The sequence below is a fragment of the Chryseobacterium kimseyorum genome, from assembly GCF_025971945.1.
Taxonomy (GTDB): domain Bacteria; phylum Bacteroidota; class Bacteroidia; order Flavobacteriales; family Weeksellaceae; genus Chryseobacterium; species Chryseobacterium kimseyorum.
In genome coordinates, this window is record NZ_JAPDHW010000006.1 from 115,344 (window position 1) to 228,914 (window position 113,571).

The following is a 113,571-nucleotide window of genomic DNA, read 5'->3' on the forward strand; positions in this document are numbered from 1 at the left end:
AAGCATACTTGCACCTTTTGGATACATATCTCCGCTCCCTTCATTCCTCACGCCGTATTTTCCGATAATTGGAACGTCGTTGGAAATACTGTTCTGAATTCCCTGAGCATAAATATCCGCAGACTTTTTATCCATATAATTTTCAGTAAAAAGCACTTCAGAATACATGGTAAAACCTTCATGAACCCACATGTCAGCCTGATCTTTGGCTGTGATATTATTGGCAAACCACTCATGACCGCTTTCGTGTACAATGATGTAATCCCAGTTTAATCCGACACCCGTTCCTGAAAAATCGCGACCCAAATAACCATTCATATATTGGTTTCCATAGGCAACATTGCTCTGATGTTCCATTCCTAAGTAAGGAGAATCTACCAGTTTGTAAGAGTCTTCGTAAAACGGATAAGGCCCGAACCAATATTCAAAGGCTTTCAACATTGGCTTAACCTGCTGAAACTGTTTTTTTGCTTTATCTAAATTATAATCAATAACCCAATAGTCGAGATCAAGTTTTCCTTTTTCACCTGCGTAAGAATCTTTAAAATTGACGTACTTGCCAATATTCGGAATAATAGAGTAAGCATTGATAGGATTCTTAACTTCCCAAGTGAAAATGTTTTTTCCGTTTTCTGTTTTTTTATCGGTAAGTCTTCCATTTCCGATTCCTACTAAATCTGATGGTGTTATAATTTTCATTACAATTCCGTTTTCAGGTTCGTCACTCCAGATATCTTTTACAGGCAGCCATATAGATGCACCAATCCCTTCATCTGCAACGCTCATCCAGGGATTTCCCTTTTCGTCATTGGTGAAAACCCAGCCTCCATCCCAAGGTGCATTTTTAGCGATCACAGGATTTCCTGAATAGGTGACGTCGATCGTATATTTTTCGCCTTTTTTGAAATTTTTCTTAGAAGAGATGAAGATAAAGTCTCCATCTTGCTTAAAGCCATTGACTGTAGGGAAACTGCATTCAATTTTGTCTGCTTTCATCGGATTCTGAAGGTCAATCTGGAATACAGGATTGCTCACATCTTTTGAAATTTCAAAACTGATTTTGTTATTTCCTTTGATACTTTTTTGCTCGAAGTTGGGCTCTACAGATAATTCATATTTTTTGACATCCCAAAAATTACGGAATTCAGTATTTGAACCTTTAAGAGTGTCCTGTTTGGTAAACTTTTTATTCTGTTCAAAAAACTGCCCGAAAACCATTCCGGAAGCCAATAAAATCGAATACGAGAGTTTATACATGAGTTGCAAAATTTGATGTCTTCAAAAATATAAAATTTAAAATCAATTGAATAAAAAAGTGTGGAGAAATGCAGAAAGTGAAGAATTTAAATGAATACTTTTAATTTTAAGCTAAAAAAACAATTGTTTAAGTTTACATTCTCTAATTTTTATTTAAAAGAGACAGCGGTATTTTACTTTTACCCTCTTTCTTCAATAATGTTCCATTTTGGTTTTTCCCATTAACGGTATAATTTCCATCTGCAAATCTGCAATCGTGGTTTCCCACATAACCGAACATGCTGTAATGCAGGTAAGCATAGTGATGAAACCCCGATATGGTAAAATAAATTTTATTTTTAGTTTCTACAATAATGCTATCGGACTTTTTAAAATTCTCAAATGGAATATTGGTATTTAAATATTTGTCGGGTTCTGTAATTGTGTAATGTACAGTTGTGTCTGTTATCACTTCATTATTTCGAATTAAATAAAACTTTAATTGATCAATTTCATCTTTTCTAAATTGGCCCAGCATGATGGCTGGTTTTTCTGTAATCGTTGTGATACTATCAAATTCTTTCGAATATTTGATGCCATCTTCTCCCGCACTTTTGTGGCTGGTTTCCATTGACCACCAAAACCATCCTGCAATCAGACCGATAATCAATATCAATACTGCAGAAGCAATTAAACATCCTTTTAAATATTTATTCATTTAAAATATGATGTGCTTTAAATTTAAATAATCTAAAATAGATAATCATAAACAATGAGTAAAATATCCTGAAAACAAAGCGGCGGAAAAATCAAAGATTTTTCCGCCGCCCTTATATTCTTAATGTAAAACTATTTTCGAACTACAAGTGATTGAGCTTCTCTTTTCTGTACTTTTCTGTACGTATAAGCACACATTAAAATACTGAATTCATAAAGGAATAACAGAGGTAATGCTGCCATCATCATACTTAAAACATCGGCTGGAGTTATGATTGCTGCAACCACCATAATTAAAACAATGGCATGTCTGCGGTATTTTTTCATAAACGCAGGATTTAGAATTCCAATTGTCGTTAAAAAGTAAATCAACACCGGGAAAAGGAAAACAACTCCCATTCCTAAAACGACCTGTAAAAACAGAGTAGTGTAGTCACTCAAATCGTAGAGCGGAATGATAATGTCGGAAATTTTAAAGATAACTCCAAAATTGACAGCAAATGGTAAAATTAAAAAGTATCCGCAAAGAACGCCCATCATGAAGAGAATCCAGACAGAATTGATAATGAAAATCGAGTTTTTTCTTTCGTTTGGATGAAGTGCCGGACTGATAAATCTCCATAATTCCCAAACAATGTACGGGAAACCGATGACCAAACCTCCAAAAATGGAAACCGCCATCATTACATTAAACTGCTGATACAGCCTCTGTACACGCACCGGAAATTCTGACGGTAAAGTGATACTGTCTTCACCCAGCACCATTCTAGAAAAATGATTCACCGCCTTGAATGTCGGGAAATCATTTCGCGTAGGCCCGAAGAAAATATGATCCATAATCCAATTGATATTAAAACCGACTATAAAAGCAGCGATAACAATAGCGATAATTGAACGGATAAGATGACCTCTCAGTTCACCAATATGCCCGAAAAAGGACATGTCTTTACCTTCACTCACAGAATATTTTTTAATGTTTTCAAATTTATGAAAAAAAGCGGGGAATTGGATGATTGAAATTTGAGATTCATTGTTTTAATCAATGTTTATCATTTTTTTATTTAAATAAAATCTTAACTCTATTCCTAATCTCAGTCCTGCATCTAATTAATTCCCTCGTCCAGTAATTTATGAATATCTATAATTCCAAAGTACTGTCCGTTGTCTGTAACAATAAGCTGTCCAATATTGTTATCCTTTAAAATCTTCATCGCTTCTTTAGCTAAAGAATCCTTTTCAAGACTTTTGGGATTTGCAGACATAATGTCTTTGGCCAGAATTTTAGAAATATCGTCACCATTCAATAACATTCTTCGCAAATCACCATCTGTGATGACGCCTATGATTTTCTCATTATCGATCACAACAGTAATCCCGTGACTCGATGCACTGATCGAGATAATAACATCTCTGATAGATGATTCTAAAGTTACGTGAGGCTTTTGTGAAGAAACAAACTGCTCAACTCTTGCGGTTAGATTTTTTCCGAGACTTCCACCAGGATGGAATTTCGCAAAATCATTTTCTTTAAAATCATTAAGTTCCATTAATGAAATCGCCAAAGCATCTCCCAAAGCCATCTGTAAAGTTGTAGAGCTTGTAGGCGCCAATTTGTTAGGACAGGCTTCCGTATCAACGTGGGTGTCTAAAATTACGTCAGAATATTCTGCCAGCTTGCTTTTTCTGTTTCCTGTCATTCCGATTAAAGCAGAAGAATAGTCTTTAAGATAGGTAACCAAATTGATGATTTCAGGAGAATTCCCTGAATTTGAAATACACAGCACAACATCCTGCTTCTGAATCACACCCAAATCACCGTGAATCGCTTCTGACGCGTGCAGAAACTGTGAAGGTGTTCCCGTAGAATTTAATGTAGCAACAATTTTATTTCCAACGTGAGCAGATTTTCCGATTCCTACAACGATTAATTTACCTTTAGCGGAGTGAATGATTTCTACTGCCTTCACAAAGTCCTGGTCGATTCTTGTTTTTAATTTTTCTAATTCTGCTATTTCTATGGCTAGCGTGTTCTTAGCGATTGAAATAATGTTTGATGTATCCATTTCCGGTATGATTTCTATCTAAACTAGTCCAAAGTAAAGCTGCAGTTTTAAGGAATTTTTAACGCAGGTTTTATTTTTTATAAATCCGTTTACTTTTATTTTCAGTAAAAAAGTTATAACTTTGGGTTAGATGCAAATTTAGCAATACAAAATTAGATGAGCGCAAAAAAAGCCAATTTATCAGGCGAGTTAAAGAAATACTTCGGATTTTCTACTTTCAAAGGTCAGCAGGAACTCATTATAGAGGAACTGTTGCAGGGCAAAGATATTTTTGTCCTTATGCCGACTGGAGGTGGTAAATCTTTGTGTTACCAACTTCCCGCCCTTATTTCAGAAGGAACTGCAATTGTGGTTTCGCCATTGATTGCTTTAATGAAAAATCAGGTGGATGCCGTAAACGGTCTTTCATCTGAAAATGGAGTAGCCCATGTTCTCAATTCTTCTTTAAACAAAACGCAGACCAAACAGGTCTTTGACGACATAAAAAGCGGAAAAACAAAACTTCTTTATGTAGCTCCTGAATCGCTCATCAAAGAAGATTATCTGGAATTTTTCAGAGATGTGAAAATTTCTTTTGTAGCGATTGACGAGGCGCACTGTATCTCAGAATGGGGACATGATTTCAGACCCGAATACAGAAATTTAAAATCAATCATCGACAAGATTGCCGATGTTCCGGTAATTGCTCTTACGGCAACGGCAACACCAAAAGTTCAGGATGATATTCAGAAGACATTGGGAATGACCGATGCTTTGGTTTTTAAAGAGAGCTTTAACAGAGCAAATCTATATTATGAAGTTCGCCCAAAAGTGAATGTAGATAAAGAAATTGTAAAATTTATCAACAAACACAAAGGTAAATCAGGAATTGTATACTGCTTGAGCCGAAGAAAAGTAGAGGAATTTGCCCAGCTTTTACAGGTCAACGGAGTGAATGCATTACCTTATCACGCAGGTCTAGATCAAAAAGTGAGAGTAACCAATCAGGATAAATTTCTGATGGAGGAAGCTGACGTGATCGTTGCCACAATCGCCTTTGGGATGGGTATTGATAAACCGGATGTCCGTTTTGTCATTCATTATGATTTCCCAAAATCTCTGGAAAGTTATTATCAGGAAACCGGTCGTGCTGGTCGTGATGGTGGTGAAGGTCACTGTCTTGCCTTTTATGATCCAAAAGATATTGAAAAATTAGAAAAATTTTTAGCTCAAAAACCTGTTTCCGAACGTGAAATAGGATTACAGTTATTAAATGAAGTAGTGGGTTATGCCGAAACTTCAATGAGCAGAAGACAGTATATTTTATATTATTTCGGTGAAACTTTTGACCCTGTAAAAGGTGAAGGTGCCAATATGTGTGATAATGCATCAAACCCGCCGAAGCTGAAAGATGCTACCAAAGACTTGAAAAAAGTTTTGGAATTAATAAAAGGGACTCAGGAGAAATTTAAATCAAAAGATCTTATTGCAGTAATTGTCGGAAAAGAAAATTCAGTCACCAAATCTTATAAAATGGAGCAGACTTCATTTTTTGGTTTCGGAAAGGATGAAAAAGATAATTACTGGAAAACAATTTTAAGACAGGCAACTGTTCAGAACTTTTTACAAAAAGATATTGAAACCTATGGTGTCCTGAAAATTTCAGCAAAAGGACATGAAGTTATTGACGGGAAATTCAAAGAGCCGTTTTTAATTGCTGAAGACCGGGAATTTGATCTGTCACAAACCAAAGCAGACAGCGATCAGGTGCAAATGCAGGCGGCAGGAGGACTCGATCAGAATTTATTTGGATTGCTGAAAGAACTGAGAAAAAAGGTTGCGAAAAAACATGGAATACCGCCATATACGGTTTTTATGGATCCGAGTTTGGAAGATATGACCGTTCAGTATCCGATAACCACCGAAGAGATTACAAAAATCTACGGTGTAGGTGAAGGAAAAGCAAAGAAGTACGGGAAAGAATTCGCAGATTTTATTTCTCAATATGTTGAAGACAACAATATAGAGCGTACTCAGGATATGGTATTGAAAAATGTGGCAAACAAATCAAGCCATAAAGTTTTTATTATCCAAAATACCGATAAAAAAATAGATCTTGAAGATATTGCAAGAGCAAAGAATCTTTCGATGAACGATCTGTTGAAGGAAATGGAAAGAATCGTTTATCAGGGAACAAAATTGAATATCGATTATTATATCGAAGAAAATTTTGATGAAGACATGGTAGAGGAATTCATGGAATTTATGACAGAATCTGAAAGCGACAGCATGAAAGTTTTGCTGGATGAGTTTGGAGATGAACTTTCTGACGAAGAAGTAAGAATGCTGAGAATTAAATTTATCAGTGACGTCGCCAATTAATTGTAGAAAATATTGAAATGGAAGATCCAATTACTGAAGCAAAGAAAGAGCTTATTCAATGGATTAAAGATATGGAAGAGCTTGAAGACATTGCCGAACTGATGAAAATAAAGAGCAGTATGACTTCAGACGGAAAAGTTGCCGAAACACAGCCAAAATATGCTGTCGAAGATGATTTTGATGAAAGATTTGCTAAGGGAATGTCTGGCGAAGAATTGATGAGGAGGGTTTATGAACACATCGAATCTCTGCCTTGGAAAAAATAGTAGTTTTTTCAAATAAAGTTGAAATCTATCTGAAAGATTTGGTAGACATTTTATACAAGGAAAACTATTTTGGACTTAAAGAGAATGCAAAATCTTATGTTCAGGAAATTGTTTTTTTTGTAATGAAAAGTGATTTTAAATTCAATGTTAGAAAAACTCCAAACAATCTCAAGAAATTTGGGAGCAAATTCATAAAATATAAAGCCAATAATCATACAACTTGGTACATTTTTTTCGATCAGAAAGGCAATCAGTTTTTAATTAATCATATTTTGAACAATCATTCTCATGAATTTCCTGAATTAATGTAAATTAAAAATTGCTGATTAATATAAATTCTACTATAGAAAAACACTTTTAAACTGGAAGGTTTTCTCAAACCAACTGTATAATGAATAAGAAAATTTCTGTCATATTTATTCTGCCGGATCTTGAAACCGGAGGCGCAGAAAGAATCGTTACCACTATCGCAAACCATCTTTCCAGAGATTTGTTTGAACCTAAGATTTTGCTTCTACGCAAACAGGGCGGTTATCTGAATTTTCTTAAAAGTGATGTGGAAATTATTGACATTGATACTGAAAGAATAAGACATTCGTTAAAGCCTATTTTAAAAGAAATATACAGAAGAAAACCGGATATTGTATTTTCAGGATTTGGAGAAGTGAACGCGTATTTATCTCTATTTGTTAAACTTTTCCCGAAAGTAAAATTTATTGCCAGAGAAACCAATGTTGTTTCTGAGCATGTGACTAAAAAAGAAATTAAATTTTTCTATAATTTCTATAACAACTACCAGCAGATTATTGCGCAAAGCGACGATATGATGCACGATCTGGTGAATAATTTTAAGGTCAACCGCTCAAAGATTATTAAAATAAATAATCCTGTAGACTTTGAATTTATTGATCAGAAACTTATGATTTCCCGTAAGCCTGAAAGTTTTAAATACAATTATAAAAACGTTGTTGCTATAGGAAATCTATCTGCAAGAAAAGGTTTTGACAATCTTTTGAAGGTATTTTCGAGATTAAAAAATGAAAAAATTCTGTTGCATATTTTAGGAGATGGAAAAGACCGTGAGATTCTGCACCAGATGAAAGATTTTTTAGGCTTAAAAAATGTGGTTTTTCACGGACGACAGGAGAATCCGTATGAGTTTTTGAAATATGCAGATTTGTTTATTCTTTCCTCAAGATATGAAGGTTTCCCCAATGTTTTATTGGAGGCAGGAGCCTGTGGAACGTATTCTCTAGCCAACAACTGTCCGGGTGGCATCACTGAAATCATCCAGCACGAAATTAATGGTGAAATTGGCAATATCAATAATCACGAAGATTTTTCGCAAAAAATTATGCACATTCTGCACCAGTCGTATGATCAGGATGCTATTAAAAATTGTATAAAATCGAGGTTTTCCAAGGAGATTATTCTAGATAATTATGAAAAAGTATTGTTGGATTTAATGAAGAAAAAATAGTTTTAAATTTTCTGTAAATTCGCAATTCAATTTATCAAAAATTCAATATTTAATTCATGAAAAAACTTCCGAAATTAGGTTGTGCCTGCGAGAAACACGACCTGATCGAGTCTGAATACAGAACATCAACAGTGGGAACAGATTCCACCGAAGGCAGAAATGCAGAAGTAAGTGTTATTCAATGCCGCCTGTGCCAAAGAATTTGGATTAAATACGATGTCGAATTTCCAAATTCCCCACAATCCGCAAGATGGTTCAAAGGAATTATTGCCAAAAAAGATGTTGCAGAAATGAAACCAGAAAACGCTGTTGAATATTTAGAAAATCTTCCCTGGTATATATGCGGAGGTGAGTTTTTTGGAAATACAGAAGTTTTTGGAGAAGGAAATTTAGACTTTTTGTCGATATCAAATGTGGGAGATAGCAAGGTTTAAAAATATTCTCAATAATGTAGGCATCCTACACCCAGCTTCCAACATCCCACATCCGACAAAAACTTGACAAAACTCACTTTGTTCCTTCTAAATTAATCATTAAATTTGTAAGAATTAATCGTCAGATAATAAATAAATCAAAATATAAAATGAGTCAATTCGATGTTACCGTAATAGGTTCTGGTCCTGGAGGTTATGTGGCTGCAATCCGCGCTGCGCAATTAGGTTTCAAAACAGCAATTATTGAAAAATATTCAACTTTAGGCGGAACCTGTCTTAACGTTGGATGTATTCCTTCAAAAGCACTCTTGGACAGCTCTGAGCATTTCGAAAACGCAAAACACAATTTCGAAAACCACGGAATTATCATTAATGAGCCACAGGCTGATATTGCAAGAATGATTGCGAGAAAAAATGAAGTGGTAGAGCAAACTACAAAAGGAATCAATTTCCTGATGAACAAAAACAAAATTACTGTTTTTGAAGGTCTTGGAAGTTTTGAATCTGCAACTCAGATTAAAGTAACGAAAAACGACGGTTCTACAGAAACGATCGATTCTAAATATACCATTATTGCTACAGGTTCTAAACCTTCATCTTTGCCTTTTATCACTTTAGATAAAGAAAGAGTGATCACTTCTACAGAAGCTTTAAATTTAAAAGAAATTCCTAAGCATTTGGTAGTAATCGGTGGTGGAGTAATTGGTCTTGAATTAGGTTCAGTTTACTTGAGACTTGGAGCTCAGGTAACTGTAGTTGAATTCATGGACAAAATCATTCCTACAATGGATGGAGCTTTAAGCAAGGAATTGACTAAAGTTCTGAAGAAGCAGGGAATGAAATTCATGCTTTCTACAGCGGTTTCTGCGGTTGAAAGAAACGGTGATACTGTAAAGATCACTGCAAAAGATAAAAAAGGAGAGGAAGTTACAGTTGAAGGAGATTACTGTCTGGTTTCTGTAGGAAGAAGACCTTACACAGACGGACTTGGCTTGGAGAAAGCAGGTGTTGAATTAGACGAAAGAGGAAGAGTAAAAACAAACGACCATTTACAGACAAACGTTGCAAATATCTACGCAATCGGTGATGTTATCAAAGGCGCGATGTTAGCTCATAAAGCTGAAGAAGAAGGTGTTTTTGTTGCTGAAACCTTGGCGGGACAAAAACCTCACATTAATTATAATTTAATTCCAGGAGTGGTTTACACATGGCCGGAAGTTGCCGGAGTTGGTAAAACTGAAGAGCAACTGAAAGAGGAAGGTGTTGCCTACAAAATCGGAACTTTCCCAATGAGAGCGTTAGGTAGAAGCCGTGCAAGTGGTGATATCGACGGTTTGGTGAAAATCATTGCTGACGAAAAAACAGATGAAGTTTTAGGTTTCCACATGATCGGGGCCAGAGCTGCCGACTTGGTTGCTGAAGGTGTTATCGCTATGGAATTCCGTGCAAGTGCTGAAGATATCGCAAGAAGTTCTCACGCGCACCCAACCTATGCTGAAGCGGTGAAAGAAGCTGCTTTGGATGCGACTGGGAAGAGAGCGTTGCATATGTAGAAGTCAAGGAAAAAGTAAAAAAGCCAGGTTTGGCGCAAATATAAAAAGGGAAGTTTCGGCTTCTCTTTTTTTTGTATTTTGTTGCAAATATTTGATGATGATGAAGCTAATACTTTATTCGATGGTTATTTTCTCAGGATTGCTTTTCGGGCAGAATATTGAGCCTGGGAAAAAGATAGTCCAGCAAATTAATCAAATCAAAGATTTTAAAATTAAAATAGTTCCTAATTCTTATTTTACGGATAAATCTGAAGTAACAGATAACGGAATTGAACTAAAAGGATTTTACAAAAATAGAAGACTCAGAAAAATAGAACATTTTTTGGGTTTGTCTGCCTGGAAAATCGTTACAGAATATTTCTTTTCAGATGACGGAAAACTTGTTTTTGTTCATTCACAAAAATATCAAATACTTGATGAAAATGGTTATCTTAAAAAGCCGAAACTTCTTTCAGAATTGAAAAACTATTACGAAAATAATACCTTAATCAAAACGGTTGGACAAATTATAAATGATGAAAATAAAGATTATTTAAACGAATCAAAAAATTTAATAAACGATTTGAAAAATTACGATCACTAAAATCAGAAACCCCAACCCCAAAACCTCTTACTCTAAACTCATAAAACACTCCACTTATTTTCCTTACCTTTGCCAACTAAATTATCATCAATGCAACTCGGAAAAACCCAGACTTTAAAAATTTCAGAAAAAAATACTTCAGGATGGATGCTTGAATCGGAAACCGGCGAAACGGCTTTTATGTCTAAAGTTTTCATTCGTGAAGAAAAAGAAATTGGTGATGAAATAGAAGTTTTCGTGTATCAGGATGATCATAAACTGAAAGCTACGACAGAAACTCCTTTGGCGGAAGTTGGCGAGTTTGCAGTAATGAGTTGTGTGCAAAGTCTTCCCAGCGGTGCCTTTATGGATTGGGGAATTATCAAAGATCTTTTCATTCCGTACAAGCAGCAGAAATCTAAAATTCTTGAAGGCAAAAGATACCTTGTAAATCTCTATGTAGATGAAGATCTGGAACTGATTACCGGGACAACAAAATTCAAGAGAAACCCACAATACGAAGATGTACCTTTCAGAAAAGGTGATAAAGTGGAACTAATCATGATGAACGAAAGCGAACTGGGATGGAATGTGGTGATTAATAAGAAATATATCGGATTGGTTTATGCGTCTGATGTATATAAAAAAGTATATCCACTTTCTGAAGAAGAGGGTTATATCAAAACCATTCGTGAAGACGGTAAAATAGATGTTTCACTTCAGCCTGAAGGTTTTGAAAATATCGATGAGTTCAGACAGAAAATTCTGAACAAATTAGAAGAAAACTTCGGTTTGCTTCATCTCTCAGATAAATCTTCTCCGGAAGACATTAAAGCAGAGCTGCAGATGAGTAAAAAGAACTTTAAAAAAGCATTGGGCGGTTTGTATAAAGATAAGATCGTAGATATTATGGATGATAAAATAAGGTTAATTTAAAAGTACTATCAAAATATAAATTGAAGTCTGGACATTTTGTTCAGACTTTTTTTATGATAATTATCACAGAAAATTCATTAATTATTTTGTTTAACAATTTTGTCAAAACAATTGTTTGATATATATTTGCACAAAATTGTTTAACAAAAATGTCAAAACAAGAAAAGAAAGACCAAACTCAGGAATTAATCAAGGATACTGCAAAGAATTTATTCTTCGTGCAGGGGAAATTTAACGCAACTACACAGGAGATTGCGGACGAGGCGGGTGTTAACAGAACATTAATTAACTACTATTTCAGATCAAGAGATAATTTGATTCAGATCATTTTTGATGAGGCGCATCGGGTAGAAAAGGAAAAATCTGAATTGATTATGAATTCTGATTTACCATTTAAAGAGAAAATTGCCAACTTTATTGACGGCAGTTTACAGACCAGCTTGAAATATCCTTATCTCGAAACCTATATTGTTTCCCAAATCAACAAAGGGAGCTGTCATAAGAGAGATGTGGAAGAGAAAGATTTAAAAAAGATGTACAGCGAGATTGAAGCTGAAATGGAACTGGGAAATATTGAAAAAATGGCACCGGTACAGTTTATACTCAATATGATTTCACTTCTCATATTTCCAAGTGCCGTGCGTCCGTTGTTTCTGGAAAATATGATGCTGGATGAAAGAGAATTTGATCTTTTGATTGCAGACAGAAAAGACATCATTCTTAACATGCTTTTTAAAAATTAATTAAAAACTGTTAAAGTAATTATAAAACTCGATCGTCCTTTAGGGATAAAGTACATCAGGAAAGCAACTACAAAAAAAATAAACGAAGTATAAATTATGAATAGAAAACTTGTAACTGCAAAAAAGCTAAAAATTGGGATAGCTGCAGCATTTATGATTTTCGGCTCTACATCTGCCTTTGCCCAGCAACAGGTGTCATTGCAGGAAGCCATTAAGCAGGCTTTGCAAAATAAAGCAGAAGCCAAAAAAGCAGCTTTGCAGATCAAAAAAGCTGAATACAAGATTGCCGAGGCGAGAGCTGGAGCTTTACCTCAGATCAACATCACGTCTGGTCTTACTTACAATCCGGTGATTCAGGAATCTTTACTTGAATTTGGTGGAGAAAGAATTATTGCAAAATTGGGACAGCCATGGCAAACCACTACAACCGCACAGGTTCAGCAGGCGATTTTTGATCAGAGAGTTTTTACAGGTTTGAAAGCTGCGAAGTCAACAAGAGAATTTTATGTTCTTAATGCGCAGTTAACCAATGAGCAGTTGATAGAAAATGTTGCAACAGCGTACTATCAGGTTTTTGTGCAGGAAGAAAATCTTGAAACAGTAAACCAAAGCTACGCAAATACTGAAAAGGTAAGAAATGTCATCAAAAGTTTGGTAGACAATGGTCTTGCTAAAAAGATTGATTTAGACAGAACAAACGTTCAGTTAACAAACATTGGTTCCAACAAACAGACTTTGATCAACAGTGTAGAGCTTTCAAAAAATTCATTGAAATTCTACATGGGAATTCCGATCGAAACAGATATCGTTCTTGAGGAAAAATCTATAGAACCAAAACCTGAACTTCTGGCTTCGAATGTTGATTTGAATAACCGTTCTGAAGTGAAAGTTCTTCAGAAAAACAGAGAACTTCTGGTCTACAACAAGAAGGCAACAGAAGCTTATCTTTATCCTACGGTTAACTTAGTTGCCAACTATGGATGGGGCGCGACCGGAGCGAAGTTTCCTTTAACCAACGGCTTGCAGAATGGTGTACTTTGGAGTGACTTCTCAGCGATTGGTTTAAATATCAACATTCCGATTTTTACGGGTGGTGCGACCAAGTCTAAAATTGCTCAGGCACAGATTGATATTGATGATTTAGATTTAGATATTGAAAATACTGAACTTCAGTTAAGTCTTGATCATAAAAATGCAATTACCAATATGGAAAATTCATTGATCAACATAGAAAGTATGAAGAATAACGTTGGTCTTGCCGAGAAAGTTCAGAAAGATACTCAGGCAAATTATCAGTATGGTTTGGCAACGCTTACAGAAGTATTGGATACTGAAAATGCTTTAACTCAGGCAAAACAGAATTATGCTAATGCATTATTAGACTACAAACAGGCTGAAATCAAATTAATCAAAGCTAAAGGCGAACTCAATACTTTACAAAACCCATAATAAACTTAAGTGAAGTCTTTTATTTAAAAAAAGAGATTCCATTTACATTAAAAAATAATCATTATTAAAATGAAAAAAACTTTAATATATATCATCGTAGCAGCAGTACTGGTTGGTTTGGCTGCATGGAAAATTGCCGACAACAAAAAGAAGCAGGAAACTGAAGTGAAAGAGGTGGCAAAGCAGGTTGATAAAATCAACGTAAACGTAATCACTGTGGCACGAGAAAATATCGACACAGATTATTCTGCCAACGGAACTTTTATTCCAAAACAAGAATCAAATCAGTCTTCAGAAATCGCAGGACGTATCGTCAGCGTTTTCGTGAAAGAAGGTTCAAGAGTAGGAGCAGGTCAGGTTTTGGCAACTATTAAAAGAGATGCTATTGAGGTAGACGTTACTCAGGCTCAGAATAACTTACAGAATGCTATTGCTGACAATCAGCGTTATGAGAATGCTTTCAAAACGGGAGGTGTTACAAAACAGCAGCTGGATAACTCAAGATTGCAGTTGAAAAACATGCAGGCTGCAGTTCGTGCTCAGGGAGTTAAAATCAACGATACAAGCATCAGAGCAGGAATCAGTGGAACGATCAACAAGAAAATGGTAGAGCCGGGAATGGTGGTTGCACCGGGAACAGCTTTATTTGAAATCGTAAATATCAATTCATTAAAACTTTCAGTTTTGGTGGATGAAAGCCAGATCGGAAGAATTCAGCTGGGTCAGAATGTTTCTATTAACGTAAACGTGTTACCTGAAGAATCTTTCAGCGGAAGAATCACATTTATCGCTCCAAAAAGTGATGCTTCTTTAAATTTCCCTGTAGAAATTGAAGTTCAAAACAGAGGAAACCTGAAAGCGGGTATGTACGCAACTGCATTATTTAAAACAAACAACGGTGCCGAAACTCAGAATATGCTTACGGTTCCTGCAGAAGCTTTTGCAAATGGTGTAAGTTCAGGACAGATTTTCGTTGTTGAGAATGGAACTGCTAAAATGATCACCGTGAAAACAGGAAAAGTATACGGCGACAAAGTGCAGATCATCAGCGGACTGAACGGTGGCGAGCAGGTGATTACCAGCGGACAGATCAACCTTGATAACGGTTCAAAAATCAATATCGTAAAGTAACAGAAGAATGAAGTTAGCAGAAATATCCATTAAAAGACCGTCCCTCGTTATCGTATTGTTTACGATTCTTACGCTGGGAGGTTTGTTAAGCTACTCCATGATGGGGTACGAATTGATTCCGAAGTTTGAAACCAACATGGTGACGATTTCTACCGTGTATCCGGGAGCTTCGCCTTCTGAGGTGGAAACTTCAGTGACGCGTAAGATTGAAGATGCCGTAGGTTCTTTGGAAAATGTAAAAAAGGTAGAATCATCTTCATACGAAAGTTTATCGGTGATTATGGTTCAGCTGAACACTGGTGCCGACGTAAACTATGCTCTGAATGATGCACAGAGAAAGGTAAATGCTATTTTGGCAGACCTTCCGGAGGATGCAGATCCGCCGTCATTACAGAAATTTTCACTGGATGATTTACCGATCATGACTTTGAGTATTACCAGTAATAAACTGAATAACAAAGAGCTTTACGATCTTTTAGATAAAAAAATTGAGCCTATCTTTTCCCGTGTAAACGGTGTGGCTCAGGTTGACCTTGTAGGTGGACAGGAAAGAGAAATTCAGGTAAGTTTAGATGAAAAGAAAATGCAGGGTTACGGTCTTTCGATCGCAGATATTCAGCAGGCAATTCTTTCTTCAAACTTAGATTTCCCTACGGGAGCTTTGAAGACAAGAACTTCAAGATCTACCATTAGACTTTCAGGGAAATACAGAGATATCGCTGAAATGAACAACTTGGTTGTTTCCAATAAAGACGGAGCACAGGTTCGTTTATCTGATATCGCAACCGTATTTGATACTCAGAAAGATATTGAGAAAGTAGCGAGATTCAACCAGAATCCTACGATTTTGATGCAGGTGAAGAAACAGTCTGATGCGAATGCAGTGGCGGTTTCAGAATTGGTACAGTCAACTATTGCTCAGGTTCAGACGAACTATAAAGCTCAGGATGTAAAGGTGAGTATTGTAGATGACTCTACAGACTTTACTTTGGAAGCTGCAGATCACGTAATTTTCGATTTGTTCCTGGCAATTATCTTGGTGGCAGTGGTAATGTTATTATTCCTTCACAATATCAGAAACGCATTCATTGTGATGGTTTCCATTCCGGTATCATTGATTGCAACGGTGATTGGAATGTATCTGATGGGATATACCTTAAACTTAATGAGTTTACTTGGACTTTCACTGGTAGTAGGTATTCTTGTGGATGATGCGATTGTAGTACTGGAGAACGTTTACCGTCACATGGAGATGGGGAAAAGCAGAATCCGTGCAGCTTACGATGGAGCTTCAGAAATCGGGTTTACAGTAACAGCGATTACGATGGTAATTGTGGTGGTATTCTTACCGATTGCGATGAGTTCAGGATTGGTTTCTGATATCCTTGCGCAGTTCTGTGTCACGGTAGTTATTGCGACCATGTTCTCATTATTGGCTTCATTTACCATTATTCCTTGGTTATCTTCAAGATTCGGGAAACTGGTACATCTTACAGGAAAAAATCCTTTCGAGAAATTTATTCTTTGGTTTGAAAAGCAACTTGACAAATTTACGCACTGGATTTCAGGAATCCTGGAGTGGGCGCTGAAAACGGGTTTAAGAAGAATAATGGTAGTTGTAGTGACCTTTATTATTTTGATTTCATCATTTATGTTGGTGGCATTCGGATTTATCGGAGGTGAATTCTTCCCTAAAATGGACAGAGGTCAGTTCCTTGTTCAGATGGAATTACCAAAAGATGCTTCTGTAGAAAAAACCAACCAGTTGACTTTAGAGGTTGAAAAATACCTTAGAAATGATAAAGATGTTGTAGACATGATTACGACAGTGGGTCAGCAGTCATCAGGTTTCGGTGGTGCACAGGCAACTCTGTATCAGTCTGAAATTCAGGTAATTTTGGTGGATAAAGCGGAACGTGACGAAAGCACAGATATTAAATCAGCAAAAATCAAAAGAGCTTTAGAAGAAAAATTCACAGGAGTTGAATTTAAAACAGCACCAATCGGATTAATGGGAGCAGACAATGCGCCAATCGAAATGGTGGTAACAGCTCAGGATAACGCAACCGCAAATAAGGAAGCGAACAGAATTTTAGCTTTACTTAAAAAAGTTCCGGGATCTGTAGATGCTGAATTATCAACCGACTCTGGTAACCCGGAAGTTCAGGTGAATATCGACAGAGATAAAATGGCTTCTTTAGGCTTGAATCTTTCAAGTGTAGGACAGACGATGCAGACTGCATTCAGTGGAAATACAGACGGAAAATTCAGAGCCGGAGAATATGAATATGACATCAACATCCGTTTTGGTGATGCCAACAGACAGTCGATTGATGACGTAAGAAACCTAATGTTCACCAATCCTGCGGGAGAGCAGATCAGATTAAGTCAGTTTGCAGATGTGAAAATGGGTTCAGGACCAAGTTTGCTGGAGCGTAGAGATAAAGCGCCTTCCGTAAAAGTAAAATCTAAAGTTGTAGGTCGTCCTGTAGGGGATGTTGCCAACGAATGGTCTGCTCAGTTTATGGATAACGAAAAAACAAAACCAGCCGGTGTAACGTACATCTGGAGTGGTGACATGGAGAACCAGACTGAAGGTTTCGGTACTTTAGGAATTGCTTTACTGGCGGCTATTGTATTGGTTTATCTGGTAATGGTTTCACTGTATGACTCGTTCGTTTATCCGTTTGTGGTATTGTTCTCAATTCCATTGGCATTGATCGGGGTTATGGTTATTTTGGCCATCACCGGAAATTCATTAAACATCTTTACAATGTTGGGGATGATCATGCTGATTGGTTTGGTAGCGAAAAACGCAATTATGATTGTCGATTTTGCCAATATGAGAAAGGCAGCCGGAGCGAACACGCACGACGCTTTGATTCAGGCTAACCACGCCCGTCTTCGTCCGATCTTAATGACAACGATTGCGATGATCTTCGGTATGATCCCGATTGCGATTGCAAAAGGAGCAGGAGCGGAGATGAACAACGGTTTGGCTTGGGTAATCATCGGTGGTTTGACCTCATCATTATTCCTTACACTGATTATTGTACCGGTGGTTTATTCACTGTTCGATTCATTATTGAGAAGAATGGGTAAAGGAGAACCGGTAGATTATGACGCTGAAATGAAAGCCGATTACGAAGAAAAAGAACTGAGTGAAGATGGCTACACGCCAAAACACGTAGATTGATAAAACAGCCTTAATTAACCTGAAAGCCGCATCATTTCTTTGATGCGGCTTTTTATTTTAGTAATCATGCTCCCAATGACAAAAATAATTAAAAAGACTGCTTAATATAACACAACCGGTGGCTGAGGCCCTCGAAACCACGGATATATAAAAACAAGAACTGACAATTTCACAACCACAAAATTCCCGTCCCTGATCTGAAACTACAGGTTTGAAACCTCAGCAGATATATAACTAACTTTAACTGACCGGTAAATAACCACAAAGCACAGGTTTCAATCATTTAAGATCCTATGTAAAAATTTTCGTAACCTTTTAGGCAAAATCATAGATTGCGAAGTCGAAAGTATGTAAAGAAATTAAAATTAAATATGGATAAACGAAGTCTTTACAACTTTGGATAAACAAAAAAAGTCAGATTCTTCTGAGAATATCAGCAAGAACCTAACTTTAAAAAGAAACTATATAAAAATTTTTTTAATCTAAACTTGATAATTTCCTATCTCAGATTGATTACTTTATTGAAAACTTTTCCTGCCTGTTCTACACTGATAATGTAGTTGTCGGCTGTATTTGGATTTAAATCGAAAGTGATATCCAGCTCACCATTGGTTGCAGATTTATTCGAATTGTAATAAACGGTATTTGAAAAATCTGATACTGTGATTTTCACTGAATTTTTTAAACCTGAGAAATGCAGTTTTGCTTTATTTCCGTCCAAAGAAAATTCAGGCTTCACGATTTCTGCTACAGGCGTTTTATCAATAATTACTTTTTTGGAAGTGTCAACATTTATTTTATACTTCTCAATTTTACTTTCAGATTCTACGATTAGGTAATAAATACCTGATTCAAGATCTTTAAAATTGTAAGATTTGGCAACACTCTTATCTGAATTTAAATCTTCAGAAAGCAATTCACCATCATTTTCACTGAAGATTGTTACAGAAACGTTCTTTGCATTTGATACTTCAAAGGTTACCGATTCTGATTCAGCTTTTCCAAATGAAAGAGAAAAGTCTTTGTCTTTACTCATCGCACTAACTGAAAGAGATAGGAAACCGATCATCAAAACTGATTGTAATACTTTTTTCATAATATAAATTTTTTCATTTGTTAATACTGCAAATTTAGATCAAAGCTTAACGCAGTTCTACTGTACAATTTTCTTATATATGTGCTATTTTAACCCTAAGATTAATTATTTAAATTGTATTTGTTAATTTTGCATACAAATAACGATATTGATATGAAACATTCGCATCCCGCTTTCGAAGCTGTGAAACCCAATCTGGGAAGCAGTTTCACGAGTCTGAAGTTTTTGAAAAACGAAAATATCAAGTCACATGTATGGCATTATCATCCTGAAATTGAGTTAATCTTCGTCTGTGGCGGTTCCGGTAAGCGGCAGATCGGAAGTAATATATCCTATTTTTCAGATGGAGATCTTGTTTTAATGGGAACCAACCTTCCTCATTGTGGAATGACCAATGAAAACACTAACAACGATTACGAAATGGTCATCCAATTTAAACCTGACTTTTTAGGTGAAGAAATCTGGAATTTGCCTGAGATGCAAAAGATTACCAATCTCCTGGAAAAAGCAAAATCAGGAATTGTGTTTTCGGAAAATATTAAAAAAGATGTAGGTTTAAAAATTACCGAAATGCACGAATCATCTTCGTTGGATAGGCTTATGAAATTCATTAAAATTTTGGAAGAACTCGCCTCAACACAGGAATACCGAATTTTAAATGCCGGAAAATACTACCTCCAGACCCAGGTGGAAGATAATGAGAGAATCAATCATATCTTTAACTATGTGAAAGATCATTTTAAAGATCAGATCACTCTGGAAGAAATTTCTGATTTGGCTAGCATGAAAGTGCCTTCGTTCTGCCGTTATTTCAAGAAAATTACCAATAAAACTTTTACCCAGTTTGTGAACGAGTATCGAATTACCCATTCCCTAAAACTTTTAGCTGAACAGCCTCTAAGCATTACCGATGTTTGTTTTGAATCTGGTTTTAATAATTTCAGTTACTTTAATAAAACGTTCAAAGAATACACGGGGAAAAGTCCATCGCAGTACAGAAAAGAATTTAATTTCTTATTAGATTGACGTAATTTTGCATCTCCAAACTCTTTCGGAAAAACCACGTCAGTTCGGGTAGATTTTTTGAAGAAAACCGTATCGAGAACTTGAAAACTGCCAAATAAAAAACCGCATCCAGAGAATACGGTTATATTTTAAAATGCTGTTACAGCAAATTTGTATTTTCAAAATGAAAATTAATCCGCCATCACTTCACCGGACTTTCTGTAGATAAAATTTCCATAGATATGTCTTCTTGCAAAACGGCTCGGAGAATCAGCATTTACCATTTTGATATAGGTATTTCTCGGAACTCCGATGTATTCAAACATTTTCCCGTTCAAATGCTGAACTTTCAAAATTGATTTTTCAAGATAAAAATCAGTGATGATAGAAGTGGTAATCGTTTCCGTGTATTCTTCTTTATATTTTTCCTGTGTTTCAGGGTTGATGCTTACCAAAAAGTGATAGGCTTCAATCACAGATTTACTTTTTTCTTCCGCTTCCAGTTTCCCTTCTTCATTATTCACAAATTTATCAGGATGCGTATCTTTCATCACATTTCTGTAAACTGTTTTTAAATCTTTCAAAGTAGCGGTATTGTCTACCTCAAGAAGTTTTCTGTAATCACCTATTTTTTTCATAACGTACAATCCTTATTTCGGGGTGCAAAATTAGTCTTTTTAATTTTAAAAACCGTAAGTTTTTGATTATTAATTTGTTTTAATCATAAATATATAAACTTGTCAATTCTATTTTGTTATCTACAGAGATAATTTCAACTTTACTCAGCAGTTTTTGATCGTTATATGAAAATCTTATTTTTATATTTCCTCTAATTCCTGAGTAATCAGGTTTTGAAATTTCTAATATTTTATCTTCGGCATCAAATATAAAGGTAACTTTACCTATACTCCTGCATACTTCTGAAATCTTAAAATCGTAATCTGGCCATATTCTAATATAGTCGTAATCGAACTCATTATGATACTGACGATATTCATCCCATACTAGCCTCTCATTGTCATACGAAGTAATTTTTATAGGATTTTTATCTAAGTAATAATAATGGTAAATATTTTGACTTTTTTTATATTTTTCAGGGACAAAAGTTTTTACTAACCTTTGCCTGTCATCATATTTGAAGTATTTCTTTAAATATGTGGTCCATTTAGCTTTGGTTTCCCATCTTTCTTCCCCTAATAACTCACCTTCACTCGTTTTTTCAACTTTGGTTTTTATCCCTTTTTCAAATTTTTTTAAAGTACTAGAAATAAGTTGTTTTAAACTGTTATACTTGAAAGTGCTGTGGGATTTATTAATAGAATTAGGAAATTTTGTTTCAATTTTGACAAGTAAATTTTCGTTATAAACAAAGTTTGCTATATGATCATGGACAGAAGTCAGTTTGGAAGTTTTATAATTAATAGTTGACTCATAAATTTTATAACCTCTTTCGTTAAATTTTACGATTTTGCTCACTTTTCCACTTAAGCTATCACCAGCTAAAAATTGATAGATTTTATAATCTTTCTTAGATACGTTATATTTATCAAAATCGTAATCAGAACTGTCAAAAATAAAGTCCTGTGTATATGCGTAAAGTGAAGAGAATGTTAAAAGTGTAATTAAGAATTTTGACATTAAAATCAGATTTGGTAAGATTTTGACTGATAATGATATAAGAATGTTTTACGCTAAAGATATATAAACTTGAAGTCACTTAAAGCAGAAAAAAGCAGAAGTTTAACCTTTGCTCGTAAATCAAATTGAATTTACTTTAAAAAGTTTTTTTCTTTTTAGACTCCGCATACATTTTCCTAGAAGTTTTCACCATTGCAATCTTTGCCTTTTCTTTTTCATCCAAATTACGGGTTTCAAGGAAAAATCACAAAACCTCCCTCATCATCTCCCCAATTTTCTCCTCAATAAACCCTACCTTATCCTTCTTCACCGCAGTCAGAATCATCTTCTGACTTTCAGGAATCTCAGAATATTTTTCCGCCCACAGATTAATTTCTATCAGCAACGGAAGCAGATTGATGCCTTTTTCGGTCAGCTTATATAATACTTTTGCCTTACTGTCAGGGTGATCTTGCTTGCTGATAATTCCGTTTTCCTCAAGCATTAAGAGGCGTGAAGCGAGAATATTGGTTGCAATTTTCTCGTCAGATTTTAAAAATTCTCCGTAAGTACTCTGTTTTTTAAACATCAGATCTCTTACAATGAGCAATGACCATTTGTCTCCCCATACGTCTAATGAGCTGCTGATGGGGCAATCTGATCTCTTTTTTGAACTCGGCATAAAATTATTTTTAAATAATTAAATAAAAACACTTGCGTTTTGAAAGTAATGTTATAGATTTGTACTTGCAAAACGCAAGCAAATTTACCGAATTAAATTTAAAAATACAATGGAAAATATTCTTTTTGACGCTTACAAGAGTAAAAACTTAGATCTGAAAAACCGTATCGTGATGGCTCCAATGACCAGAAGCCGTTCAGATAATCCAGAAAATAAAGCAACCGAACTTACAGCAAAGTACTACCAGCAGAGAGCTTCCGCTGGTTTGATTATTACAGAGGGTACATTCATCAGTCTGGAAGCGGTTGGTGTCATCAATGTTCCCGCAATATACAGTTCAGCACAAATAGAAGGCTGGAAATTGACCACAGAAGCTGTTCATCAGGAAGGAGGGAAAATTTTCGCCCAGCTTTGGCACACAGGCGCATACTCTCATCCCGATTTGCACAACAGTAAAAAGCCTTTGGCTCCGTCAAACGTTAATCCTCAGCAACAGATTTTTACGGCTACAGGTTTTCAGACGAGCGAAGAACCTCAACCGATGACTACGGCAGATATCAAACAGACCGTAAATGATTTCAAACAGGCTGCACTCAATGCTTTTGAAGCCGGTTTTGATGGAGTAGAGCTTCACGGGGCGAATGGCTATCTGCTTCAGCAGTTTTTCAGTAAAAATTCCAATCTCCGCACCGATGAATATGGTGGTTCGGTAGAAAACAGAGCAAGAATTCTTTTCGAAATTCTCGATGCCATCAAAGAAGTTGCAGATTTAAACAAGGTTGGACTTCGTTTAAACCCTTCTCTCAATGGAATTATGGGGATTTTAGTAGATGACGAAACCATTGAGCTTTATAATTACATCGTCAACCGTCTGAACGGTTACGATTTGGCATATTTACACTTGATAGAGCCTTTTACAGACGTTTCAGGAAATTCAAATGCTATTCAGGAAGTCGCAAAACATTTCCGTAAAATCTACAACGGAACCATCATTATTAACAGAGGTTTCAACAAAGAAACTGCCACAAAAGTTTTAAAAGATGGTGACGCAGATTTGGTTTCTTTCGGAACTCCTTTTATAGCCAATCCCGATCTGGTAGAGCGTTTCAAGATTGATGCGCCACTCAATCAACCGGATCAGGCGACTTTTTACACGCCGGGCGAAAAAGGCTACACCGATTATCCGACTCTGAACATCTAAAATAATTTGGGCGAACGGCCGGGCTTTCCGCTGTATCTTTTGTTTCACAAAAGGATGCCGCTGCAATCCCTGTCGCAAACCCTACAATAACCACAATACACAACATTTAAACAAAACAAAAAAATGAAAACAACAGGAAATACAGTATTCATCAGCGGCGGAAGTGCCGGAATCGGTTTAGCCATCGCAAAAAAACTGACTGCGGAAGGCAACAGAATAATCATCAACGGAAGAAATGAAGAACGTCTTCAGAATGCCTTACAACAATTGGATAATGCGGTAGCTATTCAGGGTGATCTTTCAATTGAGGCAGATAGATTACGCATTGCAGAAGATTTAAAAAACAATCATCCCGATGTCAATATCATTATCAATAATGCAGGAGCAGCGTTTACTTATTTGCTGAACGAAACCCAAAACGCACACGAAAAAGCAGCGGTTGAAATGAACACCAATTATTTCAGCGTCATTCACTTTACAGAACTATTACTTCCTCATCTGCTTCAGAAAACAGATTCAGCGGTAGTCAATATTTCTTCGATTGCAGTTTTTGGAAGTCATAAAATGTTGCCGACTTACGGTGCGACGAAAGCAGCATTGCACAGTTACACCCAGGCTTTGAGACAGACTTATGAAGACCGGGAAAATATTCAGATTTATGAAGTCTATCCACCTTTAGTCAATACAGATTTCTCAGCAGAAATCGGCGGAGCTAACGGAATTCCGGCCTCAGAAGTTGCCGATGAGTTCTTTTTGGCACTGGAAAAAAATCAGTTTGATGTTCCGGTTGGTGATACCAAACAGTTTTTTGCAAAAGAATTAGCTTAATATACTGAGAAAAATTCTCTTTTGAAAATTTCATCGAAATTAGACCCTTTAGGGACGGGGAAAATAATTTGGATGAAATTTGAATATGATTTAAATTATTTACAAGGAGTTTTTCACGTAGAAAATATTGTAACATGGAATTAAAAGGAAAAACAATTTTAATTACTGGCGGAGCTTCCGGCATTGGTCTGGAAGCAGCAAAGCGGTTTCAGAAATCGGAGCTAAAGTCATCATCACAGGCCGGAATCAACAGAGATTAGATTTGGCTAAAAGACAGTATCCCAATCTTACGGTGATCAAAAGTGATGTCTCTGTCGCAGAAAACGCACAGGAACTCTTTGATAAAATTTCTCAGCTTGGCGGTATTGATATTCTGTATAACAATGCTGGGGTGGGATCAGCTCCGATCAGTTTAGGAGTTCCCAACGAAAAGCATCTGGAAAACGCTGCTTACGAAATGGAAATCAATTATTTGGGCGTCATCCGTTTAAATAATATTTTCCTGAACATGCTTCAGTCCAGAAAAGAAGCAGCAATTATTAACACGACTTCCATTCTGAGTTATGTTCCGTCATTGGTTGAAGCAACCTATTCAGCATCCAAAACAGCTTTGGCGTTTTATACAAAATCACTCAGAGAACATCTGCGAATAAGCAACAGCAAAGTAAAAATATTTGAATTACTTCCTCCGGTCGTTGATACAGAAATGACCGCTGCCAGAAAAGATAAAAAAATCACAACTGAAGAATTGGTAAAAGGTTTGATCAATGGATTAAAAAAAGATCAGTTTACCATCAGAATTGGTGATGCAAAGTTGGTGTATTATCTGAACAGATTTTTCCCTAAATTAACGTTCGGGTTGGTCAATCCAAAGAGTCAGGAACAAATTTTAAAACAAAACTCAAAACATGAAAGCATTTAGTATCAGCCGTTACAAAAAAGACAGTGACCTGCAATTGGTAGATGTTCCCGAACCGGTATTGAAAGAAAATGAAGTTCTGGTGGAGATTCACGCTGCCAGTGTCAATCTTTTAGACTCAAAATTGAAAAGTGGTGAGTTCAAATTAATTGTCCCTTACAAATTACCGTTGATCCTGGGTCACGATGTGGCAGGCGTCATCATAAAAGTAGGTTCAAAAGTGAAAAGCTTTAAAGTGGGTGATGAAATTTATGCCAGACCTGCAGATTTTCACATCGGAACTTTTGCGGAATTTGTTTCGATCGATGAAAAAGATGTTGCTTTAAAACCAAAAAACCTGACGATGGAGGAAGCGGCTTCCATTCCTTTGGTTGGGTTGACGGCTTGGCAGGCTTTGGTTGAAAAAGCCAATGTTCAGAAAGGTCAGAAAGTTTTTATACAGGCCGGATCCGGTGGAGTGGGAACCTTCGCCATTCAGTTGGCAAAAAATTTGGGTGCGACTGTAGCCACCACAGCCAGTGAAAAAAGTTTTGAGTTTTTAAAAGATCTTGGTGCCGATGTTCTGATTGATTATAAAAAACAGAATTTCGAAGATCTGTTGAGCGGTTACGATATGGTCTTGAACAGTCAGGATACCAAAACGCTTGAGAAATCTTTTGATGTTGTAAAACCCGGCGGTAAAATAATTTCCATTTCCGGTCCGCCAACGCCTCTGTTTGCAAAAGAATTTAATTTTCCTTGGTACGTAAAATTCGCAATAAAACTGATGAGCAGTAAAATCAGAAAAATTGCAGAGAAAAAAAATGTGAATTATTCTTTTCTCTTTATGAAAGCTAATGGAAAACAGTTGGCAGAAATTACAAAACTGATAGAAGCGGGAAAAATAGGACCTGTCATCGACAAAGTTTTTCCATTTGAAAATACCAATGAAGCAGTGAAATATGTTGAAAGTGGCCGTGCAAAAGGAAAAGTGGTGATTAAGATGAAATAATATTTGTAGAATAAAAAAGGCAGGAGTTTCAAAACTCCTGCCTTTATAATTTACTGAACTAAATTTCTTTCTTTTTCAAAAGCTTCAGATGCTTCCCTCGAAGCTTCCACCATCGCAATCAGCGCCTTTTCCGTTTCATCCCAATGACGGGTTTTTAAACCACAGTCAGGATTTACCCAAAGTTGCTGTGCAGGAATCACGGCTTGTGCTTTTTTCAGCAATTCCACCATTTCCTCTTTTGACGGAACTCTCGGCGAATGAATATCATACACTCCAGGACCAATCTCATTCGGATATTTAAAATCTGCAAAAGCATTCAAGAGTTCCATCTGACTTCTCGAGCATTCAATCGTAATGACATCGGCATCCATATCGGCGATATTCTGGATGATATCATTAAATTCTGAATAACACATGTGCGTATGAATCTGCGTTGCATCTTCCACACCGCTTGCCGAAATTCTGAAAGCCGCAACCGCCCATTTCAGATAATTCTGCCAGTCAGATGTTCTCAAAGGAAGACCTTCACGAATTGCAGGTTCATCAATCTGAATAATTCTGATTCCTGCTTTTTCCAGATCATTCACTTCATCACGAATTGCCAAAGCAATCTGTTTACAGGTTACCGAGCGCGGCTGGTCATCACGCACAAATGACCATTGAAGAATCGTTACAGGTCCCGTCAACATTCCTTTTACCCATTTTTGAGTCAAAGACTGAGCATATTCTGACCAGTACACCGTCATCGGATTCGGTCTGTGAACATCTCCGAAAATAACGGGAGGTTTCACGCAGCGGCTTCCGTAGCTCTGAACCCAGCCGTTTTGGGTAAAGGCAAATCCGGCCAGCTGTTCTCCGAAATATTCCACCATATCATTTCGCTCAAACTCTCCGTGAACCAACACATCGATCCCGATTTCTTCCTGCCAACGGATGGTTCTTTCGGTTTCCTGTTTCAGCAAAGTATCGTACTGTTCGGCATTTAATTCTCCTTTTTTAAATTTTGAACGCCAGGTTCTCACTTCTTTTGTCTGCGGAAAAGAACCAATAGTCGTCGTTGGAAATAATGGAAGCTTCAATACTTTCTGCTGAGTTTCTTTTCTTACATTGAAGGGGGAATTTCTCTGCGCATCTTCCTCTGTCGTCACATCTACACGGTTTTTCACTTCCTCATTGTGAATTAATGAAGATGTTTTACGGTTTTCAATTGCTTTTTTATTTTCAGCTAATTCCTGTAGAGTATTGTAATCCGGATTTTCTGATGCTAATTTTTTCAGGTTTACAATTTCATAAACTTTCTGTTTTGCGAAAGCCATCCACTGTTTAATCTCGGGAGAAAGAATATCCTCATTTTTCTCTGAATCCAAATCGAAAGGAGAGTGCAGCAATGAACAGGAAGGTGCAATGAAAACCCTGTCCGAGCCGATTTTCTCAACTGCTTTTGTAATGAAATGCAAAGACTGTGTGAAATCATTTTTCCAGATATTTCTTCCGTCAACGATTCCCAGCGAAAGACTTAAAGTATTTGGAATTGTATTTAAAACTTCATCCAACTGTTCAGACGAACGGACCAGATCAATATGCAGAACATCGATCGGTAGGGAAGTCGCTAATGAAAGATTGTCTTTTAAACCTTCAAAATAAGTTGCCACGATGAATTTCAGATTAGGGAAATGTTTTCTGATTTCACCATAGATGAACTGATACGTTTCTTTGGCTTTTTCATTTAAATCTAAAGCTAAAAACGGCTCATCAAACTGAATATATTCCGCACCGTGATTTTCAAGCTCTTTTAAAATCTGGATATAAACCGGCAGTAAATTCTGTGCTAAATCTAATTTATCAAAACCTTCCTCTTTTTCTTTACCCAATAATAAATACGTCAGTAAACCGATGATTACGGGCTTTGCATTGATTCCGGCCTGTTTGGCGCTGATGAATTCCTGAATGATTTTGTTGGAGAATAATTTGAACTCCTGATTTTTCTGAAACTCAGGAACGATGTAGTGATAATTGGTGTCAAACCATTTGGTCATTTCCATTGCCGTAATATCCAAACCTTCTTTCTGAAAGCCTCTTGCCATCGCAAAATACAGATCAGTTTCAGATTTTTTGAAAGCAATTTCCTGATAACGCTCCGGAATCGCTCCCACCGTCAGAGTCATATCCAAAACCAGATCGTAATAAGAAAAATCGTTGCAGGGAATCCAGTCTATTCCTGCATCCTGCTGCAGTTTCCAGTTGTTTTGAGTGATGGTTTTTCCTACTTCCAGTAATTCGTCTAAAACAATTTTGCCCGACCAATACTGCTCGCAGGCTTTTTTGAGTTCTCTGTTGCTACCAATACGCGGATAGCCAAGAATGTGTGTTTGCATTTTCTTTAAACTTTTATAATTAATGATTTTAAAAGTTCTTCAGATGCTTCGAAATGCTTTGTTAGTAGAAGTTTTTGAGAGTTTAGATACTTTGAATAGAGTAGATTTTTTAGTTGTTTTTTTTATCTGCTGCTTTTTAAACGCAAAGTTTTAACTTCAACTTAAAAATGTTTAAGCAGACAAAGATCGAATCAAAAAATTGATTTGATGAAGCTTGTGTTTGTAAATGAACTTCATCAGCGACAAAGTCGCAACTTTTGCTCCCTAAAATTTTACATTACAATAAAAACTCTTTGTGTTTAAATTTGAACTCAATATATTCAATGTATCATCTATCAATCCAAAACTCCAACCGCGAGAGCACTGATCATTCGGTAAAGGCAGGTCTCCTGGCTTGTAACAGTTTCTGTCATCCTTACCGTTTTCACAGTGGATATTTGTGGACAGAAACTTTTGGGATATTACTTACAGTTGCGCGACAGCTCGTGATTTTCACACGATTCCCTATTCATTTATTTTATATAAAACCTTTCCGTTTGATGAAGTATGTGAAAGAACAATTTCTTTGGTAAAGATAATAGTTAAGCGAATTGATCTGTTTAAATTAAAAAATAAAGGATATTGTTTGGTTTTATTTAGTTAAATCAGATTATTATTCGTTACATTTGAGAATTAAAGTTTTAAAAAGAATATTATTCCGTGGAAAGATTAGATGAGAAGGATATTCAGCTCCTGAGAATCCTTCAAAAAAACGCAAAACTGACCGTCAAAGAACTTGCAGCCGAAGTAAATCTCTCAACATCGCCAGTTTTTGAGAGAGTAAAAAGACTCGAACAGGACGGATTTATCAAACATTACGCAGCAGTTTTAGAAGCTGAAAAACTCAACCGTGGTTTTACTGTTTTCTGTCAGATCAAACTGAAAATTCATGACCGTGCAGTAGGAAATCAGTTTGTAGAAGATATTTTAAAGATTGATGAAGTCGCCGAATGCTACAACATCTCAGGCGATTTTGATTTCCTGCTGAAAGTTCAGGTGCGGGATATGAAACATTATCAGGATTTTGTTTTCAATAAACTGGGATCAGTAGATTCTATCGGAAGCACGCACAGTACTTTTGTAATGGCGGAGGTGAAGAATACGCATGGATTGAGTATTTAAAAAGTGAATTTCAAAAATAATTACTCACCTCAATCAAATTGAAATCGGGATCTCTGAAATATACCGACTTGATTTTTCCCAAAGCCCCGGTTCTTTCCACAATTCCCTCTATGATTTCAACGTTTTTTACTTTCAGTTCTTCTACAATTTCCTCAATATTTGTTTCTGCAATGAAACATAAATCTGCTGAGCCAGAAGTTGGGTGTTCAGCTTTCGGTTCAAATTCTTTTCCTTTTTGATGAAGATTAATTTTTTGATTTCCGAAAGTCAGAGCTTTTCTGTTGTCTCCAAATGTTACAACTTCGAAACCTAAAATGTCCGTGTAAAATTCTATTGTTTTATCAATATCAGCGACGCTTAAAACAAGATGGTCGATATTATTTATTTTCATTATTAAATCTTTTTTGATACCCAATAAATGCTTTAAAATTTTCGGAAAAACCAAAATGATAAATTGCATCTGAGTAGATAAAAATCATTACGTAAAACGGAATTTCCTGGACGGGAGTGAAATTTGATGAAAATATGAAGAAGAGTGCCAAAATAACAGCTATTGCAAACAAGATTATTGACAGAATCCTCGCCCAGTTTTTACCAATATAAACTAAATACAGAAGTCCTGCGGTCATGAAAAAGCGGATGATTTGTGAAACTAATTTTTGAATATCAATTTCCGGTCGGGGAGAATGATACAGATAAATAGTACTCAAGTTGACCAATAAGATGGCAGCAAAGATAGAAAGAGTTCTTCTCTGACCTTTCTTTTCCAAATAATTCATTGACTTTATCGTTACAATATCTTTCTATTCCTGATCCAGATACGTCAGCTTTGCATCTTTCACGAACTCTTCAAAACTCATATTTTTAACAGCTTTAGAATTTGTAAGTTCAATAAAATAATTAATTGAATTTGGAAGATTTTTGTTTTTTGTAGTCAATCTAAATCTTCTTACTTTTTCATTTACATTTAAAAAAGGAAGCTCAGTAATTTTCACCAAAATATTATTCACATCAAATGAAGCTTTGGGATCTTTCTGTAGCTTTAAAAATCTTTTTTGAGTTCTGTCTGTAGTTTCATCCAGAAATTTCTGCATCTGATAATCTGTAAGCAATTGCGGGTAGATCAAACCTTGCAGAAGGATAGAAGCGGTGATTTTATCAGATTTGTCAATAAGAACTAACTTATCATCAAAAAGAATCTGGTTGGCAGTTGGGACTATCTTTCCTTCGAATTTTTTATAATTTTTCTTTTTGTATTCCGTTTTAAAATGCTCTACAGCATGTTGATCCTTTGAACTTAATACTTCTTTCTTCTGACCAAATGCAACGGCAGAAAATAAAAGATAAAGTATTAAAGAAAATTGCAATTTCATATTTTTAATTTTAAAATAAATCTACACTAAATTTTTAAGCCTGACATGCTGAAGCAGCATAATGGTTTTCGCATCTTTTATTTCACCCGATTCAATCATCTGCAGCGCTTTGTCGATTCCGATTTCCAAAACTTCAATATCTTCACCTTCATCTTCAAGTCCGCCTCCTTCATTGATCTTCATATTTTCAGCATATTCGGCGATGAAAAAATGAAGAATTTCTGTAACAGATCCGGGCGACATATAGGCTTCAAAAACTTTTTCTGCCTTCGTGATTCTGTAACCTGTTTCTTCCTCAGTTTCACGGATAATGCATTCTTCAGGATGGTCATCATCCAGCAATCCTGCACAGGCTTCGATCATCATCCCGTCCGCATTTCCGTTAATAAAAGTGGGCATTCTGAATTGTCTGGTCAAAATTACGTTTTTTGTATTGGTATTATACAATAAAATCACGGCACCATTTCCTCTGTCGTAGGCTTCTCTACTTTGGGTTTCAGTGGTTCCGTCCTTTTTCTGAACGGTAAAAGTGATCTTTTTTAAAGTGTACCAGTTATCCGAAAGGATCTCAGTTTTCTCAACTTTTACGGTTGTATTTTGCATAAATTTTTTATCTTTCTATTGAAATTAATTTCGTTTTAATAAGTCTTCCAAAGCATCTTTTAAATCCGGAAATTTAAACTGAAAACCTTCATTATGCAATTTTTCTGATGATGTCCGCGAACCTTCAAGTAATGCCACAGAAAGTTCTCCAAAGATCAGTTTCATTACAAATCCCGGAATATTGGGCATAAACATCGGTTTATTTAAAACTTCCGCAATTTCCTTTGTGAAATTTTCATTATCGGTATGTTGTGGCGCAGATGCGTTGTAAGCACCTTTTACGTTTTCGTTCTTCAATGCAAATTCAAATACTGAGCTGAGGTCGTCGATGTGAATCCATGGAATGTACTGTCTTCCCGTTCCAAGCGGAGAGCCAATTCCGAATTTCACAGGAACAGCCATTTTTTTCAGGGCACCTTCTTTCTCAGAAAGAACAATGGAAATCCGTACTTTTACCACTCGTTCAGCAACGTTTTTTTCTAAAAATTCATCAGCGGCTTTTTCCCACAGAATGACAACTTCGCTGAGAAAGTCTTTACCTTTTTCGTCTTCTTCTTTAAAAATTTTTTCGGACGTAATCGCTCCGTAAATTCCAACGGCAGAAGCTGAAATAAACAATTTAAGTTTTATATTTTTTTCCTGTAAAGTTTTAAGGATCAATTGGGCAGAATCAACACGGCTGGAAATGATTTCTTTTTTACGCTCATCTGTCCATCTTTTTTCTGAAATATTGGCTCCGGCAAGATGAATAATGTGGCTTACATTCTCAAATGCCCGCTCATCGACCGTTCCTTTTTCAATATTCCATTCAAAATCATTTGCATGTTTTTTGGTGCGTGTTAAAAACCGAACAGTATATTCGTTTTCAAGTTTTTTTGCTAAAACTTTTGCGACCGATCCGCCGGCTCCGGTGATTACTACAACTTCTTTCATGTATTGATTTTGGATATTTTTTAATTCTTAACGATCAAAATATAATCATCATCCAAAAGTTTATATCCCTGGTCGTAAACAAATTTGTATTCAGAACCGTTTTTATAAACTTTAATTTGTGTAAAATAGTTAAAATCAAATCCTAAGCCAGTCAATTTGGTTTTGGCTATTTTGGTTTTTCCTTCAATATTAATCTCGCTCAAGATCCGGTAATTGCGACGCAGTTTGTTGTTTACATTCCGCATCAGATTGCTGGAGTCTTTATTCTGTTTATTGTTGTAGGCGTTTCTGCAGGCGTCGTTACAGAACTTTTTGTCAGACCGTCCAATGATTTTTTCGCCACATTCAAGGCATTCCATAATAATTAATTTTTCAGATTGTGTTTGTGTTTTTTATGTAAAAGGCGTTTCCACTTTGTACTTGTAGGATAAGTTCTGTTTTTGGTAAGATTATTAAAAATTAAAGCAACAACAAGTAAAATAATGCAACCCGACAGAACCGGAGAAAGTACGTACCAGTAGCCTAAATCAGCAATTTTCCCTGGAGAAGTAACTGCAATTAATGCTGTCGCTCCACCTGGTGGATGAAGCGTTTTGGTGTATTGCATTAAAATTATTGAAAACGCAACTGCCAAAGGTGCGGAAAGCCATAAAATATCAGGAACAATCTGGTAAATCGTCACACCTGCCAAAGCCGAAATCACATGGCCTCCGACAAGATTTCTCGGTTGAGCCAATGGACTTTGTATTGCTCCATAAATCAAAACACTGGAGGCACCAAATGAACCGATGAGAAAGATATTTTCCTGTTCCAAAAGATATTGCGACTGCAGTAAAGCGATGATTCCAATACCGAAAAAAGCACCGAGGAATGACCAGAAATGTTCTTTGTAATCGACGAGCGTTTCCCTGTAAATTACATATTTTGATATACGGTAAGTTCTTCGCAACGTTTTCTTCACAGTTTCTGATATTATGATTTAAATATACGAAAATTATCCGTTTGTAAACGACTGCGAGAATCTTTTGCATTAAATCTACAGGAAATACTTTCAAAAAGTAGAGGAATGTAAACACAGCTTTTTGTCATGCTAAAAGCATCCCGACAACGTTACTTAGATTCTTTCAGAATTACAAACGGACTGTTAAGATTTGCGTGAAATGCAAATATCGCTCATAGAAACCTTTCATTTTTCAAAAAAAATCCTCACATTTGCGCCATCAATGGGGTGCTGCAAGATTGCGGCTGAGATGATACCCGGGAAATTTTTCCACACCTGATTCGGATAATGCCGACGTAGGGATTTTTTGATTTATCATCTCATCATTTAATTTATATAAGTTAATTTGATGCAGGAAATTTTACTTAAGACAACCTGGCCGGAATGGTTCGGGGTCTTCTTTTCAATTTTTCAGGTTTTACTGGCCAGAAAAAACAATTCAAACAATTATCTTTTCGGTATTGCCGGAATTTCACTCACGCTGTATGTAATGATGCAGTCTAAACTTTATGCGGAGTTTACGCTCAATCTCTACTATCTGGTGATGAGCATTTACGGCTGGCTTTACTGGAAATTCGGAAAGCAGCAGTCTGAAACAAAGATTTCTGAAACAACTAATCAGGAAAAACTGATCACCGCAGGAATCGTGTTTGGAACATTCAGTCTTTTTTACATTTTTCTTACACATTTCACCGATTCTGACGTTCCGGTTTTAGATTCGCTGGTCAGTGCTTTTGCATGGGCAGGAATGTGGCTGATGGCCCGTCGGAAAATTGAAAACTGGATTTTGCTGAATGTCAGTAATATCATCGCAATTCCTTTGTTGATTCACAAAGATTTATATCTGTATGCGGGTTTGACGGCTTTCCTTTTCGTCGTCGCAATTTCCGGTTACATAGAGTGGAGAAAAATTATTAAATCTAAGTCTTTAAAAGTCGCTTGATTTTAAATCTTCACGAAGTTTCAACAGATGTTACAGATTTATTGTTTGCAAAATCTGCTCAATTAGCGGGAGATTAAAAAAGTAAAAAGCCAAATGACAAAGACATCAATTCAAAAGGAAACAGAGTCATGATTACATCTGAAGAAATTAGAAATCAAATGTTGGGAGCGTCTGAAGTTTCGCCACAAATTATGAATCTCATTCATGATCAACGGTTGCTGCAGATTTGGGTTCCCAAGAAATACGGCGGATTGGGTTTTCGTTTAAATCAGGGTTTACAAATCCTTTTTGACTGGTCTAAAATAGATGGAAGTTTGGGCTGGATGCTGACTTTGTGTTCTGGAGCTAATTTTTTCTCAAGAAATTTAAAACCAGAAATTGCAACAGCACTTTTTTCAAACTCAAAAACCTGTTTCGGAGGAAGTGGTATGATTGGCGGGACTGCAGAAAAACAGAATGACGGAACCTTTATCATCAACGGACTTTGGCATTTTGCAACGGGAGCACCACATCTAAGTCATTTTACCTTGAATGCAAAACTGACTGAAAAAGGAATTCCTCTGCTGGATAAATTTGGTTCTGAGATCATCCGGTCATTTGTAATTTCTAAAAATAAAGTTGAAATTATCCCGAACTGGAAATCGATGGGGATGAAGGCTACGGGAACGTTTTCATTTAAAGTAGAAAATGTTGAAGTTTCGGAAGAATACAGTTTTGTGTACGATGATTTTTTTACTGATGACGTTTTAGATAAAATTCCGTTCAGAATTTTTGCAGATTTGACTTTATTGGTCAATTATCTTGGGATGGCCGCCCATTTTTCTGAGGAAGCGGTTAAAATACGGCCTAATCTCGATTTGAAACTGTTTAATAAAATGATCAGTGAGCATCTGGAAAAATCATTTCAGTTTGCCGATGAGATTGAGATGTCACTAAAAAATTTTGAGACACTAAGTTCTCAGAAGCAAGCGGAAATTCACAGTTTCGCAACCGATTTAGTTGAGAAACTATCGCATCAGATTCTGGAAATTTATTTTCAGTTAGGAATCAAAGCAACTCACACTGACTCTACAATTTACCAGGTTTTCTGTGATTATTTTACGGCGACGCAGCATTCTAATTTTAGGAGGGAGTTTGGGGAAGAATGTTTTAACGAGTAGTTTAAGAGATTTTATCATTTACTCTTTCACAAACATCACATTCTGATATTCTTGTATTTCTTTAATAATGGGTCCAAATTTTACTCACTCAATTTCAAATTTAGTTTTGATTTATTTCATTTCTGTTCTAAAATAACCGCTTGCCATTTCTATTTGCTCTGTTTCCCTGTTTTTTATTTTCAGTTCGAGTTTTCCGTAAATACTGTCACCAGTTTTGTAATTTTCTTTATTCAAAGTTAATTTCTGTTTTATTATTTTGTATTGATTTTGCTTAAAAAAATCATCAGTTCTTTCAACGTCACTAAAATTATCTACATCAACAGTAAAAGCGTTGCCATATTTAAAAATTACTACGTTTGTACCATTGTATCCTGTTGAAAAACCAAATGTGATTATATCCAGATTTTTTATTTTCGGACTTTTTAATGCGTAACAGTTAAACAGTATTGTATCTCCATATTTTCGACCAATTGCGAAGTCAGTGGAGTTTTTTTCAGGTTTATTGAATCCAAAATTCCAAAATATTTTTCTATCAAGACTTTTTATTTGTTGGGAATTCGATATCTTAGAATCAACTGTTATTGAATTGAATTTTGTAATCCAAAAGATACAGGAAAGTATAAACAAGATGGTAAATACTGAAAGCAGATATTTAAAAAATTTCTTCATTACAGGTTTTTTCGATATTTAAGCAGCATTTTAAGTATCGCAATTTAATGGGATTCAAACACAAATTTTTAATTTGCTGAAATATCAATTCAAGACTTTTGCCTCGCTTTTATCAAGAGCTTATACCGAAATTAATTTAATTAAAATCTTCCTGATTCTGTTCGTTTTCACTTAAAAGTTTTATTCCATTACTCCAAATTAGTTTGTGCTTACTTTTATCATCCATGTTGAGTGAATAGTCTTCCATGTCATGGTTAGTTTTGTAAATATCATCTATAGTTACTAAACCTACCTTATTAAGCTCTACCTGTTCACCATATATAACTTTTATTTGATATCATACTCAACTTATTCAATTGTATTGTCAATTTACAAAGTCTATATATAATCAGATTTTGTCTGTTAATTGCATAATTTTGTTGTCTTTAAAAGTAAAGATAGATGTTCCTTTCAATTCAAGTTTATGACCTTTTTCAATCCGTTCGGAAAGTCTATTGCTAAAACAGCGGAATATTTAATTTCAATTTCAGTTTCGTTATGATTGTGACTAATTGAGGTTACGTTTTGTTTTCTGGTTTCAAAATATGATTTTGCCTGTTCGGCTTGTTTTTTAAAATCACTAATTCCATTTAACGTCATACTAACTTTTTCATCCTGTATATTCTGAAAAACGATTTCATCGTTAAAATCATGAGTCATTTTTTCAACATCAAATTCGTTATAACCTTCTATATAATTTTGGATGATTTTTTCTCTTTGTTCGTTCATATTATTTGATTTAATTTTTGACAGTTGTTCTAAACAATGACTGCTCATATAATCGCCAAAACAAAATGTCCAACAATTTAAAACAAAATGTCAAAAAAAAATAAAATAGTCGTATATTAGAGTAAATAACAATTATGATAGTAGAAATACAAGAGGCTGATTGGACAGCGTCGAAAGACAGATTTACATTTATTTTTAATAAACCTGATGAGGAAAGATATTTAATTCAAGTTTACCGAAATCATATTGAAGATAAATCATCAGTTTACATTCCGTTCATTAGTATACGAGACTATGGAGATAAGATCTTGATAGGTACAGAAGAACCCTTTACTGGATATGTAGTTTTGAAATAGCAGAAAATATATGAACTAAAAAAGCACTCATCAGAGTGCTTTTTTTATTATCTTTAAATACCATTTAAACAACATTTAAAATGAAAGTGAGAGGCACAATTGTAGAAGATGTAAAAGCAGCTGACAAATCAGTCATTGTAGAATTTCACGGCGATAAAGAGAAGCAGCATTTTGAACTGCATTGCCTGTTTAGCCCTTTTTATTTAGAAATGAAGAAATGGGATTCCTGGGATTTTATTATAAAAATGAAAAGTGAAATTTTCACAGACCCGAAAACCAGTGAGAAGTCTTACTTCACACACTTAATCTGCAAGAGAGCCGATAATAAGTTTGGTTTGGGTGATATACCTGAAAAATATAAATAAAGGCACTCAATTGAGTGCCTTTAGATTAAATCAGTTCTTTGTTGGTCTGTCTTCTTTAAGAAGACTTACGAGATCGACTTTTAAACCTTTTTCCTTCAGAAGTTTTTCTTCTGCTGCTTTAATAATTTTCGCTTTGATACCGGGAAAATTAATTTTAATTGCTGATTTTGCCATATTTTTTAATTAATTTATATCTCTAATATAAAAAATTATAATGACAATTGCAATTATTTCTAACCAAAATAACGATATATCATAATATCTTCATAACTCGCATTGTGGGTCAAAGATGTATTTAACTTCATAGTCGTTGCACCATCAAAGGGGCTCCTACAATAGCCTCGGGTCTCCATCCAATCACACAGTTCAATGATCTGACTTTTATTACTTGTAAAGTAGAAATATGAGGTATCTTCAATAGTCTTCAAAACGTTGAGATAATCTGATAGTTTCCAATAGTCAGGTTTGCTGTATGTAGAACAGTCTGTTGACAAATAAGGCGGATCAACTAAAAATACAACATTAGGATGGTTTTTATATTCTGCGAACAAATCTCTGTAATCTTTCTTCACACGATTTACGCCCTCCAAATAACCATCAGCACGATAATCTGAAAGCCTCACTTTATTATAGAATTTTTCTTTCTTTAGCTGCTCAAATGATGTCACATAATTCATCGAAAATAATAGACTTGATGAGATAGTCACCCAATCGATAAAACCTTCTTCTTTTGAAATCCTGCCAATAATTTCAGAATGCAAATCATCGGGCAAACGTTCCTTTCTTGCTTCAGATTTTGCGCAAATAACACGAATATCACTTAGCAGGTTGTTAGTTTTATCTACATATTCTAAACGTTGAGAATAGCCGTCAAAATCATTGTAGATCACTTTTGCATCAGGATAATATTCCTTTACGGTGTGACTCAGTAAACCGGAACCGCCAAATAGATCAACATAGACAGCATCTGCCGGGAATTCATTTAAAGCCTCTTTAAATGGTTTTAAAAATCTTCTTTTTTGCCCCTGAAAAGGTAGAGGCGCCTGTACATAATTGTACTTCATAATATATAATTTAAATAATTGTTTTGCTATATTTGCAGCCTCACTGTATTAAACAACAAAACCACCATAAGAAGACTTTTGTCCTCCAACGGTGGCTTTGTTGCTAATAAAAATACAGTGAGACGTTTTTTATTGTTGGAGGACGTTTTTTAATTCCTTTCCTCCTTGGAATTATACTAACCTTATGAAAAGAATCAAAACATTAGTTTTCTTTTTTCTTTTTTGCTTGATGATTTTGGCAATTATTTCCCAATTTATCCAAGCTGTTATGTGTCCTAAATTGACAACAATGGAAGTCTTTTTAAACACTCCTAAAAGCATGGTATTTGACTTTAAGAGGTGTTAAAATCTACAATAGACTTCAAACCGTGATTTTTATCTAATTTATTTAATATCCAAGTCAAAGCTTTTCCGGCTTTACTCAGCGTACCGTCACGCTCATTCTTTCCTAAAGCACTGGAAATGGTTTCTTCCGGATTGCCAAACTTGTAACCTTCATCAGTTCTCAGCGTTTTATTCCAAAGCGTACGAAACTCACGATTCCCAAATTTGTCAATGTTCACGGCAGTACTTCTGAAATATCCTTTTGCATTATCTTTCGATGTGATCAGCACTACAACATAATTGATGATTGTCAATGGAAGCAAAAGAATGTAAGCTACCAAAAACAGCAATACGTCAACACAATATCTTTTCATATACTGTCTATTTTCGTTTGAAATTTATCTTTGTAAATGCCCATAAATTGCGCGAAAACATCTACCAAATCAATTGATTTAGTTTTAATGAGAAAACGAACGTATTGAACCGATTGAGCCTTTAAAGTTTCGATTTCTTCTGAAATAACATTCCCGTCATCATCTTTAAGCTGGCGAATTCCTGTTAAAAGTTTTCCGGAAGCTCCCATAATCTCTTCTACGTTACCTTCATGAATCTGCCAGTTAGGCATTGTCAGTCTTTTATGAATGACATTGCCATCCTTCAAAATAAGGTACTGACGGACGTTTACATAGATTCTTTCCTCATCTCCTTCCATATCAGGAGTATTGAATCCTGTGACCACTAATTTTCTTGCAAATTGTGGATAGATTGGATGGTCAGGCAAAGCCATTTCATACCATGATTTCCCGATGCTTTTAATAGCGTCAATCATTGCCTGATCTTCAGGCTTTATTATTAATTCTGTATTCATTATTACAATTTATAAGCTTTTGTTATTGAAGTAGATACAATCTGAGAGCCAGGTCTTGCCACAAATTGGGCAAAAATTGAATACCCCTCGTTATTGCTTAGTGTTTTAGAAGTATTGTAACCTCCAATGATAGTTCTAAATACATTACCTGTTTTTATAAAAGTGACTACTAGTGGAGCCGGTACGGTAAGTATTAATATAGTTACACCCTCAACATTAATATAAACATAAGGACCATCAGCAGGTGACCAAAAATCGAAACTAACTAGTGAGTTCATAGCGACAGAGTTCACTGTATCGGAGTAACCTAATCCTATGAAACTATGCTCATAATCATGTTGCCAGTTTTTCTGACTAAAATTAATTGTTAACTCTATTAGAAAATCTTCACCCTCTGCAAAAATTTCAGAACTCTTAAAATTTACTTTAGGTATAGGTTGTGCAGCTCCGAAAGGAGTATCGACTGAAAAATTACCTCCGAGGGCTACATCATTCGGGTTAGGGTTTGCTCCTCCTGCATATAAAATATCCCAAGTTAAAGCATTTAAATTTACAGGTGTAACAGACTGCACAATTCTTAAATCCAAACTTGCAATATATACCTTGACACCGCTCGTTAATTTAATAAAATATTGACCTTCTGGAAAATTATAAAAATTGTAATAAAAAATTAAATCTAACCCAGAAGCATTCAGTTGTATCTGATTATTTGGTATAGTGGCTACTACTGTCGTTTTATCTGAAGCTAGAATCTGTATTCCCATACTTAGCTGATTTAGATTTAAATTAGCACCTTTCAATAAGATATATTCAACAGAATCATATTGGTTTTGGATAATAGGTGGTGCTATCAAATTAACGCTCATTTCGCCTGCCGAACCTAAGCCGCCATTTAAAACCTGTGCAAGTGCTAATGACTGTTCAATACTCATTCCCTGAGCCGTTTTTAGCCAATCTTGATAATCAGCATATTGAAATTTGCGTTTTGATCCTGTTGCATCTGTACCGTAAAAATTTCGATTATTGTATGTCACTTGTTGCGGTAATGTTTCGGCATTGTCTTCCAAAACCAAAGCAGACATTCTCGCACGTGCTGTTAAGTGCAATTGCTCTGTAGGCGAATCAGTGCCAAATCCAAATTTAATACCTGCCGGATCACGGTATATTGATGAATTTTTAAACTCTGAACCATTCCAAAATAAAAGGTATCCAACACCGGGATTGATAGCTTTAAAACTCGCAGTTCCTGATGCTCTGTTTACAAAATAGTTTCCGTCAGCTGATGGTTTGTCAAGCTTTCCATTTAAAGCAGATTGCAAGCCTTCAACCATCGCAATAGTAATGTTTGTCAATCCTGTAGGCAGATAGTTTCCGGCAACATTTTTTGCACCGCCTTTGAACATGAAAAGACTAAAGTTTCCATTTACAGGAATTGCAATAAAATCATTTTGCTGAAATTCGTAGTTTGCAGAATTAGCGACAAAAGCAGACAAAGAAGTTTCAGAAGCCTGAATCAAATCTGTAAGACCTAAAGCCTCAATTTTGTCAGCTCTTATCTTTCCTGCCGTCACAAAATCAGCTATCATCATCGACATTGCAACGATCTGTTCTTTATTGTAGACTTCCGGTGAAGCACCTTCATCAACCAATGCAACATTATCCGGAATATCACCAACTCCTAAAGCCATTCGCCACGCTTGTGTTTGCTCGTAGTTTAAATTGGAAGCGTCCAACTTTGCAAGGTATGAAGTGTGAGCATTGACATCATTTGCATGAGAATTTCCTAGCTTATTTTGTAATGCCTGTTCTAAAAGGCTAACATCGGATATGCTTACCTTTTCATCTTTGAACCGGATAGCACTCCAAGTATATTGAAATTGTGCTTCAGTCGGGATATCATCCGTTTGAAAATATTGGAAAACTGTATTTCTTAATTCTGACATTTTATTGAAAGTTAGGTTCTATAAATAGTGCGATTCTTGAAGGCTGTACGATATTGTGAGCCTGATTGCCTCCGAAACTGATTCTGATGTTTTTGTGCATATATGCAACGGAACTACCACCTATTGAGGCTGTAGATTGGTTCTGAATCGAAATAATTCCACTGCCATTATCACTCGAAGGCGCAATTGTGTAAATAGTTCCTGATAATTGTGGTAATTGTGCTGCTGTTAACTGATGAGTTTTTGAACCAACGTTAACCCCGAAAGTATCAAAGAAATTATCGTCCGGATCATGTCCTACAATTGTTTTTCCACGAGTGTCGAGGCATTCTTTCCAGCCGTCTGGTATTTCATCAACTGGACGATTAAACGCCCAAATAACACCGCCATTAAAGACAGGAGCCGTTTTCATTTTCAAAACTTCAATATCTGCTATCACCAAATCAAGATCAGATTGATTTGCTTTGGAATCAATTGCTTCCTTCATCTCTTTTAAAGTAGGAATACGTACAAATTCATCCCAATTATACGTTACAGAAGCATTACCAAATTTGACGGTCTTTTTTTGAATCAGAACTTTTGAAACCTGATTTTTAAAAACCTTTGTGATATCTTCCTGCTGAATGAAAACTGTTTGATCGACCGTACCACCTTCGAAGGCAAGAACATCACCGCCAATGGCAACGATTCCCGGACTTACCAAAGTTCCGACAACCTCGCAACCGGATAAGATGGTTAGATGCCCGGCAATGTTTCCAAGCACATTGAAAATAGTGTACGCTTCTTGTATCTGATCCATCAGATCGGCAGTCAATGGAACGCCGTCAGTCTGCATAAATTTGAAATTCAGTCTCATATTAAATCGATTCTGTAATTTTTACTTTGTAACATATAATATTCAATTTCAGCACGTAGCTGTAATTGGTTGATTCCTGTGTTTGGGATTTTGACAATAAAGTCATAATCACTATTTAATTCGGCTTCTGTGTAGAGATACATCGGTAAGCTGTCGACATAAAGCCATTGTGTTTTAGTTCGCCACTGGTCGTCTTCAGCCTCCGTATACAGATAAACACCATCAAACAAAACAGCTTTAACGATTTCTATTCTCCTTTCTACCGGGTCGAAATAATCGTTTAATCGTTTTTGCATTGAGAACTTTTGGCAGGTTGTATTCATCCTGATAAGGTTCTGTTTTCTTGCTTTTAACAATTCGCTATATAAAGCTTCCAATGGTAGTATTAAAACTAAAACAATAGCACTGATTATCGGTTTGCGTAAAAAAGTAGGTAGCCATTCGATAGCTAACTTTTTAAAATTGATATTGAAAACACTATCCATTTTATACGATGTATTGTAAACCTGTGAAATCTTCCACTTTAAACCTTCCTGATGCAGGAATCACAGACATATTAACTGGCTGGTAAAAACCATAGCCGTTCTGTCCCGGATCAATCCATTTAGACTGAATCTGCAACGTTTGTAAATCTTCCACGCCATCCACAGCGAGCATTACCGCTTCCAGTCTTTGAACGCTCAGTTCACCATTGAAAGGAAGGTTTTGTAAAAACGTTTGAATTGCTTCTTGTACGGGGAATTTTGCGGTTAAAATATTCATGCCGTCAGCTTTTAAAACCATAGGATCGTACTTTACTTTAAATGCAAACTTTAGCATGTCCGGCAGATAATTGATAATTGTTACATGATCTCCTGCCGGCGAAATTTCTTCGATGTATTTTGCAAAAGCGCTCATGATTTCCGGTGAAAAAACATCATCTAAATTTTGCGGTGCAATCTTCATTACTATTTTTGCTCGGCCATTATCGATCACACGATTGCAGGCTGCATACTTCACTATTTTACTTGCTTCAATTTGCTCGTCAGTTGCAATCACATCTGCACCATTATCTTCAAAAGTTAGTTTGAACTGGTCGCTTTCATTTTGGAGATCAAATCCATATTGAAAACGCAAAGCTTCAGAACGGTATCTTCTGAGATTAAAAACTTTCTGAATTGCAATGAGATCCCGAATTTCCTGCAGATGAAAATTTGCAACCTGCATGAAGTTGAAAATTGACCAGGCAACGACATCAAATATCATCTTCCAAATAGAAACTCGTGATGTGCTATTTAAACCGGAAAGAAGAGGATTGCTGTCTTTAGCAGCCTGCATTTCTGCAAATATTTGTTCAAATGTTTTATTCATTTTTTAAAGTACTTTAAATGTGTTCCCGACTTTCATCCAGCCGATTCCTCGTGTTTCTTCAACAGGTCTCAAATCCTGTAATTCTGTTGCAGGTTTTATTTTTTTTGCTCCGTAATAATTCAAAATATCAGTATTTTTGGAAACATCCGGAAGTTTTAGAACCGTCCCAGGTGCAACGCTTTCCGAAACTGAAAGATCGTTTGCCAATGCAATAGAAAAAGCATTAAAAACGCTTCCTGTATGCTGTACTGCCAAATCTTGCAGACTTTGTCTATTCAGGACTATTATCTCCATTTTTTAAACTTATTACAGATGATATCGCGGATTTTACTTTTACAAAAATGGCTTTCAACTTCACTTCAATGCTGAATCCTGCTTTCGGCAGATTCTCGAAAAATATTGAGTAAAATTCGATTGCGCACGCAATGGCTATTGCTGCCAAAGTGAGTGTGATCTGATGCTCAGTGTAACTTTCGGCCTTAAAGGTTTTAATCTTAAATATGGTCTCAATACCGTAGGCGCACATGATCAGCAAAAAATAGGTAATGCTTTTAACAACGGATTCTCTGATTCGTACACTGGTGAATCCCTTCTGCCAAAAACTGCTTTCAATCTTTGAATTTTTCCACAAACTCCATGAAGCGAGAACACCTGTTACAAAATCGAAAAGCATCAGTACGAAAAGCAATGAAATTCCCCACTGACAATCACTGAGCGTAATCATTCCAATAGCAGGAAAAGCAACAGCTGGTTTTTTAATTGCTGTTAAAAGTCCAATTGCATGTTTTTTATAAACTAATAATTCTTTCATGGTTATGTTATTTTACCCAATGTTAGTGGACTTCCTGCACCTCCACAGGTTCCGGTAACTGTTGCATTAAGCAATAGCTCCTTTATAATTTCGTAGAGAGCATCCACCAACGCATCTAAAGCTTCATCTGCATCTGTAGTATTATTTCTCGCTACTAATAATTTCGTTTTAATTTTCGCCTTTGTGGCCGCTTCTATAATTGGCATTTAAAATCATTTTAAAAATTGATTAAATCTTGTTTGAAGGTTTTTAAACTCTACATCGTTCAACAATTCAATTGTTATCCCGGCGTTCGTCTGAAAAACCATATTTCGGCATGCTTGCAGAAAATCATCCATCATTTTTTTTAATGTTTCGTTTTCTTTTTTTAGCAAAAAACCATCTTTATCAATCTGCAACTGAGTTTCGGCAATATTCAAATCTACAGACTCAATTTCGCTGAAGAATTCAATATAAAGCCTGTGTAAATCCTCATTTACCGGTGAGACCAAAACAAAACTCCCAACTTTTGGGAACAAATGAAACCGTTTTCCGTTTTCTTCAATGCTTGCTGATAACGCAACATCGGCAAACTCAATATCACCATCATTTATAACACAGGTTCCTTCTGTTTTATCGACTGAGATAATCTTTGCAGGAAAGGTCTCAACCTTTCTGTTTTTTAACTTTGCTAAAGCTTCCTGTATTTTTTTATCAATCACAATCTGTTACTTATGTGGACATCCCTACGAGCTCCGTCTGTTCCGAAACTGGTCACGACTTTATTTATAAAATATTTTCCCTCTCTGTTCAAATGGTCTCTGTCTTTAATTTTCGCAGCCATTCCACGAGTGGCAAACGGTATTAAAAAAGACTTTACCGAGCCTTCGAAGCCTGAATATTTTCTCTGGACTAAAGCATTTTCAGCAAGAGTTCTCAAAGTTTTCTCATCAGAGATGTTATTGAGTTTTACCTCAAACAATTCTCCATCATAATCTCCAATTTCTACCCGTATAACCTTATTCGCTTTATCCCTTGCCTCGTATCTCACTTTGACTCTCCGCTGATCTGCCGAGAGATATTCGAGGTTATTTTCTACTAAATTATAGTTGATATCATAGATAGCCTCCTGTCCTATATTTGTTAGTTGCTGAAGCCCTACATAAAGTTTTTGATCATCATCAATAAAAGCTACTACAGGATAATTTTCTTTTAGATACTGAAGAACCTGAGTTCCGTTTTGATTTTTGATAATGAACTTATCAATTGCCAAATGTGGTATTTTATCGGAAAGTTTAATTTCAGTACCATAAACAACCTCCTGCAAAATCTCTTTTAACGTTGTTTTTCCAAATGCCTTTGTGATATTCTTTCTTCTCAGTAACCACATTGAATCCTCACACTTTATTTCCAAAGGGATTTTACTTCCAATGCTTGCTACATAACCTGTGAACTCAACACCTTCATATTTTTTCTCATAACCTAAAGTTATGCTCACTTTATCTCCAACTTTTAAAGCCTCTTCAGTAAATTTTAATTCTCCATTTTCACGGATTTTAAATCTGGACGGTATTTTAAAGACTGCTGTATCAACCAACTCATCTACGCTTTTTGTAATCTCAACATCGCTAATACTGTGAAATGTAAATTCACCAACTTTAATAGTTCCTTTTAGAATAAACATTATGGTAGATTTAATTTTTCTTTTTCTTCTAAGTCTGCATAAAATGGCTGGTCAGAAACCGCCGTAATCGTGTATTTCTGTAATCCCTGCTGACCTGCCATTTCATCCAGTTCAAAAGATTTTAGCACAAGTTTTTCAATACCAAAAAGCTCTAAAAATAAATTAGCCTCAATATCCAGTGCATCATTAATTTCAAACATGGTGTGAAGCACCTGAACCTGATCAGTTGGATACTCATCACGCATTTCGCTATCTTCATTTAAGCAAACACCTCTAATGATCAACTGATAATCTTCGGTGCAGATATATTCTTTTACTGTTCCTCTTCTGTATTGTCCAACTGTAGCGGTTTCGACAATAGTTTTTGTTAAGCCTAAAGAAATCAAAGGTTCATTAGGGAGATCGAACTGTTGACCTTCATACGACAACGTTAGCCTCTGAAAATACTTTCCGTTCAAAAGAAGTTCCCGGCTGATGTTTTTTAAGGATGGTAAAACAAACAGTTTTTTATTACGACCCCACCAACTGGGGAAAGCCGGTCCGACATAATCGAAATGTGCTTTTGCAATTAATTCTTTAAAATCGAAGTCCATTAGTTTACCTGTGATTGATTCAAAGAGTTTAAAGCTCTTAATAATTCTTCCCTTACTTTTTCACCCAAAGTGCTGATTCCTTTTTCGCTATTCGAAACATTAATTACGGTTTGATCCTGAAGCTTTCCAATATTGACAACAATATTTGTTTGCTTAGAACCTCCGGAGACAATGCCATCCGATTTCTTATCTTTGTTTTTATCCTTACCACCTGCTGTTGCTCCCGGAGCAGTTACACTGTTTTTCTGCTTATTTAAGAAATCTTCGTAAGCACTGCTGTCTGTTTTTGTTGGACTTCCAATGCTGTCAAAAGAGCCTTTTATCTTCTTAAAATCTTTCGAAATACCTTCTGTATCAACAGAAATTCCAATTTCTCCAAACTGTTTTTTTGCTTCTTTCAGTCTGTCAATAGTACCTGTAGAATAATCTTTGAGATTCTTTTTATACTGTTCCTCGTTTTCCTTTATTTTTTTGGTGTACTCCGATGTAATCTCTTTGTTAATCGTATCGTATGCACCGGAAAAATCAAAGTCTAAAGCTTTTTTAATAGCCTGTCCAACATTGGAAATTTTCTGCCCTATCTTATCAAATATTTCAAACGCTGAATATCGTAAGCGGTTAAAATGATAAATTGCCGTATCAACACCTATTTTGAAGTTTGCTTTAACCTGATTCCAGTAAAGCATTACCAGTTCCTTTAGAGCTGCCCAGGATTTACCCCAGCCGTCTGTGTACTTCATCAGCATTCCAATGATTGTAATTACAGCCATTATACCAATGATAATCCAACCGATTGGCGTAAGAGCCATCGCCAAACTGAAAATACCCCATGCAATCGCACCATCTAATAAGTATGGATCTAAAGGCTGGAGCCAGTTTAATAGTGTTGAGATTCCTGTTGATAAGTAATTTACAATAAGCAGAACTCCGCTCATAATGTCACCGAATAGGCTTAAAGCAGAACCGGTATCAGAAACTCCGAAAACACCTTCAATAGCAACTCTGAAAAAATCAGAAATAGAATTCACCAGCGGACTGATGTAAATCCATAAAAGATTAAACCAATTTGCGATCTGTGGAAGATGTGCCTGCAAAAACTGTAAGCCATCACCAAGCATCGAGAGACTATCACCTAAAATTCCGCCACCATAACCACCGACTGCAACCAAAAAGCCCCACCACTGATCTTCTAGATTTGAAAGGCGACCGCCTAAAGTTTTGGAAACCGCTTCCATCGAACCACCAACGCCTTTCATTCCACCATACGCAATGATGGTATCTTTGATGGCTTTTTCATTGTTGGCAATTTCCGTTGTAACACCTTTGAAAGTTAACCGAACCTTATCACCGTCCTTTGAAGCTTTCACCCCGAATTCCTTCATTCTTTCAAACTCTCCAGTTTGTGCATCCATAATCGCCTCGACCAACTGATCAAATGATTTTCCCTGCGAAGCGGCTAAATCTCCCATTTTGGTCATTTCCAAATAGGTTGGAGCAATACCACGGTTTGCCAACTTTATGAAACCTCCAGTCAATTCGTTGAGCTGATAGGGTGTATTGGCCGCAAAGTCGGTGATCATCGCTAAGGCACTTTGTCCGATATCTTTACTTTGAAAAGTATTTGTGAGGACGGCATCAAATTTCTCATATTCTGCCCGTGCGCTTATGACCTGCTGTGTAGCTGCCATTATTCCGATTCCGGCAAATATGCCTACCATTTTAGAGCGTAGGTTTGAAAATGTATTTCCTAAACCTTTTGCGATAGTATTGGTCTGATTTAAATCCCGGTTTGTTTGCCTAACTCTGGTATCAACCACGCCAACTTCCTGAGCTACTCGACGTAGTTCGTTGCTGGCTTGATTTCGGAGGTTGATAATAAATTCGTAGGCGTTCATTATTTTTCGGATGCTTCTTTTTCCTGAATTCTGATAAAATGTAAAGTTTGAATCTGTTCTGCCCAGGCATCGTCCGAAAGAGTTTCAGGACTCTGAATGTGCATATAGTATCTGAGATAACCGTTAAAAAGTCTGATATTTAAGTTTTCTGCGTATTCGAATGCCGATGAATCATTAATATCAATGATTGCATCGTCTAAAGCTTTTTTAGCTGTGCAACTTTCTCATTTTGGATTTTTTCCATCGCCTGAAAAAGCGGAAATCTCACGGCAGCGTTTTTCTTATCATCGAAAACAGGATCAGCGGAAATTTTTACCAAATCATATAAAGCATTTTGCGTTACAAATGGTTTATCGCCGGGATTTTTTCTTTCAGCCATTGTAACATCTTCTTTAGTGATTACTCTGATCACCGTTACAGCATCGCCAATTCTGATTTCTTTTTGCCTATTTGGTAAATCTGTAATAATCGGATCGTCATAGCGAAGAAATTTCATTACTTCTTTTTTCGCTGGAGTAAAATAGTCATTGTCGGTTCTGATTTCTTTGTCACCGTCCAACCAAAGGACTTCAAGCATAACTTCGCCAAAGGCTGAATTTCCACTATCCTGCATGGCTGTGAATGCTCGCTGATAATCCGGCATCCCAGGAATACGTAAATAACAGGTTTTGTCATCAACTGGAAGTTCAAATACACCACCGTGCTTTTCTTTCCAATCTTTAATTTGCTGTTCTAAATTTTTGATTTCTTTTGTCATTTTGTTTGTTTGTTAAAGAAAAAAGTCCGCCCGAACTGAGCGGACTTCTAACCAATTAAATATTAAATATGAAAAAATTTACTGTTGTCTTTTTACGTCCGTGAAAATGATTGGCAATTCAACAATCATGTTTTTATCGCCCTGAGTCATTCCTTTTTTTACCTCGGTGAATTCTACACCTTTAAGAATATCAGTCACAATTTGACCGCCGTCTGACGGTACATAAGCAATAATGATTTCCATTTCTAAAAGAAGAATATCATTGTTTGGTGCATCTCTAGTCATGGCTTCCAATTCAGACTGCCAAATTGATATCTTGCCTTCATAAGAAGCGTTTCCGCTTACAACTCTATGAGGCTTTGATCCACGACCGTATAGAAAGTCTTTCTCTCTTTTTTCTGCGTATTCAACGACTGTGATTCCTTCGAGGATTCGACCGCCCACAACTACCGATAAATCCGGCCACTTGTACTGTTTTGATGAAAATGTTGATGCCATATTATGCGTTAATTTGAGCGGTGAAACCTATTTTTACAGTGATATACTCCGAATATCCCACAGGCAAAACCTGTAGTTCTACAGTCATTGCACCGGTCTGAAGCACGTTTTGATTTTCATCAATGAAACATTTGCACGCAGAAATTTCGCCCTGATTGGTCATGTTGCCGTTGATGTTACTTTCTACAGCCGACTGCCAGCTCTTAATAATCGCAGGGTGAATGTTCCCGTCTTCAGCTACCGGAACTTCATCAGCAAGATTTTCAACGAGTACATTGTACGCTAAAATCATTGCCTTATCCATCACAAAACCATTTGACAATGTTTTGAAATCGTCAGTTTCTTTGGTTAAAGTGGGATCAGATGAAAAGTAGAAACCGGCACGTCCTACAAAATTTCGCATGAAAATGTAGTTTTTGTCTGCCAATGCATCCCATGAAGCTGAGAGGCTTTCTACTTTTTCACCGTTAGTAAAATAAGCGTTGAAATTCTCAACGGCTCCATCTTTCACTCTATGCAGTTTTCGCTGAACAGGAGTAGATGCCAAACGTCCTAAAGCTAAACCGATTGAAGCTTCTTTTGCTCCATCTGTATTAGCTAATAAAACAGAAACTCGGTTGTGCTCAGTCGTTGCATAATCCTTCAGATTTTGAACGTTTCCTGAGAAATTATTCCCGGATACAACGCCTCTGAAAGGAAAATACTTTGTTGTAAATTCTTCGCCTAATGCCTGAAGATTTACAGCTGCAACATCAAGATCGGCATCAAGTCCGTTCGCTGAATTATCGTCGTCTTCGAATTCCTTAATGAGTCCTAAAACTCTGATTCGTCCTCCAGCATCGTTCAGAAGTTTTTTGGCAATGGTACCGTTTTTATCCGCCATCGCTGAAACTTTTGTTGCATCGCTTGTAAGCATGATCCACAATTCTGCATTTGTGCCTGCATAATCGTAAAAGGCTTTAACGTGTTTAAAAGCAAAAGGATTTTCGGTTTGTGTGATTCCGAATTCTTGTGCCTGTTCCAAAGAGAAGATCTGTTTTGATTCTCCAATGGCAATTTTTTCAGCTACCGTATTTCCGGTGATTACCAAACCGGGAACCTTTTGAATATCCGCTGTAAGCAGACCAAGTCCGGCGGTAGCGATTAAGAATGTTATTTTTGGTAAACCCATGGTTTAAATTGAAATTTTAATTAATGATTTTACTATAAATCCAGCGAAGAAAAACACAACACAAAGTCCGGCAATCATGAAAAAGTTGCTTTTTCTTTCTTCCTTTTCCGATTGAGATTCTAATGATGAATCAAAACGCTCTTTGCTTTCAAACTCACTTTTAATTTGAGCTCTTAAAGCAAGACTGTCACATTCGGCAGTAACGGTTATGGTATCATGTTCAATTCTCACAATGGCTTTTGCATTGCCATTTTTCTGTGTAAAGATTCGTGGCTGCTTAGAAGGTTCTTTAACACCATTAAAAGGCTGTTTAAACAGTTCATCAGAACATTTTTTAAATTCCGATACCGGGAGTTTTAAAGAAGTCTGCGCTTTTGAAGTGTAGAGAACTGTATCTCTGTAGCTCACTCTACTTTCTGAAACTTCTTTTTGTATTTTGTTTGTTGTTTTAACAACTTGCCGTGTTGTACGGCAAGATGTTAACAAACAAAAAGAAGAAAGAAGAATTATGGCTTTATAGTTTTTCATACTCTGTTTTTGCATTAAAACACGGACAGGCTTTTGCTACTTTTGGGAAATCTCTGTGACCCTGAATGATTGCTTTCGGAAACTTCTTTTTTAATTCAGTTAGCTTTGCTAAAAGAGATTTTTTCTGTGCTTCCGTGCGGTTGTCAATAGGTTTTAAATTCTTATCAACTCCGCCGATGTAGCATATATTGATAGTTTTCGAATTGTAACCAGCCACACCGTTTGAAACTTGGTCTATACTTAATAGCTCAACAATCTCTCCGTCCGGTTTAATTATAAAATGATAGCCGGGCATTTTCCATTTCAGACTTGTTTTCCAGTAATTTCTTATTGAATCAATAGATGTCGTCTGAGGAGTTGCTGTGCAATGCACGGCTATATATTTGATTTCTCGCATTAATTCTCTAATTCTGCGTCGATTAAAATCTGAATATCCTCATTGCTGAGTCCTTCCTCCGGTTTTACTTTGAAAAGGTCTTCATACTCCTGTACTAACTTTTCGTCCTGTAAAACTTCCTCAGCTGGCAAAGCTTTATTTTCAAATGTCTCCACTTCCGGATTATCTGAATTGAGAGTTACAGCGTGAGTTGTTGCATCTGCTTTTTTGGTAAACAGAAAACCATCTGAGGTTGCAAAAACCTCTTTGGCTTCAGGCTTGGACTTAAAGAAGTCCAAAGCCTTTTGTTTTGTATCTGACATGATCCTGATTTAAAGATTAAAGAATAGCTCCGAAATATTTCGGTGCGTTACTTCTGATTTTTCCGTTCAATGCCCTTTGTCCCATTGAGAACAAATCAGACTGCCAACCAGAGTGCTTTAAAGTTGGATAAACTTCAACATCACCAGTACATCTAAATACCTCTTCAGAACTCCAAATGTTTGATGCCTGTTTATCGGTTGCCTCAATAGTGGAACCCCATGGCTTCTTTGCACCGGCAGCAGTGTAATAAGGAGTTTTAGAATAACTGTGAATTTTGAAATCGTAAAGTGTTGCACCTTTCTCAGAAATGATTTCTTTGTACAGCTTTTTATCCTCTTTCTGAATCCTTGCCTCATGATCTGACTGCAAAATCACATTCATAGTAGACATGTCGATATCTAGTTTTTTCATAAATGCTCTCATGTCGATAAAAGCGTCGATTACAGAATCGTTTGCACCCAAGTTGATGATTTTATTAAATGCATCATTTGAAGCTGCTGACCAAGAAAATGCAGTTCGTTGAGCCATATTCTTAGCTAAAGCGTTTCTGTGACGGTTTAGAATTGATGCTCTTTTATCATAGCTCAATTCAGCGTCTAACAGATTATTGTGCTTAGTTTGTGCAGTTGACCAAATTTGCAGGATCACCTCGTGAGGGATATCATTAATATCTTGAATCGGCAATTCCTCATTATTTTCTGTGAAATAGTTTAAAAACACATCGGGATCAACGCCAGCTTCTGCCAAATGCAGTATATTATTTCTTACGAAAGCTGATAAGTCTTGTGATTGAGTAATAAAAGATGTGTCCGGAAGCGGCTGCTCTTTAATATCAGCAATCCAAACCTCTGTTTGTAAACCTTCCTGCAAAATTCCTTTCGGCATCGTAACAAAATAGGTGATTGCAGCATAACCCAAAGTAATAACTGTTGCAGAAACTACCGGATTGAATTCGACAGAAGGAACTGCCTGAGCAAACACAAATGATGCTGTGAAAGCCAAAATAAAGTTAATGGACAAAGCCAGTAATGAAAGTCTTTTTTTCATTGTATAGATTTTAATTTTTTTAATGATTGATTTATTTTGCTGTGTACCTCACACCTTCACCGTAAGATTTTACGAGTTGAGCGTATTTTTGAGGTTCTTCGCTTCTGATTCTTGAAAGCTCAACAGAATCGTGTTTTTGTAGGTAGTCGAAAGTGTCTTTTTCGTCACCTGTTTTGCTACCTTTACCTGTTTTGCTTAATTGAACTGCATCACCAATTTTGCTTTGGATTCCGTTGGTTTGATTTTCGTCCTCTTTTTCTTTAATAAGCTTACTAAGCTTAACCGATTGCGAGTCGAAATCACTTTCAAAGGCTTTGACTTGGACATCTTTCAAATCTTCTGGGATTAGTCCCAGTGCAACCGCTCTATCTACAAGTTTTGTAGCCTCCTGTGCCTGAAGTGCGATGTACTTATCTTTCCACTCTTTGGTGGCTGTTTTTTCAGTTTCCAAAGAGAGTTTTAGACTGTTTACAGCTTCTAAAACTGTTACCTCTGAACTATCTGCACTTTTACCTAAAGCCAGTGCGATGGTTTTTAATTCTGACATTGTATGTTCTGTTTTTTGATTGAGAAGTTTGATTTTGGGAGTAGTTCCGGTATGTCCGGATAAACGTATTGCATCATCATTTCCACCGATATCAACAATTGAAATTTCGATGAGTTTACATTTTGTAATCGTCTCATATTTTTGTCCCGGTTTTACCAAAGCTTCATCTGAACTCGCTTCGATAACATCGGCGTACATTGAGCACATTCTAATAAAATCGCCTTTTACTTTTTGTTCAATTTTTGAAGCAAAATCGTTTTTTGAATCGAATGTGATATGTGCAATAAGTTGGTCACCTTCCTTTGTAAGCCTCGCACGGCCGATTACTTCGTCTCCCGTAGGCTGATATTCGGAACGTTTGTGCATAAACAATACGACCGGATTTCTTTCGTACTGCGAAATATCTATGCCCTCCGTGATAATTCTATATCCGTATGAGTTTACATTTTCTGTGTTTACTATGAATTTATACTCCATTCTAAAAAGTGAGGTTTCTCTCGTATTGTGGAGACAAAATTGAAACATTCCGAAACCGAAAAAAAACCGTCGATAATACAACAGAATAAAATCTATACTGGTTAGAGATTTTTATCAATTCTCTAAACACCAAATTTTTACAACGCTTTATTAAAAGGAATTTTGCAGGAGAATCAACCACGATGATAGACATTCTTTTTACTGATGACCTTGTAATTTCCAACGGCGATTTTGCTATTGGCAACAGTGATAATCAGCATGTAAAACATATCCTGATTGCGAGTAAAGGCGAATATAAATCAGCTCCGGAAGTTGGAGTGGGTATTGAAAATATGCTGAATACTGAGGAACCAAACGAATTCCTGATTGATGCAAAAAGAAATCTACAGTACGATGGAATGAAGGTTTCAAATATAGCTTTCACTGAAGACGGAACTATTAATGTGGATGCAAAATATATAAACTAATGGCAAGACTTACGGCGGCCGAATCAGGCGCAAAAAAATCGCAGGGAAAAGACCTATTCATTAAAGGCTTTACCGTTACCAATATTTCGGAAATCATTGGTATAGGAGTGAAAACGCTTGCAAAGTGGAGAGATGACGAAAACTGGGAACATGAAAAAGAATTAGCTTCTTTAAAACCGTCAACCATTAGAAATCTTACTTTGAAAATGGCTTTAGCAATTGAGAAGAATGAAAAACTTCCTTACAAAGCTGATGATATTTCTAAAATTGTTGCTGCATTTGACCGAATTACAGACAGCAAAAAAGTGGCGGTTTATACGATGGAAAGCATCGACGGTTTTAGTTCTTACATGCTGGAGAATGCAGCTAAAAACATTGGGAAGAAAAGAGAAGTTCTATTGGAACTAATAAAAGAAATCCGTCCGCACTTTGATGCGTATGTAACTGAACTTTTGCAGAATGACTAAAACCGAACTTAAAGAGGCTAAGGAAAGGTATTTCATGCTTTCAAAGATGATTAAGGATTCTACTTACAACTCTTTGGAAAATGAAACGACCGACCAACAGAAGGAACGTATTAAAAAGCTTTTGAAGCCTGAGAACTATGTTGAATTCTTCGATTATTACTTTGGTATAAATTCAGGTTTGCCTCTTGCAGATGCTCCAAGCTCACAATTTCATCACGACAGTTATCAAAAGGTTTTTAAAGACAATAAAATCCGCCAGTTCCGGGAGTGGTACCGTGGTGCAGCAAAGTCAATTCATACCAACGTTGGTAATATCCTTCACCTTAAAGAAAATGATGAGTTGTTCTTTGCAGTTCTGATCGGAGCTAATGAAGGACTTTCCAAAATACTTTTAAGCGATGTGCAAATGCACCTTGAAAGCAATGAAAGAATTATTAAAGATTTTGGAGCTCAGTTGAGTTATGGGAATTGGGCTGATGGAGAATTTCAGACTAAAGACGGCCGATTTTTTAAGGCTTTAGGATTAAATCAACCTTTCAGAGGTTTGAGGTTTGGACAATACCGTCCAGACTTTGCGAGTGTGGATGACTGCGAAGACCGTGACAGGGCAAAACGTCCTGATATGGTAAGAAAATACGGTGAAAAGATTACTGGAGATTTAAAAAAAGCTTTCCATAAAGAGCGTGGCCGCTTGATTATTCCAAATAATTACATCGTAAAAGACGGTCTTTTGGACTTTCTGAAAGAAAAATTTAAAGACAGCAAGCATTTAGATATAAGTCGTGTTGATTTGGCAACAAAAAATATTACTGCTGAAGATGCACGAAAACGAACGGACTGGGAACCATCATGGCCGGAAAGATATACACGAGCCGATGTTATTGATATTGTAGAAGACGATGATCACTACACCTCGCAAAGAGAAGATTTTAATAATCCAATCGAGGAAGGAAAGCTTTTTAAAGCAGACACCATTATTCACACAAGGATTGCCGAGCATGAACAATGGGACGGAATTCTAGATCATTGGGATTTATCCTATTCCGGACCAGGAGATTTAAAAGCTGGAGTCCTTTTGGGAATAAAGGGAATTTATCTCTATGTATTAGAAGTGTTCTGCCAAAAGTGTGAGATAAATTCGGCAATGGAAATCAGAGCACAATGGGTGAAAAAATATCTTAAAAAAGGTTATACCGTGATGGGCTTTTTTGATGCCACAGCTGCTCAAAAAATAGTTTATACACCAATTATCTTACAATCTGCTGAAGATAACAAATGTCCTAACGTTCCAATTGGTTTACATCAGGAAGGTGATAAACATAACCGTATTGCAGCAGGTGTTGGTAATGCGCTTTTCCGAAAGATTCTTTTTTGGGATGAATCTTTAAAAATACGCTCAAAGCAGGATTACGACTTATTTATGAAATGGGTTTTAGCATTTGAAAAAGGAATGGCTACCGGTGATGACCCGGCTGATACTTTAGAGAGAGCAATCACATTAGCGCAAACCTATTTCGGTTATTCAAAAGAGGAAGGAAGCCACAAACCATCGTTTGGCAAAAAGAAACCACGCAGATTATGACTCCACGAAAAGAACTTTTTATAAAAATTAAACAGGCCTTGACGACCATACCGGAATTGGAGCTGGTCGACCTCGAACGTCAGCAAATGCAAAGTAATCAGTTTCCGGATCTGTTTGTTTCGGCTTTGATACGAATTAATAAAATTACTTATCAGAGCATGACTGAACAAAAGCAGGAAGGTGAAGCAAACATTGATGTGATTTTGTATTGCCGGGATGGCTGGATGAATCAACATAACGGAACTGAAGATTTTGAACACGGTTTAAATGAAATTGATCTTTTAGATTCTATTGCTGAAAAAATGCAGTTTTTAACCGGTGACCAATTTACAGCTTTGGAGCAGGTAGAAGATGAAACCGAAGAGCAGTCTATGAGTGGAATGTTTTCTTACCGTCAAAGTTTCAGCACAAACATTTATAGAAAATTAAATCCAAAATACTCACCTCAAAAAATATCTATCTAATGGCATTTTTAACCATACAGGAACTGAATACAGAAGCTCCCGAATCATTTATTAATATCCTGAAAGGAACTGAAGATAATATAATTACTGAGATCATCTTAGATCAGATTGCGGTGATGAAAACAAATCTCGGTTCTTATTACGACATCAAAGAAATATTTGATGCTAACGCTGAGCAAAGAGACAGAACTGTTTTAAATTATCTCAAAGACATGGTTTTCTATAAAATCCAAAAAAGAAGAAAGCCGGGTGTTATTGATCCGTCCGAATATGACGAGGCAATGAAATGGTTGGAGGAAGTTTCCACAGGAAAAAGAAAGGCAGATTTGCCAAAGAAAAAAGTAGATACCAACGGTGACGGTATTCCTGATGAGGAAGTCCCTTTTATGAAACTCGGAAGCCGTAAAAATTACAGAAATGGCTGGTAGTTTAAATGATTTAGAAAGAAGATTACTCAATGCAATGGAAAGCATTACAGAGGATTCTCTACGTATTATTGAGGTTGAAGGACTCAACTTTATTAAAAAGAATTTCCGTGACCAGGGTTTTAATGATGCAAGTATTGAAAAATGGCAGGAAAGAAAAACCACCGATGACCGTGGAAGAGATAAAACCCGGTACAGAACCAACCGGCGTGGACAAATTGGTGAGCTTACCAAATTTGGACGTAAGGAAATGAGAAGGGCTATTCTTACAGGTCATAATACAGGAGGTGATAAACTTAGAAACTCATTTCATGCACGAAGACGGAATTTAAGTATTGTTTTCTACACTTATAAAAACTATGCAAAAGCACACAACGAAGGTGATGGCGTACTTCCTAAACGCCAGTTTATGGGCGAATCTACCTATTTAAATAAAAAAATAGGCGACAAAATTAAAAGAACTTTAGACAGAGCATTACGATGAAATATACTCAGACAACTACAGACATTTCGGGCAATTTATTATACAAACCTGTGAAGCTTTCAGGTGGGGCTTCAAAAGATGTTAAAAAAGTAACTCAGTTAATGTTGGATGCTGTTAAGCAGCACCGAAGATTATGGCGTAAAGAAATCAACCATTGGCAACAGGCAAGGCAAATCCGTCATAGTTTAGAGTTTCCTCAAAACTATCCAATGCAGGAAGTTTATCTGGATATCATGCTTGATGCTCAACTTACCGGAATCACACAGAACAGAACTTTCAGAACCACCAACAAAGAGTATATTATTGTAAATGCTGAAGGCAAAAAAGATGATAAATGTACAGAGTTTATCAAAGAAAAATCATGGTTTGAAAAGTTCATTGAGTACACTCATGAAACTACTTATTTTGGTACCGGCTTGGTTTGGTTCAACAATATTCTGAAAGGTGAAATTAAAGGTATTGAAACGATTGACAGAGCTCATGTAATTCCGGAGCTGGGTCTTTTCGTTCCTGATGTAAATACTAATAAAGGTTTACAATATGCAGACGCTCCACATTATTTAATTGAGGTTCAAATGTACGATTCTATCGGACTTTTGGAGAAAGCTGCGCCTTTCACAATTTTAAAACGTCACTCCTGGGGAAGTTGGGACGAATTTGAGGAACTCTTTGGAGTGCCAATCAGAATCGCAAAGATTGCTTCACAGTCTGAAAGTGTTAAACAGGAAGTTGCCGGATGGTTGGAGGAAATGGGATCATCACCGTACGGTGTTTTTCCTATCGGAACTGAAATTGAAATTAAAGAAAATTCAAAAGGCGACGCTTTCAATGTATTTTATCATAAAATACAGGCTTTACGTGAAGAACTTTCTATGCTCGTTTTACATCAGACAATGACCACTGAAAACGGAGGAAGCAAGGCACAGGGAACAGTTCACGAAAATACTTTGGGGGAATTGGTTTTTGCTGATGAAAAGAAAATGCTTTCAATTCTCAATGATAAATTACTTCCTGCGATGAGGTTTTTCGGATATCCAATTCCGGAAGGTTTTAAATTTTCTATTGCACAGACTAAGGATACTAAAGAACAGATTAAAATTGATCAGGTATTTATCCAGGGCGGCTACATTTTGAAGCAATCATATATTGAGGAAGTGTACGGAACTGAAATTGAAAGTATGCCGACTCAAGCTACAAAAATACCATCGGAACCAAAAAAGAACTAAGCCTGCTCAAATTAAACTATCGCTCACAATGTTGTGGCGGTCATGAGCCGATAAGATTGACGGCTGATTTTGATTTGAGCAGGCTTCTGCAAAACTACATCGAAGAAATGTTCGATGAGAAAGACGTTTCGGAAGAGAACCGGAAAAAGCTTTGGGGACATTACAACAATAAACTGTCAAAAGGAATTGATGTAGGTTTTGGAAGTTCCGTGGAGTTTGATGATTCCGAAATTGTAAAGTCTTTGAAAAACGATGTTGCACGGTTTTCAGCTTTCAAAGAAACTTCTTTTAAAAACGATTTGGAGAAACTGATGGTGAAGAATGAGAGACTTGTGCCGTGGAGTGAATTCAAAAAAGAAGCTTATAAACTGTCGGGAGATTATAACGGAACTTGGTTAGAAACAGAATATCATCACACTGTTGCCAGTTCTAATATGGCGCAAAAATGGAAAGAATTTGAGCGTGATGTAGACTTATATCCAAATCTGAAAATTGTAACGGTAAATGATAATCGCAGGCGTAATGAACATGGTCTTTTAGATGGAGTGATTAGGTCATTTTACGACGTATTTTGGGATACTCACATGATGCCGCTTGATTGGGGATGTCGATGCGATATCGAGCAGACTGATGAAGATGTAACAGAAGTTCCAGGGGGATTTCAGACTAAAATTGAGTTTGAAAATAATTCGGGTAAAACAGGAAAGATTTTTGGAGGTACTGCCTATGAAACTAATTTATCTGAAAAAGAGAAAAAAGAAGCTCAGAAGAATGCAGACCGCTGGAGTAATGAATTAAGAGAAAATGCAGAATTACAAAAACTTAAAAAACCAAAATACAAGAAAGTTGGAGACGTTCTTGTAAGTGAATACGCAGATAAAAGTGGCTTAGTAAGGGATACAGAAGTTGCACAAAAAATATTTGATATGCATAAAGCTATCGTAAAGATAAGACCGCAACTAAACCCAATGATTGTCAAGGGTACAAAAAATCCGGAATATGAGATCAATGGCAAAATCTCCGATAGAAAAAGTCCTACAAAAGGCAATTTTACAAGCCTTTTGAAAAAAGCTAAAGATCAGGACTGTGAAAATATTGTTTTTGATTTAGAAAGATATCCTTATGAAATAGGTGATTTTCTCAGAAAGTTGAGATCTAACTTCGTAAATAATGATTCTTACCCGTTAATTAGAGATTTCTACATTGTTAAAGATAATAAAGTACTTTTCATCACAAGGAAAGAATTAAAAAAAGCAACCTACTAAGGTTGCTTTTTAGAGAAAGGAATCGACATTGAAAACTCGCTGTCTATCAGAACATTCTCTAATGCAAATATACAAACAATTTCCATTCCACAAAAAAACCGTTTAAATTGTTTTAAACGGTTTTTTAAGTGCTTTTAAAAGCTATTCATTATGCTGCATAAGAGCCGGACTCTTTAAGTATTGCTGAAACTGTTGCCGGAGCTATTGGCGGAAACTGGTTTGCAGTTTCTTCGAGTAAAGCGGAAAGTTTCCACTGTGGATGCTTTTTTTCTAATGCCGTGAAAAAATCTCTAACCTTTTCATTGCGTAGTTGGATTCTCTGTTTTCTGCTGGTCATACCGCAAAAATAATGAGAGGTTTTTAATTCTGCAAGTTGGCGTTAACTCTTCCGTTTCAAATAAAAATCCTGCAAAATCAACAAACCGTTTTCAACCATTGAAAGCATACTCTTTTCGGTTTCAAATCTACTTTCTTCATCTTTATAGTTGACAATTTGCGTAATACCTATAAATTGATCGCCGACCGGATAATAGTACATTTTATGAATTCTCTTTTCAGCTTTGTCGTACGATGTTTTTAAAAATACATCAATGCCATCGACTTTGATGATTTCTTTATTATCATCATTTTTAAGAGGAACGGTATCGAATAACAGGTCGACCAATTTATTCAGATTGGTTGAATATTTTTTTTTATCTAACCAAATTTTCATGTATGGCTTGCCATTAGAGATAAAAGAGCCGTCAGTCTGCAACTTGTAAGGGGTTTCTAACTCCTTATTTTGTACGATAAAAACTTTATGATTTGAAAGCTTTAAAATTGTTGCCGGCTGCGTTCCGTTCACAAGAGTTGTATCAACTGCTTTATTCTGCCCGAAAGCGAAAGGGGAAAATAATAATATTAACAGTGTTTTTTTCATTAGATAATTATTTGATGCTCTTTGAGCTCATTAATAAAATCTTTTAATTTTATTAGATTACTTTCAAAAGTAGTCAATATTTCATCTTTAATAATTTCTCGGTATAAAATACCTGCAGGTACGTTTTTTTCGTAAAATTCACCATCTTCATCTAAATAATCTGCTTTTATATAATGTTTTACATTTGCAAGAAGCCGAGCAATATCATATTTTCTATTAGTTGAGACTTCTGTTTCTAAATCTAAGTTCGATCTTCTTAAATAATTATCAAAGCTGCACTTAGCAATCTTTCCGTTTTTTTCTCCAATCATCCAATATGAGTAAAATTTGCCATTTACTCTAATTGGCATCTTTACATATCCAAATATTTTATCATATCTCAGATTGTAATTATCATCAAAAATCTGATATTCATTGAATTGTTCAATGTTTGATTTTGTTAGTTTTTTCCCATCGATTTTTAGTACAGTAATTTTGATGGTCGATTGATCATGAAATTTGTCTTTGATGCTCATAGTAATTTTTTGTAAAAATATTAATTTAATCCTTTGTAAAATATCCAAACCAAAATAAATCAGCTGGTTTTACTTCTTTGCCTTCTTTTAGTGAAAAAATTATTTTCTCACTACTTATTATTTCATAGTTCCAGTTGTGGCAGATACTGAATCCTGCTGAACCATATTTTAAATGTTCTAAGACATCATCGATGATATGACTCTGTCCGCTTATTGTGAATTGTGTCATTTTGTAAATATAAGTTGTTAAGTAGTAGGGATTGTACGGTTGACCGTAATTTAGAAGATGTGTATAAAATAAATTTTTTATTAACATCCTTAAAGCCTTTATAGTAGGACTTTTTTGAAAGTTATCAACAAATAATATGAATTACTTATTGAAAACTTAGAAAACCATTTAGTATATTTGTTAAAGAAAAAAGCTCAAGGCTACTAAACATTGAGCTTTTAGTTTAAAAGAATGGAATCATTATTTGATTTCCTAGAACCTTTGAAAACTATTCTTGAAATCTTGGTAGTGTTACAAGCACTAAAAAGAAAAGATAAAGAGTAGCAGTTCTAGTGAAAGCCTCCTTGCCGGGAGGTTTTTCTTTTAAATCATTAAATGAAGATCTTGTTCTTCAAAATCGTTTAATGAAGATTTTGTTCTTCAAAAATATAACTTTTTTTTGTTTATACAATCATTTATCAAAGGTCTCCCTCCATTTAAGTATTTCCCCCTTTGTTAAACCTGCATCTGTACAACGATTACAAGGTTATAAATTTTTTCTATCATATAATCAGATTTGATTTAACAGTAGCTTCACCTCCCTGTCAAACACCTCTGTATAAATAGTTTCTTCACACTGTTCTTCATCTACTTTAGTGGCAGTAAAAGTCCAAGTTGCATGAGAGCTTAAACCATTGGGAAAGGTCTCATCCGTGTACTGCCAAAGCCAGCTCTTAATCTCATATCCTTTTATGTGCAGGAATGTGAAAACATCCGACTGTGGGATTGTCATTTCAATTTTCATCTTTATTACCTTTTCTTCTTCTGTTATGTTTATCATCTTTTCGTCTTTGTTCTTCCTGGAGAAGAATTTCGTAAGCAGTTTTGTTATTATACTGAGTTCTCCTGATTTCGTACTTCAGATCACTGTTTGAAAGTTTTTGGCAGGTTTCCGGAAGATTGTCCAGGTATTGATCCACGCTTTCCAAAACTCCTTTGATTGAAAAAACCTCTCTATTTTTTTTGATTGGATTTGAGAGCCTATTTTCAAGCTCAGTGAATTTTGCGTAGGCTTCGTCTGACATTTTTTGCGGAGCAGGAGGATTATTAATTGATTTCCTCCTTTCCCGTTTTTTTATTTCAATGAGTCTTTCTCTTTCCGCTGATTTGTGGTCGAAAAACATCGGGACGTAACTCATTACCTTTTCGTGAAAACTCTCTGAATATGGTGGCTTTCCGAGGTCGCCTGTGCGAATCATTTTAAACATGAGTATGATGTCTTCGAGTGTATCGTTTCGGAATTTGTCGTAGAGGTCACCTGATAAAATCTGTATCTGATATTTTTCCATTTTCTTTCCGACTATTTCAAGATAGAACTCTACAATTTTGATAATCTCTTTTACTATATCCAGTTTTGAACCTTGAGAGACAATCAGCTCACCACTTTTGATACTATCTGTAATGGTGAGTGACTGTTCAATTTTCGCAATCTCATTAAATGCTTTTTTATCCGAACATGGCTTTAAGATCATCAGCGTCGTCAGCTGCGCTGGTTTTGACATTGTTAATTTGTTTGAAGTAGTCGCCATACATTTTAGGATTTTGTTTTATTCTTTCAATCTCGTTGATGTAGTTCTCAAAGTTGCTTTCTAAAAACAGCGTGCTGGGTCTGAGATACATGGCCATCTTTGGGTTATTTTTCCACTGAATTACCTTCAGTTGAATAACTTCTATAATCTGCTCTTTGGTGAAGTCCTGTTTTAAAAGTGCTGATATTTTGGAAATGTTACTTTTAATTTCACGGAACTTCGAGCCTGTAACTTCATTTAAAAAGTTGAGGATTTCAGTTTCAATCATTTTTCATTATTTTTAGATAAAATTTTTATTATGGATATTAACTTTTTAGATAAAACTTTAAGATTTCTCTATACTTGTAAATCGGGATATACCTTTACCAAAGACCAACCTCCACAATATTCAGATGAAGAATATAAATTTCTAAAACCTGCTTTGGAAAAACTTATCAAAGATGGATATGCAAACAAAGTTTCTACGCAAAGTAGTGCGACCAAAAATTTTATTCATACATATAATATTAGTTTTGAAGGTATACTAGCATTATCTAATGATGGAGGTCAACCGTATGCAGAGCAAAAAAAGAAAGAATATATTATAAAAATTTGGAATGTTTTTAAAATTATTGCAGTTGCAGTAAATGCAATTGTTGTTTTACTTTTCACTATTCTAACTTTTATGTACAAAGATTAATTCATTTTTAAAACACTGTTCACCATCTTGAAAGTAGGTGCCTTCGTTACATTAAACTCTTTGTCTACCGACGTGCTTACACCCTTAAATTGGTATACCGTTTTTTTGATGCCGTTTCGTTTTACGGTCTGCTGACCTTTGTACTGATAAGAATGATTGTCGATTTTAACCATCTGATCAATTGCGATTCCCGAAACCGGGATGATTGAGATTGTTGTCATATTGCTTTTGTTTTTTAATGCTTCACGTTCACCAAAGAGGACGTGAAGCGGTGTTTTTCTTTTTTTCAGTGCCATTAATTGAGCTTGATATTTTTTTCTGCCTTATCCCACCACGCTTTTGTCATCACCTTTGTTGCGCTTCGTGCATTGTTGGTTTTTACAGCCTGAAGCTGTTGGTGAACTTTCTGGAGTTCAGGTATTGAATGAGCATTTAAATGCTTTTTAAAGACTGATGAAGTGTACATCCAATTATTGAACTTGTAGAAGCCTCCTTTTTCTTTAATGCCGGTTTCCTCAGCAAGTTTTAAAATCTTTGAAATCCAGCCGTTTCTCAGAAGCTCATTTTTAAGCTCATCGTTTTCCTGTTCTATAGATTTCTGTTTGGGAACGTGAATGGATAAAAGTTTCATGGCTTCATCCATTGTGAGGTCGTCAATCAATGTGGTTCTAAAACCTGTAAAACCATTGATTTCAATTGCCACATGCGCAGGATTGCGGTCGGCAAATAGCTGTTTTAATTCTTCTTTTGGACTCATATTTTTGTTGTTTGTTTTGCTACTTTCTTTGATTTAAACTTGACCACGCCCTGCGAATTGAAATGTCATCTTATCCTGCAAATCTTTTTTTATGATTTCCGATAAAGGTTCAGCGAATGGAACATCAGCCAAACCCAAAATCACATATCCTTTCTCAACTCCAAATTGACCACCTTCTAAGATGTATTTTACATCCTTCATCACATATTTAGAATTTGGATTTTCGGTCGGGTATTCAAATAAAACCAGTCTATCCCCAACCTTGTAATTCCTGTCGTTTTTTCTGACCTCAAATTCTTTTCTGTTGTAATAAACATCATCAAAATACGGCTGCTGTAATTTTAACTTATGATTTGTCATGTTTAAATTTTTGCTCCTACCGGTGGAATCGAACCACCGAGAAACCATTTAGGAAATTTTATAGTGCTGAAAAATTAAGTTCAATAGGCTTGTAGGCTCCTTCATCATCCTTGACCCAAACCTTCTGATAAGATTTTGATTTTGGTCTCGTAATACTTTGGTTGATGAGTTCCATAGCATTTTCCCATTTATCCTTAATGTCTTTGGATTTGATTCGGGAGGTGTGTTTTTGCAAACCGAGAATCTTTCGTGCATCCAGTTTTCCACGGCTGGTCTGAAAAGCATCCTCAACAATTGAAATAATAAAATCATCACCGGAAATATTTTCACGAATCATGTTGATCAGCTTTTCCTTTGCCGCTTCGATTTTGATTTCGTCAAACTTGATAGCTTCATTTACATTCACCTCAATTTTGATTGTACGATTAAAGTTATACCAGGTGAAATTTCCTTTTCCGTCAAGTTTCACATCATTTTCCTGTCGGATTGTTTCCAAAACTTCCTCGTTTGCCTGAATGATTTCTTCTTTAAATGCTGCAAGAATGTCGTAAACCTTTGAAGCTGATTTTACCAGCTTATTGGCCAGCCTTTCCTTTTTTCTTTCGAGCGGTGTAGTTCTATTGTAAGGAACAGAAAGACCGCTTTCATCTTGCCAAAACAAGTCTTTGGCAGTGTGTTGTAGTTTCATATAATGTTATTTTTAATTATTAATTCTTTCAATTGACTCTCTCTAAACTTAATTTCCTTGATCAGCTCATCTGATATAGTATCGTCGCTGGTGCATTCCAATTGCTCTTTTAAATCAGCAATCATTTCCTCTAACTGTTCTTCGGTTATTTGGTCAGGCATGGCAGATCAAGTTTTATGTGTTTTAATTCTTCAGTCAAAATCCATTCATCCGGACTGTTCTCATAGTACTGAAGGCGATCCTGTCCGTACTTTAATTTTGGCGGCAACCACTTAAATTTTAAACACCAATCATAAAGCAGTTGGATGTTTTCTGTCGATTCTGATATTTTATCCTGCATCAGAAGGTGAATTCTCACCCGGTCATTCCATTTTAAAATCCTGTAGATGCTGTCGAGGATCAGAATGTTTCTAAGTATTTCTTTATTCATATACACTTTATTATTTTGTCCAGTATCTCTGTGCTCCATCCTCCCAAATTGTAAGACCTTCAGCAGCATATTCTCCGAGATAACGACCTTTTGAAAAAGCTTTGAATCCTTCCACCCATATTTTCAAATCTGCATCGTATAGAATCCTGTTTGCCGTTTTTCCCATCGGTTTGCTTCCGTCCATCTGAGAATTATAGATAAATAGTTTGTTGGGAAACTCTTTTTTAATGGCTCTGTATTGTTCAAAACTCAATCCTGTGTACTGAAAGCTGTCTATGATAATAAACCGAGGGCTTTGGCGTTTCCTGAGCCTTAAAATCAGTTCTTCAGGTTTCTCCTGTATTAACTGTATTTTCCTTCCACTTTCAGCGACCTGATGCCTTTGCCATGCTTTCTGCATCGTTCTTGAAGTTCCTTCCTCAAGCGAGTTAAACAATACTCTGTCAATCTTCGCCAGCTCCTTTGCGAGTTCCAACATAAAGGAAGTTTTCCCCATTCCGGACTGACCACTTATGAACCACGTTCCCGATGCTTCCGGCTCTTCAAAATTGTCATACCATTCGCCTTCCCATTCAATCAGATCATATTTTTTCGAAAGCAGGTCGGTAGACGATATGGCTTTACTCATGCGGTCATTTTTGGAAGATTCAACACTTTTCTCACTAAATTTTCTGTTAACGGTTCTCCAAGTCTGTCAGCTTCACGCATTGCAGGAAGCAAAGCATCCCTAAGCTCTCCGTAATTTTCGCATTCTCTCTGAATGAACTGAACAAGCTTTTTATCTTCAATACCTGCTAAAAACTCTTTGTATCGGGTATCAATTGGTTTTAATTCTCTGATTCCGTACTTCACTCTTCTGTAGAACTGAGGCATTCCCGGTGAATTTTTGCTTTTCAGTCTTTCGATTTTCGTTTTCAGCTGATCAGTACCGATGAGAATCAATGCACATTTTCCGTGAAGGTGGTCATGCATTTCCTTTACGTTGCATAAAGTCGCCTGTTTCATATATTCGGACTCATCCCAAATTACAGTCGGTTGACGGCCGTTTAATTTCATTCTCAGAAGCTCTTTAATGGCGGCATTGATCTTTTTAGTTTTAGAACCGGAAACATTCAGTCTCATCTGTTCGCATAATTTATCTATCAAATCGCCTATGGTGTCCATTGATCCGACTGTAATTTTAAAAACATCTTTCGGTGACTGCTTTACAAAAATGTCCGCACAAAATGTTTTCCCAGCTCCGGTCCCTCCGATGATAATATTCGTGTAGCCAAATCTTTTTGCATCTTCCAAAACTGAAAGCATCTGCACCAGCTGTGGAGTTTGACGTATCGACCATTTTAATTCGTTGCTGTAGTTATATTCTATAGTTTCAGCGATCATTCTGAAATATTTATCATCAATGGCAACTTCTTTTTTATCAACTACAATAAAGTGCTGTCCACGTCTCATGTAAGAAAGGTAGCTTGAAGGAACGCCGGACTTTTCAGCAAATTCATTGGCAGAATATTCATGTTCATCCATCCAAGTTTCTAGTTCAAGTAAGATTTTCTCTTTTATTTTATTCGTCATCGCTTAGATATTTATCAAGGTTAATTTTGTTTGCGTAGTAGTCGTCCTGTTCTTTTTCCCAGCTTTGCTGCTGTACTTTTTCGGCTTTCTGTTCCTGTTTTTCCAAAAGCTTTTTAGCCGGTGCAAGCCTTTTGGAATTTCTCTGGTCTTTGTGCTGTCCACGGCTGTCGACGATGACCATTTTTGCGAGTGTGTTGTCAAGCTCCGGATTCTGAATGAACAGCTGATTTACGATCCTGCTGTCTTCCGCCTGCGTTTCAAGAACAATCTCTTTTGCCTGTTTGTTGAAGTTTCTTACTCTTTCAAGTTCCTCACCGTCGCCTTCCTGTCTGTCGTAGAGTGCCATCGGCTGAACGTATTTCTGATCGAGTAAGAAACTTATGTTTTGCTCTTCATTGTGTGCTAAAACTTGTGTTAAATCGTTACTGTCAAATTTTATCGTCCAGTCAAGATGTGCATTCATTCTGAAATTGATATCAAAACTGTCGTACTCCATCTTTTTGCCGTTGATTGCTACGTGCAGACCGTTATGGCCAAGTTTGTTGGTGAATCCGGTAGTTTCTCCGAAGTGCAACAGATATTCATTTTGTGATATCTGTTTTTTAGCATCAGAAGGCATTTCGCTGTAAGCCTGTAGATACTGCTGAACCAATTTTTCACGCTCCAGTTCAATCATTCTTACCAACTGCATCATGCATCCTTCCTGGTCCGGAAATGAATGGCGGATTTTGTTCAGATACTCATCATTTGGCTGTACTTTCGATTTTACGCCCTGACCGCTCCAGTTTGGTGCTAGCTGGCAGTATGTTTTGTTGAAATGTTTAAACCACGGCTCAATTACTTTAGATTTTGCATTTCCAACTTTGGCAGGTGTGAATTTATCTGAAACAATCTCGTAGAATGAGGTCATTTCCTTTTTCGCATAGTTGTCAGCCTGAATCTGTAGCACTTTGTGTTTTGCCCCGAATAATTCTTCTGTGTGCTGAACTGCATTTCGTAAAGCTGCTTTAATTAAATCTGCATTTTCGTGAGTTCCGATTGCATAACCAACCGGATATTTAACCGACGGGTCAAGAACCACCACCATAGTAAGGCGGTTGTGATAAGTAGTAATATTTGCACCTTTTAGATTGGTCGCTGATTTCTGATACAGTAATTCTGTATCCCATCCGTCAACTGTCCAGTAAAGCATCGGCGATGTAGGTGCCGATCTCTTAACATGCATTGCAACTTTGTTATCGAAACCTTTTTCGCCTTTGGTTCCGGCCATTACAAGCAGGTTCCATTTTTTACGATAGTTTCCGATAGTGTTTGCAGAAAGTTCCGGGAATAGCTGAATTTTAGCAACTGCATTGTAAACAACCGCGATCTGTTCATTGTCAAAAGTCCTGTGATCTCTCAACAAAGTTCTGAGTAATGCTTCCTGATTGTCATCTTTCACCTTCACCGCTTTTTTGTTTCCGAAATTGTCAGATACTAAAGATGAATAGCCATCTTTTTTAAATTCCTCCAGCTTTTCCTTCAAACGTCTTGAAGATTTTGGAAGACTGTGACCGATCTGATCTTTCACCTCAGTAACTGCTGTGGCAGCATCTTTCCAAATTTCCGTAAGACCTCTTTTTCCATTACGGGAGCGAACAAATGAAACTGTTTCTTTTACGTACTGCTCAACTGCCTGAAGCATCTGAGCGTTTTTTACGTATTCCTCCTGCTTTTCGGTAGAAAGCGTTCTGTAATCATCAAGTTTATGACAAGCGAAGAAATCAACTGCCTCGTAATCGTCTTTGTAGAAATTTAGAATTAAATTCTGCGTGTTTTTCTTTGGTGGATATCCAAGAATCTTCACAATCTGAACTCTGAAACGTTCAGGGATGCTATCAAATTCTACAAGAGCCCTGTTTCCAAGACCACGTGCAGTGACTACTTTATTGATTTTACCGTTACTGCATAAATACTTGTAATTTGATTCAGAAATAACTCCTAAATCGTCATACAAGGCTTTTGCCGGTATCGTTAAAGTATTGTTGTAGAATTGATACATTTTTAAACTGTGTTTAAATGGAATTTAAATTGTTCCCAGCGGAGGAATCGAACCTCCGGAAAACCGTTTGGGATTTATAATTCTTCTAATGTGCTAAGGGCATCTTCAAGAGAATCAAGTACATTTTCGATAGCTCCAGCAGTCGCTTCAAAATCTTCTGTTTTTTCAGAGTAATTATAACCAGCTTCTGATTCCTGCCATCTTCCTGATTTTTCCGAGAAATAATCCTCACGTTCTGAAATAATCTCTTCTACTTTTTCGTGTTTTTCACGAAGCTTATCTATTAATTTTGATAAGGCTTGGTATTCTGCACTGAATTTCATTTTAAACTGATTTTGTAGTTTTACAAATTGTGAATCGGCCGAACAGCAACCATTCTTCTGTGACAATAGGGCTGCTGAAAATTGTCGTCACCGCAGTTTTGCGATATTTCAAGAATTTTAAAATTAATTTTCTCATATTTTCTATTTTAGAAGGTTTGATTTTTTTTCGATTGCGTTTTTAGCCGCATTCTCTAATGTGTTGTACTCCTTTTTAATTTCGTCAGGCATTACACCGTTACGATCTCCCCGTAATGACTTTCTGATGTAGTCAATAGTAAATCCATACTTTTTTTCGATCACAATGAGGATATCCGCATTGTAGATGTTTCTTTTTGTTATATTTTTGCCCATTGCCTTGTTTGTCTTTTGTACAGGACAAATATAAATAGAAAACTTTCTAAAAAGCAAGAGAAATTTAGAAAACTTTCTAAAAAAATAAAATGTGATGAAAAATATTGTTGAGAAATTAAAGGAATACTTGGAATTCAAGGGCGTTACGGTGAGTGTAGCTGAGAAAGAGATAGGAGTTGCCAATGGAACTCTAAGCAAACCATTCAAGGCGAACACAACCATCAAAACAGATACTTTAGAAAAGTTTCTAAATATTTATACTGATATCAATCCCTTTTGGGTGTTAGACAGTTCGAATGCAATGATTAAATCAGACGTCGAATCAATTAAAGATTCCGTTCAAGTATATAATACTAAGGGAAGAAAAACGAAGGACGCTGTTATGAGCATGCAGGAGGTACCATTCTATAATCTTGAAGCTACAGCAGGCCTGCAAGAACTTTTTAATAGTGGAAAACCACAAAAGGTTTTAGATACAATTAAAATTCCCAATCTTCCTAAGTGCGATGGAGCTCTTACAGTAACTGGTGACAGCATGTATCCACTTTTAAAATCAGGCGATATCGTTTTATATAAGCAAACTTCAGTAGACAGTATATTTTACGGTGAAATGTATTTAGTAAGTGTTAAAATTGACGACTGGGAGGAGTATGTCACTGTAAAATATGTACAGAAATCGGATAAAGGCGAAGATTTCGTAAAACTTGTTAGCCAAAACCAGCACCATCAGTCCAAAGATATAAAGGTTAAAAATATCCAGGCAATCGCGATGGTAAAAGCCAGCGTACGGTTTAACACCATGTTTTAGTTTAAATACATCGTAAATATCTATCTATCAATCAATTAAATCTATAAACATTTTAAAAATAGGGTATTCAGTTTAATATTTTTATGCAAAATAGTATGTAATTTTACTTTTTTGTTCGATTGAGTTATGTTTTTTTGTCTTAGATAACCTAACCCCAAACCTAACCCCAAACCTAACCGCTAAAGACATTTATCACAATTCTGGGTGACGTTAAAAACCTTTTGTAAAAGCTAACTATCCGGAATATTTCTGGTATGCTTATCACTAAAAATCGTGCTTTAGCGCACATTCAGGGCATATTTAACCGTAAAACAGAAAAACACTCCCTTAGGAGTGTTTAAATTGTATTTAAAGAATGTTTTAACGGTAGTTAAATGGTAGTAAAAAGTAATTTTTGACGATCTGTTTAGAATTTCTTTGACCCTCTTTTTTATGCGTTTTTCTTTTATTATCAGGCATTTAAAGCCTTTTTTCATGACCTTTTATTTTTGACCTTTTGTTTTATGCCCTATACTCACACCCAAATTTACGCAATACCTCTAAAATTATTAAAATTATTTTAATCACGTAATGTTTTGATTATAAGAATGAAACCCATTTTCAAACGACTACAAACGAATTTAAATAATTCTTTACCGACTAAATTTTCAAACCTGATGAATCTTTGCAACAGAGATTCGAGAAAACAGTGAACGTCTCTTATCTGAATTACTAATCTTAAAATATAAAAGTTATGTCACTAAGAAACAAAGTAACATTAATTGGTTACACAGGCAAAGAAGTAGAAATGATCAACTTCGAAAACGGAGGGATGAAAGCATCAGTATCGTTGGCAACCAACGATCATTACACCAATGCAAAAGGTGAGAAAGTGGAAGAGACGCAATGGCACAGTTTGGTGGCTTTCGGCAAAACCGCTGAGATCTTACAGAAATATGTGCCGAAAGGAAAAGAGATTGCCATTGAAGGAAAAATTACGTACAGATCGTACGACGACAAAGATGGTGTGAAAAGATATATTACCGAAATAAGAGTCGAAGAAATTTTGCTCTTGGGCGGAAAATAAGTGTACAATTCTAAAATCACAGACGATGCAGATTAAAGTCTTAAAAATAAGAATTGCAGAAAAATTTCTGCACGATGATCAGAGAATGATTGATGATTTCTTAGAGCATCACGATATTGTAAAAGTAGAAACTGCTTTTGTACAGGAAGATCAATTTTGGTCAGTGGTATTGTATTTTAACGAAGCAAAATCACTGCTTAATAAAAACAGTGTAAAGGATCCGAAAGCGGTAAAATATTCCGCAGAAGATGAAATGCTCAGCGATAATGAAATCATCATTTTGGATGCTTTAAAGATCTGGCGTTCAGAAAAAGCAAAAGAGCAGAACCTTCCGTCCTATTTTATTGCCACCAATAAAGAACTGGTCTCTGTAGCAAAATACAAACCTGCGAAAAAAGAGGAACTGCTGGACATCAAAGGTTTCGGAAAACACAAGATTGAAAATTATGGTGAAGAGATTTTAGAAATCCTGGAAAGTGTTTAAAATCCAAACACCAAAACACAAATGATTAAATGAGAGGCCGGGGAAATATATCTCCGGCTTTTTAATTGATTTAAAAGTCCTTTCAATTCCTTATTTTTGCACAGAATATCATTTATCAACCATCAATTATCATTTAGCATAATGAAGCCAAGCTTAGCAAAAGGAACGAGGGATTTTACCTCACTGGAAGTTTCAAGAAGAAAATACATTATCAATATATTACAGAAAAATTTCGAACTTTTTGGTTTTCAGCCTTTGGAGACGCCAAGTTTTGAAAATCTTTCTACTTTAACAGGGAAATACGGAGAAGAAGGTGACCGTTTAATTTTTAAGATCTTAAATTCAAGCATCAACGAAGCGAAAGACGAGAAAAAAACTCAGATGATGAATGATTTTCAGAAAGCTTTAGACAAACCTTTCAGTGCCGAAAGTCTTACTGACAAAGCTCTTCGCTACGACTTGACAGTTCCTTTCGCAAGATTTGTTGCCATGAACCACGGAAAGCTGACTTTTCCCTACAAACGTTATCAGATTCAGCCTGTTTGGAGGGCTGACCGTCCACAGAAAGGTAGATTCAGAGAGTTTTATCAGTGTGATGCCGATGTTGTTGGAAGCGAAAGCCTTTGGCAGGAAGTTGAATTGGTTCAGCTGTATCTCAAATCATTTGCGGAACTGAGAACATCTGTAACTATTCATATCAACAACCGAAAAATTCTTTCAGGTTTAGCAGAGTATGCCGGAATTACAGACAAACTGATCGATTTCACCGTGGCTTTAGATAAGCTTGACAAAATAGGTAAGGATGGAGTAGTAAAGGAACTTTTGGAAAGAAATATTTCTCAGGAATCGATTGATAAACTGGATTTCCTTTTCACACAATCTAATGATGCTTTGGAAAATCTTCTTCAGTTAAAAGAAAAATTTGCGGGAAACGAAATTGGATTAAAAGGCGTCGAAGAACTGGAATTTGTCATCACACAGTCATTAAATCTGGACGTTGATATTCAGAATTTGGTTTTCGATATTACGTTAGCTCGTGGATTAGATTATTATACCGGAGCAATTTTCGAGGTAAAGGCGGACGAAGCACAAATGGGTTCTATCGGTGGAGGAGGTCGCTATGATAACCTAACCGAAGTTTTTGGCGTGAAAAATGTCCCAGGAATTGGAATTTCTTTCGGTCTAGACAGAATTTATTTAGTGATGGAAGAGTTGAATCTTTTCCCTGAAGATGCTACGTCCAACGTAGAATATCTCTTCGCTAATTTTGGAGGTGAAGAAACCATCGAAGCTTTAAAATTAATTATTCAGTTAAGAGAAAAAGGGATTTCTGCCGAACTGTATCCTGATAGCGCAAAAATCAACAAACAGTTTACTTACGCTGAAAAAAAAGGAATTAAAAATCTTGTTTTTCTGGGTGAGGAAGAAATAAAAAATAGAACCGTAACCTATAAAAATTTAGAAGCTGGCGAACAGAAAACGGTTGCTTTAGAGGATTTTTTAGGATAGATTCTTTTGATATTCGAACGACAAAAATACTATACCGATAATCACCTTTTCTTCATTGGAATGGTGATTATTATGTTTATGTATGGGTGCTATAGAGATAAAAAGTATCATGAAACAATTGATAATGGTCTGCAGAGCTCACATGTAGTAATTGCTCAGAACTGTAAATACTCAAGGAGGTCTAAATCAAGTGTAAAAATTAATGTTGATGATAAAGTTTATTCAGTAAATCTGAGTTCTAATGTTTGTGAACGTTTCCCTGTACATTCGACAATTTCTGTTTTTTACTTAAAAAAATATGATGAGTACATTTACAAAACCAAAGGATATCAAGACAAGTTTAGTTTTATGTTGATAATTTTAATTTCTTCACTATTCCCATGGAGATTTTTATATAAACGTTATATTTTTTCGTTTCAGAGGAAAAAAATTAAGTGATTACTCTTCCCAACCGCACAGAGTTTTACCCAAAGTCTGTGCTTTTTTAAGACTCACTTTAATGATCTCATGTTTGCAGCTGGACAATCCACGGCAGTTTTTAGAGTAATGATATTTCTTTCCGCCGGCGCTGTCGCAAAGGTAGACATCAGATTTTATCACCGCTGTAGCATTCAGGTTTAGAATTACAACAAATGAAATAAAAAGTATATTCTTCATAATATATAAAATTAAAATTCCGGTTCAGAATGAACCGGAATTTTTCATCACGTGTGTTTTTAGTATTATAATGATTTTGTGTTTGTAATTATTTGTCAAAGATAAATTCTTTCTCACTACCGATTTTACGTGACCACGTAATTTGGATGTTTTTTTTGAAAAAAATCACAAAGCTTCTTCTACATTACTTGGCTTTGTGCTGAAATTTCCATCCTGTTGCAACACCAGCTGATACTCCAAAATATTATTATAAAGTGACTGCGGATCATCTTTTCCAACTTCTGTATTGCTTATAAATCCACCTTTTACTTCTCCATTTTTCATAGGCTTTTCAGGATTCCAGCCCTTCCCGTAGTAGAAAAAAGCCTGGTAAGTGCCATTGGGGAATGAAAATGTATAGCTGTCACCAGCCTGAATATATGCGTGGCGAACGACCTCATTATTCTTTTTGATGGTGACTACAACATCAGAATTACTTGTGGTAACTTTGATTTTTGAGCATCCCTCATCTTCGCAGGCCGAGTTCCCGCCGTAATACTCTGCGTATGGAGTGGAACCTGTCTGCAGAGAATTTGACTCATACAATTCATTTATTTCCTCTTCTTTGCGGATTTGTTCTGCTTCCACCTCACGAATCCGTTTTTCTTCTGCAGTTTCTTGCGGTATCGTATTCTCGTTATCCATTTGAGAGATGAGACTATCACCAGCCACATTTGTCTTTCCAACTGTTATGTCTTTCTTTTCACTGCACGATAAAAGCGCAAATCCAAGTCCCATAATTAAACTAATTATTTTCATGAGTGTTGTCGTTTTTTAAAATAGAAATGAATAGAAATCCTGCAATCACAACATCTACTACATTCCAGATGAATATATCGAGTGCAATATTTATAATGGTTTAGAGAGTTACGATGAAGTGATAAGTGCAAACTGTGTCACGGTTACTAAATCCTCTGCAAACCTACATCAGCAAAATTGTATTTCCTTACGTGACCACGTAATCTGAAATATTTTTCAAAAAAAATTATATTTACAGAAAATATAAACAATGGAAAACTATTTAGACATCAATAAAAACTCGTGGAACGCTAGAGTAGAGCCACACCTCGAGTCGGATTTCTATTTTGTAGATGAATTTTTAAAAGGTAGAAATTCTCTTAATTCTATCGAATTAGATTTATTAGGATACGTCACAGGGAAAAGCATTCTGCATTTACAGTGTCATTTCGGGCAGGATTCGATTTCACTTTCCAGAATGGGTGCAAAAGTGACGGGAATTGATCTTTCTGATAAGGCGATTGATGCAGCAAAAGATTTAGCACAAAAGTGCGGAACGGATACTGAATTTATTTGTACGGATGTCTACAATTTACCCAATGTCTTAAATGAAAAATTCGATATCGTATTCACAAGCTATGGAACCATCGGCTGGTTGCCGGATCTGGAACGTTGGGCAAATGTTGTCAGTCATTTTATGAAAGCAGACGGCGAGTTTGTCATGGCAGAATTTCATCCTGTAGTATGGATGTATGACGACGATTTTGATGCTGTAGCTTATCATTATTTTAATGATAAACCAATAATTGAGACATCTGAGGGCACGTATGCTGATGTAGCTGCAGATATTGTTCAGGATTATGTTTCCTGGAATCATCCTCTGTCTGACGTTCTTCAAAATCTGATCAAAAATAATTTAGTTTTAGAAAATTTCAGGGAATTCGACTGGTCGCCGTATCCTTGTTTTAAGCACGTAGAAGAATTTGAAAAAGGGAAGTGGAGGATCGCAAAGTTTGGGAATAAAATTCCTCTGGTATATGCCATTAAAGCAAAAAAGAAGTCATCGTAATGATGACTTCTTTTGTATATGAATGTAAATAATATTAATATCTTATCTAAAATTAGATATTTGAAGCAGTATCTTCTACTTTAGTTTTTGCTTCGTCAAATTTGTTTTGAGCTTGTGATGCAACATCATTTGCTTTAGTTTTCAAATCGTTGCCCCACTTATTAAGGTTGTCTTTTGCATTGTTGATCTTATCTTTCACAGCTTGTTGCTCTTCAGGAGTTGATTTTTTGTATTTCCAATACGCTAATGCTCCAATTCCTAGTAATGCTAATAATCCATTTGTCTTATTTCCCATGATTTCTGATTTTAAAAGTTATATTAAATTGTTATACAACTAACTATGTAAAATACGTGCCAAAAAATATATGGGATTAATAAATAAATGTTAAAATTTAATTAAAGATTTCAAAATTTTCTCCATCATAACTTGCAAAAACCATAGTTGGATACGAGTCCTGATGATAGAAATTACCGTCTTTATCTATAGCGATTGCACCGGCAAAGCCATCAATGGTTTTTAGTTCTGCAAATGTTTTATCAAAAGCTTGCTGAAGATTCATTCCGTCTGTGACTCTTGTAACGATTTTAGTAGATGTGGCATTGCTCACGATATCTTCTCCGACTCCGGTGCAGCTAACGGCACAAAATTCATTGGCGTAATTTCCCGCAACAGTTGCTGAGTCTGAAATTCTTCCCGGAATCTCAAAACCTTTTCCTCCAGTGGATGTGGCAACTGCTAATTTTCCATCTTTATCCAGAGCAACACAGCCCACAGTACCTTTTCCGCCACTATTTAATTTGGCTTCATATTCTTTTCTTCTCTGAGGAATTTCTGTTGAAAAGTTTTCAAAACCATGTTCAGACGCATATCTTTTCGCACCACTTCCGCCTAAGACACGGTCATCTTCCTTCATTAAATCCTTCGCCACGAAAATCGGATTTTTTACATCCTGAATATTAATTACACCACTCATTTTTTGAGTCGCCCCATCCATTATGGCAGCACTCATTCTGATGATTCCGTCGCTTTGAATTTGCGAACCCATGCCCGCATTATAAAGTTCATCGTCTTCCAAAAGTGAAACGGCGTAAGCAACTGTTTCAAAAGCAGAATGATTTTCTAAATACTCATATGCTTTTTCGGCAATATTCTTTAAAGAGTTTTGCTTTGCAACTTTCACCTCATGGCTTTGGTCACTTTCAGAGAAAAAACCTCCGTGGATGATGATTTTCATACTATATAATTGATGGTTGAGAAATATGATTGATCAGAGATAGTTGAGGATGGATAATAAAACTAAAATCATTTATCACTCATCAATTATCATTCATGATTTATGTTTGCGGAATCGGGTTAAACTGAGAATTTTCTATTGTTAATTTTCTCGTCGTCAAATCGTAGTGGTCATTCATAGACATGACATGTACGGTAAGATTGTCAATGGAGATAGGCTCACCTAAATTGATATTCGTAAGGTTGGTATCTTTAATAAATCTTCCGTCCACAATAATCACAAGCCCTGAACCAACAGCGGTCATGGTATCATTATGAATGAAAAGCCCGGTATCTTCCCCCAAACCTATTCCTAAAGTTCTGGGATTGTTAACGACGGCCTGAAAAAGTCTTCCGATTCTACCTCTCTGTACAAAGTGGGTATCAACAATCACATTGTCGATTAATCCAAGACCTTGTGTGGTTTTTATTTCACCTTTTAACAGTGCTTCAGAACTGCTTCCCTGATAGATCATGTTCTCAGAGGCGGCAGCTGCTCCTGCAGAGGTTCCGGAGTAGATAAAATCCTGCTCCATATATTTCAGTAATATAGTATCGTGAAATCTCGTTCCACCAAGAATTGATGTTAACCTCAATTGGTCACCACCGGTAAACATTACAACGTCAGCAGCATTTGCTCTGGCTACAATAGCGTCAGAGTTTGCTTCTTCACGGTTGTGAATATCAAGAATGTTAACATTTTTAGCTCCTAAAAATTCAAAAGCTTTTTTATATTCGGCACCTACAATTTGAGGAATCTGGGATGCTGTAGTGATTACTTCAATGATTGAATTTTCCTTATTCTTAGATTCAGTAATGATTTTTCTTAAAATTCCCCTTTCAAAAAAGTTAAGATTTTTTTCAATGTTCTGATCGTAATCGGTTTCAGAGAAACTGCCTTTATTAACAGCTCCACCGATAATAATTAATTTTCCAACAGGTTTCATAGCTGGCAAAGTTAGAAAATTATTAGCTGGTGACGAAATTATGAGGGTCTTTTAACGTATTTGCTTTGATTATAAATTGATTACAAAATTTAAACTTTTTTAATAAATCTTTAATTAGACTGTGGTTTTTTTTAAGCTTTTACATTATCTTTGATTTTAAAAGATATTTTTATTAATATAAATTACGTCACTAAAATATGAAAATTGAGAAAATACAAGCTTTAAGGGGTCCTAATATTTGGAGTATTAGAAGGAAGAAGCTGATACAGATGCGTTTGGATCTTGAAGAGTTGGAAAATTTTCCTACCAATAAAATTGAAGGCTTCCGTGAAAGGATAGAAAAGCTGATTCCGTCACTTATCACTCATCGTTGTTCTGAAGGTACTCATGGTGGTTTTTTTCACCGTGTTGAAACCGGAACCTGGATGGGTCACGTCATTGAGCACATCGCTTTAGAAATTCAAACTCTTGCGGGTATGGAATGTGGATTCGGAAGAACCCGCGAAACAAAATCTCCCGGTATTTACAACGTAGTATTTGATTACATCGAAGAAAATACAGGGATTTACGCTGCTGAACAGGCCGTAGAAATTGCGCATGCATTAATCAACGGAGACGAATATGACATTAACGCCTGCATTCAGAGACTGAAAGAAATCAGAGAGCGTGTACGTCTGGGCCCTTCCACCGGAAGTATTGTGGAAGAAGCAGTTTCCAGAAAAATCCCATGGATCAGATTGGGAACAAATTCTCTGGTACAGTTGGGATATGGTGTAAATCAGCAGAGATTTCAGGCTACAATCACAGGAAATACAAGCTCAATAGCTGTAGATATTGCCTGTAATAAAGAGCTGACGAAAAGAATGTTGCATGATGCAGCCATTCCTGTACCTATTGGTGACTTAGTTACCGATGAAGAGCAGTTGGACAGTGTCATCAGAAAAATTGAATATCCGGTGGTCATTAAACCATTGGACGGGAATCACGGAAAAGGATCTTCAATTAATGTAAATGACTGGGAGGCTGCGAAAGTTGGTTTGGAGCACGCTCAGAAATATTCAAACAAAGTAATTGTTGAGAAATATATTACGGGTTACGACTTTAGAGTTTTGGTCATTAATAATAAAATGGTTGCAGCTGCCAGACGTGTTCCTGCGCATGTAGTGGGCGATGGCGAAATGAATCTGCAACAGTTGAGAGACAAAGAAAATCAAGATCCAAGAAGAGGTTACGGGCATGAAAATGTGCTTACCGAAATCGCTGTAGATAAAGATACTTCCGAATTACTTGAAAAACTTCATTATACTTTAGAAACAGTTCCTCAGAAAGGAGAAGTTGTTTATCTGAAATCAACTGCCAATCTTTCAACCGGTGGAACTTCTATAGATGTTACTGATATGGTACATCCTGAAAACATCACCATGGCCGAAAGGATTTCTAAAATCATAGGCTTAGATGTCTGCGGAATTGATATTATGGCAGAAAATCTTACCCAGCCTTTAAAGGAAAGTGGCGGAGCGATCATTGAAGTGAATGCAGCGCCGGGTTTCAGAATGCACTTGGCACCAAGTGAAGGTCTTCCGAGAAACGTTGCGGCTCCGGTGGTTGATATGTTGTATCCTCAGGGTAAACCTTTCACCATTCCAATTATTGCGGTGACGGGAACCAATGGTAAAACGACTACGACAAGATTAATCTCACATATTGTTAAAAATAACGGATACAGAGTAGGTTTCACCACTTCAGACGGAATTTACATTCAGAATACGATGCTGACAAAAGGAGATACTACAGGTCCGATTTCAGCTGAATTTATCTTAAAAGATCCAACCGTAGAATTTGCAGTTTTGGAGACAGCAAGAGGCGGAATTTTACGTTCAGGTTTAGGCTTTGGACAGTGTGATATCGGAGTGCTGACCAATATTAAAGAAGACCATTTAGGATTAAATGATATTCACAATCTGAAAGATTTAACCAAAGTAAAAAGGGTAGTTCTTGACAGCGTAAAGAAAAACGGATGGAGCGTTTTGAACGCAATGGATGAATATTCTATGCGTATCATCAATGACCTGCCGAGCAACGTGGCTATTTTCAGCTTAGATGAGAATAATGAACACATTAAAAAGTTTGCGAAGGAAGGACGAATTACTTGTGTCTTTGAAGAAGGTTTTGTGACCATCAAAAAAGGCGACTGGAAAATCAGAATCGGAAAAGTGAAAGACTTCCCGATTACGATGGAAGGTAAGGCGAAATTCATGATCGATAACGTGTTGGCTGCAAGTTTGGCCTGTTACCTTTACGGTTTCGGAATCGAGGATATTTCAAATTCACTTCGTACTTTTATTCCAAGTGCTCAGTTGACTCCTGGAAGACTGAATGTATTTAATTTCAAAAACTTTAAAGTTCTTATTGATTTTGCACACAATCCTGCAGGATATGAAGCAATCGAAGATTATCTTAAAAATGTAGAGTCTACCAAAAAAATCGGGATTATTTCCGGTGTGGGAGACCGTCGCGATGAAGATATCAGATTATGCGGAAAAATAGCGGGAAGAATGTTTGATCATATCATTATCAGAAATGAAAAACATCTCAGAGGCAGAACTGAGGAAGAGATCAACGGATTAATCATTGATGGAATGCAGGATTCCGGAAGAGATGTAAGCTATGAGACGATTCCAAAAGAAATTGATGCGCTGAAACATGCAATGGGAATGGCTGAAGAAGGTACTTTCATTACTGCTTTGAGTGATGTAATTTCCAATGCCATTGATTTAGTGCAGGAATATCAGGCAAGAGAATTGCTGGAAGATGGTAAGATCTAAATCGATTATTACAAACAACATACATAAAACAAAACCTCAGAAATTTCTGAGGTTTTGTTTTTAGTTATTATTTCAGTCAGCAAAAAATGCATTAGAACTTCCAATCCAGATGGCATCTTTTTTATTAAAATCTACATTCACCATCGCAGCTTTTGTCATTCTTCCTAGATTTTCAAGCAAGATTGGGCGCTCATCCTGTTCTCTCCAGATATAAAGCAAACGGATTTCTGCCTTTGAAAAGTCTCCGTTGATATCTTCAAAAACCGGTTCGTAGGTTACTTTTCTCTGCAAAATATAGTTTTCCTTGTCTTCAATGGCCTCAGTAATTTCTTTTGTTGGATTTAAATTAACTCCGCTTCCAGCAAATGAAAATAACGGTTTTAGTACAAAATTTTCAAGGTTTTCACTTTCCGGAAAGTCATGTAGGAAATAACTTTTCGGAACAAACTGATGTTTCAACATCGGCAATAGGAATTTTGAAATTTTAAAAAACCAGTTGGGATGCGTGATCCATTTTACATCTGCCTCCTCACGGAAATCAAATTCTAGCTGAAGATCCGGAATTCGGTCTAATTCATCAAAGATAACACGATTGTAAATTCTGTTAATCTGAATTTTTTGTACATCATTTTCGTAAAATAGTTTTTTACCCTCTTTTTTTACTTTGGTCAGGCAAACCGTTTTTATTCCCAGTAATTTTTCTGTTAAAGCAAAATCGATTGCTGTTTTTTGCTTTTCAGGATATATTTCCAGTAAGATAACATTTTCAGGATTTTCATCACCAACAATTAATTCCCGGATATAATTCTGAAATTCGTCCTGTGGCATTTTACTTTTAATTTCTTCCAAAAAATGGTACATCTCAGAAAAAGTATCCTCAAACACTTTCTGAAAAGCGTACAGAGAAGGGAAGGCCTGTAGCTCGATGAGTTGAGGTTCTATTTCTCCGTTTTCACTTCTGCAGATTCCAAAATCGATGGTGAAAAAGTGAGGTTTTGCTGTATCATTCGGAACTTTACAGTTTTCCGGGATTGCTTTTTCTAAGGTTCCTTCCGGTAAAGCTTTGATCTGGTCGATAATGCTTTCACTGGCGTCAATGAGTTTATTTTTAAATTCATGAGTAAGAAACATCGGACTTTCAGAAAGTCTGAAAGCAGGCAATAATCCGCTTTTTACCTTTAAAATTTGTTGAAACTTTTCATATTTTTCCTGGCTGAATTCCTGATTAAACTGTTTTCTGTATTTTGGAATCATATTCTTTTTCTTTGTGATTTTAAAAAATCGAGCGGTTATGCTCGATTTTTCAGTGTTATTTTAACATTTGATCGAATAGCAAAAAGCAAAAAGCCAACTAACAGAAGCTGTTTACGCCATCGCTTCAATTTCTTTCAAGATGTTTTTTTTTGCTAACCTTAAAAACCTCGGCAAAATCTGAGCCTGTGTCAGCATAATCTTATCTTCATCATCCATTCTGTCTACCGTTTCAAGGTATTTTTCCATTCCGAAATTTTCAATCATCGCTTCTTTATTTTTCTCGTCCTTCAGATTTTCAATCATCCCTGCCGGATTGGCTTCCGGATGAAATTGTGTTCCGAAAATCTCATCAGAAAAACGGATCGCCATTACTGCTCTCTCCAAATTAATATGAGGACGGAATTTTTCAATCGCAACGATTTTCATTCCCAGTTCTTCAAAACGATCTGCATTCGGCTCGATAAACTGATATGCTCTGGAATCTACAGCATAGAAAGGTTCAGGTAAATTCTTAAGTAAAAATTCCTGCTCACCTTCTTCAGTTTTATGAATAGGCATAACCCCGAAAGAATACGACTTTCTTTTGCATATATTTCCCAAATTCCAGTGGATACTCGCCAACTGGAAAGAATGACAAATTAAAAATAAATATTTTTTCGCCTCGTTTTCCTGATTGTGCTGATACACTGAGTCTAAAAACTGAGCAAATTTATCTTCCCACTCAAAACCTTCACGATGCGGATTTCCCGGACCACCAGATGAAATGAAGATGTCAAAATCTTCTATATTCGGAATTTCATTTTTAAAACGGACATCAAAAACTTCGATGCTGATGTTCTCTTCAGACTGCTGCTTAAAGGCTTCAGAAATTTCTTTAATATTTTTAAATCCCTGGTTTGCATGATTATTATTCATGTCGAGCAAAGCAATTCTTACATCTCTCATAACTTCATATTTTATGCAAAGTTATTAAAAATATTATGAAGCTGTTTCACCGTGCGTAATGCCATATTCGGTCTCAGAGATCATGTAATCAACGACTTTCTTCAAATCTCCGGTCTCTTTGTAGACCGCAAGCTGACGGTCTGCGCCAGTTCCGTTTTCCAAAATCTTCCATGCATATTCCACTTCTTTTCTGCATCCTAAATCGTCTACAACATCATCAATAAATTCAAGAAGTTCTTTAAGCAAATCCGGATAAGGAACAGATTCTTCCTTCCCAAAATCGATTAGCTGAGAATGAATTCCATCTCTTGACGCACGCCATTTATTTTCATTCAGCAATAATCTTCTGTAGCTTCTGAAACTTAAATTCTGCTGATGCAGCTTGTAAATTTTAGCCACTAAACTTTGCATAATTGCAGCCAGGCAAACTGTTTCTTCAATTCTTAACGGCATATCGCAAATTCTGAACTCAATGGTAGGGTAGAATGGGTGAACACGCAAATCCCACCAGATTTTCTTAGCATTATCAATGGTTCCTGTTTTCACCAAAAGATCAACATAACTGTCGAATTCTGCCAAAGAATTGAAATAACTCGGAATTCCTGTTCTTGGGAATTTTACGAAAATTTCCTGTCTGTAAGATCTGAAACCTGTATTTCTTCCAATCCAAAACGGGGAATTTACTGAAAGTGCATAAACGTGCGGCAGAAAATAACGCATCACATTCTGAATTCTCACTCCTTCTTCACGGTTCGGAATCCCAATGTGTACATGCAGACCAAAAATCAGGTTTCCACGGGCAACATCACCCATATCATCTACAATTTTGTTGTAACGTTCACCGTTGGTAATCGTGTTGTGCTCCCAGTTAGAGAAGGGATGTGTTCCTCCACCGGAAACACGAAGTCCCTGCTCATGCGCTGTTTTGATGAGATGCCTTCTCAGATTCGTCAATTCTGCCTGAGCTTCCTGAATATTTTGGCAGATTCCGGTTTCCATTTCAATCATGGATTCGTGCATTTCGTGTTTTAAGTTTTCACTCAAAACAGCCTTTCCACCTTCGATGATCTTTGAAACATGCGAAACCAAATCTCTGCTTTCTAAATCGATGATCTGATATTCTTCTTCAATACCAATTGTAAACTGATGATGCATTTTTAATTTGTGTTTTGTATGGTTTTATTTTACTGAATCTTTCACAAAAGTTCCCCAAGAGATATTCTGTTTTCCAGGAACGTATTCTTTTGCTTTTTCGATTGCCAATTTTGCTGAATGCTCTACAATCCATGCAAAGTTTTCTTCACCTACAGAGTTTCTGTCAGCGTCAGGTGCAGGATTACAGAAGTCAATAGCATAAGGAATTCCGTCTCTTACGGCAAATTCTACCGTGTTGAAATCATATCCTAATGCTTCGTTCATTTTGATAGTATAATCATGAATTACTTTTAACAGTTTTTCTAAATCTTTACCTTCAGTCTGATGCGTAGTCGCATATCTCAAATGGTGTGGATTTCTCGGCTCGTACGGCATAATGTGAACATATTTTTTACCCAGACAGTACACTCTGTAATAATCCTGAAATACAATTTCTTCCTGAACCATCATGACCAGCTGCTCAGTTTCAGATAATTTATCCCAAAGATCTTCAGGGCTTTCTACTCGGTAAACGCTTTTCCAGCCACCACCGTCGTGAGGTTTCATGTAAGCCGGAAAACCAACATAATTGAAAATATAGTCCCAGTCATGAGGGAATTTCAGGTTTCTGAATGATGTTTCTGAAGTGTCGGTAGGTCTTTCGTATGAAGGCAATAAAACTGTATTCGGTAATGGAATTCCTAATTTAGACATTAAAGCATTGTTGAAAAACTTTTCGTCAGCGCTCCACCAGAATGGATTGTTAATCACATAAGTTCCGTTCAGTGCTGCATTTTTTAAGTACGCTCTGTAAAAAGGAACATCCTGAGAAATTCTGTCGATAATAACGGCATAACCGTAATCTGCACCCTGCTCCAATTTATCAATCGTTACTGCTTCAGCCACGATTTCCCCTTTTCCTAATTCATTCACTTTGTCGATAAATGCCCAAGGAAACGTGTCTTCCATTCCGAATAAAATTCCTACTTTTTTTGCCATAATTTGTCTTTTTAATGATTTACTATTAATATTTGAATTGTTTAAATTTTAAGAAAAAAATGTTCCGATAAAGGTTGGGAAAGCCATTCTCCACAACGGCCAGTCGTGGTTGATCCACCTTTTTTCATCATACCAGAAGTCGATACCTTTCGCACGGAGAATGTTGGCCATCTCTATGTTTTTATCTTTGCAGATATCTTCGTCTGAAGTACTTAGAACAATGTGCATGTGTTTATACTTCCAAGCTTCATCATTTTTTACAAACTCTCTCGGACAGTTGAAATAAACCAGCTCGTCCGAAATCCCGTCCATAAAATTTCTTATACTGAATGCTCCGGAAAGAGAGAATAGGTGAGAAACCACATCGGGAAATCTGAACGCGAAATTTGCGGCGTGATATCCTCCAAAACTTGCTCCTGCAACAGCTACACGGTGCGTACCATGAAGTTTCTGAATATAAGGTACAAACTCCTGAATCAGAAACTGCACATATTTTTCGTAATTTCTAATTCTCTGGTGTGCTGAAATGCTTTCATCGTAAAAGCTCCAGGCATCGATTGTCTGAATGTTATATAGTTTTACTTTTCCCTGCTCAACAAACCAATTGATGCTGCTGTTCAGATGAAAATCGTGATTTTGCGTGTACTGTCCTTGCGAAGTAGGAAACATAATGATCGGATAACCGAAATGTCCTGTAATTTCCAACTTAAGGCTTATTCCTAATATATGTGAGTAATAATCTGTGTGTTCTATATGTGGCATGTACTATAGATTTTTAGTTTTTTTTGTGTTTAATTTTCAGATCGAATGATTTTTAAAGTAATTACTGCCCAAGCTCCAAATTAATCCATATTAAATTAATAAGTGTTTGGATTTCAGTTAATTTAATAATAAGTAATCGTTACGCAGTCGGTTTTTCTTTAGGTGGAATAATATTGAGAAGATGCGCATGTATTTTTTCTGCAGCACGATCTAATCTTTCTACAACTTTTTCAGAATCTTTTGATTTGTAAACTATTCCTACATGATAATCGATGGGAAGAAATTTTACGACTTCTTCGCATTCAAACTGATCGTAATCAGGTTCTTTATCTTTGATTAAAGCAACGATTAATCCTGAATAATAACCTGTTGGTTTAGAAACTTCATAGTTTTTACCTCTTAAAAGGGCATCTTCAATTTTCGCCCATTCACGCCAGATATTGATATTGCTGGAAGCCTCCACTAAATCAGGAATGTGTGCACCGCCAACACGTGACGATGTTTCCAGGAAATACCATTTTCCATCTTCTTTTCCACGGATAAATTCTGTGTGAGTGGCACCGTTGAGTAAGCCGAAATTCATCAAAACTTTCGTATTGGCCTCATCTAATGCTTTAAATTCTTCTGAATATCTACCTAAAGTTTTGGTTCTGAAAACTCCGCCTTCATGGGAAACTTCCATGGGTGGAGCCAAATATTTTGAGGCAGAGGTGAAAACAATCTCTTTATTGAAGGTTAAACTGTCTACATGATAAACATCGCCCGGTTTGAAGCTTTCTAAAAGAAATAAATGACGCTCTTCACCCAGTTTCTCCAAGGCATCCCAAAGTTCTTCTTTGGTTTTGAGTTTTTTTATTCCAGATGCAGAAGCTTCCGATCGGGGTTTCAGAACCCATGGAGCAGGAACTTTATTCGTGAAAGTGTCTACTTCATGATCATTAAATACAGCGGTGAACTCAGGAACATTGATACCTGAATCTTTAGCTTTCTGGCGCATGGCCAGTTTATCTCTGAAATAACGGTGTGTAGTCTGTCCCATCCCGGGAATACGGAATGTTTCGCGAATCAGTGCTGCCTTTTCTACATCGTAATCATCCAATGCAATAACAGCATCAACTTTCCGTGTTTTCATCAAATGTGAAAATCCCTGAACAAGATGATCCAGATTCCAGACAGAAGGTTTCACTTCGGGCATGTAGAAAACCTCGCTGATGGCATCCCACGGCCAATTTTTCTCTTTGAGGTTTTCAGATGTTACTAAAATTACTTTATTGCCGAGTTTCTTCATCTCGTCCATAAAATCGTAACCTTTGTAATAGCACGAAATGCATACAATAGTTTTCTCCTCCATATAATGTTTTTTAAAATTTGGTGAATATTCAAAAATAAAAGCTATTTTTTGTTGATGTTTTAATGATGAAAATCAACAATCAATGCGTATTTGAAAATCACTAATCAATTATACAGAGAAATTTTGAAATAAACTAATTTTTAGTGATAATTTTCAATTAAATCGGCTAATAATTGCACACCATAACCCGTTGCTGCCTTGTCTTTAGCATATCCTACATTGCCAAACGCCACGCCGGCAATATCTAGGTGCGCCCAGTTCGGATGTCCTTCAATAAATTCTTCCAAAAATTTTGCGGCAACAATGCAGTCTCCGATAGGTTTCATTGAGATATTTTTAAAGTCTGCAACATCAGATTTAAAATCATCTTTCCAAATATCCCAAAGCGGCAAATTCCAGACTCTCTGGTTGGTTTTATCTCCGGTTTTTGTCAAAAGATTTTTTAATACATCATTATTAGAAAACATCGCTCCACAAGTGTCTCCAAACATACGCACAGAGCTTCCTGTGAGCGTTGCCAGATCAATTAAAACATCAGTTTTGTAGTTTTTCGCCATATAAGAAAGTCCGTCTGCTAGAGTCATTCTGCCTTCTGCGTCAGTGTTTAGTACTTCTATTGTTTTTCCGTTGTAGGCGGTAATTACATCGCTCGGTAGATAGGCATTTTCTGAAACGGCATTGTCAGTAATGGGCAATATTGCAACAATATTTACAGGCAACTGCATTTGCGATGCGTAAATCATTGCGCCAATCACTGCTGTTGCACCTCCCATATCAGATTTCATGTAATGCATATTGTCTGATCCCTTAATAGAAATTCCGCCAGTATCAAAAAGGACACATTTACCTATCAGGCCAAAGGTTTTGGCATTTTTTACCGTTGTTTTATATTCTAGAATAGTAAAAGCTGCATCGTAGGCGCTTCCCTGGTTTACAGAAAGAAAAGCGCCCAAACCTAATTCCTCACATTTTTTTCTGTTGAAAACCGTATACTTAAGTTGATTTTTTTTAGCTAAATTTTTAAGATAAGTACTGACGGCTTCTGGTCTTTTAAAATTCGCTGGTTTGTTCAGCCAGTCCTGACATGCGGTTTGTCCTTCGCAAAGTGCATCTGCTCTGCTGGAAATGACGTCTAATTTTTTCTGGCTTAAATTGCCGAAATGCAGTTCAAATTTTTCGTTCCAGAACGAATGATTTTTTTCAAACGGATAATTGTAAGTTCCCAGTAATAGTCCTTTTACAAATTCCTCAAACTGTTTTTCATTAATAAAATCAGCCAGAATCAGCGTATGAACTTCCTGAAAGTTTTTTTTCTGACCCTGAGAAAATTTTACGGCAACCTGTTGAAATTCGAAATTCTGCAGATCAGATTTCCCAAATCCGATGAAGTAAGTAATCGATTCCTCCTTTGCATCGATAAACACCTCATTTTTCTTTCCCGAAAACAGAATTGCTATATTTTTATTGTAATTTTTTTTATTCTCCTGCCACGATTCCTCTGTGAATAATTCGAAGATCTGTGCGTAATTTTTATTTCTTTTATTTACTAATTTCATAATGCTTTAGTTTTCTATGGTGTCCTGATGTGGCGTTACTTCTACCGGATTTTCTGTGTTGTTGTAAAAAAGCCATTCAATCGCTCTCGGGAATTCCTGTGACCAGTAAAACTCGCTGTGAGAGCCCTCAGGGTTGATGTTGGTTTTAAATTCAAAATCAAAAAGGTTTTTCTTTTCCCATCTTTTCAGATAATTTTCAAAAACCTGAATCCTTTTCACCATTTTTGAACCTTCCTGCTCACCTCCATATAGGTAAATTTTAGTTTTAAAAGGTACTCTGAAACTCATCATCGGGAAGTTGTTATTCGGTTCTACCCAAAGTGATGGAGAAAAAATTAACAATTTAGAATACACTTCGGGATACAGAAATCCGCTGTAAATGCTGATCAATGCTCCTAAAGAGCTTCCGCCGATTCCTGTGTTTTCACGGTCTTTTCTGGTTCGGTAATGTTCATCTACAAATGGCTTTAAAGTGTCGGTAATAAATCGAATGTATTTTTTACCCTCTGAACCGTTTGCCACATTATCGTTATCAAAAATATATTCTTTAATTCTTTCTTCACTTCCATGTTCAATGGCAATAATGATAACATCGCCACGACCGTATTCTGCAAGAATGGAAAGTTTTTTATCAATCTCCCAATTGCCGTACGGACTTCCTTCATTGAATAAATTCTGGGCATCCTGAAGGTAAAGAACAGGATATTTTTTATCTGAAACATAATAGTCGTAGGGAAGAAGTGCCCAGACTTTACGGTGTCTCTCAAGCTGAGGAATATAAAATTCTTCTGAAATAATCTCTACAATTGGGAAAAATTCCTGCTTAAAAGGTCCCCAATTGAATCTCCACTTTTCTACAGTGTGCGAAAATGCGCTTTCTGATTTCTGAACTTTTTTGTTGGGGGTAATGCTTCCGTATTTGTCGAGTTCTACGTTTTCCCAGCCTCCCTTGGTAAATTTAAATTCAATAATATCTGGTAAAAATTCATCGAATATTTCGATATAATAATTGTTGGGATCGATCTGTGCAAGCTGAAAACGGGGATCTTTAGGATTCCAGCTGTTGAAGTTACCGGTTATAAATATAGGTCTTTCATCTGCCTCCTCGGTGTAAAGTGTAAACTTCATATTTGTGTTTAAAAAATAGGTAATTCGATTAAACCCATAAAAGTATAAAAAATCTTTTTATATAAGTTGGTTAAAATTAATAAAAAACTGAGTTTAACACAGGAAAAATTTATATATTTGATAGTGATCGCAACTTGCAGACAAACCATTTAACAGAATGTTTTTCTATGGTTTTTTTTAAAATAAAGTTATTGATGCTGTAAGGTTAAAAAAACACTATGATGAATTCGGTAAAAACGTATACACTTTTCACAGATCATGATATCTATCTCTTCAAAGAAGGTAAGCATTATCGCCTCTACGAAAAATTTGGCGCACACTCGGTAGAAAAAGACGGAGTACAGGGAGTTTACTTTTCAGTTTGGGCTCCAAATGCAAAGAAAGTTTCTGTGATCGGTAATTTCAATAATTGGAATCATCAGGATCATATACTCTTTCCGAGGTGGGATGGTTCAGGTATCTGGGAAGGCTTTATTGCCGGACTGACCTGGGGGACGCTCTACAAATATGCAATAGAAAGTTTAGGCACTATTTTAGAAAAGAGTGATCCTTACGCATTGAGCTGGGAACAGAATCTTCAGGCAGCATCGCTTGTTTCTACCAATTGGTATGAATGGACAGATCAGGAATGGCAGGAAAAACGCTGGAAAAATAACAGCTTAGAAGCTCCGATTTCGGTGTACGAACTGCACTTGGGGTCTTGGGTTCGCAACGTTGAAGATCCCGAGAAGTTTTTAAACTACAGAGATATTGCAGAGAAACTGGTTCCGTATATAAAGTATATGGGTTTTACTCACGTAGAATTTATGCCCGTAATGGAGTATCCTTATGATCCGAGTTGGGGTTATCAGATTACCGGTTTTTTTGCAGCGACTTCAAGATTTGGATCTCCTCAGGATCTGATGTTTTTAATTAATGAGCTCCACAACAATGATATTGGAGTTATTCTCGATTGGGTTCCTTCACATTTTCCTGGAGATGCCAATGGTCTGCACCGTTTTGACGGAAGTTATTTGTACGAGCACGAAGATCCACGAAAAGGTTTTCATCCCGATTGGAAATCGTACATCTTTAATTACGGAAGAAATGAAGTTAAATCTTTCCTGATCTCAAATGCGATGTTTTGGCTTGACCGTTATCATGCTGACGGCTTGCGTGTAGATGCAGTGACCTCGATGCTTCATTTAGATTATTCAAGAAATGAAGGGGAATGGGAACCGAATATTTACGGGGAAAACGTCAATCTTGAAGCAAAAGCTTTTTTACAGGAATTTAATACTGCCGTGTATAAAGAATTTGGCAACAGCATCATCACGATTGCCGAAGAAAGTTCAGATTTTCCTTTACTCACAAAACCCGTTCACGATGGTGGAGTAGGATTCGGAATGAAATGGATGATGGGCTGGATGCATGACACTTTAGATTATTTCAAAGAAGAATACGATAACAGAAAACACACCCATCATAAACTGACTTTTGCATCGATGTACATGTACAACGAAAACTACATGATGCCTCTGTCTCATGATGAAGTCGTACACGGAAAAGCGAGTCTTATCTATAAAATGAAGGGTGATGAATGGCAGAAATTTGCTAATTTAAGGGCGCTGTATGTTTATATGTTTACGCATCCCGGTGCAAAACTGCTTTTTATGGGTGATGAATTTGGACAGACGAGTGAATGGAATTTTAAACAGAGTCTAGACTGGCATTTGCTGGATTTTCCTATTCATAAAGGCTTGCAGAGTTTAGTAAAAGATCTGAATCATTTATACAGAAGTGAAACTGCATTTTACGAAAATCAGTTTAACCCAAATGGTTTTGAATGGGTAGAAGCCGATGATGCAGAACGTTCTGTTCTAATTTATTTAAGAAAAGGAAAAAAGAAAGATGATGTTCTGATGGTAATTTTAAATCTGACTCCCAATGTATTTGATTACAAAATAGGAGTCGATGCCGGAACAAAATGGGAAGTTATTTTCAATTCTGATGATGAAAAATATAATGGTAGCGGAGTAGAAACAACTATTTTTAAAGAAGAAAATGAAGAGTGGATGAACCGTGAGAAATCGATTTCCCTGAAACTGCCGCCGCTCGCCGGAATCGTTTTGAAAATGACAAAAGATAGAAAGTATAAGATTCAAAGAATAAAACAACATAAAAAATAAGAATGACAGTTTATCACCTTAGCACAGAATGTTATCCTGTAGCCAAAGTCGGAGGTTTGGCCGACGTCGTTGGAGCTTTACCGAAGTATCAGAATAAAATGAAGGATGTGGATGCCAAAGTAGTGATGCCATGGTATAATAAATCTTTTGTTTATGATCATGAATTTGATGTGGTTTTTGACGGCTTCATTCACCAGGGGCAGAATATGCTTCAGGTTCAGGTATTAAAAGAAAAAACCAATACGTTGGGCTTTGAACTGTTTATGGTAAAAATTCCCGGACTGTTGGATCGTGAAAATCCTTACGGATATCAGGATGAAAGCTTCCAGTTTTTGGCATTTCAACATGGTGTCTTACATTGGCTGACTGCGATGCAGATTCGTCCTGACGTTCTGCACTGCCATGATTATCATACCGGATTAGTTCCTTTTATGGTAGAGAACTGTCCTGAATTTGGTTTTTTAAAAGGTATTAAAACGATTGGAACAATTCATAATGGTGAATATCAGGGGATGATGCGTTGGGATATGATTCATTATATGCCATCTTTTGATCATTATAAATGGGGACTTTTGGATTGGAACGGATTTATCAATCCTTTGGCCTGTATGATTAAATGCTGTACAGCTTTTACCACAGTATCTGAAGGATACCTTGAGGAACTTTTTGTGAGTTTTAGAGGTTTGGAGAGTTTAGTCCGTGACGAATTTGGAAAAGCATACGGAATTATCAACGGGATTGATAGCGATGTCTGGAATCCTGAAACCGATCCTATGCTTGATTTTAATTTTAATAAAAAAAATGTTCTCAAAATCAAAAAGAAGAACAAGCAGAAATTGTGTAAAGAATATAATCTGAATCCGGATTTGCCGCTTTTTGCGTTTATCGGAAGGTTTGCCACAGAAAAAGGAGCAGATTTACTGCCCGATGTAATCTGGAGAAGTATAAAGCAAACTTACGGCTCACTTAATATTATGGTTTTGGGATCAGGTAACACGTATATTGAAGATAAATTAAAGGAACTGAACTATGTTTACGCCAATTTTGCGACAGATATTGGTTATAAAGAACATTTATCTCACAAAATTTACGCTTCGGCAGATTTTTTGTTGATGCCTTCGAGGGTAGAGCCTTGCGGTCTTAATCAAATGTATGCCATGCGCTACGGAACAGTTCCCGTGGTAAGTTATACCGGAGGTTTGAGAGACACTGTAAAGGATATTTCAACAGGCGGTTCAGGATTAAATTTCACTTATCCTGGAGTTGATGATATTATTCATGCAATGGTTCGCGGCTTAGCGATCTACAATCAGAAAAAGGCGATGGATGATTTGGTACTGTCAAATATGAATTTTGACTTTGCATGGGAGAAATCTGCGGAAAAGTATTTAGCTTTATATAAGAACTAAATTATTAAGAGTGAAAAATAAAGCATACTTTCTAACCGCTGCATCATTTTTGATCTCAGTGTCTGGTTTAGCTCAAAACAGTAATCAGTCGATGAACAACACAATGTTGATGAACCGTCAGCAGACGGCTGCGGCAATGCAGTCGATGAACTTTGGAAGATCGTTGATGTCAAATCACAGCAAATTTTTTGCGCCCAAACAGAAAGAGCTTGATCTTTTCAGGAGACTTTCAGTCAATAACGCGAAAAAGATTGAAGAACTCGAAGCTGAAATTGCAGAAAAGCAAAGCAGTTTGGAAAGCAGTGATAATGCAGAAAAGATTCAGAAACAGATAAAAAGAAAAGAGTTTTGGCTGAAGATTGCAAGAAAAGAGAAAATAAAATTTGAGACTGCAATAACCCAGCTTGAAGCCGAAATTGCAGCTTCTGAGAATGCTTTAAATAAATAAAAAATAAATCAAGAAAAGTATACTAATAATTAGATAAACCACAAATAAATTTATGAATCCAAATGTCATTTCAATCGTTTTAGGAGGAGGAAGAGGTACAAGGCTTTTCCCATTAACGTACTCAAGATCAAAACCTGCTGTACCCATTGCCGGAAAGTACAGATTGGTTGATATTCCAATTTCAAACTGTTTAAATTCGGGTTTAAATAAAATATTAGTATTAACGCAGTTTAATTCTGCGTCACTGAATGCTCACATCAAAAATTCATATCATTTTGATATTTTCAGCAAAGGTTTCGTAGATATTTTAGCTGCAGAACAGAATGTTGAAAACGAAAGTTGGTTCCAGGGAACTGCAGATGCGGTTCGTCAGTCGATGAAACATTTGGAAAAATATGATTATGAATATATTTTAATTCTTTCGGGAGATCAGCTGTATCAGATGGATTTTAATGCGATGCTTGATTTCCATATAGAAAATGGCGGCGACGTTACCATTGCAACAATTCCTGTCAATGCAAAAGATGCCACAGGTTTTGGAATTTTAAAATCTGATGACGAAGGAAATATAACCTCCTTTATTGAAAAACCAAGCTATGACCTTTTAGACGGTCTGCAGTCTGAAGTTTCAGATAAAAACAAAGCTGACGGAAAAGAATATCTGGCTTCAATGGGAATTTATATTTTCACCAAAACAATTTTGAAAAAAATGTTTGAAGACGGAGCTGGAGACGATTTCGGGAAAGATATTATCCCAAGCTCCATCGGAAAATACAGCACGTTAAGTTATCAGTATGAAGGATACTGGACAGATATCGGGACCATAGAATCTTTCTACGAAGCGAATCTGGATCTCTGTCAGGATTTCCCACAGTTCAATCTTTTTTCATCTTCTCCTATTTACACGAGAGCAAGAATGCTTCCACCTTCAAAAATCAACGGTTCTTATGTGAGCAAAGCGGTATTTGGAGACGGCTGTATTATTCTGGCTGATAAAATTGAAAACTCAGTTATTGGAAACAGAACGAGAATTGACAAAGGCAGCACCATCGTAAATTCTTACGTAATGGGAGCCGATTTCTACCAAAATACTACTGAAATTGTCATGAACGACAGAGAAGGAAGACCAAATATGGGAATCGGAAAATACTGTTATATTGAAAAAGCTATTCTTGACAAAAACTGTTACATCGGAGATAATGTTCGGATTATTGGCGGTAAACATATGGAAGACGGAGATTACGGAACGCATTCTGTGCAAGACGGAATTGTTGTAATCAAGAAAGGCGCCGTGCTTCAGCCAGGAACTCATATCGGATAATAATTACATTACTATACAAACTGGAGTGATCAATATATTGGTCACTTTTTTTATTTGTATTACTTTTGTGCGATGCGTTTTTTTAAAATCATAGCCGTAATTGTTATTTTTCTGGTAGGAGCTTATGCTGCTTCCATGTATTTCTTTGTAGACGAAAGTAAAAGTTTCAAAGTTGAGAAAGAAGTAGATTATCCTTTAGACAAAGTCTTTAACCAGTTCAATAATTTACAGCATTTCACGAGATGGAATAACTTTTTTACAAGTTCTAAAACAATTACCATAGATTATTATACTCCTTACGAAGGGCAGGGAAGTGCTATCAGCTACAATGATCCTAAAAGTGAAGACGGTGGTGAAATGTTCATTCGTTACGAAAATCCCAACAAAACGTTGAGATATCAGCTCTTTGAAGACGAAGATGAAAACCCGACATTAATCGACGTTAAGTTCACGCCGGTTTCTGCAGAAAAAACAAAAATTACCTGGTTTGTTCACACTCCGAAACTTTCAGTTTTAACGCGAGCTCAGAACTTCTGGACCGAAGATAAATTCACCGACAATATCGACAAAAGTATGGTGAATCTTAAAAATGTTTTAGGCAATAAAGTTTCAAAAGATAATCAGCTGGCTTCGATTAAATATGACAGTCTGATGGTTGAAAAAGAAGAGGCCAAAATGATTTTGGGCGTAAGCGTAAGTACATCCAATAAAAAAGACGCTCTGTACAGAAATATTGTGATGAATTATAATAAGGTGTATAATTATGTGACAATGGATTTGGGCAAGAAAGATGATGAATTTGGTTACCCAATTCTGATTACTGATGCAGATAATTTTAAAGATAACGAAGTTTCTTATTATTTTGGAATTCCTTTATCTAAAAAATTCGGAGTCAACGATAATAATTTCAGCTTTAGATCGATCAGTCCTACTCAAAATTATGTGATTTATTATAAAGGAACGTATGCCGGAAGAGTGAAGGCAATTCAGCAGTTAATGCAAAAAGCAAAAACCGATGAGATGCGTTATGGTGATATTTATCAGACTTTCATAGAGCAGCCTTTAGAGAATCAGGATGTCAATATGAAGCTTTCGTTATCTGTTTATAAATAAATATGATACAAATCACTTCTTTATGTTTTTTTTAATAGTTTGAGTCTGCCCCAAGTCGGTTTTTTTTATTAAATTTGAAGATTAATACGACTAACAAAATTTAATAAATAGACCAACTGTAATAATGGACAGATTTTCATTCCTAAACGCAGCTCATTCTCAGTTAATTGAGGATTTATACCAACAGTACTTAAAATTTCCGGACTCTTTAGAACCATCATGGAAAGCCTTTTTTCAAGGCTTTGATTTTGCATTGGAGAATTATTCTGATGAAGAAGACATTCAGCAAATCAAAAACGTGGGAAATTCTTCTCCTGCAGTTCAGCAGATTTCTCAGGCAGCATCTAACGGTGAAGTTCCTGAGCATATCAAAAAGGAATTTAAGGTGGTAAATCTTATCGAAGCTTACAGAACGAGAGGCCACTTGTTTACAAAAACCAATCCTGTCCGAGAAAGAAGGCACTACACGCCGACTTTAGATATCGAAAATTTTGGTCTTGACCAGTCAGATTTGAACACAAAATTCAACTGTGCTGTTGAAACCGGAATGAAAGGTCCTGCAACTTTACAGGAACTGATCAGACATCTTGAAACAATCTACTGTGACTCAATTGGTGTGGAGTATACTTACATCAACAATATCGAGGAAAAAGATTTTATCAAGCAGTGGATTCAGGTTAATGAAAATCATCCAAGCCTTAATGCAAACGAAAAAACCGAGATTTTACTTAAATTAAATCAGGCAGTTGCATTTGAAAATTATCTACATACTAAATTTGTTGGTCAGAAAAGATTCTCGTTAGAGGGTGGTGAATCTTTGATTCCCGCTTTGGATCAGTTGATCTCAAGATCTTCACAGTTAGGCGTTGACGAGGTGGTACTGGGTATGGCTCACAGAGGTAGATTGAATGTATTGACCAATATTTTCGGGAAATCATACAAGCAGATTTTCTCAGAATTTGAAGGAAAAGAATTTGAAGAAGATGTATTCTCAGGTGATGTAAAATATCACTTAGGTTCATCTAAAAAAATAAAAACAGCATCGGGAGAGGAAGTTTCAATTAATTTAACTCCAAACCCGTCTCACTTAGAAACTGTTGCTGCTTTGGTGGAAGGTATCTGCCGTGCTAAAGTAGATGATCGTTACAAAGGTGATTATAAAAAGATTTTACCAATCGTTATTCACGGTGACGGTGCCTTGGCTGGTCAGGGTATCGCTTACGAAGTTGCTCAGATGATGACTTTGGAAGGTTATAAAACCGGTGGTACGGTTCATATTGTTGTCAACAACCAGGTTTCATTTACGACCAATTATGCCGATGCAAGATCTTCTACATACTGTACAGATATTGCTAAGGTGACAGAATCTCCTGTAATGCACGTAAATGCTGACGATGCTGAAGCGGTAGTTCATGCAATTCATTTTGCTGCTGATTTCAGAGCTAAATTTGGTAAAGACGTTTACATCGATTTATTAGGATACAGAAAATATGGTCATAACGAAGGGGATGAGCCAAGATTTACCCAGCCTAATCTGTATAAATTAATCTCAAAACATCCTAACCCAAGAGAAATCTATAAAGATAAACTCTTGAAAGACAGCATTACATCAAACGATGTGATTGCAAAAATGGAAACTGAATTCAAAGCACTTTTAGATAAAGACTTTGATGCTTCGAAGGAAATCGAGAAAAATGTGATGGATATCTTCATGGCAGATGACTGGACAAATTTCCCTATTGCAAAAAGAGGTGCAGTGCAGAATGCTGTTGATACAGGATATGATTTAGATAAATTGAAAGAGTTGGCTATTAAAATGTCAACACTTCCTGCGGATAAAAAATTCATCAATAAGATTACAAGACTTTTTGACAACCGTGTAAAAGCGATCGAAGGAAACTCTTTAGACTGGGCTCTGGGAGAATGGTTGGCGTATGCTACTCTTCTTGTTGAAGGTCATAATATCAGAATTTCTGGTGAAGATGTGGAAAGAGGAACATTCTCTCACAGACACGCCGTGGTAAAAACTGAAGATACAGAAGAAGAATACATTCCTTTAAAAGAAGTTTCAGAAAGCAGATTTGATGTTTTCAACTCTCACCTTTCAGAATACGGAGTTTTAGGATTTGATTACGGTTATGCGATGGCATCTCCAAATACTTTAACAATCTGGGAAGCTCAGTTCGGAGATTTCGTAAATGGAGCTCAGATTATTGTTGACCAGTATTTGGCTGCAGCAGAAGAAAAATGGAAGATTCAGGACGGTCTTGTAATGCTGTTGCCTCACGGTTCGGAAGGGCAGGGTGCAGAACACTCTTCAGCAAGATTAGAAAGATTCTTAACGCTTTGTGCGAATGAAAATATGGTCGTGGCAAACATTACTTCTCCTGCCAACTATTTCCACCTGTTGAGAAGACAGTTGAAGTGGTCGTTCAGAAAACCGTTGATCGTGATGAGTCCAAAATCATTACTTAGACATCCGAAAGTGGTTTCTCCACTGGAAGATTTCGCAAATAAAGGTTTCCAGCCGATCTTTGATGATCCTACAGCAGATCCTAAAAAAGTTGAAAAATTAGTTCTTTGTTCAGGTAAACTGTACTTCGAATTATTAGCTAAGAAAGAAGAATTGAATTGTGAAAATGTTGCTTTGGTAAGATTTGAGCAGTTGTATCCACTTCAGACTGATGCGATAGAAGCTGTGTTCGAGAAATATGAAAACAAAACTTCAATTGTTTGGGCTCAGGAAGAACCGGAAAACATGGGAGCATGGTCTTATATCTTAAGAAATTTCAGAGATACAGGAATTCAGGTTATCTCGCCGGTACCAAGTGGTGCTCCGGCTCCTGGAAGTCACAAAATGTTTGAGAAAAACCAGAATCTTGTGATCAACAGAGTTTTCGACAGAGATGATGCTCCGGCTAAAAGACCTGTTACCGCTTAATTATATTAAATATCCAATTAAAAAAATAAAAAATACGATATGTCAATTTTAGAAATGAAAGTTCCTTCACCGGGAGAATCAATTACAGAAGTTGAAATTGCAACTTGGCTTGTAAAAGATGGTGATTATGTACAAAAAGATCAACCAATCGCTGAAGTAGACTCAGACAAGGCAACATTAGAATTACCGGCAGAAGAAAGTGGTGTAATCACTTTAAAAGCTGAAGAAGGAGATGTAGTACAGGTAGGTCAGGTTGTTTGTTTAATTGATATGGACGCTGCTAAACCTGAAGGTGGTGCTGCTCCTGCTGCTGAAGCTCCAAAACAGGAAGAAGCGCCAAAAGCTGCTGAACCTGCAAAACAGGAAGCTCCAAAACAGGAAGCTCCAAAACCAGCTCCGGCTGCTCCTCAGTCTTATGCTACAGGTTCTCCATCTCCGGCGGCAAAGAAAATTCTTGACGAAAAAGGAATTGATGCTTCTCAGGTTTCCGGATCTGGTAGAGACGGTAGAATCTCTAAAACTGATGCTGAATTAGCTGCTGTTCCTGCAATGGGTGGAAGCTCTTTAACGTCTACCGGTGCAAGATCTACAACTACAACTAAACTTTCAGTTCTTAGAAGAAAAATCGCTCAGAGATTAGTTTCTGTAAAGAACGAAACTGCAATGTTGACGACTTTCAATGAAGTAGATATGTCTGAAATTTTCAGATTGAGAAAACAGTATAAAGAAGAATTTGCTCAAAAACACGGAGTTGGACTTGGTTTCATGTCTTTCTTCACAAAAGCGGTTACAAGAGCGTTACAAATGTATCCGGATGTAAATGCATCAATTGACGGAGATTTCAAAACGAACTATGATTTCTGTGATATTTCAATTGCAGTTTCAGGTCCTAAAGGTCTGATGGTTCCTGTATTGAGAAATGCTGAGAATATGTCGTTCGCAAATGTTGAAGGAAACATCAAAGACCTGGCAATTAAAGTAAGAGACGGTAAAATTACAGTTGACGAAATGACAGGTGGTACTTTCACTATTACAAACGGTGGTACTTTCGGTTCTATGTTGTCTACACCAATTATCAACCCGCCTCAGTCTGCTATCTTAGGAATGCACAATATCATCCAGAGACCGGTAGCGGTTGACGGGCAGGTGGTTATTCGTCCTATGATGTACGTGGCAATGTCTTACGATCACAGAATTATCGACGGTAAAGAGTCTGTAGGATTCCTTGTTGCGGTAAAAGAAGGAATCGACAATCCGGTAGAAATTCTATTGGGAGGAGATGAGAAAAAAGGTCTTGGATTGTAAAAATTAATTTCCAGGAATATCATATACAATCTCGCCTTCAAAAAAGGCGAGATTTTTGTATCAAACAATAAAACGAACAAAATGTTTTCAAAAATTACTTCAAATATTAAGGTGTCTGTGACGCCTGAGTATGATAGCAAAAACAGTTATCCGTCTGAAAACCGATTTGTTTTTAAATACAACATCGTAATCGAGAATGACGGCGATTTCCCGATTAAAATTCTAAAAAGAAAATGGCTCATCTTTGATGTAGGATTCGGCTTTACCGAAGTGGTGGGAGATGGTGTAATCGGTCTTACTCCGGATATACAGCCAAACGATCAGTTTGCATATTTTTCCAATGTAATGCTGCGTTCCGGTGTCGGAAATATGAGCGGTAAGTATTTGGTAAGAAACGAAGAAACTCACGAAAATTTCGAGATCGATATTCCAAAATTCAATCTGTTGTCAGCAATACTGGTTAACTGATTTTTGAGATAAATTGATTTGGTCAGAAAGATCAATTTTATTTTTAGGGCAGCTGTTTCCGCCTTCCGCTCCCAATTTTTTTTTTAAAACAAAAAAGATTTCCGCTCAAGTCGGGCTGCGGTTTTCACAAGACATCAAACGGCAGGTTACAGTTCAGAATTTCTCAGTGAAAGTTATTTGAACAACATCGCTTGTGAGATAATAATACTCAAATTTTACTACCTGGAAGCTTTAATTTTTATAATACTGTTCTCTTTGTTGCAGGTTCAAAAACGTATAAATCAACAGCTAAGAAAACCTGTTTTCAAAACAGTTGAAATCACAGTTTCTTTAGCTTTGCCTGAAAATAGTCGTGAATTTCGTCTGTACTGGTAATAATAAGCCTCTCAAAACCCAATAAAGCAATTCTGGCACATGCTTCGGCATCGTCTCCGGCTCTGTGGTGATTGAATTTTATCTGATGATGTTCTGCCAAATGTTTTAAACCATATTTAGGAAGGTAATTCCATGATTTTTTTGCCACCTGAATGCTGCAGAGATAATTTAAATTAGGCTTAAAAATTCCGTAATAATCAAGACAGCTTCTTAAAACACCTGCATCAAAACTTGCGTTGTGAGCCAACATTAATGTTCCGTACATCATATCCTGTACTTCGTACCAGATTTCATCAAAGGTAGGAGCGTCTTTCACATCATTCGGAACAATACCGTGTACATCAATATTTCTCTGGTTAAAATAGGGAAAACTCGGAGGTTTGATCAGCCAGGTTTTGGTAGAGACAATTTGTGAATTTTCAACGACGCAGACTCCCAGTTCGCAAGCCGAATGTCTTTCGTGAGTAGCCGTTTCAAAATCTATTGCGCAGAAATCCATGTGAAAATTATAATTGATGAATGATTATTGGTGAATATTTAGCCAATGTGTATGTATTAATTTTTTTTATTACCTAAAAAGTGTTTAAAAATAAGCCATTCTGTTTGGTAATACTTTTTAACTTGATTTTTCTGTCTTAATTTTAGAGTTCCAGGAATTTGAGCATAGAAACCAAAATGACCCCGTAAAACTGCCCACAGATGAGATAAACCATTTTTATAAGCAAAGTAAAAAGCAGCTGCTCCGTCTAAAATCATCCTTAAAAATAAAACCCAAATCAGATGAGGAAAAGGTAAATTTTTCATCATCATCGAAAGATTATTTCTGATATTGAGGAAAGTCTTTTGTGGACTTTGTTTATTCAGAGTTCCGCCTCCAACATGATATACTTTAGACTGTCCGGTATAATATATTTTTCTACCCGAATTAATTAATCTCCAGCATAAATCTATTTCTTCCTGATGGGCGAAAAATCTTGCATCAAAGCCATTTTGCTCCCAGAAATCTTTAGAACGGATAAAAAAACAGCATCCTGAAGCCCAGAAAATTTCACTCTCATCATCATACTGACCTTTATCTTCTTCTACATCATCGAAAATACGGCCTCTGCAGTACGGATAGCCCAAATTGTCGATCAATCCACCTCCGGCGCCTGCAAATTCAAAATATTTCTTATTATGGTAAGATAAAATTTTTGGCTGAACAGCCGCAATCTCAGGATCTTTTTTGAATAAATTTAAAACAGGTTCAATCCAGTTTTCAGTGACCTCTACATCAGAATTTAAAAGACAGTAATATTCTGCATGGATATGCTTTAAACCTTCGTTGTATCCACCTGCAAAACCGTAGTTTTTATCGTTTAAAACGATTTTAATAGTCGGAAAATGAGCTTTCAGAAAATCTACAGATTCATCATCCGAAAAATTATCAATAACGTAAATATCAACATTTTGAGAATACTTAGTTACGCTTGGAAGGAATTTTTCCAACCAGCTTTTCCCGTTCCAGTTGAGAATGACAATAGCTAAATTTTCTGACATCAAGATTTAAAGTTTTTCAGAATCAAAAGTTTTAATAGAGTCCTGATATTTCCATTTTCGGTGCGACCAAAGATAGTTGTCTGGCCTTTTTTTAATAGTATTTTCCAGGAGCTGATGAAACTTCTTCACCACTTCATTATTGACAAATTTTTCACCTTCAGGTTCAATCTTGTGATAGTTGATCTGATAATGACCTCGTTTTACTTTTTTCATTTCTGTATAAATAAAAATAAGATCCATTCTGGTTGCCAGTTTATCATACCCTATAAATGCCGGCGTTCTCTGGTTAAGAAATTCTAATCCGTAATTAACATGGGCAACATGCGGAGTCTGATCAGCAACAAAAAGATAGATGGAGTCACCGTCATTTTTACCTCTGAAAATATTAAGTATTACTTCGTTTGCTTCCAGAGCATCGTTGCCGAACTTGCTTCTCACTTTTTTCATCTGTGTTTCCCAAAACTCACTGTTGACTTTCCGGTAAACGGGATGACAGTTTTTTTGCGGAATAATAGTGGCCAGAGCATTCATCCATTCCCAGTTAAATACATGGCCGGCCAGTAAAATAATATTTTTACCTTCAGCTTTAGCTTCATGAAACAGGTGTTGATTGATGTGCTGCATTCGCACTCGCGTTTCAGTTTTAGACATCGTGAAAGATTTCACAGTCTCCGCCAGGTAATCTGAAAAATTAAGATAAAATTTCTTTCGTATCGCAGCAATCTCTTCATCTGACTTTTCAGGAAAAGAATTTTTGAGATTCTGAGTGATGATTTTTTTACGGTATCCTACAAAATAGTAATTCAAGAAGAAGATGATATCCGAAAAAATATACAATATTTTAAGCGGCATCTTCGAAATTAAGTAAAGTATTTTGATCAGAAAATTCATAAAGTCTACAAATTTAGCAATAATAAAATTATGGTTTCATTTTTGCTGCAAATAAGTATTAATTTTTTAACTTTATAGTACTGAATCGCCTAAATTTGGAAGTCTAAAAACCGATAAAATACGCAGTTTCATTATTTCAAAACTTATTATCTACACATGAAAAATATTTCAAAAAATCTGGCAATTCTCAGCTTTCTTTCAGTTGGAAGTTTGGTATTTGCACAGAATACAAAAGTTTCTCCTGAAGCTAAAAATCCTGACAGTAAGGCTCTCATTGTGAAAACTGATCATCAGGAACTTGAAGCCAAGAAAAAGGCTGCTGAAGAAAAAGCCAAACTTCCGAAGCCTTATGATGCGAAAGCCGATGCAGAAAAAGATATCGAGAACTTAGTGGCAAAGGCTAAAAAAGAGAAGAAAAACATTATGATCCAGGCGGGAGGGAACTGGTGTATCTGGTGTTTGAGATTCAACCAATATGTACAGACAACTCCTGAATTGAAAAAATTGGTAGATGATAATTATCTTTATTATCATTTGAATTATTCACCTGACAACAAAAACGAAAAAGTTTTTACCAAATATGGAAACCCAGGTGATCAGTTTGGATATCCTGTATTCATTGTTTTGGACCAGAACGGAAAAATGATTCATGTACAGAAAAGTGATGTGCTGGAGGAAGGAAAAGGTTACAGCCTTGAAAAAGTAAAAGAGTTTTTCAAGACATGGACGAAAAAATCATAAAAGAAACCGGGAATATTTCCCGGTTTTTTTATGGTCTTTATTCAACCTCCTTCATCAGTTATTTGAGAATACATGATGATGATATGGAGTAGGGAGCCAGCGTACGATTCAGTTCACGACTAAAAATAAAGAGCAGACCAAAAAAACCACTTCTTGCGAAGTGGTTTATATATTTGAGAAAATCTCTTGTAATCTTAAGCTTCTTCAGCTGGAGTCTCTTCTACTTTAGCAGCCTTAGGAGCAGCTGGTTTAGGAGCTTCTACCGGAGCATCAGATACTACATCAAACTCGAAGTTGTACTCTACATTTCTGTGAAGTCTAACTACTGCAGTTACTTTACCAGTTCTCTTAATCGTGTTTCCTGGGATTTTGATGTATTTCTTCTCAACTTGTACACCAGCTTTAGCCAATGCTGCAGAAAGATCTGCATTGTTGATAGATCCGAATAATTTGTCACCAGAACCTACTTTTGCAGGAATAGTGATAGAAGTTTTCTTCAATTGATCCACTACACCGTTTGCTGTAGCGATTAATTTAGCTTCTTCTTCTTTTCTAGCCTCCAACGTAGCTTCTAAAGTCGCTTTGTTTTTTGGTGTAGCTAAAAGAGCAATTCCCTGAGGTAACAAGAAGTTTCTTGCATAACCTGGTTTTACATTTACTGTATCGAATTCAAGACCTAAATTTTCTACGTCTTTTTTAAGGATAATTTCCATTGTTGTTGTCCGTTTTAGAGTTCCGAGTTCCGATTATTCATCAGATTTCTCTTCACTTCGTTAGAATTTAATATTAATTCAGCAACAAAAGCCAAAAGCTGAAAGCTAGTAGCCAATTGCTAATTGCAATTTTTTATTTTAATAAGTCAGCTACGTAAGGCATCATTGCAAGGTGTCTTGCTCTTTTGATAGCCGAAGAAACTTTTCTTTGGTATTTCAAAGAAGTACCAGTATATCTTCTTGGTAAAATTTTACCTTGTTCGTTTACGAACTGTAATAAGAAATCAGCATCTTTATAATCAACGTGCTTGATTCCGAATTTTTTGAATCTACAGTACTTTTTATCAGTTTTTGTATTGATATCAAGTGGAGTAAGGAATTTTACTTCAGATTCACCTCCAGCAGAGGCTTGTTTAGCCATATCATCTATTGCCATGTCTTTTCTTTTTTAAATTTGGGTTAGTAATTAAGCTCTTGAAGCTTTAAGTTTAGTTCTTCTAGTTACAGCGTACTCTACAGCGTGCTTGTCTAGTTTTGTAGTAAGGTAACGAATTACTCTTTCGTCACGTTTGAATGCCAATTCTAAGTCAGCAACTACAGTTCCTTCACCTTTAAACTCGATTAAAGTGTAGAATCCATTCTTTTTCAATTGAATTGGATAAGCTAATTTCTTCAATCCCCAATTTTCTCTGGTTACGATCTCACAGTTTTTTTCTTTGATAAGATCTTCAAATTTTTTCACTGCTTCCTCCACCTGAGCATCAGATAGAACGGGAGTTAAAATGAAAACAGTTTCGTAATTGTTCATAATGTAAATGAATTTGTTAATTATTTCGAGGTGCAAAAATATGAAATATATTTATAATGCACAATAAATCAGTACTAATATTTGAAAAATTGAATACGTACTCGTCAGTAAATGAGTCTCTGAAATTTACTTATAGAGTTTTTCGAAAGATTATTCTTTATTATTCCTGATTTCATGTAAAAAATTGACCTTTAGAACATCATACAGTGAATGTCTGCTTACTAAAATTGATGCGATCGAAGAAACCATCCCGGCCAGCATCAGATGGAAAATTAATGAATGTCGGTCCGTCATTTCCAATACAATAATGGCTGATGTAAACGGTGCTCTGGTAATTCCTGTTAAAAAGGCGACCATTCCGGCCAAAATCACAACGTTCGTTTCGTTTGGCGTTAAATGTATAGCTCCTGAAATTACAGAGCCTATACTTGCACCTGCAGTTAGGGCTGGCGCAAAAATTCCGCCCGCACCTCCTGAAGTAAAAGATAGCGCCGGACCCAGCATTCTTAAGATCGGCACGTACCAGTCTTCATGTTTGTCCTGAGTGAAAAGCACCCTTTCCATAATTTCTTTTCCTGAACCTAAAATTTCGCGGCTTATAAAAAATGCGATGCAGGCAATTACTAAAGCACAACCTACTAAGAATAAAACATTAGCTCTGTCGGTCTTCAGTTTTCTTTTTTTCCAGTCATTCATTTTAAGCATCGTTACAGAAAGCTGACTTGCCATAATTCCTGCAACTCCACCCACTAAAATAATCGGAAACATCACCATCAATGAGACATCATTGGTTTTTGGATATCCTAAATATAAATATGAACCTGCTAAAGTCTGCGCCGTTAAACCTGCAATAATTACCGCGGTGAACAGGGCTGTTTTAAAATAATTAATATGCGTTTTTGAAAGTTCTTCCACAGCAAACACAATTCCGCCGAGAGGAGTATTGAAAGCTGCTGCCAGACCAGCTGCCGCACCGGTCATAATCATGTTTTTCTTGGAGATTTTCGGCCACCATTCGGGAAGATATTCGTTAACTTTTCTGAAAACTGATCCCGCAATCTGAATTGTAGGACCCTCACGACCAACAGCACCACCACCAATTACTAAAACAACGGATGAAATTATTTTAAATACAATGATTTTCAAACTTAAAAGGCTTCTGATTTTCTTGTGTTCCTTGGGATTTGCCAGTTCTACAGCCGCCATGACCTGCGGAATTCCACTGCCTTTTGCATACGGTGCAAATTCTTTAACCAGCCACCAGGAAAGTACAAAGCCAACCGGAGCAATGAGGAAAATCATCCAGTCGTGCCAATTGAGAATGAAATGAAGGAGATTTTCACCCCACGCAAATATTTTTGCATACATCACCGCAAAAAAACCGGTAATCACTGATCCAATCCAAAATGGAATTGCCTGAAGAAGATTGTTCTTAAGCTGTTCGTTTCGGATATTGTCAAAGGATTTTTTAAGACCTCTGCGAATAGATGACAAAATTTTGCGCATGACTCAAAAATAGATTAATTTTTATTAAAATGAAAATTTCAGGTGTGATGATGTTTAATAAATTTCGATATTTATAATTAACGATATGATTTTTCAGTACAGTACACAATTTCAGCACAAATTCAGATAAGTAATCAACGAGAAGTCTGTCATACTGTAAGCATCTTTATAAAGTTATTTAGATCCCTAACAGAAAGACAAAATTTGCATTAGCGTAATAAAAAACCTCCGAAAAAAATTCGAAGGTTCATATCTGGAGTATTGGCAATTATTTATTACCGCTCATTTATTAGTTATATTTCAGTGTTCAGATCCCAGTTTTGAAGGTAATCATGAACATGTTTCAACATCATTCCACCTAAAGAACCGTCTACCACTCTGTGATCGTAAGAGTGAGACATAAACATCAACTGACGGATTGCGATTACGTCACCATCTTTAGTTTCAAGAACTGCCGGCTTTTTAACGATTGCTCCAATTGCCATAATTGCCACCTGAGGCTGAGGAATAATAGGTGTTCCCATTAAATTTCCAAAACTTCCTACATTAGAAATTGTATACGTTGCACCCTGAGTATCCTCCGGTCTTAATTTTTTGTTTCTTGCTCTGTAAGCCAGATCGTTGATGGCTTTTGCTAAACCTGATAATGACAACTGATCAGCATTTTTGATAACAGGAACGATAAGGTTTCCATCCGGTAAAGCAGTTGCCATACCGATATTGATATTTTTCTTTTTAATAATATTATCACCGTTGATCGAAACATTGATCATTGGGAAATCCTGAATTGCCTTTACAATTGCTTTTACGAAGATCGGCATAAACGTCAGTTTTTCACCTTCACGTTTTTCGAACATGTCTTTGTTTTTCGCTCTCCATTTTACAACGTTGGTTACGTCTGTTTCGATGAAAGAAGTTACGTGTGGAGCAATATGTTTTGCTTTTACCATGTTCTCAGCGATGATCTTTCTCATTCTGTCCATAGGAATGATTTCGTCACCTGCAGCGGTAGAAATAGTGGCAGCCGGAGCTGAACTTGTCGCTGGTGGAGTGGAAGCTGCCTGAACGGGAGCCGCCTGTTGCTGAACAGCCTGCTGAGGCTGATTTCCTCTGTTAGAAACGTGAGATAGAATATCTTCTTTGGTAATTCTTCCTTCTAAACCGCTTCCTTTAATGGTTTTCAGTTCAGATTCAGAAATATTTTCCTGTTGAGCAATAGATTTTACAAGTGGAGAAAGGTAAAGATCTCCCGAAAATTCTACATGTGAAGTAGCGGTTGGATTTAAAGGTTCTTCAATCGCTTTGATGGTTTCTGCATCAGGGGTTGGAGTTTCAGTTTTTACTTCTTCAGAAGATGTACTTGCTCCTTCTCCTTCAATTTCTAAAATAGCGATGGCTTCACCTACTTTTGCAACTTCGTCTTTTTGCTTCAGGATTTTTACAATTTTCCCCGAAACTGGTGTTGGTACGTCCGAATCTACCTTGTCTGTTGCAATTTCTACTACCGAATCATCTTCTTTTACCTGATCACCTTCATTGAATAACCAAGTGATCACTGTAGCTTCCATCACGCCTTCACCCATAGAAGGAAGCAATAATTTGTATTCTGCCATTTTCTAATTTTAGATTTTGACAAATATATAAAAAAAATCGGTTTTTTTATGAAATAGATAATTTTAGAAAAATTCGATGTAAATATTTTCTCCTACGTTTAATCCGAAAAGAGTTTTTGCACCGTTCTTTTTACTGCCCTTATAAATGGTAAGTTCAAGCTGTTGGCTGTCATTGAAAATAGCTGCAGATTGGCCGTGGTACTCGGTTTCTCTATCCCAATCTGATACAACTTCGGTATGGCTGGAGTAGATTTTAGATAAACTCAGATTTCTGAACTTTATTGTAAATTTTTCGAAACCTTTGGCCAAAGTTTCAAAGAATTCCTGACTGATATTTGATATTATGTTTCCGAAATTATCAATGTACATCACTTCCCCGATAATCATCTTTTCCGGCTCATTATAAACCGGTTTTGGAAATAAAAGCTGTTTGGTAGTTTCTATTTTTCTTCCAATCACTTCCGGAAGTCCGCCGTTTGCCAGATGTACCGCGACCGGAACGAAAACATCAGTAGAAGTGAAATTGACAACATCATCAAATCTGTTGTTCAGGGTGATTTCGTAAATCGCTTCAGGTTTGATATCAAAAAAAATCAAACTCAGCAAACCGTTGTCTGCAGCTAAAAAATAGGAGCCATCAGCTTTATACAAAATATTTTTTCTCGATTTGTGAAAAAAACTGTCCACTGCCAAAATATGAATCGTGCCTTTCGGAAAATAACGGTACGCATTTCTCACGATATAGGAGGTCTGAATGAGATTATATGCCTGAATATCATGGCTGATATCGACACTGTTGACTTCAAGATTTAATGACAGAATTTTCCCTTTCATAGCCGAAACTCTGTAATCTAAACGTCCGAAATCTGAGGTGAGGGTAATAATTGACATGAATAAATCTGATAGAAGTGCAAATTTATCTAAAATAAAAGGAAAGAAATAAATAATGTGGATAAGAATTTCATTTAAATCTAAAAAAAAACTTTTAAATTTAAAAATCTAAACAATAAAAATATTTGCATGTTTGAATTAACGTACGATCTGGAAGGTATTGATGCAAAAAACTTTTACGGAGTTAATAACCAATATTTCAATTTAATAAAATCCAGCTTTCCAACCCTTAAAATCACTGGCAGAGATCACCATATTTTTGCGATGGGAAATCAGGAAGCTCTTGATATATTTAAACTTAAACTTAACGACATCGTGTCGTTTATTTCCAAAAACAATTCAATAGAACTTAAGGATGTAGAAAATTTCCTCAATTTGAAAGATGAAAATGAAAAACATTTGGTTTTTGATCAGGACATCATCGTAAAAGGAGTTAACGGGAAGATCATCAAAGCCAAAACAACCAATCTAAAAAGACTCGTAAAAGAAACAGAGAAAAAAGATATGGTTTTTGCTATCGGTCCCGCGGGAACAGGTAAAACCTACACCAGTGTGGCCTTGGCAGCAAGAGCTTTGAGAGATAAGGAAGTGAAAAGGATTGTTTTAACTAGACCAGCCGTTGAAGCAGGCGAGAGCTTAGGATTTTTGCCTGGAGATCTGAAAGAAAAGCTTGATCCTTATTTACAGCCTTTATATGACGC

The 113,571-nt window shown here is 36.3% G+C and carries 128 protein-coding genes and 1 riboswitch (2 of these 129 running past the window's edge); of the genes, 47 read left to right on the top strand and 81 right to left on the bottom strand.

Features of this window, described 5'->3' with window-relative positions:
- From OMO38_RS10015 to OMO38_RS10030, 4 genes are all read right to left on the bottom strand, one after another.
- Positions 1-1,257: the 5' portion of a M1 family metallopeptidase gene (locus tag OMO38_RS10015; RefSeq protein WP_264750040.1), read on the bottom strand. It extends 375 nt beyond the left edge of the window; 1,257 of the gene's 1,632 nt are visible here — the first part of the coding sequence; the start codon lies at positions 1,255-1,257; its stop codon lies off the left edge, out of view.
- Positions 1,258-1,399: 142 nt separating this feature from the next.
- Entirely contained in the window at positions 1,400-1,954 is a 555-nt protein-coding gene (locus OMO38_RS10020; RefSeq protein WP_264750041.1) for a hypothetical protein, read from the bottom strand.
- Between the two features lie 131 nt (positions 1,955-2,085).
- Positions 2,086-2,913, bottom strand: a complete 828-nt coding sequence (gene tatC, locus OMO38_RS10025; protein WP_264750042.1) for a twin-arginine translocase subunit TatC — start codon at positions 2,911-2,913, stop codon at positions 2,086-2,088.
- Between the two features lie 143 nt (positions 2,914-3,056).
- A complete protein-coding gene (locus OMO38_RS10030; RefSeq protein ID WP_264750043.1) occupies positions 3,057-4,016 on the bottom strand; it encodes a KpsF/GutQ family sugar-phosphate isomerase in 960 nt (319 codons plus the stop codon).
- Positions 4,017-4,172: 156 nt separating this feature from the next.
- Between OMO38_RS10030 and recQ the strand changes: the two genes are divergently transcribed.
- From recQ to OMO38_RS10090, 12 genes are all read left to right on the top strand, one after another.
- Complete coding sequence (recQ, locus tag OMO38_RS10035; protein WP_264750044.1) at positions 4,173-6,377, top strand: DNA helicase RecQ; 2,205 nt, start codon at positions 4,173-4,175, stop codon at positions 6,375-6,377.
- Positions 6,378-6,394: 17 nt separating this feature from the next.
- Positions 6,395-6,643, top strand: coding sequence for a hypothetical protein (locus tag OMO38_RS10040; protein WP_264750045.1), 249 nt, complete (start codon positions 6,395-6,397; stop codon positions 6,641-6,643).
- Entirely contained in the window at positions 6,631-6,954 is a 324-nt protein-coding gene (locus OMO38_RS10045) for a hypothetical protein (protein WP_264750046.1), read from the top strand. Before OMO38_RS10040 ends, OMO38_RS10045 begins: the two co-directional genes overlap by 13 nt.
- 80 nt (positions 6,955-7,034) lie before the next feature.
- Positions 7,035-8,123 carry a glycosyltransferase gene (locus OMO38_RS10050; RefSeq protein ID WP_264750047.1) on the top strand — a complete coding sequence of 363 codons (1,089 nt, stop codon included), beginning with the start codon at positions 7,035-7,037 and terminating at the stop codon, positions 8,121-8,123.
- 56 nt (positions 8,124-8,179) lie between these two features.
- Entirely contained in the window at positions 8,180-8,557 is a 378-nt protein-coding gene (locus OMO38_RS10055) for a hypothetical protein (RefSeq protein WP_264750048.1), read from the top strand.
- A 149-nt stretch (positions 8,558-8,706) separates the two neighbouring features.
- Complete coding sequence (gene lpdA / locus OMO38_RS10060) at positions 8,707-10,110, top strand: dihydrolipoyl dehydrogenase (RefSeq protein WP_264750049.1); 1,404 nt, start codon at positions 8,707-8,709, stop codon at positions 10,108-10,110.
- A gap of 97 nt (positions 10,111-10,207) precedes the next feature.
- Positions 10,208-10,693, top strand: a complete 486-nt coding sequence (locus tag OMO38_RS10065; protein ID WP_264750050.1) for a hypothetical protein — start codon at positions 10,208-10,210, stop codon at positions 10,691-10,693.
- A gap of 90 nt (positions 10,694-10,783) precedes the next feature.
- On the top strand, positions 10,784-11,608 hold the full coding sequence (locus tag OMO38_RS10070) for a CvfB family protein (protein WP_264750051.1): 825 nt from the start codon (positions 10,784-10,786) through the stop codon (positions 11,606-11,608).
- Between the two features lie 149 nt (positions 11,609-11,757).
- Positions 11,758-12,351 carry a TetR/AcrR family transcriptional regulator gene (locus OMO38_RS10075; protein ID WP_264750052.1) on the top strand — a complete coding sequence of 198 codons (594 nt, stop codon included), beginning with the start codon at positions 11,758-11,760 and terminating at the stop codon, positions 12,349-12,351.
- Positions 12,352-12,447: 96 nt separating this feature from the next.
- A complete protein-coding gene (locus tag OMO38_RS10080) occupies positions 12,448-13,800 on the top strand; it encodes a TolC family protein (protein WP_264750053.1) in 1,353 nt (450 codons plus the stop codon).
- A 69-nt stretch (positions 13,801-13,869) separates the two neighbouring features.
- Complete coding sequence (locus tag OMO38_RS10085) at positions 13,870-14,931, top strand: efflux RND transporter periplasmic adaptor subunit (protein WP_264750054.1); 1,062 nt, start codon at positions 13,870-13,872, stop codon at positions 14,929-14,931.
- 7 nt (positions 14,932-14,938) lie between these two features.
- Complete coding sequence (locus OMO38_RS10090; RefSeq protein ID WP_264750055.1) at positions 14,939-18,127, top strand: efflux RND transporter permease subunit; 3,189 nt, start codon at positions 14,939-14,941, stop codon at positions 18,125-18,127.
- A gap of 499 nt (positions 18,128-18,626) precedes the next feature.
- On the opposite strand, the gene OMO38_RS10095 is transcribed toward OMO38_RS10090, so the two are convergent.
- Positions 18,627-19,223 carry a hypothetical protein gene (locus OMO38_RS10095; RefSeq protein WP_264750056.1) on the bottom strand — a complete coding sequence of 199 codons (597 nt, stop codon included), beginning with the start codon at positions 19,221-19,223 and terminating at the stop codon, positions 18,627-18,629.
- Between the two features lie 153 nt (positions 19,224-19,376).
- On the opposite strand from OMO38_RS10095, the gene OMO38_RS10100 reads away from it, so the two are divergent.
- Positions 19,377-20,249: an AraC family transcriptional regulator gene (locus OMO38_RS10100; RefSeq protein WP_264750219.1), complete on the top strand. Its 873-nt coding sequence runs from the start codon at positions 19,377-19,379 to the stop codon at positions 20,247-20,249.
- 170 nt (positions 20,250-20,419) lie between these two features.
- Here the strand turns inward: OMO38_RS10100 and OMO38_RS10105 are convergent, their stop codons facing one another.
- The 3 genes from OMO38_RS10105 to OMO38_RS10115 all read right to left on the bottom strand — a co-directional run bounded on the left by OMO38_RS10105 (position 20,420) and on the right by OMO38_RS10115 (position 22,527).
- Positions 20,420-20,866 (bottom strand): KTSC domain-containing protein, encoded by a 447-nt coding sequence (locus OMO38_RS10105; protein ID WP_047444253.1) that lies wholly within the window; start codon positions 20,864-20,866, stop codon positions 20,420-20,422.
- 79 nt (positions 20,867-20,945) lie between these two features.
- Entirely contained in the window at positions 20,946-21,866 is a 921-nt protein-coding gene (locus OMO38_RS10110) for a hypothetical protein (RefSeq protein WP_264750057.1), read from the bottom strand.
- 244 nt (positions 21,867-22,110) lie between these two features.
- Positions 22,111-22,527 (bottom strand): winged helix-turn-helix transcriptional regulator, encoded by a 417-nt coding sequence (locus OMO38_RS10115; RefSeq protein ID WP_264750058.1) that lies wholly within the window; start codon positions 22,525-22,527, stop codon positions 22,111-22,113.
- Between the two features lie 109 nt (positions 22,528-22,636).
- Between OMO38_RS10115 and OMO38_RS10120 the strand changes: the two genes are divergently transcribed.
- The 5 genes from OMO38_RS10120 (at position 22,637) to OMO38_RS10140 (ending at position 26,466) form a co-directional block, all read left to right on the top strand.
- Complete coding sequence (locus OMO38_RS10120; RefSeq protein WP_264750059.1) at positions 22,637-23,728, top strand: alkene reductase; 1,092 nt, start codon at positions 22,637-22,639, stop codon at positions 23,726-23,728.
- Between the two features lie 123 nt (positions 23,729-23,851).
- Positions 23,852-24,556, top strand: coding sequence for an SDR family oxidoreductase (locus tag OMO38_RS10125; RefSeq protein ID WP_264750060.1), 705 nt, complete (start codon positions 23,852-23,854; stop codon positions 24,554-24,556).
- 134 nt (positions 24,557-24,690) lie between these two features.
- Complete coding sequence (locus OMO38_RS10130; protein ID WP_264750061.1) at positions 24,691-24,816, top strand: hypothetical protein; 126 nt, start codon at positions 24,691-24,693, stop codon at positions 24,814-24,816.
- Positions 24,789-25,478 carry an SDR family NAD(P)-dependent oxidoreductase gene (locus tag OMO38_RS10135; RefSeq protein ID WP_264750220.1) on the top strand — a complete coding sequence of 230 codons (690 nt, stop codon included), beginning with the start codon at positions 24,789-24,791 and terminating at the stop codon, positions 25,476-25,478. The genes OMO38_RS10130 and OMO38_RS10135 overlap by 28 nt, the downstream gene beginning before the upstream one ends.
- Positions 25,465-26,466 carry an NADP-dependent oxidoreductase gene (locus tag OMO38_RS10140; protein ID WP_264750062.1) on the top strand — a complete coding sequence of 334 codons (1,002 nt, stop codon included), beginning with the start codon at positions 25,465-25,467 and terminating at the stop codon, positions 26,464-26,466. The genes OMO38_RS10135 and OMO38_RS10140 overlap by 14 nt, the downstream gene beginning before the upstream one ends.
- 50 nt (positions 26,467-26,516) lie before the next feature.
- On the opposite strand, the gene metE is transcribed toward OMO38_RS10140, so the two are convergent.
- Entirely contained in the window at positions 26,517-28,841 is a 2,325-nt protein-coding gene (metE, locus tag OMO38_RS10145) for a 5-methyltetrahydropteroyltriglutamate--homocysteine S-methyltransferase (RefSeq protein WP_264750063.1), read from the bottom strand.
- Positions 28,842-29,203: 362 nt separating this feature from the next.
- Positions 29,204-29,388: riboswitch (cobalamin riboswitch) on the bottom strand.
- A 152-nt stretch (positions 29,389-29,540) separates the two neighbouring features.
- On the opposite strand from metE, the gene OMO38_RS10150 reads away from it, so the two are divergent.
- Positions 29,541-30,002, top strand: coding sequence for an Lrp/AsnC family transcriptional regulator (locus tag OMO38_RS10150; protein ID WP_264750064.1), 462 nt, complete (start codon positions 29,541-29,543; stop codon positions 30,000-30,002).
- A 10-nt stretch (positions 30,003-30,012) separates the two neighbouring features.
- Here the strand turns inward: OMO38_RS10150 and OMO38_RS10155 are convergent, their stop codons facing one another.
- Genes OMO38_RS10155 through OMO38_RS10185 form a run of 7 tightly spaced genes read right to left on the bottom strand, consistent with a single transcriptional unit; the run spans position 30,013 to position 33,872 of the window.
- Positions 30,013-30,393, bottom strand: coding sequence for a VOC family protein (locus tag OMO38_RS10155; protein WP_264750065.1), 381 nt, complete (start codon positions 30,391-30,393; stop codon positions 30,013-30,015).
- Positions 30,380-30,781 (bottom strand): hypothetical protein, encoded by a 402-nt coding sequence (locus tag OMO38_RS10160; protein ID WP_264750066.1) that lies wholly within the window; start codon positions 30,779-30,781, stop codon positions 30,380-30,382. The genes OMO38_RS10155 and OMO38_RS10160 overlap by 14 nt, the downstream gene beginning before the upstream one ends.
- 24 nt (positions 30,782-30,805) lie before the next feature.
- Positions 30,806-31,375 carry a hypothetical protein gene (locus OMO38_RS10165; RefSeq protein ID WP_264750067.1) on the bottom strand — a complete coding sequence of 190 codons (570 nt, stop codon included), beginning with the start codon at positions 31,373-31,375 and terminating at the stop codon, positions 30,806-30,808.
- A gap of 21 nt (positions 31,376-31,396) precedes the next feature.
- The gene (nudK, locus tag OMO38_RS10170) at positions 31,397-31,978 is read right to left on the bottom strand and encodes a GDP-mannose pyrophosphatase NudK (protein ID WP_264750068.1); all 582 of its coding nucleotides are present in this window, start codon (positions 31,976-31,978) and stop codon (positions 31,397-31,399) included.
- A gap of 24 nt (positions 31,979-32,002) precedes the next feature.
- The gene (locus tag OMO38_RS10175) at positions 32,003-32,911 is read right to left on the bottom strand and encodes a TIGR01777 family oxidoreductase (protein ID WP_264750069.1); all 909 of its coding nucleotides are present in this window, start codon (positions 32,909-32,911) and stop codon (positions 32,003-32,005) included.
- A 20-nt stretch (positions 32,912-32,931) separates the two neighbouring features.
- Complete coding sequence (locus tag OMO38_RS10180) at positions 32,932-33,273, bottom strand: hypothetical protein (protein ID WP_264750221.1); 342 nt, start codon at positions 33,271-33,273, stop codon at positions 32,932-32,934.
- A 2-nt stretch (positions 33,274-33,275) separates the two neighbouring features.
- Positions 33,276-33,872 carry an HPP family protein gene (locus OMO38_RS10185; protein ID WP_264750070.1) on the bottom strand — a complete coding sequence of 199 codons (597 nt, stop codon included), beginning with the start codon at positions 33,870-33,872 and terminating at the stop codon, positions 33,276-33,278.
- Between the two features lie 385 nt (positions 33,873-34,257).
- Between OMO38_RS10185 and pnuC the strand changes: the two genes are divergently transcribed.
- A complete protein-coding gene (gene pnuC, locus OMO38_RS10190; protein WP_264750071.1) occupies positions 34,258-34,854 on the top strand; it encodes a nicotinamide riboside transporter PnuC in 597 nt (198 codons plus the stop codon).
- Positions 34,855-34,982: 128 nt separating this feature from the next.
- On the top strand, positions 34,983-36,014 hold the full coding sequence (locus tag OMO38_RS10195; protein WP_264750072.1) for an acyl-CoA dehydrogenase family protein: 1,032 nt from the start codon (positions 34,983-34,985) through the stop codon (positions 36,012-36,014).
- Positions 36,015-36,125: 111 nt separating this feature from the next.
- Here the strand turns inward: OMO38_RS10195 and OMO38_RS10200 are convergent, their stop codons facing one another.
- Together OMO38_RS10200 and OMO38_RS10205 are read right to left on the bottom strand one after the other, a co-directional pair.
- Entirely contained in the window at positions 36,126-36,683 is a 558-nt protein-coding gene (locus OMO38_RS10200; protein WP_264750073.1) for a hypothetical protein, read from the bottom strand.
- A gap of 450 nt (positions 36,684-37,133) precedes the next feature.
- Positions 37,134-37,451 (bottom strand): nuclear transport factor 2 family protein, encoded by a 318-nt coding sequence (locus OMO38_RS10205; RefSeq protein ID WP_264750074.1) that lies wholly within the window; start codon positions 37,449-37,451, stop codon positions 37,134-37,136.
- A gap of 436 nt (positions 37,452-37,887) precedes the next feature.
- On the opposite strand from OMO38_RS10205, the gene OMO38_RS10210 reads away from it, so the two are divergent.
- On the top strand, positions 37,888-38,172 hold the full coding sequence (locus tag OMO38_RS10210; protein ID WP_264750075.1) for a hypothetical protein: 285 nt from the start codon (positions 37,888-37,890) through the stop codon (positions 38,170-38,172).
- A gap of 30 nt (positions 38,173-38,202) precedes the next feature.
- On the opposite strand, the gene OMO38_RS10215 is transcribed toward OMO38_RS10210, so the two are convergent.
- The 23 genes from OMO38_RS10215 to OMO38_RS10325 form a co-directional block, all read right to left on the bottom strand.
- Entirely contained in the window at positions 38,203-38,346 is a 144-nt protein-coding gene (locus tag OMO38_RS10215; protein WP_264750076.1) for a hypothetical protein, read from the bottom strand.
- A 59-nt stretch (positions 38,347-38,405) separates the two neighbouring features.
- Positions 38,406-39,236 (bottom strand): DNA adenine methylase, encoded by an 831-nt coding sequence (locus tag OMO38_RS10220; RefSeq protein ID WP_264750077.1) that lies wholly within the window; start codon positions 39,234-39,236, stop codon positions 38,406-38,408.
- A 332-nt stretch (positions 39,237-39,568) separates the two neighbouring features.
- Positions 39,569-39,934, bottom strand: coding sequence for a hypothetical protein (locus tag OMO38_RS10225; RefSeq protein WP_264750078.1), 366 nt, complete (start codon positions 39,932-39,934; stop codon positions 39,569-39,571).
- The gene (locus OMO38_RS10230) at positions 39,931-40,428 is read right to left on the bottom strand and encodes a hypothetical protein (RefSeq protein ID WP_264750079.1); all 498 of its coding nucleotides are present in this window, start codon (positions 40,426-40,428) and stop codon (positions 39,931-39,933) included. The genes OMO38_RS10225 and OMO38_RS10230 overlap by 4 nt, the downstream gene beginning before the upstream one ends.
- A gap of 2 nt (positions 40,429-40,430) precedes the next feature.
- Positions 40,431-42,371, bottom strand: a complete 1,941-nt coding sequence (locus OMO38_RS10235; protein WP_264750080.1) for a hypothetical protein — start codon at positions 42,369-42,371, stop codon at positions 40,431-40,433.
- 1 nt (position 42,372) lies between these two features.
- A complete protein-coding gene (locus tag OMO38_RS10240) occupies positions 42,373-43,227 on the bottom strand; it encodes a phage baseplate protein (RefSeq protein WP_264750081.1) in 855 nt (284 codons plus the stop codon).
- Entirely contained in the window at positions 43,224-43,523 is a 300-nt protein-coding gene (locus tag OMO38_RS10245; RefSeq protein WP_264750082.1) for a hypothetical protein, read from the bottom strand. Before OMO38_RS10245 ends, OMO38_RS10240 begins: the two co-directional genes overlap by 4 nt.
- Before the next feature lie 190 nt (positions 43,524-43,713).
- Entirely contained in the window at positions 43,714-44,577 is an 864-nt protein-coding gene (locus OMO38_RS10250) for a baseplate J/gp47 family protein (protein WP_264750083.1), read from the bottom strand.
- A 3-nt stretch (positions 44,578-44,580) separates the two neighbouring features.
- Positions 44,581-44,871: a hypothetical protein gene (locus OMO38_RS10255; protein WP_264750084.1), complete on the bottom strand. Its 291-nt coding sequence runs from the start codon at positions 44,869-44,871 to the stop codon at positions 44,581-44,583.
- Complete coding sequence (locus OMO38_RS10260) at positions 44,849-45,388, bottom strand: phage holin family protein (RefSeq protein WP_264750085.1); 540 nt, start codon at positions 45,386-45,388, stop codon at positions 44,849-44,851. The genes OMO38_RS10255 and OMO38_RS10260 overlap by 23 nt, the downstream gene beginning before the upstream one ends.
- A 2-nt stretch (positions 45,389-45,390) precedes the next feature.
- Positions 45,391-45,594 (bottom strand): hypothetical protein, encoded by a 204-nt coding sequence (locus tag OMO38_RS10265; protein WP_264750086.1) that lies wholly within the window; start codon positions 45,592-45,594, stop codon positions 45,391-45,393.
- Positions 45,595-45,600: 6 nt separating this feature from the next.
- Entirely contained in the window at positions 45,601-46,089 is a 489-nt protein-coding gene (locus OMO38_RS10270; protein ID WP_264750087.1) for a hypothetical protein, read from the bottom strand.
- Complete coding sequence (locus OMO38_RS10275) at positions 46,086-47,051, bottom strand: late control protein (protein WP_264750088.1); 966 nt, start codon at positions 47,049-47,051, stop codon at positions 46,086-46,088. The genes OMO38_RS10270 and OMO38_RS10275 overlap by 4 nt, the downstream gene beginning before the upstream one ends.
- Positions 47,051-47,644, bottom strand: a complete 594-nt coding sequence (locus OMO38_RS10280; RefSeq protein WP_264750089.1) for a DUF6046 domain-containing protein — start codon at positions 47,642-47,644, stop codon at positions 47,051-47,053. Before OMO38_RS10280 ends, OMO38_RS10275 begins: the two co-directional genes overlap by 1 nt.
- On the bottom strand, positions 47,644-49,539 hold the full coding sequence (locus tag OMO38_RS10285) for a hypothetical protein (RefSeq protein WP_264750090.1): 1,896 nt from the start codon (positions 49,537-49,539) through the stop codon (positions 47,644-47,646). Before OMO38_RS10285 ends, OMO38_RS10280 begins: the two co-directional genes overlap by 1 nt.
- A gap of 196 nt (positions 49,540-49,735) precedes the next feature.
- Positions 49,736-50,296 carry a hypothetical protein gene (locus OMO38_RS10290; protein ID WP_264750091.1) on the bottom strand — a complete coding sequence of 187 codons (561 nt, stop codon included), beginning with the start codon at positions 50,294-50,296 and terminating at the stop codon, positions 49,736-49,738.
- A 78-nt stretch (positions 50,297-50,374) separates the two neighbouring features.
- Entirely contained in the window at positions 50,375-50,794 is a 420-nt protein-coding gene (locus OMO38_RS10295) for a hypothetical protein (protein ID WP_264750092.1), read from the bottom strand.
- 1 nt (position 50,795) lies between these two features.
- Positions 50,796-51,965, bottom strand: coding sequence for a DUF2586 family protein (locus tag OMO38_RS10300; RefSeq protein ID WP_264750093.1), 1,170 nt, complete (start codon positions 51,963-51,965; stop codon positions 50,796-50,798).
- A gap of 3 nt (positions 51,966-51,968) precedes the next feature.
- Positions 51,969-52,493, bottom strand: a complete 525-nt coding sequence (locus tag OMO38_RS10305; protein ID WP_264750094.1) for a hypothetical protein — start codon at positions 52,491-52,493, stop codon at positions 51,969-51,971.
- On the bottom strand, positions 52,480-52,890 hold the full coding sequence (locus tag OMO38_RS10310; RefSeq protein WP_264750095.1) for an N-acetylmuramoyl-L-alanine amidase: 411 nt from the start codon (positions 52,888-52,890) through the stop codon (positions 52,480-52,482). The genes OMO38_RS10305 and OMO38_RS10310 overlap by 14 nt, the downstream gene beginning before the upstream one ends.
- A complete protein-coding gene (locus tag OMO38_RS10315) occupies positions 52,890-53,192 on the bottom strand; it encodes a hypothetical protein (protein ID WP_264750096.1) in 303 nt (100 codons plus the stop codon). Before OMO38_RS10315 ends, OMO38_RS10310 begins: the two co-directional genes overlap by 1 nt.
- 16 nt (positions 53,193-53,208) lie before the next feature.
- Positions 53,209-54,240: a hypothetical protein gene (locus OMO38_RS10320; RefSeq protein ID WP_264750097.1), complete on the bottom strand. Its 1,032-nt coding sequence runs from the start codon at positions 54,238-54,240 to the stop codon at positions 53,209-53,211.
- Positions 54,241-54,271: 31 nt separating this feature from the next.
- On the bottom strand, positions 54,272-55,264 hold the full coding sequence (locus OMO38_RS10325; protein ID WP_264750098.1) for an HK97 family phage prohead protease: 993 nt from the start codon (positions 55,262-55,264) through the stop codon (positions 54,272-54,274).
- Positions 55,265-55,446: 182 nt separating this feature from the next.
- Between OMO38_RS10325 and OMO38_RS10330 the strand changes: the two genes are divergently transcribed.
- From OMO38_RS10330 to OMO38_RS10365, 8 genes are read left to right on the top strand one after another with little or no spacing between them, the layout of a single operon-like run.
- On the top strand, positions 55,447-55,731 hold the full coding sequence (locus OMO38_RS10330) for an oxidase (protein ID WP_264750099.1): 285 nt from the start codon (positions 55,447-55,449) through the stop codon (positions 55,729-55,731).
- Positions 55,731-56,198 (top strand): terminase gpP N-terminus-related DNA-binding protein, encoded by a 468-nt coding sequence (locus OMO38_RS10335; protein ID WP_264750100.1) that lies wholly within the window; start codon positions 55,731-55,733, stop codon positions 56,196-56,198. The genes OMO38_RS10330 and OMO38_RS10335 overlap by 1 nt, the downstream gene beginning before the upstream one ends.
- Entirely contained in the window at positions 56,191-57,780 is a 1,590-nt protein-coding gene (locus OMO38_RS10340) for a hypothetical protein (RefSeq protein ID WP_264750101.1), read from the top strand. Before OMO38_RS10335 ends, OMO38_RS10340 begins: the two co-directional genes overlap by 8 nt.
- Positions 57,777-58,244: a hypothetical protein gene (locus OMO38_RS10345; protein WP_264750102.1), complete on the top strand. Its 468-nt coding sequence runs from the start codon at positions 57,777-57,779 to the stop codon at positions 58,242-58,244. The genes OMO38_RS10340 and OMO38_RS10345 overlap by 4 nt, the downstream gene beginning before the upstream one ends.
- The gene (locus OMO38_RS10350) at positions 58,244-58,672 is read left to right on the top strand and encodes a DUF1320 domain-containing protein (RefSeq protein WP_264750103.1); all 429 of its coding nucleotides are present in this window, start codon (positions 58,244-58,246) and stop codon (positions 58,670-58,672) included. The genes OMO38_RS10345 and OMO38_RS10350 overlap by 1 nt, the downstream gene beginning before the upstream one ends.
- A complete protein-coding gene (locus tag OMO38_RS10355; protein WP_264750104.1) occupies positions 58,662-59,153 on the top strand; it encodes a phage morphogenesis protein in 492 nt (163 codons plus the stop codon). The genes OMO38_RS10350 and OMO38_RS10355 overlap by 11 nt, the downstream gene beginning before the upstream one ends.
- Positions 59,150-60,379 (top strand): DUF935 domain-containing protein, encoded by a 1,230-nt coding sequence (locus tag OMO38_RS10360; protein WP_264750105.1) that lies wholly within the window; start codon positions 59,150-59,152, stop codon positions 60,377-60,379. The genes OMO38_RS10355 and OMO38_RS10360 overlap by 4 nt, the downstream gene beginning before the upstream one ends.
- 56 nt (positions 60,380-60,435) lie before the next feature.
- The gene (locus tag OMO38_RS10365) at positions 60,436-61,644 is read left to right on the top strand and encodes a CdiA C-terminal domain-containing protein (protein ID WP_264750106.1); all 1,209 of its coding nucleotides are present in this window, start codon (positions 60,436-60,438) and stop codon (positions 61,642-61,644) included.
- Between the two features lie 148 nt (positions 61,645-61,792).
- Here OMO38_RS10365 and OMO38_RS10370 read toward each other — a convergent pair whose 3' ends face one another.
- From OMO38_RS10370 to OMO38_RS10400, 7 genes are all read right to left on the bottom strand, one after another.
- The gene (locus OMO38_RS10370) at positions 61,793-61,981 is read right to left on the bottom strand and encodes a hypothetical protein (RefSeq protein ID WP_264750107.1); all 189 of its coding nucleotides are present in this window, start codon (positions 61,979-61,981) and stop codon (positions 61,793-61,795) included.
- A 42-nt stretch (positions 61,982-62,023) separates the two neighbouring features.
- A complete protein-coding gene (locus tag OMO38_RS10375; protein WP_264750108.1) occupies positions 62,024-62,563 on the bottom strand; it encodes a hypothetical protein in 540 nt (179 codons plus the stop codon).
- Positions 62,563-63,078: a hypothetical protein gene (locus OMO38_RS10380; protein WP_264750109.1), complete on the bottom strand. Its 516-nt coding sequence runs from the start codon at positions 63,076-63,078 to the stop codon at positions 62,563-62,565. The genes OMO38_RS10375 and OMO38_RS10380 overlap by 1 nt, the downstream gene beginning before the upstream one ends.
- Before the next feature lie 25 nt (positions 63,079-63,103).
- Positions 63,104-63,307 (bottom strand): hypothetical protein, encoded by a 204-nt coding sequence (locus OMO38_RS10385; protein ID WP_264750110.1) that lies wholly within the window; start codon positions 63,305-63,307, stop codon positions 63,104-63,106.
- Positions 63,308-63,857: 550 nt separating this feature from the next.
- Positions 63,858-64,079, bottom strand: coding sequence for a hypothetical protein (locus tag OMO38_RS10390; RefSeq protein ID WP_264750111.1), 222 nt, complete (start codon positions 64,077-64,079; stop codon positions 63,858-63,860).
- A gap of 1 nt (position 64,080) precedes the next feature.
- Positions 64,081-64,848 carry a hypothetical protein gene (locus OMO38_RS10395; RefSeq protein WP_264750112.1) on the bottom strand — a complete coding sequence of 256 codons (768 nt, stop codon included), beginning with the start codon at positions 64,846-64,848 and terminating at the stop codon, positions 64,081-64,083.
- Positions 64,793-65,143 (bottom strand): conserved phage C-terminal domain-containing protein, encoded by a 351-nt coding sequence (locus tag OMO38_RS10400; protein WP_264750113.1) that lies wholly within the window; start codon positions 65,141-65,143, stop codon positions 64,793-64,795. The genes OMO38_RS10395 and OMO38_RS10400 overlap by 56 nt, the downstream gene beginning before the upstream one ends.
- A gap of 30 nt (positions 65,144-65,173) precedes the next feature.
- Here OMO38_RS10400 and OMO38_RS10405 point away from each other — a divergent pair, with 30 nt between their 5' ends.
- Positions 65,174-65,554, top strand: coding sequence for a hypothetical protein (locus OMO38_RS10405; protein ID WP_264750114.1), 381 nt, complete (start codon positions 65,174-65,176; stop codon positions 65,552-65,554).
- Here the strand turns inward: OMO38_RS10405 and OMO38_RS10410 are convergent.
- The 11 genes from OMO38_RS10410 to OMO38_RS10460 form a co-directional block, all read right to left on the bottom strand.
- Positions 65,551-65,850, bottom strand: coding sequence for a hypothetical protein (locus tag OMO38_RS10410; protein WP_264750115.1), 300 nt, complete (start codon positions 65,848-65,850; stop codon positions 65,551-65,553). The genes OMO38_RS10405 and OMO38_RS10410 overlap by 4 nt on opposite strands.
- Entirely contained in the window at positions 65,850-66,311 is a 462-nt protein-coding gene (locus OMO38_RS10415; RefSeq protein ID WP_264750116.1) for a hypothetical protein, read from the bottom strand. Before OMO38_RS10415 ends, OMO38_RS10410 begins: the two co-directional genes overlap by 1 nt.
- Before the next feature lie 33 nt (positions 66,312-66,344).
- Positions 66,345-66,671, bottom strand: a complete 327-nt coding sequence (locus OMO38_RS10420) for a DUF3850 domain-containing protein (protein WP_264750117.1) — start codon at positions 66,669-66,671, stop codon at positions 66,345-66,347.
- Between the two features lie 58 nt (positions 66,672-66,729).
- On the bottom strand, positions 66,730-67,359 hold the full coding sequence (locus tag OMO38_RS10425) for a DUF3164 family protein (protein WP_264750118.1): 630 nt from the start codon (positions 67,357-67,359) through the stop codon (positions 66,730-66,732).
- Positions 67,356-67,520 (bottom strand): hypothetical protein, encoded by a 165-nt coding sequence (locus OMO38_RS10430; protein WP_264750119.1) that lies wholly within the window; start codon positions 67,518-67,520, stop codon positions 67,356-67,358. The genes OMO38_RS10425 and OMO38_RS10430 overlap by 4 nt, the downstream gene beginning before the upstream one ends.
- On the bottom strand, positions 67,505-67,789 hold the full coding sequence (locus OMO38_RS10435; RefSeq protein WP_264750120.1) for a hypothetical protein: 285 nt from the start codon (positions 67,787-67,789) through the stop codon (positions 67,505-67,507). Before OMO38_RS10435 ends, OMO38_RS10430 begins: the two co-directional genes overlap by 16 nt.
- A 10-nt stretch (positions 67,790-67,799) precedes the next feature.
- On the bottom strand, positions 67,800-68,417 hold the full coding sequence (locus OMO38_RS10440; protein WP_264750121.1) for an ATP-binding protein: 618 nt from the start codon (positions 68,415-68,417) through the stop codon (positions 67,800-67,802).
- A complete protein-coding gene (locus OMO38_RS10445; RefSeq protein ID WP_264750122.1) occupies positions 68,414-69,361 on the bottom strand; it encodes an AAA family ATPase in 948 nt (315 codons plus the stop codon). The genes OMO38_RS10440 and OMO38_RS10445 overlap by 4 nt, the downstream gene beginning before the upstream one ends.
- The gene (locus tag OMO38_RS10450; RefSeq protein ID WP_264750123.1) at positions 69,351-71,402 is read right to left on the bottom strand and encodes a hypothetical protein; all 2,052 of its coding nucleotides are present in this window, start codon (positions 71,400-71,402) and stop codon (positions 69,351-69,353) included. The genes OMO38_RS10445 and OMO38_RS10450 overlap by 11 nt, the downstream gene beginning before the upstream one ends.
- Before the next feature lie 74 nt (positions 71,403-71,476).
- Positions 71,477-71,725: a hypothetical protein gene (locus OMO38_RS10455; protein ID WP_264750124.1), complete on the bottom strand. Its 249-nt coding sequence runs from the start codon at positions 71,723-71,725 to the stop codon at positions 71,477-71,479.
- 141 nt (positions 71,726-71,866) lie between these two features.
- Positions 71,867-72,076, bottom strand: coding sequence for a hypothetical protein (locus tag OMO38_RS10460; protein ID WP_264750125.1), 210 nt, complete (start codon positions 72,074-72,076; stop codon positions 71,867-71,869).
- A gap of 127 nt (positions 72,077-72,203) precedes the next feature.
- On the opposite strand from OMO38_RS10460, the gene OMO38_RS10465 reads away from it, so the two are divergent.
- From OMO38_RS10465 to hisS, 4 genes are all read left to right on the top strand, one after another.
- On the top strand, positions 72,204-72,884 hold the full coding sequence (locus tag OMO38_RS10465; RefSeq protein WP_264750126.1) for a S24 family peptidase: 681 nt from the start codon (positions 72,204-72,206) through the stop codon (positions 72,882-72,884).
- A 733-nt stretch (positions 72,885-73,617) separates the two neighbouring features.
- Positions 73,618-73,950, top strand: a complete 333-nt coding sequence (locus OMO38_RS10470) for a single-stranded DNA-binding protein (RefSeq protein ID WP_264750127.1) — start codon at positions 73,618-73,620, stop codon at positions 73,948-73,950.
- 25 nt (positions 73,951-73,975) lie between these two features.
- Entirely contained in the window at positions 73,976-74,434 is a 459-nt protein-coding gene (locus OMO38_RS10475) for an HRDC domain-containing protein (RefSeq protein ID WP_264750128.1), read from the top strand.
- Positions 74,435-74,575: 141 nt separating this feature from the next.
- Positions 74,576-75,943, top strand: coding sequence for a histidine--tRNA ligase (gene hisS, locus OMO38_RS10480; protein WP_264750129.1), 1,368 nt, complete (start codon positions 74,576-74,578; stop codon positions 75,941-75,943).
- A gap of 438 nt (positions 75,944-76,381) precedes the next feature.
- On the opposite strand, the gene OMO38_RS10485 is transcribed toward hisS, so the two are convergent.
- On the bottom strand, positions 76,382-76,600 hold the full coding sequence (locus OMO38_RS10485) for a hypothetical protein (protein ID WP_264750130.1): 219 nt from the start codon (positions 76,598-76,600) through the stop codon (positions 76,382-76,384).
- 165 nt (positions 76,601-76,765) lie between these two features.
- On the bottom strand, positions 76,766-77,398 hold the full coding sequence (locus tag OMO38_RS10490) for a hypothetical protein (RefSeq protein WP_264750131.1): 633 nt from the start codon (positions 77,396-77,398) through the stop codon (positions 76,766-76,768).
- 250 nt (positions 77,399-77,648) lie between these two features.
- Between OMO38_RS10490 and OMO38_RS10495 the strand changes: the two genes are divergently transcribed.
- The gene (locus OMO38_RS10495; RefSeq protein ID WP_264750132.1) at positions 77,649-78,446 is read left to right on the top strand and encodes a class I SAM-dependent methyltransferase; all 798 of its coding nucleotides are present in this window, start codon (positions 77,649-77,651) and stop codon (positions 78,444-78,446) included.
- 52 nt (positions 78,447-78,498) lie between these two features.
- On the opposite strand, the gene OMO38_RS10500 is transcribed toward OMO38_RS10495, so the two are convergent.
- From OMO38_RS10500 to OMO38_RS10510, 3 genes are all read right to left on the bottom strand, one after another.
- A complete protein-coding gene (locus OMO38_RS10500) occupies positions 78,499-78,741 on the bottom strand; it encodes a YtxH domain-containing protein (protein ID WP_264750133.1) in 243 nt (80 codons plus the stop codon).
- Positions 78,742-78,838: 97 nt separating this feature from the next.
- Complete coding sequence (locus OMO38_RS10505) at positions 78,839-79,681, bottom strand: isoaspartyl peptidase/L-asparaginase (RefSeq protein WP_264750134.1); 843 nt, start codon at positions 79,679-79,681, stop codon at positions 78,839-78,841.
- 100 nt (positions 79,682-79,781) lie between these two features.
- Complete coding sequence (locus OMO38_RS10510; RefSeq protein ID WP_047444224.1) at positions 79,782-80,666, bottom strand: cyanophycinase; 885 nt, start codon at positions 80,664-80,666, stop codon at positions 79,782-79,784.
- A 197-nt stretch (positions 80,667-80,863) separates the two neighbouring features.
- Here OMO38_RS10510 and cphA point away from each other — a divergent pair, with 197 nt between their 5' ends.
- Positions 80,864-83,491 carry a cyanophycin synthetase gene (gene cphA / locus OMO38_RS10515; RefSeq protein WP_264750135.1) on the top strand — a complete coding sequence of 876 codons (2,628 nt, stop codon included), beginning with the start codon at positions 80,864-80,866 and terminating at the stop codon, positions 83,489-83,491.
- 72 nt (positions 83,492-83,563) lie between these two features.
- Here the strand turns inward: cphA and OMO38_RS10520 are convergent, their stop codons facing one another.
- From OMO38_RS10520 to OMO38_RS10555, 8 genes are all read right to left on the bottom strand, one after another.
- Positions 83,564-84,745, bottom strand: coding sequence for an ATP-grasp domain-containing protein (locus OMO38_RS10520; protein ID WP_264750136.1), 1,182 nt, complete (start codon positions 84,743-84,745; stop codon positions 83,564-83,566).
- A gap of 111 nt (positions 84,746-84,856) precedes the next feature.
- Positions 84,857-85,690 carry a type 1 glutamine amidotransferase gene (locus tag OMO38_RS10525; protein WP_264750137.1) on the bottom strand — a complete coding sequence of 278 codons (834 nt, stop codon included), beginning with the start codon at positions 85,688-85,690 and terminating at the stop codon, positions 84,857-84,859.
- 33 nt (positions 85,691-85,723) lie between these two features.
- Positions 85,724-86,845: a carboxylate-amine ligase gene (locus tag OMO38_RS10530; protein WP_264750138.1), complete on the bottom strand. Its 1,122-nt coding sequence runs from the start codon at positions 86,843-86,845 to the stop codon at positions 85,724-85,726.
- Positions 86,846-86,869: 24 nt separating this feature from the next.
- A complete protein-coding gene (locus OMO38_RS10535; RefSeq protein WP_264750139.1) occupies positions 86,870-87,823 on the bottom strand; it encodes an ATP-grasp domain-containing protein in 954 nt (317 codons plus the stop codon).
- A 48-nt stretch (positions 87,824-87,871) separates the two neighbouring features.
- On the bottom strand, positions 87,872-88,585 hold the full coding sequence (locus OMO38_RS10540; protein ID WP_264750140.1) for an alpha/beta fold hydrolase: 714 nt from the start codon (positions 88,583-88,585) through the stop codon (positions 87,872-87,874).
- 139 nt (positions 88,586-88,724) lie between these two features.
- Positions 88,725-89,936: an ATP-grasp domain-containing protein gene (locus OMO38_RS10545; protein ID WP_264750141.1), complete on the bottom strand. Its 1,212-nt coding sequence runs from the start codon at positions 89,934-89,936 to the stop codon at positions 88,725-88,727.
- Positions 89,937-90,076: 140 nt separating this feature from the next.
- Positions 90,077-91,492: a M17 family metallopeptidase gene (locus OMO38_RS10550; protein WP_264750142.1), complete on the bottom strand. Its 1,416-nt coding sequence runs from the start codon at positions 91,490-91,492 to the stop codon at positions 90,077-90,079.
- Positions 91,493-91,498: 6 nt separating this feature from the next.
- Complete coding sequence (locus OMO38_RS10555) at positions 91,499-92,620, bottom strand: alpha/beta hydrolase (protein WP_264750143.1); 1,122 nt, start codon at positions 92,618-92,620, stop codon at positions 91,499-91,501.
- 221 nt (positions 92,621-92,841) lie between these two features.
- On the opposite strand from OMO38_RS10555, the gene glgB reads away from it, so the two are divergent.
- From glgB to apaG, 8 genes are all read left to right on the top strand, one after another.
- Positions 92,842-94,788 (top strand): 1,4-alpha-glucan branching protein GlgB, encoded by a 1,947-nt coding sequence (gene glgB / locus OMO38_RS10560; RefSeq protein WP_264750222.1) that lies wholly within the window; start codon positions 92,842-92,844, stop codon positions 94,786-94,788.
- A 2-nt stretch (positions 94,789-94,790) separates the two neighbouring features.
- Entirely contained in the window at positions 94,791-96,197 is a 1,407-nt protein-coding gene (locus tag OMO38_RS10565; protein WP_264750144.1) for a glycogen synthase, read from the top strand.
- Between the two features lie 10 nt (positions 96,198-96,207).
- Complete coding sequence (locus OMO38_RS10570; protein ID WP_264750145.1) at positions 96,208-96,645, top strand: hypothetical protein; 438 nt, start codon at positions 96,208-96,210, stop codon at positions 96,643-96,645.
- Positions 96,646-96,697: 52 nt separating this feature from the next.
- On the top strand, positions 96,698-97,966 hold the full coding sequence (locus tag OMO38_RS10575; protein ID WP_264750146.1) for a glucose-1-phosphate adenylyltransferase: 1,269 nt from the start codon (positions 96,698-96,700) through the stop codon (positions 97,964-97,966).
- Between the two features lie 72 nt (positions 97,967-98,038).
- A complete protein-coding gene (locus OMO38_RS10580; protein WP_264750147.1) occupies positions 98,039-99,079 on the top strand; it encodes an SRPBCC domain-containing protein in 1,041 nt (346 codons plus the stop codon).
- A 124-nt stretch (positions 99,080-99,203) separates the two neighbouring features.
- Positions 99,204-102,020 carry a 2-oxoglutarate dehydrogenase E1 component gene (locus OMO38_RS10585; protein ID WP_264750148.1) on the top strand — a complete coding sequence of 939 codons (2,817 nt, stop codon included), beginning with the start codon at positions 99,204-99,206 and terminating at the stop codon, positions 102,018-102,020.
- 39 nt (positions 102,021-102,059) lie between these two features.
- The gene (gene odhB / locus OMO38_RS10590) at positions 102,060-103,325 is read left to right on the top strand and encodes a 2-oxoglutarate dehydrogenase complex dihydrolipoyllysine-residue succinyltransferase (RefSeq protein ID WP_264750149.1); all 1,266 of its coding nucleotides are present in this window, start codon (positions 102,060-102,062) and stop codon (positions 103,323-103,325) included.
- Positions 103,326-103,406: 81 nt separating this feature from the next.
- Positions 103,407-103,793, top strand: coding sequence for a Co2+/Mg2+ efflux protein ApaG (gene apaG, locus OMO38_RS10595; protein ID WP_264750150.1), 387 nt, complete (start codon positions 103,407-103,409; stop codon positions 103,791-103,793).
- A gap of 319 nt (positions 103,794-104,112) precedes the next feature.
- Here the strand turns inward: apaG and OMO38_RS10600 are convergent, their stop codons facing one another.
- Genes OMO38_RS10600 through OMO38_RS10610 form a run of 3 tightly spaced genes read right to left on the bottom strand, consistent with a single transcriptional unit; the run spans position 104,113 to position 106,598 of the window.
- The gene (locus OMO38_RS10600) at positions 104,113-104,667 is read right to left on the bottom strand and encodes a 3'-5' exonuclease (RefSeq protein ID WP_264750151.1); all 555 of its coding nucleotides are present in this window, start codon (positions 104,665-104,667) and stop codon (positions 104,113-104,115) included.
- 56 nt (positions 104,668-104,723) lie between these two features.
- Positions 104,724-105,707, bottom strand: coding sequence for a glycosyltransferase family 2 protein (locus OMO38_RS10605; RefSeq protein ID WP_264750152.1), 984 nt, complete (start codon positions 105,705-105,707; stop codon positions 104,724-104,726).
- A 6-nt stretch (positions 105,708-105,713) separates the two neighbouring features.
- Complete coding sequence (locus OMO38_RS10610) at positions 105,714-106,598, bottom strand: lysophospholipid acyltransferase family protein (protein ID WP_264750153.1); 885 nt, start codon at positions 106,596-106,598, stop codon at positions 105,714-105,716.
- A gap of 156 nt (positions 106,599-106,754) precedes the next feature.
- Between OMO38_RS10610 and OMO38_RS10615 the strand changes: the two genes are divergently transcribed.
- The gene (locus tag OMO38_RS10615; RefSeq protein WP_264750154.1) at positions 106,755-107,339 is read left to right on the top strand and encodes a thioredoxin family protein; all 585 of its coding nucleotides are present in this window, start codon (positions 106,755-106,757) and stop codon (positions 107,337-107,339) included.
- A 194-nt stretch (positions 107,340-107,533) separates the two neighbouring features.
- Here the strand turns inward: OMO38_RS10615 and rplI are convergent, their stop codons facing one another.
- The 6 genes from rplI to OMO38_RS10645 form a co-directional block, all read right to left on the bottom strand.
- Positions 107,534-108,052 (bottom strand): 50S ribosomal protein L9, encoded by a 519-nt coding sequence (rplI, locus tag OMO38_RS10620; RefSeq protein WP_263002607.1) that lies wholly within the window; start codon positions 108,050-108,052, stop codon positions 107,534-107,536.
- A gap of 133 nt (positions 108,053-108,185) precedes the next feature.
- Positions 108,186-108,488, bottom strand: a complete 303-nt coding sequence (gene rpsR / locus OMO38_RS10625; RefSeq protein ID WP_034757623.1) for a 30S ribosomal protein S18 — start codon at positions 108,486-108,488, stop codon at positions 108,186-108,188.
- A gap of 30 nt (positions 108,489-108,518) precedes the next feature.
- Positions 108,519-108,860, bottom strand: a complete 342-nt coding sequence (gene rpsF, locus OMO38_RS10630; protein WP_264750155.1) for a 30S ribosomal protein S6 — start codon at positions 108,858-108,860, stop codon at positions 108,519-108,521.
- A gap of 150 nt (positions 108,861-109,010) precedes the next feature.
- Entirely contained in the window at positions 109,011-110,366 is a 1,356-nt protein-coding gene (locus tag OMO38_RS10635; RefSeq protein WP_264750156.1) for a chloride channel protein, read from the bottom strand.
- Between the two features lie 293 nt (positions 110,367-110,659).
- The gene (locus tag OMO38_RS10640) at positions 110,660-111,979 is read right to left on the bottom strand and encodes a dihydrolipoamide acetyltransferase family protein (protein WP_264750157.1); all 1,320 of its coding nucleotides are present in this window, start codon (positions 111,977-111,979) and stop codon (positions 110,660-110,662) included.
- Positions 111,980-112,042: 63 nt separating this feature from the next.
- Complete coding sequence (locus OMO38_RS10645; protein WP_264750158.1) at positions 112,043-112,870, bottom strand: SAM hydrolase/SAM-dependent halogenase family protein; 828 nt, start codon at positions 112,868-112,870, stop codon at positions 112,043-112,045.
- Positions 112,871-112,999: 129 nt separating this feature from the next.
- On the opposite strand from OMO38_RS10645, the gene OMO38_RS10650 reads away from it, so the two are divergent.
- Positions 113,000-113,571, top strand: the 5' portion of a protein-coding gene (locus tag OMO38_RS10650; RefSeq protein WP_264750159.1) for a PhoH family protein. Its footprint extends 385 nt past the window's final position; the window shows 572 of its 957 coding nt (coding positions 1-572); its start codon is at positions 113,000-113,002; its stop codon lies beyond the right edge, outside the window.

Excerpts from the sequence above, each read along its gene's own strand:
- OMO38_RS10020 (WP_264750041.1), bottom strand. The coding sequence starts at position 1,954 with ATGAATAAATATTTAAAAGGATGTTTAATTGCTTCTGCAGTATTGATA.
- OMO38_RS10030 (WP_264750043.1), bottom strand. The coding sequence starts at position 4,016 with ATGGATACATCAAACATTATTTCAATCGCTAAGAACACGCTAGCCATA.
- recQ (WP_264750044.1), top strand. The coding sequence starts at position 4,173 with ATGAGCGCAAAAAAAGCCAATTTATCAGGCGAGTTAAAGAAATACTTC.
- OMO38_RS10040 (WP_264750045.1), top strand. The coding sequence starts at position 6,395 with ATGGAAGATCCAATTACTGAAGCAAAGAAAGAGCTTATTCAATGGATT.
- OMO38_RS10050 (WP_264750047.1), top strand. The coding sequence starts at position 7,035 with ATGAATAAGAAAATTTCTGTCATATTTATTCTGCCGGATCTTGAAACC.
- OMO38_RS10055 (WP_264750048.1), top strand. The coding sequence starts at position 8,180 with ATGAAAAAACTTCCGAAATTAGGTTGTGCCTGCGAGAAACACGACCTG.
- lpdA (WP_264750049.1), top strand. The coding sequence starts at position 8,707 with ATGAGTCAATTCGATGTTACCGTAATAGGTTCTGGTCCTGGAGGTTAT.
- OMO38_RS10065 (WP_264750050.1), top strand. The coding sequence starts at position 10,208 with ATGATGAAGCTAATACTTTATTCGATGGTTATTTTCTCAGGATTGCTT.
- OMO38_RS10070 (WP_264750051.1), top strand. The coding sequence starts at position 10,784 with ATGCAACTCGGAAAAACCCAGACTTTAAAAATTTCAGAAAAAAATACT.
- OMO38_RS10075 (WP_264750052.1), top strand. The coding sequence starts at position 11,758 with ATGTCAAAACAAGAAAAGAAAGACCAAACTCAGGAATTAATCAAGGAT.
- OMO38_RS10080 (WP_264750053.1), top strand. The coding sequence starts at position 12,448 with ATGAATAGAAAACTTGTAACTGCAAAAAAGCTAAAAATTGGGATAGCT.
- OMO38_RS10085 (WP_264750054.1), top strand. The coding sequence starts at position 13,870 with ATGAAAAAAACTTTAATATATATCATCGTAGCAGCAGTACTGGTTGGT.
- OMO38_RS10090 (WP_264750055.1), top strand. The coding sequence starts at position 14,939 with ATGAAGTTAGCAGAAATATCCATTAAAAGACCGTCCCTCGTTATCGTA.
- OMO38_RS10095 (WP_264750056.1), bottom strand. The coding sequence starts at position 19,223 with ATGAAAAAAGTATTACAATCAGTTTTGATGATCGGTTTCCTATCTCTT.
- OMO38_RS10100 (WP_264750219.1), top strand. The coding sequence starts at position 19,377 with ATGAAACATTCGCATCCCGCTTTCGAAGCTGTGAAACCCAATCTGGGA.
- OMO38_RS10105 (WP_047444253.1), bottom strand. The coding sequence starts at position 20,866 with ATGAAAAAAATAGGTGATTACAGAAAACTTCTTGAGGTAGACAATACC.
- OMO38_RS10110 (WP_264750057.1), bottom strand. The coding sequence starts at position 21,866 with ATGTCAAAATTCTTAATTACACTTTTAACATTCTCTTCACTTTACGCA.
- OMO38_RS10115 (WP_264750058.1), bottom strand. The coding sequence starts at position 22,527 with ATGCCGAGTTCAAAAAAGAGATCAGATTGCCCCATCAGCAGCTCATTA.
- OMO38_RS10120 (WP_264750059.1), top strand. The coding sequence starts at position 22,637 with ATGGAAAATATTCTTTTTGACGCTTACAAGAGTAAAAACTTAGATCTG.
- OMO38_RS10125 (WP_264750060.1), top strand. The coding sequence starts at position 23,852 with ATGAAAACAACAGGAAATACAGTATTCATCAGCGGCGGAAGTGCCGGA.
- OMO38_RS10130 (WP_264750061.1), top strand. The coding sequence starts at position 24,691 with ATGGAATTAAAAGGAAAAACAATTTTAATTACTGGCGGAGCTTCCGGC.
- OMO38_RS10140 (WP_264750062.1), top strand. The coding sequence starts at position 25,465 with ATGAAAGCATTTAGTATCAGCCGTTACAAAAAAGACAGTGACCTGCAA.
- metE (WP_264750063.1), bottom strand. The coding sequence starts at position 28,841 with ATGCAAACACACATTCTTGGCTATCCGCGTATTGGTAGCAACAGAGAA.
- OMO38_RS10155 (WP_264750065.1), bottom strand. The coding sequence starts at position 30,393 with ATGAAAATAAATAATATCGACCATCTTGTTTTAAGCGTCGCTGATATT.
- OMO38_RS10160 (WP_264750066.1), bottom strand. The coding sequence starts at position 30,781 with ATGAATTATTTGGAAAAGAAAGGTCAGAGAAGAACTCTTTCTATCTTT.
- OMO38_RS10165 (WP_264750067.1), bottom strand. The coding sequence starts at position 31,375 with ATGAAATTGCAATTTTCTTTAATACTTTATCTTTTATTTTCTGCCGTT.
- nudK (WP_264750068.1), bottom strand. The coding sequence starts at position 31,978 with ATGCAAAATACAACCGTAAAAGTTGAGAAAACTGAGATCCTTTCGGAT.
- OMO38_RS10175 (WP_264750069.1), bottom strand. The coding sequence starts at position 32,911 with ATGAAAGAAGTTGTAGTAATCACCGGAGCCGGCGGATCGGTCGCAAAA.
- OMO38_RS10195 (WP_264750072.1), top strand. The coding sequence starts at position 34,983 with ATGATTACATCTGAAGAAATTAGAAATCAAATGTTGGGAGCGTCTGAA.
- OMO38_RS10200 (WP_264750073.1), bottom strand. The coding sequence starts at position 36,683 with ATGAAGAAATTTTTTAAATATCTGCTTTCAGTATTTACCATCTTGTTT.
- OMO38_RS10205 (WP_264750074.1), bottom strand. The coding sequence starts at position 37,451 with ATGAACGAACAAAGAGAAAAAATCATCCAAAATTATATAGAAGGTTAT.
- OMO38_RS10210 (WP_264750075.1), top strand. The coding sequence starts at position 37,888 with ATGAAAGTGAGAGGCACAATTGTAGAAGATGTAAAAGCAGCTGACAAA.
- OMO38_RS10215 (WP_264750076.1), bottom strand. The coding sequence starts at position 38,346 with ATGGCAAAATCAGCAATTAAAATTAATTTTCCCGGTATCAAAGCGAAA.
- OMO38_RS10220 (WP_264750077.1), bottom strand. The coding sequence starts at position 39,236 with ATGAAGTACAATTATGTACAGGCGCCTCTACCTTTTCAGGGGCAAAAA.
- OMO38_RS10225 (WP_264750078.1), bottom strand. The coding sequence starts at position 39,934 with ATGAAAAGATATTGTGTTGACGTATTGCTGTTTTTGGTAGCTTACATT.
- OMO38_RS10230 (WP_264750079.1), bottom strand. The coding sequence starts at position 40,428 with ATGAATACAGAATTAATAATAAAGCCTGAAGATCAGGCAATGATTGAC.
- OMO38_RS10235 (WP_264750080.1), bottom strand. The coding sequence starts at position 42,371 with ATGTCAGAATTAAGAAATACAGTTTTCCAATATTTTCAAACGGATGAT.
- OMO38_RS10240 (WP_264750081.1), bottom strand. The coding sequence starts at position 43,227 with ATGAGACTGAATTTCAAATTTATGCAGACTGACGGCGTTCCATTGACT.
- OMO38_RS10245 (WP_264750082.1), bottom strand. The coding sequence starts at position 43,523 with ATGCAAAAACGATTAAACGATTATTTCGACCCGGTAGAAAGGAGAATA.
- OMO38_RS10250 (WP_264750083.1), bottom strand. The coding sequence starts at position 44,577 with ATGAATAAAACATTTGAACAAATATTTGCAGAAATGCAGGCTGCTAAA.
- OMO38_RS10255 (WP_264750084.1), bottom strand. The coding sequence starts at position 44,871 with ATGGAGATAATAGTCCTGAATAGACAAAGTCTGCAAGATTTGGCAGTA.
- OMO38_RS10260 (WP_264750085.1), bottom strand. The coding sequence starts at position 45,388 with ATGAAAGAATTATTAGTTTATAAAAAACATGCAATTGGACTTTTAACA.
- OMO38_RS10265 (WP_264750086.1), bottom strand. The coding sequence starts at position 45,594 with ATGCCAATTATAGAAGCGGCCACAAAGGCGAAAATTAAAACGAAATTA.
- OMO38_RS10275 (WP_264750088.1), bottom strand. The coding sequence starts at position 47,051 with ATGTTTATTCTAAAAGGAACTATTAAAGTTGGTGAATTTACATTTCAC.
- OMO38_RS10280 (WP_264750089.1), bottom strand. The coding sequence starts at position 47,644 with ATGGACTTCGATTTTAAAGAATTAATTGCAAAAGCACATTTCGATTAT.
- OMO38_RS10285 (WP_264750090.1), bottom strand. The coding sequence starts at position 49,539 with ATGAACGCCTACGAATTTATTATCAACCTCCGAAATCAAGCCAGCAAC.
- OMO38_RS10290 (WP_264750091.1), bottom strand. The coding sequence starts at position 50,296 with ATGACAAAAGAAATCAAAAATTTAGAACAGCAAATTAAAGATTGGAAA.
- OMO38_RS10295 (WP_264750092.1), bottom strand. The coding sequence starts at position 50,794 with ATGGCATCAACATTTTCATCAAAACAGTACAAGTGGCCGGATTTATCG.
- OMO38_RS10300 (WP_264750093.1), bottom strand. The coding sequence starts at position 51,965 with ATGGGTTTACCAAAAATAACATTCTTAATCGCTACCGCCGGACTTGGT.
- OMO38_RS10305 (WP_264750094.1), bottom strand. The coding sequence starts at position 52,493 with ATGAAAAACTATAAAGCCATAATTCTTCTTTCTTCTTTTTGTTTGTTA.
- OMO38_RS10310 (WP_264750095.1), bottom strand. The coding sequence starts at position 52,890 with ATGCGAGAAATCAAATATATAGCCGTGCATTGCACAGCAACTCCTCAG.
- OMO38_RS10315 (WP_264750096.1), bottom strand. The coding sequence starts at position 53,192 with ATGTCAGATACAAAACAAAAGGCTTTGGACTTCTTTAAGTCCAAGCCT.
- OMO38_RS10320 (WP_264750097.1), bottom strand. The coding sequence starts at position 54,240 with ATGAAAAAAAGACTTTCATTACTGGCTTTGTCCATTAACTTTATTTTG.
- OMO38_RS10325 (WP_264750098.1), bottom strand. The coding sequence starts at position 55,264 with ATGGAGTATAAATTCATAGTAAACACAGAAAATGTAAACTCATACGGA.
- OMO38_RS10330 (WP_264750099.1), top strand. The coding sequence starts at position 55,447 with ATGATAGACATTCTTTTTACTGATGACCTTGTAATTTCCAACGGCGAT.
- OMO38_RS10335 (WP_264750100.1), top strand. The coding sequence starts at position 55,731 with ATGGCAAGACTTACGGCGGCCGAATCAGGCGCAAAAAAATCGCAGGGA.
- OMO38_RS10340 (WP_264750101.1), top strand. The coding sequence starts at position 56,191 with ATGACTAAAACCGAACTTAAAGAGGCTAAGGAAAGGTATTTCATGCTT.
- OMO38_RS10345 (WP_264750102.1), top strand. The coding sequence starts at position 57,777 with ATGACTCCACGAAAAGAACTTTTTATAAAAATTAAACAGGCCTTGACG.
- OMO38_RS10350 (WP_264750103.1), top strand. The coding sequence starts at position 58,244 with ATGGCATTTTTAACCATACAGGAACTGAATACAGAAGCTCCCGAATCA.
- OMO38_RS10355 (WP_264750104.1), top strand. The coding sequence starts at position 58,662 with ATGGCTGGTAGTTTAAATGATTTAGAAAGAAGATTACTCAATGCAATG.
- OMO38_RS10360 (WP_264750105.1), top strand. The coding sequence starts at position 59,150 with ATGAAATATACTCAGACAACTACAGACATTTCGGGCAATTTATTATAC.
- OMO38_RS10370 (WP_264750107.1), bottom strand. The coding sequence starts at position 61,981 with ATGACCAGCAGAAAACAGAGAATCCAACTACGCAATGAAAAGGTTAGA.
- OMO38_RS10375 (WP_264750108.1), bottom strand. The coding sequence starts at position 62,563 with ATGAAAAAAACACTGTTAATATTATTATTTTCCCCTTTCGCTTTCGGG.
- OMO38_RS10380 (WP_264750109.1), bottom strand. The coding sequence starts at position 63,078 with ATGAGCATCAAAGACAAATTTCATGATCAATCGACCATCAAAATTACT.
- OMO38_RS10385 (WP_264750110.1), bottom strand. The coding sequence starts at position 63,307 with ATGACACAATTCACAATAAGCGGACAGAGTCATATCATCGATGATGTC.
- OMO38_RS10390 (WP_264750111.1), bottom strand. The coding sequence starts at position 64,079 with ATGACAATCCCACAGTCGGATGTTTTCACATTCCTGCACATAAAAGGA.
- OMO38_RS10395 (WP_264750112.1), bottom strand. The coding sequence starts at position 64,848 with ATGTCAAAACCAGCGCAGCTGACGACGCTGATGATCTTAAAGCCATGT.
- OMO38_RS10400 (WP_264750113.1), bottom strand. The coding sequence starts at position 65,143 with ATGATTGAAACTGAAATCCTCAACTTTTTAAATGAAGTTACAGGCTCG.
- OMO38_RS10405 (WP_264750114.1), top strand. The coding sequence starts at position 65,174 with ATGGATATTAACTTTTTAGATAAAACTTTAAGATTTCTCTATACTTGT.
- OMO38_RS10410 (WP_264750115.1), bottom strand. The coding sequence starts at position 65,850 with ATGGCACTGAAAAAAAGAAAAACACCGCTTCACGTCCTCTTTGGTGAA.
- OMO38_RS10415 (WP_264750116.1), bottom strand. The coding sequence starts at position 66,311 with ATGAGTCCAAAAGAAGAATTAAAACAGCTATTTGCCGACCGCAATCCT.
- OMO38_RS10420 (WP_264750117.1), bottom strand. The coding sequence starts at position 66,671 with ATGACAAATCATAAGTTAAAATTACAGCAGCCGTATTTTGATGATGTT.
- OMO38_RS10425 (WP_264750118.1), bottom strand. The coding sequence starts at position 67,359 with ATGAAACTACAACACACTGCCAAAGACTTGTTTTGGCAAGATGAAAGC.
- OMO38_RS10430 (WP_264750119.1), bottom strand. The coding sequence starts at position 67,520 with ATGCCTGACCAAATAACCGAAGAACAGTTAGAGGAAATGATTGCTGAT.
- OMO38_RS10435 (WP_264750120.1), bottom strand. The coding sequence starts at position 67,789 with ATGAATAAAGAAATACTTAGAAACATTCTGATCCTCGACAGCATCTAC.
- OMO38_RS10440 (WP_264750121.1), bottom strand. The coding sequence starts at position 68,417 with ATGAGTAAAGCCATATCGTCTACCGACCTGCTTTCGAAAAAATATGAT.
- OMO38_RS10445 (WP_264750122.1), bottom strand. The coding sequence starts at position 69,361 with ATGACGAATAAAATAAAAGAGAAAATCTTACTTGAACTAGAAACTTGG.
- OMO38_RS10450 (WP_264750123.1), bottom strand. The coding sequence starts at position 71,402 with ATGTATCAATTCTACAACAATACTTTAACGATACCGGCAAAAGCCTTG.
- OMO38_RS10455 (WP_264750124.1), bottom strand. The coding sequence starts at position 71,725 with ATGAAATTCAGTGCAGAATACCAAGCCTTATCAAAATTAATAGATAAG.
- OMO38_RS10460 (WP_264750125.1), bottom strand. The coding sequence starts at position 72,076 with ATGGGCAAAAATATAACAAAAAGAAACATCTACAATGCGGATATCCTC.
- OMO38_RS10470 (WP_264750127.1), top strand. The coding sequence starts at position 73,618 with ATGTCACTAAGAAACAAAGTAACATTAATTGGTTACACAGGCAAAGAA.
- OMO38_RS10475 (WP_264750128.1), top strand. The coding sequence starts at position 73,976 with ATGCAGATTAAAGTCTTAAAAATAAGAATTGCAGAAAAATTTCTGCAC.
- hisS (WP_264750129.1), top strand. The coding sequence starts at position 74,576 with ATGAAGCCAAGCTTAGCAAAAGGAACGAGGGATTTTACCTCACTGGAA.
- OMO38_RS10485 (WP_264750130.1), bottom strand. The coding sequence starts at position 76,600 with ATGAAGAATATACTTTTTATTTCATTTGTTGTAATTCTAAACCTGAAT.
- OMO38_RS10490 (WP_264750131.1), bottom strand. The coding sequence starts at position 77,398 with ATGAAAATAATTAGTTTAATTATGGGACTTGGATTTGCGCTTTTATCG.
- OMO38_RS10495 (WP_264750132.1), top strand. The coding sequence starts at position 77,649 with ATGGAAAACTATTTAGACATCAATAAAAACTCGTGGAACGCTAGAGTA.
- OMO38_RS10500 (WP_264750133.1), bottom strand. The coding sequence starts at position 78,741 with ATGGGAAATAAGACAAATGGATTATTAGCATTACTAGGAATTGGAGCA.
- OMO38_RS10505 (WP_264750134.1), bottom strand. The coding sequence starts at position 79,681 with ATGAAAATCATCATCCACGGAGGTTTTTTCTCTGAAAGTGACCAAAGC.
- OMO38_RS10510 (WP_047444224.1), bottom strand. The coding sequence starts at position 80,666 with ATGAAACCTGTTGGAAAATTAATTATTATCGGTGGAGCTGTTAATAAA.
- cphA (WP_264750135.1), top strand. The coding sequence starts at position 80,864 with ATGAAAATTGAGAAAATACAAGCTTTAAGGGGTCCTAATATTTGGAGT.
- OMO38_RS10520 (WP_264750136.1), bottom strand. The coding sequence starts at position 84,745 with ATGATTCCAAAATACAGAAAACAGTTTAATCAGGAATTCAGCCAGGAA.
- OMO38_RS10525 (WP_264750137.1), bottom strand. The coding sequence starts at position 85,690 with ATGAGAGATGTAAGAATTGCTTTGCTCGACATGAATAATAATCATGCA.
- OMO38_RS10530 (WP_264750138.1), bottom strand. The coding sequence starts at position 86,845 with ATGCATCATCAGTTTACAATTGGTATTGAAGAAGAATATCAGATCATC.
- OMO38_RS10535 (WP_264750139.1), bottom strand. The coding sequence starts at position 87,823 with ATGGCAAAAAAAGTAGGAATTTTATTCGGAATGGAAGACACGTTTCCT.
- OMO38_RS10540 (WP_264750140.1), bottom strand. The coding sequence starts at position 88,585 with ATGCCACATATAGAACACACAGATTATTACTCACATATATTAGGAATA.
- OMO38_RS10545 (WP_264750141.1), bottom strand. The coding sequence starts at position 89,936 with ATGGAGGAGAAAACTATTGTATGCATTTCGTGCTATTACAAAGGTTAC.
- OMO38_RS10550 (WP_264750142.1), bottom strand. The coding sequence starts at position 91,492 with ATGAAATTAGTAAATAAAAGAAATAAAAATTACGCACAGATCTTCGAA.
- OMO38_RS10555 (WP_264750143.1), bottom strand. The coding sequence starts at position 92,620 with ATGAAGTTTACACTTTACACCGAGGAGGCAGATGAAAGACCTATATTT.
- glgB (WP_264750222.1), top strand. The coding sequence starts at position 92,842 with ATGAATTCGGTAAAAACGTATACACTTTTCACAGATCATGATATCTAT.
- OMO38_RS10565 (WP_264750144.1), top strand. The coding sequence starts at position 94,791 with ATGACAGTTTATCACCTTAGCACAGAATGTTATCCTGTAGCCAAAGTC.
- OMO38_RS10575 (WP_264750146.1), top strand. The coding sequence starts at position 96,698 with ATGAATCCAAATGTCATTTCAATCGTTTTAGGAGGAGGAAGAGGTACA.
- OMO38_RS10580 (WP_264750147.1), top strand. The coding sequence starts at position 98,039 with ATGCGTTTTTTTAAAATCATAGCCGTAATTGTTATTTTTCTGGTAGGA.
- OMO38_RS10585 (WP_264750148.1), top strand. The coding sequence starts at position 99,204 with ATGGACAGATTTTCATTCCTAAACGCAGCTCATTCTCAGTTAATTGAG.
- odhB (WP_264750149.1), top strand. The coding sequence starts at position 102,060 with ATGTCAATTTTAGAAATGAAAGTTCCTTCACCGGGAGAATCAATTACA.
- apaG (WP_264750150.1), top strand. The coding sequence starts at position 103,407 with ATGTTTTCAAAAATTACTTCAAATATTAAGGTGTCTGTGACGCCTGAG.
- OMO38_RS10600 (WP_264750151.1), bottom strand. The coding sequence starts at position 104,667 with ATGGATTTCTGCGCAATAGATTTTGAAACGGCTACTCACGAAAGACAT.
- OMO38_RS10605 (WP_264750152.1), bottom strand. The coding sequence starts at position 105,707 with ATGTCAGAAAATTTAGCTATTGTCATTCTCAACTGGAACGGGAAAAGC.
- OMO38_RS10610 (WP_264750153.1), bottom strand. The coding sequence starts at position 106,598 with ATGAATTTTCTGATCAAAATACTTTACTTAATTTCGAAGATGCCGCTT.
- OMO38_RS10615 (WP_264750154.1), top strand. The coding sequence starts at position 106,755 with ATGAAAAATATTTCAAAAAATCTGGCAATTCTCAGCTTTCTTTCAGTT.
- rplI (WP_263002607.1), bottom strand. The coding sequence starts at position 108,052 with ATGGAAATTATCCTTAAAAAAGACGTAGAAAATTTAGGTCTTGAATTC.
- rpsR (WP_034757623.1), bottom strand. The coding sequence starts at position 108,488 with ATGGCAATAGATGATATGGCTAAACAAGCCTCTGCTGGAGGTGAATCT.
- rpsF (WP_264750155.1), bottom strand. The coding sequence starts at position 108,860 with ATGAACAATTACGAAACTGTTTTCATTTTAACTCCCGTTCTATCTGAT.
- OMO38_RS10635 (WP_264750156.1), bottom strand. The coding sequence starts at position 110,366 with ATGCGCAAAATTTTGTCATCTATTCGCAGAGGTCTTAAAAAATCCTTT.
- OMO38_RS10640 (WP_264750157.1), bottom strand. The coding sequence starts at position 111,979 with ATGGCAGAATACAAATTATTGCTTCCTTCTATGGGTGAAGGCGTGATG.
- OMO38_RS10645 (WP_264750158.1), bottom strand. The coding sequence starts at position 112,870 with ATGTCAATTATTACCCTCACCTCAGATTTCGGACGTTTAGATTACAGA.